Source organism: Polynucleobacter sp. MWH-P3-07-1 (assembly GCF_018687555.1).
Taxonomy (GTDB): Bacteria; Pseudomonadota; Gammaproteobacteria; order Burkholderiales; family Burkholderiaceae; genus Polynucleobacter.
In genome coordinates, this window is sequence record NZ_CP061296.1 from 1,593,246 (window position 1) to 1,707,802 (window position 114,557).

Sequence of the window (114,557 nt, forward strand, 5' to 3'; positions counted from 1 at the left end):
ATATTGCTAAGACCCTTCCCAAACCCGATGCCATTGCTTTTGCTTGCGTCGCCGGCGACCGAGCAATCACCAATCTGAAAACACTGTTTCCGCAATGGGATGATCTGGTCTGGCAAGAACTCACTGGCAACACTACATTCAATGGAATGCGGACGCTATATCAAGAGCCTAAGAAGCTTGGGGCAGACCGCTGGGCTGGCCTCATCGGCGCTCGCGCACTATCCAGCACCAATACTTTAGTGGTCAATAGTGGAACGGCAACGACGATTGATTTACTGGGAGCTAACGGTATACATTACGGCGGCTGGATTCTGCCAGGCTTAGATTTGATGCAATCCGGGCTGCAAGTCAATACTGCTCAGCTACCTCTAGCTATTCGCTCAGCCGAGCACTCCGGCTTTGGACTCAATACCAACGATGCAATCATTTCTGGATGTGATGCAGCACAGCTTGGCGCAATTGAATATGCAGCGCAGATTGCTAAGTCAATCAATCATCCAATTGAGCGGATTTATTTAGATGGCGGTAATGCCAAAATTTTGCATCAAGCGATTCAAAAAGGCTTAACGCCAAGCTTAGGCCTTGCTGAATGCGTTGATGGTTTAGTGCTACGCGGACTATGGTCCTGGCTACTGCAGTCTCAAAAGTCTTAAGACCGAATACGCCCTAATAAGGTAGTGGTTGAGCGCTCATATACGAAAGGGATCGCAATCGCTTTGCCACCCCAAGTCTTAACCAGTTTTGTCTCATCGAGCGTATCAATTTCATAATCACCGCCCTTGACGTAAATATCTGGACGAATCTGCTCAATGAGCTTCACAGGGGTTTTCTCAGTAAAGATTGCTACGAGATCTACGCTCTCCAACGCTGCTAAGAGTGCTAGGCGGTCTGCCTCATTATTAATAGGTCGATCATCACCTTTGCCCAGCATTTTGACTGAGACATCTGAGTTGACCCCAACCACCAAACTAGCGCCTAAGGATTTTGCTTGCGCAAGATAGCTTGCATGGCCGCGGTGAAGAATATCGAAAACCCCATTAGTAAAAACCAGAGGTCTGGGTAATTGTGCAATCCGCTCGTGTAACTGCTCAGGCGGGCAAATTTTTTCCTCAAAAGATGGCATTGGCAGCGAAGTCATGACTCAATATTAAAGGCTTTTGATACTGTCAAACGACATTCCCCAGAATGTCTTAGACTTGCACACCTAGACACCTTATTTACAGGCGCACCATGACCCAATTTCATAGATTAATAGCACTTCTGAGCATGACTCCATTTTTACTAGGATTAGGCATGAATTCCGTTAAAGCTGCACCAGCAAGTTGCAGCCCCTTGCTTTCTCATACCTTCCCCCGACTGCAGGACGAAGCGCCTCAAAATCTTTGCCAATATCAAGGCAAAGTACTGTTAGTCGTCAATACTGCCAGCTACTGTGGCTTTACGGGTCAATACGAAGACTTAGAAAAGATCTATGCCAAATATAAGGACCAAGGCTTTGTCGTTTTAGGATTTCCGTCGAATGATTTTGGTCAGCAAGAACCGGGTAGCAATAAAGAAATTGCTGACTTCTGTAAAAATACCTACGACGTCAAATTTCCAATGTTTGCCAAGAGTTCTGTGAGCGGATCAAGCGCGAATCCCTTGTTCAAAATGCTGATTGCCAAAACTGGCACAACTCCCAAATGGAATTTCTATAAATACCTAATCGATCGCAATGGCAATGTAGTCGATTCTTTTGGAAGCATGACCAAACCAACCAGCAGCAGTGTGGTTGATGAAATCCAAAAGCTCCTAGGGGAAAAAGTTCAGTGAGTAAAAAAAGAATTGCCATCATTGGCGCAGGTATTTCTGGCCTTGGTTGCGCCTATGCATTAAGACAGTGTCCTGAGACTGAAATTACCCTCTATGAAGGCGGCGATCATATTGGCGGCCATAGCAATACAGTAGATTTTTCTTTAGATACCCCAGAGGGCAAAATTCAATACGGGATTGATACTGGTTTCTTAGTGTTTAATCGCAAAACCTATCCTCGTTTGCTGCGCTTATTTGAGCAGATCAAAGCACCGATCGCGAATTCTGAAATGTCTTTTTCTGTTTCGATCTCGCCTGATGATCAACATCGCGGTGACCGCAAGATTGAGTGGGCTGGCAATGATCTCAATTCTTTTTTTGGACAAAGAGCAAATCTATTCTCTAGATCATTCTGGACAATGGCTTACGATATTTTGCGCTTTAATCGTCTTGCCACTAAGTTGGCTCAGAAACAAATCCTTGCTGGGCAAGAATATGCAGAACCTGATGAGCCTATCGCTGATTTTTTAAATCGCAATCGCTTCAGCCAAAGCTTTAGAGAGAATTATTTTCTTCCGATGATTGGTGCAATCTGGTCATGCTCAGTTGAGCAAATGCTGGAGTTCCCAATTCAAACGATGGTGCGCTTTTGCCATAACCACGGACTATTACAAATCCAGAATCGTCCCCAGTGGCTTACAGTCCAGGGCGGATCCAGAGAATATGTACAGCGTATCGTAGCCGCGCTCGAGCAACATCAAGTAAAAATTCAGCGGGAAGCAGTGATTCAAGTCAATGCTAGTCGAGATGGCGATTCGCCAGTCGAAGTCATCAGTTCAAATGGCAGCGCTCTATTTGATGAAGTGGTGATGGCCTGTCATAGTGATCAAAGTTTACAAATCGTCAAAGGCATCGATCAGACTGCGCAAAACATTTTGGCTGCCATACCCTATCAAAAGAACCGCGCCTTTTTGCACACGGACCAGCATTTCCTACCCAAAACACAACGCTGTTGGGCAGCCTGGAATTACACCGCTAAATCTGGTGCAGCACCTTCCGCAAAGAAACACGTGAGCGTGAATTACCTCATCAATCGTTTGCAGCCTTTGCCAGACGCGCTGAAAACGATACCCATCATTGTGAGCCTTAACCCATCAACCGAACCAGATCCTCAATTGGTACATGCAGAGATTGAATACTCCCATCCCGTTTTTGATATGGCGGCCATTCAGGCGCAAAAGCAATTGCCGTTGATTCAAGGAAATAATGGAATTTGGTATTGCGGTGCATGGACGGGCTTTGGCTTTCATGAAGATGGCTTGCGCTCGGGTGAACTGGTTGCAGAAGACTTACTTGAAAATATTCACTCGCCCTCACAATCTCGTCGGACCCAAGACGCCCAATAAATGAATCAAGCCAAGATCAATTTTGGATTCGTTAAACATCGTCGTTTTAGACCAGCTCAAAATGCGTTTTCTTATGGAGTCTTTACGCTATCCATTCCGATGCGCTCCAGAAAACAAGCCCCTCAACTGTTAAGCAAGCATGGGGTTAGCGATAACCAAGCCGGCTTATTTGCTTTTCATGATCGAGATCATGGCCAAGGGGGCAACTGCTCCCTTCAGTGGATTGAGAAAATCCTAGAGGCAAACCACATTCACAATGTTGATGGCGAGATCTGGCTACAAACCTTCCCCAGAATATTGGGCTACGTTTTTAATCCTGTCAGCCTTTGGCTATGCACTCGCGCCAATGGTGAAGTTCAGGCAGTTCTGGCAGAGGTCAATAATACTTTTGGTGAGCGGCACTGCTACCTTCTATTTAAAGATTCGGGCGAAGCTCTCCGCTCCGGGGAGACCCTGCTCTCTCAGAAAGTCTTTCATGTTTCTCCATTTTGCTCGGTGAGCGGCGAATACCACTTCCGCTTTCTCTTTCCCAACGATAGCAATAGCAAGCATCACTCTCTATGCCGTATTGAATTACATGAGGATGGCCTGCCCTTAATTCATACCAGTATCAGCGGGGAGGCGCGTGAGCTAAGTCGAAAAATGCTTTATGTAGCATTCTTGCGTTATCCTTTAATGAGCCTAGGGGTGATTTTTAGGATTCACTGGCAAGCCTTGAAGTTATGGCTTAAAGGCGTTCCTTTTCACTCAAAACCCAAACCTCCTGAACTTGAAGTAAGCAGATGAATCGTCCCGGTCAATCCCTTCTCTCTCGTCTGAGCTTCTCGCGCCCCGAGAGAAAAAATAGCAAACCCCATCAGGGAGGCTTTGCTGCAACTTCATTACTGAAGCTACTGGAAAAGCTCCAGACTGGATTTCTGGTGATGCGCCTTCCGGATGGCAGTACTCGCCAATTTGGATCATCGTCGGACACCCTGCACGCTGAAATTCAAATTCTAGATTGGTCTGTCTTTAAAGCTACCCTTTCCCATGGCGATATTGGTTTTGCCGAAAGCTATATCAAGGGTCACTGGGATACGCCAGATTTAAAAGCCATACTAGATTTGGCTGTTTGTAACCGTGCCTTACTAGAAAAAGTGATCTACGGTAGCTGGTACGGATCTCTGTTTTATCGCATCAAACATTTTCTGAGGGATAACACGAAGTCGGGTAGCCGAAAAAATATTCACGCACATTACGATCTTGGAAATGCCTTTTATACGCTTTGGCTGGATCCAACCATGAGCTATTCCAGCGCATGGTTTGCCAATGACGATAAACGAACATTAGCTAGCGCCCAAAAAGCTAAGATTGAGCGCATTCTTCAATCTCTTAACACCAAACCCAATAGTGACATCCTAGAAATTGGCTGTGGCTGGGGCGGCTTTATGGAAGAAGCTATTCATGCAGGCATGAATGTCACCGGACTCACTCTATCGACCGAACAAAAGCGCTATGCAGAAGAGCGGCTGAAAAATCTTGGTAGCCAGAATCAGTTTGAAGTGCGCCTTCAGGACTATCGAGACTGCAAAGAACGATTTGACGGAATTGCCTCGATTGAAATGTTCGAAGCGGTTGGTGAAAAACACTGGCCTGAATATTTTCAAACGATCGCACACTGCCTCAAAGAGAGCGGTAAAGCCTGCATTCAGACGATCGTGATTGCTGATGAACTTTTTGCACGCTATCGTAATAGCACAGACTTTATCCAGCAATATGTGTTCCCAGGCGGAATGCTGCCATCGCGTTCAGTATTTAAATCCTATGCTGAAAAGGCAGGCTTGAAAATTGAATCTGAATTTGCATTTGGTCTGGACTATGCAAAAACCCTTTGTGTTTGGCGTGATAGCTTTAATGGGAAGCTACAAGAGGTAAGACGTCTTGGGTTTGATGAAGCTTTTATTCGCCTATGGAATTTCTACTTAATGTACTGTGCCGCAGGCTTTGCTCAGGGCAGTATTGACGTCATTCAATTCACACTCAGCCATCAACCCAGGCTACAGCCCCATGAGGCCTTTCACTGATGAAACAAAAAGGTATCGGGCAATTTGCAGGCAAACGAGTCTGGGTCATTGGGGCTTCTAGCGGAATTGGTGAAGCCTGCGCCAAGGCCTTACTTTCACAATCTGCCAAAGTCGCCTTATCTAGTCGTCGTGTTGAGCGACTGAATACGATTGCAGCGGAATATTCCCAATCTCAGAGCTTGGTTCTTCCTCTGGATGTTACTCATACAGAGCAAATGCAAGCTGCCTATCAAACCATCTCGAATCAATGGGGAGGAATTGATTTACTCCTTTTTGTCTCAGGCCTTTATATTCCGCTGAGAGCAGACGAATTTGAGATAGATGCTGCTGAAAAAACGATTGATGCGAATTTACTGGGTCCGATGAGAGCCGTATCGATTGTCTTGCCTGCCATGCTCAAGGCACATGATGGACATATCGCAATTGTGGGGAGTGTAGCGGGCTATAGTGGCTTACCTAAAGCACTAGCTTATGGTCCAAGCAAAGCAGGCATCATCAATTTTTGCGAGACCCTGTTTTATGACTTGCTTCCCCAAGGAGTGAGCGTTCATATGATTTCTCCCGGGTTTGTCGCTACGGAGGCTACGGCTCAAAATGATTTTGAAATGCCTGCACTGATCACTGCGGAAAAAGCTGCCCAAGAAATCTTATCTGGCATTCAAAAAGGGGGGTTTGACATTCACTTTCCGAAGCAATTCTCAGGTTTTTTGAAGTTCCTCAGAATTCTGCCCTACCCGATTTATTTCTGGATTGTCAGACGCTTCGTGAAGATTTAATGCCTCTAGCAAGAGAGAGAGATTATTTGTAGCGGTCCTTGCGAATCTTGTCTTCCAAGAAAGTCATCACCTCAATTGCCTTCGCTTTAGAGCCTGCTATAGAAGGTGAAGTAACGTAGCGACCTTGCATCACAATGGTTGGCACGCCATCAATGTGATATTGCATCACCAATTGGTTGGCTGCTTTTGCTTTTGAAACAACCGCAAACGAGCGATAGTTCGTTAAAAATGCATTGCGGTCGATGCCCTGCGAGGCTACCCAATCCGCAATTTCGTTTTCAGTTAAGAGGCGTTTATTTTCTTTATGAATTGCATAGAAAACTTTGTCATTCAGAGCATCGGCCTTACCCATGGCCAATAGCGCATAGTAAAGCTGGCTATGCGGTAAAAAATCCTCTCTAAAGGCAACTGGTACTCTTTGGAAAGCAACATCTTTTGGCTGGCTCTTAACCCATGCACTTAAATCAGGTTCAAAGTCATAGCAGTGTGGACATCCGTACCAAAAGAATTCGATAACCTCAACCTTTCCCTTTGCTGTAACTGGCTGCGCATCAGGCAATACTCGATATTCAAATCCTTCTTCAATTTTTCCGCCAGGTATTTTGCCTTGCGCGTTTGCTACCCCAACTAGTAGTAAGCAGGAAATAAAAAGGATTGCTCTTCTATTGAATGTGATCATGATTTATTGGATTTAATCAGGGTGGTTTTGATGCCCATTTTGCTTAGCTTATCGCTGATCGCTTTACTATCATCGGCTGAGTTGAATGGACCAACTCTGACCCGCCACACCGTATTGCCATCAGTTGTGAGCTCGCTGAGCTGCGATTGCACTCCCTGAATCGCTAAGTTTGCTTTTTGAGCATCTGCATCTGCTTGCTTACTAAAAGCGCCCACTTGCAAAAAGAATACAGCGTCTGCTTTGGCCGCTGGGGCCGGATCAGGAGCTTTCTTGCCACTAACTAAATCCCCAATCGGGTCTAAAGCCGGAGCTGTAGTTTTACCCTGCAAGGGCTTATTCAGATCTAGAGGTGCTGGCGGCGTCGAATCCTGGCCATCTGAGCTTGGGGCAGATTTGATATTCAACGGGAGATTTGTGGCGCGCACTCCAGGTCTTTCCTGGGGTGTATTTTTGGACAAGTAAAACGCAATCAAAAGAGCGGCACCAAGACCGACTGCAAGGCCAACCACAAATCCGATGAGGGTCCCGCCATATTCAGAATGGTCTTGAGTTATGAAGCGCGACAATTGATTCGGTTTTTTCATCATATCCTCATCTTACATTTTCACTTCAAGCCTAGCTCACATCTTAGCGGGTGCTGAAACCCCTAGCAATTTCAGGCCATTTTGCAGCACTTGTCGCGTTGCAGAAAGCAAAGCGATACGCGCCAATTTTAAGGCTGGATCATCGACCAAGACCCGGTCAGCATTGTAAAAAGTATGGAAATCTCCTGCTAAGTCTCGCAGATAAAAAGCGAGGACATGAGGTGCTAGCTCGGTTGCTGCCGCTGCCAACATTTCCGGATATTCAGCCAAGCGCCTTAAAAGATGATCAGAGGCCTTGCTATTCAGCAAGGATAAATCTGCAGTCATCAACTCACTCGGCTGACCACCCCACTGTTGGAGGATGGAACAAATCCGTGCGTGGGCATATTGCACATAAAACACAGGGTTCTCATCATTTTGTTGCAGAGCTAAATCAATGTCGAATACGAATTCAGTATCAGCTTTGCGCGAAATTAAGAAGAAACGCACTGCATCACGACCACGCTGCAAAGCAAGGGCACGATCTGCCTCGTTCATCTCATCACTAACACCACCAGACCATTCAACCAGATCTCGGACGGTGACATAAGATCCTGCGCGCTTAGAAATCTTCACTTCCTCGCCATTACGCATCACGGTTACCATCTTATGTAAGACATACTCAGGATAGGTTTTGGGAATAGTCCATCCCCGCTTTTGTGCTACACCCTGAAGACCTGAGCGAACTCGTGCGATCGTACCGTGGTGATCGCTTCCCTGAACATTAATGACCTTCTCAAAGCCACGTTGCCACTTGCTGGTATGGTAGGCAACATCAGGCACAAAGTAAGTAAAACTTCCATCAGACTTGCGCATCACACGATCTTTATCGTCTCCATCCGAAGTCGTATTGAGCCATAAAGCGCCCTCAGACTCATAGGTCTTTCCGACCTGACTTAAGTCTTGCACGATTTGAGCAACACTGCCATCGGTATATAAAGAAGATTCAAGATAGTAACAATCAAATTGCACACCAAACGTTTTAAGATCAATATCTTGTTCATTGCGCAAATAGGCAACTGCAAACTGACGAATCGCCTCCAAGCGATCTTCTGCGGAAGCGCTAGATATATCTGCTGCAGACCCTTTAAATGCCTGTGCAATATCAGCAATATATTCACCGTTATAAGCCTGCTCCGGCCACTCTGAATCGCCAGGCTTTAGTCCATCAAGACGTGCCTTAACTGATAGCGCCAGATTGGCGATTTGTACGCCTGCATCGTTGTAATAAAACTCTCGATGTACACGTATACCTTGGGTAGCTAATAAATTAGCTAGAGCATCACCAAGTGCGGCCTGTCTTCCATGTCCAACATGCAAAGGGCCCGTTGGGTTAGCAGAGACAAACTCGATCATGGCTTTAGGAGAATTTGGGCCAGCCGGGACAACTCCAAAAGCTTCGCCAGCAGTCAAGACCTCATTGATCACCGAAGTCTTAGCTGCATTACTCAAACGGAAGTTAATAAATCCTGGACCAGCAATCTCACAAGCTTGAATTAACTCATCATAGCCAGCCTGTATTTTGAGGCGCTCGACTAGAGCTTGAGCCAATTCCCGAGGATTCATTTGCCATGCTTTAGCAATCTGTAGTGCAATATTGCAAGCAACATCACCATGTTCAACCGCTTTAGGCCGCTCCAGGCGTGGCTCAGCCGGCTGCGCTTGGCCATGCTCTAGGGCCAAACTCTTTAAAGCGGCGCTCAGCATGGCGACTAAACGATTTTTATTGGTTAGCAACATAGAAGAGTGAGTTTATCAGGTGGTAAGCTATCAGAATGATCTATCAATTTCGCTCCAAAGCGGGTCCCGATGTCATTATGCTCAGCGATTTGACTGAGCGGATTTTTACCATTCTGGGGCGGCAACTCGAAGCTCAGGGCATCTTTACCGTTGAGCAGCTCCCCAGCTTAATCACTGCGCTAGAAACTGCTATTTTGAATGACCTAGAGGAGCGCAAAGAAAACGATAAGCCCAAAAAAAGTGATCGCTTGGGGCAGCGCGCATATCCTTTTTTAGAACTCCTTAAACAGTCCAACGCTAAAGAAGAGCCGGTAATGTGGGGTGTTTAGGCTAATTTAGCTTAATCCAGTGAGCTGGATAATTGGCGCCGAACCTCTTCAATAGCCTCACCACGACGCAGCGCTAAATCAGCTAACTGGTCTTCAGAAACCTTACCCACATTAAAGTAACGGGCCTCAGGATGGGCGAGGTAAAAACCGCTCACACTCGACGCTGGATTCATGGCCATCGATTCAGTCAAAGTCATTCCAATGTCTTCTGAACCCAGAACCCGTAATAAATCTTTTTTTACTTCATGTGCAGGGCAAGCAGGGTAACCAGGAGCCGGACGAATGCCTCGATAATCTTCATCGATCATTTGCTCATTGGTCAACATCTCATCGGTAGCGTAACCCCATAAATCGGTTCGTACTCGATGATGCATTAACTCGGCAAAAGCTTCAGCCAATCGATCGGCCAAGGCCTTCAACATAATTGCGCTGTAGTCATCATGCTTTGCCTGAAACTCAGCCACTTTCTTTTCAACACCATGACCAGTGGTGACAGCAAAGCATCCCAGATAATCAGCAACACCAGAATCCTTGGGAGCAACATAATCCGCTAAACAACGATTGGGGCGACGTACTCCATCGACAATTGGACGCTCGGATTGTTGGCGTAAGTTATGCCACACGAATAGAGGATGCTCTTTCGACTCATCGCTATATAAAACAATATCATCGCCAACTGTAGCGGCTGGGTAAAACGCTACTACAGCGTCAGCTTGTAACCACTGCCCCTGAATGAGTTTTTTCAATAATACTTGCGCATCTTCAAAGACTTTGCGAGCCTCAACTCCAACGATCTCGTCATCCAAAATTGCTGGAAATTTACCGGCTAAATCCCAAGTTTGAAAAAATGGTGTCCAGTCAATGTACTTGGCAATCTCACTGAGGGCAAAGTTCTTAAACACTCTACGCCCAATAAATTTGGGCTTTTCTGGCGTGTAATGCGCCCAATCAATTAATTCACGATTCTTGCGGGCTGCTTCTAACGAAATGGTTGGGGCTGCCTTTCGATTGGCGTGCTGTTTACGAATCCGCTCATAGTCATCGCGCAAATCTTGAATGAACTTCTTCGCACTCTCATCCGATAGCAAACTCGATGCCACAGAAACTGAGCGTGACGCATCAGGTACATAGACTACTGGGCCGTCATAGTGAGGAGCAATCTTGACAGCAGTGTGCACGCGCGAGGTAGTAGCGCCACCAATCATGAGCGGAATCTGCTTCTCACGGAAATATGGATCGCGCTGCATTTCTTGCGCGACATAGGTCATCTCTTCTAAAGATGGAGTAATCAAGCCCGATAAGCCTACGATGTCTGCATTCTCATCTTTGGCTTTCTGTAAGATTTGAGCGCAAGGCACCATCACACCCATATTGGCTACTTCAAAGTTATTACATTGCAAAACCACCGTCACAATATTTTTACCAATGTCGTGCACATCGCCCTTGACGGTAGCCATCACAATTTTGCCCTTGGCTTTAGCTTCTCCTCCAGCAGCAACATGCTGACGCTTCTCTTCTTCAATATAGGGGATCAGTAAAGCAACAGCTTGCTTCATGACGCGAGCGCTCTTTACGACTTGGGGCAAAAACATCTTGCCTTCTCCAAATAGATCACCAACTACATTCATGCCATCCATTAATGGACCTTCGATCACCTCGATCGGTCTGCCGCCACCGCCCATGATCTCGGCCCGTAATTCTTCGGTATCTTCTTCAATAAAGCTGGTAATACCGTTAACTAAAGCATGCGTTAAACGGGATCGCACAGGATCATCACGCCAAACCAAGTTCTCGACCTGTTTTGTACCATCGCCTTTAAATTGATCAGCGATGGCCAACAATCTCTCGGTTGGAGTCTGACCATCTTTTTCTTTAAAGCGATTGAGAACAACATCTTCAACTCGCTCTTTGAGCTCGGGGTCGAGATCCTCATAAACACCCAACTGACCCGCATTGACGATACCCATGTCCATGCCGGCTTTAACAGCGTGATATAGAAAAACGGTATGAATCGCTTCACGAACCCGTTCATTGCCTCTAAAGGAGAAGCTCACATTAGAGACGCCACCACTAATCTTGGCGCCGGGTAAGTTTTCCTTAATCCAGCGAGTCGCATTAATGAAATCCACCGCATAGTTATCGTGCTCTTCAATACCAGTAGCAATCGCAAAAATATTGGGATCAAAAATAATGTCTTCTGCCGGAAATCCCACTTCATTGACGAGGATGTCATAGCAGCGCTTACAAATCTCCGTTTTGCGCTCATAGGTGTCTGCTTGACCCTGTTCATCAAAGGCCATGACTACGGTTGCTGCGCCATAGCGACGAATTAATTTTGCCTGCGCCCTAAAAGATGCTTCGCCTTCTTTTAAGGAAATCGAGTTAACAATTGGCTTGCCTTGAATACATTTCAGGCCGGCTTCAATCACACTCCACTTTGAGGAATCGATCATGATCGGTACACGAGCAATATCAGGTTCTGAGGCAATGAGATTGAGGAAGCGTGTCATCGCTGCTTCAGAATCCAACATGGCTTCATCCATATTGATATCAATAATCTGAGCGCCATTCTCAACTTGCTGTCGAGCAACCGTTAAGGCCTCATCAAATTGATTATTCAAAATCATGCGTGCAAAAGCTTTTGAGCCGGTAACGTTGGTACGCTCGCCGATGTTTACAAAGCGTAAGTCTGCTGAAAGATTGAAGGCCTCAAGACCGGAGAGCTTCATCGTCATTCATCCACCTCAACAGTTTCCCGATAAAACGCCCGCGGCTTTCGTTTGGCAACTGCTTGGGCAATTGCCCGAATATGTTCTGGGGTTGTGCCACAGCACCCGCCTACGAGATTGACTAAGCCGTCTTTGGCAAAGCCATCAACCAAACTAGAAGTGATATCCGGTGTTTCATCAAAGCCGGTATCGCTCATCGGATTGGGCAAGCCTGCATTGGGATAGCAAGAGACTGCGGTATTACAGATTTTTGCGAGCTCAGCAATATAAGGGCGCATTAATGCGGCACCTAGAGCGCAATTTAATCCAAAGGTTAAAGGTTGTATATGACGCAGGCTATTCCAGAAAGCTTCAACCGTTTGCCCAGAAAGAATCCGACCCGAGGCATCGGTCACCGTGCCAGAGATCATGACTGGTAAGCACTCGCCGGTTTCTTCAAAAAACTCATCCAAGGCAAACAAAGCCGCTTTTGCATTTAAGGTATCAAAGATGGTTTCGACTAAGAACAAGTCCACACCACCAGCAAATAATCCCTCTATCTGTTCGCGATAAGAAGCACGTAAAGTATCGAAGTTGACATTGCGTGCGCCTGGATCATTCACATCCGGTGAAATGCTGGCTGTCTTTGGTGTAGGTCCGATCGCGCCCGCAACAAAACGGGGCTTATCTGCGGTGCTGTATTTGTCACAAGCTACGCGCGCTAACCTGGCTGAGACTTCATTCATCTCACGAGCCAATTCTGGCATTTTGTAATCCTCTTGGGCTACCGAGGTGGCGCCAAAAGTATTGGTCTCGATAATATCTGCACCAGCCTCCAAGTACTCCTCATGAATCTTCTGAATAATCTGGGGTTGGGTTAAAACCAATAACTCGTTATTTCCTTTAAGGTCACCCGGGTGATTCTCAAAACGGGTATTACTCGGCAAACCCCGATAATCTTGTTCTGTAAGCTTGTACTGCTGGATCATGGTGCCCATTGCCCCATCCAGAATCAGAATGCGCTGTTTCAACAGCTCAGGCAGCGTCTGGCCACGCGTATAAGATGGAAAATGGGCTTTAGATTGCATTGTTACCAAACGAAGATTAATCTCTAGAATCCCTTATTCTATCGGCTTTAGTCACTTTTATCTGAATCGGAGCATATATGTTCGGAACTATCCCTGAATTTAATCAAAGCCTTGAAATGTTTAAAACCATGTGGGGTCAAAATGCCGCTGGTCAGATGCCAGGTCAATTTCCCTTTACCGCTGATTCCAGCAAGGCTGGCAATGGTTTTGCTGCAGCATTTCCAGGCCTCGATGTTGATGAGCTAGAAAAGCGCATTAAAGACCTCAAGAGCGTCGAAAACTGGCTTAATCTCAATCTCAATATCCTGAAATCAACTATTCAGGGTCTTGAAGTACAACATGCCACCATGATGGCTTTAAAGTCTTTTGGTGATGCTGTTTCAGCCTCAGCGAACGACCTCAAGCAAAAGAGCACTGCACCTAAGGCTGCGGCTAAACCACGGAAAACCGCAAAACCCCGTCGTCGCAAAGCTGGCGACGCAACTTTCCTCGACGCAGTAGGTAATTCAGATGAGCAATAGATTCACCCATGGCAAAAGTCATTTGGTGAATATCGAGCTCGCGTCTAAATAAGACGGACACGATCTCTCTCGCATGAGCAGGCTTTTGACAAGCCTCCATCGTTTCTGCCAAGCGTTCATCATGATGTTTCTTGAGCTGAGCTACTCTTACTTTGATTCCTGTAAAAGGTTTGCCATGGGAGGGCAGCACCAAAGTGTCATCAGGCAAAGGTAGAAATCGCTCCAAAGAATCTAAATACAAACCCAATGGATCGGCATCGGGGTCTGCATCGTAGACACTCACATTAGTGGAGATGCGGGGTAATAACATGTCCCCCGATATTAAAACGCCTAAGTCTTTACAAAAAAGAGATGCATGTTCGGGCGCATGTCCAAACCCCATAATGACTTGCCAATCATGTCCCCCAATGATAATTTGCTCGCCATCAATAATGCGACGATATTGTCTTGGTACACCAGGAACCATCTTGCTGTAGTAACTTGAGCGTCCCCGAATTCTTTCTAGATCTTCAGGAGTGGTCAAACCATGTTTCTGAAAATGATCAGCTGAGCCTCCGCTGCCCGCCCTGTTACCAACTGCAGCCCCGCCCTCTTTGTGACTTAACCACTGCGCTGTCAAATAATCCGTCATTGAAATCCACAGGGGTATATTCCAGCGTTCGCATAGCCACTGTGATAAACCGATGTGATCGGGATGCATGTGGGTAACGATCACACGCAAAATTGGCAAGCCTTTTAATTGGGTGGCAAAGATCTGCTCCCATGTTGCTTGAGTCTCTTCATTGGCAATGCCACAATCCACAATTGTCCAACCAGCAATGCCATCAATTTGGTCTTGCAAAAGCCACAAGTTAATATGGTCTAAAACAAATGGCAGTCGCATTCTGAGCCAATACACTCCTGTTGCCACCTCAATACATTCACCCATCTGGGGTAATTGATCCGCTAAGGGATAATGAATGGCGCGTTCTTGATCTGCCTTGCTTTGACTTTGTGTATTCATATTGATTGGTCTTGCTTTGACAACCGTTCCATCACCTTGTAATAACCATTGCAAAATTGACCCTCACAATGGATATTGCCGTGGTTGTTATCGATCGCTTCCAGAAATCACAAGCTGGTCCGTAATGACTGATGAGGAAAAACTTGCGGTCTACGCTCACATCTCTGAACGTAGACCCAAATAAAATTAGCTTACTTATTTACATCCACAATTAAGCGTCCACGCACATTTCCAGCCATCAACTTTTGTGCATACTCAATAGAGTCTGCCAGGCTGATTTCGTGAGAAATCTCATCTAGTGTTTTTAGATCTAGCAACTTGCTGAGTTGCTCGTAAGCAGCAATCCGTTTTCCACGTGGCACAGTAACGCTATTAATGCCATACAAAGTGACGCCACGCAAAATAAATGGCGCAACGGTTGAAGGAAAGTCCATGCCTTGTGCAAGACCGCAAGCGGCTACCGCGCCATCACTCTTAGTCTGAGCGCAAGCATTTGCAAGAGTATGACTGCCCACACTATCAACCACGGCAGCCCAACGCTCTTTAGCCAGTGGCTTGCCTGGGGCAGATAAGCTTGCGCGGTCAATCACTTCAGTGGCGCCCAGCTTTTTCAAGTAATCTGCCTCTGCCATCCGCCCAGTACTTGCAACTACCTTGAAACCCAACTTACTGAGTAAGGCGATCGCAATGCTCCCAACACCGCCAGCCGCACCTGTCACCAAGACCTCGCCATCACTAGGTTTGGTTCCATGCTTTTCCAGCGCCATGATGCATAACATGGCCGTATACCCAGCAGTTCCGATAGCAAGCGCTTGCTTGGCAGTTAAGCCCTTGGGTAAGGGAATCAACCAATCTGACTTCACTCGAGCCTGTTGCGACAAACCACCCCAATGACCCTCGCCTACACCCCAGCCATTCAGAAGCACCATATCGCCCACCTTAAAGTCGGGGCTACTGCTCTCCAAGACCTCGCCGGCAAAATCAATCCCGGGCACCATCGGAAAACTTCGCACTACTGGGCCTTTGCCAGTAATCGCTAAGCCATCTTTGTAATTTAGGGTGGAATACAGCACTTTTACCCTGACATCCCCCTCAGGCAGGCTAGATTCATCGACTTGAGCCAACTCAGCCCGATACCCCTGATCATCCTTATTTACTAAAATGGCCTTAAACATATCCTATCCTTATATAAAATCCCGTTTTACGATAAACAAACTGCTTAAAAGGTTTATCCTAGCAAGCATTATTGACGATGGACGTTCCCATGAAAAAAATTCTACTCTTAAGTATTGTTTCAAGCTTCATTCTCACTGGATGCTACCCAACTTCAGTAGACATGTCCCTGGGTAATATGCGTCTGATTACCTCTAGCGCAGATCCTCAAGATACCGAGAACTTTGCCATGAAGACTTGTAAGAACGATTTTTATGAAGGAGCTAGCTTCTTATCTAAGGCTGGCAAAGAATATCGCTTTAAGTGCGTTAAGGCTGAAGAGAATGAAGTCTTGATTCCGATTCCTGGTACCACCATCAACCCAGAAAACACAGCCGGAGCGAAGTGAGTCCCTTTACCTCACAAGAACTTCGCAAGGGCTTTTCTTCTTTTGCAACTGGGGTGACTGTTATCACCTGCTTGGATGACAGTCAACAGGCTCATGGCATCACCATCAGCTCCTTTAATACGGTCTCTCTTGAGCCGCCACTGATCCTGTGGAGCTTAAAAAAGCATTCTCGTTTAATGCCCTTCTTTGAAGTTGGCCATCCACAGTTGATTCACGTTCTTGCAAGAGGCCAAGAAGATCTTGCGATGCATTTTGCTACTGTCAAAGAAAACCAGTTTGATGGCGTCGCTCACCGCATCACTGCAAACGGGCTTACGCAGCTTAATGATTGTGTTGCTTATTATGAGTGCGAGACCATCTCTGTTTATGCGGGCGGTGATCACAATATTATTGTTGCTAAAGTACTTCAGCTCCAAAATCATCCGGAGTGTGAGCCCCTCATTTTTGCCAAGAGCAAATTTGTTGGTCTCGATTTTGTCCAAGACATTTAGTTAGTCAATCTTTTTGCACTGAAAGAAGCTCAATGCTGCGCTTATGGGGTAGACAAAGCTCAATTAATGTTCAAAAGGTCCTATGGTGCCTTGCAGAGCTGGAGCTCAAAGAGGGCGCTGACTTCGAACGTATTGATGCTGGGCTAGAGTTTGGAATAAACCGTAGCTCTGAATACTTAAGCATGAATCCCAATGGTTTAGTGCCTACTTTAGAAGATGGCGAGCTTGTGCTGTGGGAATCTAATACCATCATGCGTTACTTGGTCAGAGCTTACGATGTCAAACAAAGATTCTCGACTGATATTGCTACACAATCTCAGTCCAGTAAATGGTTAGATTGGCAACTCAGTACGATGTGGCCACCCTTGCGAGGCACATTTCTGGGTTTGACTCGCACCCCTGAGGCCGAGCGTAATTACGCAGCAATCAAAAAAGGCTACCAAGACACCAATGTGCATCTAGCCATGTTGGATAACATTCTAAGCAAACAAAGCTTCTGCTCTGGAGACCAGTTTCATATTGGAGACATTCCCCTTGGACTTTGTGTCAATCGGTGGATTCTGCTTCACCAGGCCTTCCCAGAAAAAACTGGGCCTAAAGCCGACCTAATTCATATTGATCAATGGCTAAAGCGCCTAGAGGATCGAACGCACTACTCTGAGATTGCCGAAAAAGAATTAAATATGGTTAAGCTTGATTAGCTTTATTCAACCGTAACGCTCTTTGCAAGATTGCGAGGTTTGTCGACATCCGTTCCGCGTGCACAGGCAGTGTGATATGCGAGTAACTGCAAAGGTACAACGTGCAAGATGGGGGATAAATTGCCGTAGTGCTCAGGCAAACGTATCACATGAATTTCGTCAGTGTTCACAATATCAGTATCGTGATCAGCAAATACATAGAGCATTCCGCCACGCGCCTTCACCTCTTGCATGTTCGACTTGAGCTTCTCGAGTAATTCATCCTTTGGCGCGATGGTGACGACGGGCATCTTGTCCGTAACTAGTGCCAAGGGGCCATGTTTAAGCTCTCCAGCAGGATAAGCTTCAGCATGAATATAAGAAATTTCTTTGAGCTTGAGCGCACCTTCTAAAGCAATTGGGTAATGCATGCCTCTGCCCAAAAACAGCGCATTCTCACATTTAGCAAAGGCCTCACTCCAAGCAATGATTTGGGGCTCGAGGGCTAAAACGGAATGTAGCGCTTTAGGCAAATGCCGCAACTCTCTTAAGAGTTTCTTTTCTTGATCAGGATTTAATTTACCAGCGCGCTTTGCAATCGATAGGGTCAGTAGGTAAAGCGCGAGTAATTGGGTTGTAAATGCTTTGGTAGAGGCAACACCAATCTCGGTTCCAGCCTTGGTCAAAAAATGCCAATCGGTCTCGCGAACCATTGCACTTGAAGCCACATTACAAATCGCCAGGGTAAAGCGATGGCCCAAGCTCTTGGCATGGCGCAAGGCTGCTAAGGTATCTGCCGTTTCACCTGACTGAGAAACTACAATGACTAGAGTGTTAGGAAAAGACACGGTTTTGCGATAGCGATATTCACTCGCAATTTCTACTTGAGTAGGAATGCCTGCAATCTCTTCTAACCAATACTTCGCAACGCAAGCCGAGTAATAACTTGTACCGCAGGCCAAAATCAAAATCTGATCAAAAGTATTCCAATCTGCTGGCTTCGCTCCAAATAATTCAGGTCCAAATTGAGTAATGTTGGCAAGGGTATCGCCGATTGCACGAGGTTGCTCAAAAATCTCTTTTTGCATGTAATGCTGATATGGGCCCAGATCGACCGCTTCTGATTGAGTGGGCATGGGCTTAGAGGGCCTCTTCACTTCTTGTCCAGCCTGGTCCAGAATCTGGATAGTGCTCGCTTTAATGACTGCTACATCACCCTCTTCTAGATACACCATAGAATGGGCGCGTCCAGCTAATGCAAGAGCATCTGAGGCCAGGAAGTTTTCGCCCTCACCCAATGCGATGACTAAGGGCGACCCTACACGAGCCCCGATCAGAAGCTCTGGCTGATCTTGCGCAATGACGCCGACGGCATATGCGCCATGCAATCTCGGTAGTACTGATCTCACAGCGAATCCAAGATCTTTTTGCCCTTGAGCTACATAAGCTTGATGAATTAAATGGGCAATAACCTCAGTATCTGTTTCTGAGGTAAATACGTAGCCTGCGGACTGAAGCTCTGACCTAAGAGCTTCATAATTCTCAATGATGCCGTTATGGACGACTGCAATCAGTCCATTTGAAATATGGGGATGAGCGTTCTGTGTATCAGGCTTGCCATGGGTTGCCCAGCGCGTATGCGCAATGCCTAAGGTGCCAATAAATTGCTTACCTTGCTCAGCCAATTCAGCAACACGCGCAGTGGTTCTAGCACGCTCAATAGGATGCTTAGTATCGGCACTATTGATGACAGCAAAGCCGCAAGAGTCATAACCGCGGTACTCTAAGCGACGCAAGCCCTCAATCAATACTTCGACAATATTTTTACTAGAGACAGCGCCGACGATTCCGCACATTACTTGCGACCCTTCAGTACCTTCTTCACTGCTTGCTTAGAAGCAGCTTTAACGGTGACTTTTTTTGTAGGTCGCTTCCACTCTAAAGAGATTTGCTTCACTCTCGAAATCGTCAATTGATTAGCAGGTGCATCTTTGGTCAAAGTAGTGCCGGCACCCAAGGTCGCTCCGCGCTTCACCCGAATTGGTGCCACCAACTGAGTGTCAGAGCCAATGAAGACATCATCTTCAATAATCGTTTGGTGTTTATTGACGCCATCGTAATTACAAGTAATGGTGCCCGCTCCAATATTGACACGGGCTCCAACAATTGAATCGCCAACATAAGATAAGTGATTGGCCTTGCTATTGCTTCCAATCTTGCTATTTTTCACTTCGACGAAGTTCCCGATATGTACTTCATTGGCGAGCTCGGCACCAGGACGTAAGCGAGCGTAAGGGCCAATCACCGCATTTGCCCCCACCTTTGCGCCATCTAAGTGGCTGAAGGGGTGAATGGAAACGTCTTTACCAATGTCGCAATCGCGAACGATGCAATAAGGTCCGATCTTCACTCCCGAGGCTAGGCGAACGCTTCCCTCAAAAACACAACCTACATCAATGAAAACATCGCTTCCGCAATCGAGCTTGCCACGAATATCAATCCGAGCAGGGTCAGCCAAAGATACACCGCCCTCCATTAAGTCTTTTGCCAATTGCAGTTGATATACCCGCTCTAGGCTAGCCAATTGCTCACGGCTATTCACCCCAATGATTTCAAACTCATGATCAGCTTGCGCTGTCCGAATGGGAACGCCATCCTTCACTGCCATGGCGATAACGTCAGTTAAATAGTATTCCCCTTGAGCATTATTAGCACTTAATGACTTCAGCCATTTTTTGAGGGGAGTCGTTGGCAACACCATGATGCCGGTATTAATTTCAGTAATCTGCTTTTGTGCAAACGTCGCATCTTTCTCTTCAATAATGGCACATACTGCACCATTGGAATCTCGGATGATGCGGCCGTAGCCTGTTGGTACATCAACATTTTGTGTCAATAAAGCTAGGGCAGATTCCTGACCGCGAGCGCCATCTGCTAATTTAGCGAGGATGCTGAGCGTTCTCTTACTAGTCAGCGGAACATCTCCATAGAGAACTAAAGTAGGCTCTTGGGAATCCAGCTTACTCAAGGTCTGCAAAAGAGCGTGGCCAGTCCCTTTTTGTTCTGCCTGCAAAACAGTGCTGACTTTATTAAATACAGGATGCTCAGCTAAAAAACTCTTGACGTCTGCAGCGCCGTGACCAACCACAACAATCGGGCCTTGTTTAACCTGCTTGCCCAGCAAAGATAAAGCGGTATCCAGCACATATTGCAAGAGGGGCTTGCCAGCGAGATTTTGCAAAACTTTGGGCAATGCGGATTTCATCCGCTTACCCTGTCCTGCAGCCAAAATGACGATGTTCATATCAAGGGATTATAAGTCCCTGGAATCAGGGTTCCACAAGCCAATTCATCCAATTCAGCCTCATCGATCGCCTTGTCTCCAGCCGATCTAGCGGCAATTCCAGACAGAACTGAAGAAATATCCAGGTTTTTGAAATCAAAGGCCTCTGCGTCCATTAAGTGCGAAGGGACGATGTGATGCATTGCTCGAAATATATTCTCTACGCGGCCCGGATATTGCTTTTCCCATTCGCGCAACATTTGTTTCATGGCCTGCCGCTGTAAATTTGGCTGGCTACCACACAAGTCACATGGAATGATTGGGAAGTTCATATCAGCCGCATACCGCTCTAATAATTTCTCTGGCACATACGCTAAAGGACGAATCACAATATGCTTGCCATCATCCGAACGGAGTTTAGGTGGCATACCCTTAAGTTTGCCCGCATGAAATAAATTGAGTAATAAGGTTTGCAAAATGTCATCACGATGATGGCCAAGTGCAATTTTTGTGGCGCCCAACTCATCCGCTACGCGGTACAAAATGCCACGACGCAAGCGTGAACATAATCCACAAGTTGTTTTGCCTTCTGGAATCACCCGCTTCACAATGCTATAGGTGTCTTGCTCTTCAATATGAAAAGGCACGCCCAATACAGACAAGTAATTTGGCAAAGTCTCCGCGGGAAAGTTAGGTTGTTTCTGATCTAAGTTAACAGCGACAATCTCAAACTGAATCGGGGCTCGCTCACGCAACTTGAGCAATATATCAAGCATGGCAAAACTATCTTTTCCACCCGATACACAAACCATGACTTTGTCACCATCTTCAATCATGCCAAAGTCGCCAATGGCTTGACCGGCCAAACGGCAAAGCTTTTTCTCTAGCTTATTTTCTTCAAAGGCGACTTTACGAATATCGTTCATAACATTTAAAAATTAGACCGGCTTGATGCGAAATACTTCTACGCCTACTGAATGGCAGTCAGGATAGACATCTGGCTTGGCAGTGCTAACACGAACCGCCAACACTTTTGGGTGAGCCAGCATAGCGGCAACAATATCATCACAAAAAGTTTCTTGTAAGTGGATATGGCCCTGCAAAGCCCTATTTTTAATAGTTTCGCGGATAAAGTCATAGTCAACCACCTCTCCCAATAAATCTTGTTTGGGAGTATTGAGTCCAAGTGGAATATATAAATCCACATTGAGAATCACGCGTTGTTCCGCTTTCTTCTCAAAATCATGAACGCCGATATTGATGTAAATCTCGTAGTCGCGCAAATATAAACGGCGGCAGTCAATCAGACTGGGATGGGAGAGAATGGCTTGCATGAGTTAATTTACCTTGGTCATTTAGTGAGTCTTGAACATCACATCTCGCTCCGATGGCAACAAATGTTGCCCACCATCAACGTAGAGTGTCGTTCCAGTAATTGCAGATGACTCTGCTAAAAATATGGCGGCTTTAGCCACGTCGATTGCCTTAGAAGAGCGACCGAGCGGGGTCATTTGATGCGCCTTTGAAAATCCCTCAGCTGTTTGATCGCCAGAAGGGAGCGTAATTCCAGGAGCTAGGCCAATCACGCGGAGTAAAGGGGCAAAATCGACTGCCAAAATTTCGATTGAGCTGAGTAAGGCGCTTTTTGATAGCGTGTAAGACAAGTAATCTGGATTGGGATTAATGAGTTTTTGATCTAGTAGCTGTATCACTGATGGAATACATTCGCTCTCCAACTGATGTTGCTTCTGATGTTCAAAAAACATTTGCGAAAGAATGATTGGCGCCGTCAAGTTCACCTGCATATGTGCCAATACATTTTTTCCACTTAAAGGAGTATCTGAATTTGCTCGATCGTATTGAAAAATTGAAGCACTATTAATGATGCAGCCTAGATTCGGAAATGCTTTAGCTACAGCTGTAAATAGTTCTTTTGCTTCTACCTCCTTACTCAAGTCAGCCTGAAAAGCTAGCGCCTTGACCCCGAGGGCAAGAATATCGGTAACCGTCTGCTTTGCTTCAGTAGCGGATCGACCATAATGAATAGCAATGTCCCAACCCTGACGAGCAAATTCCAAAGCAATTTCTCGACCCAAACGCTTTGCAGCGCCGGTCACTAAAACGGCTTTATTTGACGTAAATTGGGACGCAGAACTCATGTGCAGTTAAATTCTCTTAGACTAGCGAGCTATGGATATTACCTTGACCAGCCTAGAAGCGGAGCATAGCCAACTGCTCTGCAGCAAAATTCGTGCTGAAATCAGTGCTAAAGGCGGCTGGATCCCCTTCTCCCGCTTTATGCAAATGGCCCTGTACGAACCCGGCATGGGCTATTACAGCGCTGGCGCCCACAAACTGGGAGCAGGGGGTGACTTTACGACAGCGCCTGAATTAAGCCCATTATTTGGCTCCGCAGTTGCCAATACCCTCTTACCGGTTCTGGAAGGGTTTAAATCAAAAGATCTGCCAAGCAAAATTTTGGAATTTGGAGCTGGCACCGGCAAATTGGCTGAGGCGATTTTGCTGCACCTGGGCAAACAGGGCTTTAGCCTCGATGCTTACGAAATTATCGAAATCTCTCCAGACTTGGCTGCCAGACAGCAATCACGTCTAAACCACCTAATCGCTAGTCAAGAGAGCAGCACTACTTGTCACTGGCTAGATGAATTACCCCAAAACTATCAGGGGGTGATTATTGCTAACGAGGTCATCGACGCCATTCCTTGTGAGCTGATTATTTTTGAGAACGGCTTTTGGCATTGGCGCGGGGTCTCTGATGAGAATGGGCAGTTTCTTTGGAAGACCGGTAAACCAGTTAATCAAAATGCATTACCCACAATCTTATTGAATGGAAATTTTCCCGAAGGCTACACGACTGAACTGCATCCTCAAGCTCATGCTTGGATGCGTCAAGTCGCACAGCAACTTCAGACTGGATTATTTCTGACTTTAGATTATGGCTTTCCAGAGTCTGAGTACTATCACGCTCAAAGACAAGAAGGTACTTTGATTGCGCATCACCGCCACCACGCAATACCCGACCCCTTTCATTTGCCGGGTCTTTGTGATTTAACGACACATGTGGAGTGGCTTGAGCTTGCTCGTATTGCTCTCGCAGAACAAGCAGATGATGTTTTCCTGACTAATCAAGGGGCTTATCTGCTCAACGCAGGGATCGGTGAACTGGCTTTAGAGCTTGCTGATCCAAAAGACGCTGAAACATTTTTGCCAATCTCCAACGCCTTACAAAAACTACTCTCTGAAGCAGAGATGGGCGAGCTCTTTAAAGCGTTTGCTTTCTCAAAGAATTTGAGTGATCTCATTCCGGGACAACATCTTCAAGACTTGCCTGGTTTGGGTGGTCGTAATCGCCTCTAGCTAAAGAGCTGCAGCAATCGCTGCTAAGCGTGCCTTTTCCACCACTATCCGAATCTTCTCGCCGTTATTTCTATCGGAGGAGTCAAGATCAGCAATGCATTGCGCTAACTCTAGGGCTTGGGCTTTTTGTAAGGCCTGAATCAGATCGCTCACCTCAAAGCCGATTTGTTTGGCCAGGGTCAAAACCATCATCGCTCGCTCTGGCTTGCGCCACACATCAGCACGATTAAACCAAGCCAGAATCTCTTGAGCAGTATTTTTCTGATCTCCTCTTTGCTTTAACAAGAGATTCAGTTCACTAAAAATTTCACTGAAGTCGCGAACTTCATTTGGCATCTTTACCGCCTCTGACCATGCTCGAATTTCAGTAGGCGGTAAATTCATGAGCACCACTGCACAACGCTCCTCTAATGTTGGAGGGGCAATCCGCAAATAGTCTCGCAAGCTCTCTCGTTGTGGTTCATCGATGAGCTGCGCATTTAGACTGCTTGGTAACAGCAATTTTGCAGCGCCGGCATCCAGTAAGACCTGAAACATCCGCATGGGCTTAGTGGCTGTTAGACCTCTTGATAGCTCTTGCCAAATTCTTTCGGATGAGAGTGCTGCCAGCTCGCCAGATCGAACGATTGCTTGAATTGCGAGGAGGGTTTCCTCGGCTACGATAAATTCAGGAAAGCGGGCTGCAAAGCGGGCCACCCGAAGTAAACGTAGAGGGTCCTCAGCAAAAGCATCGGAGACATGACGCAAAATCTTTTTGGCTAAATCTGCTTGTCCATTAAATGGATCAATGATGGGGCCCACCCACTCGCCATTTTCAGAGAGCTCTTGTGCCATGGCATTGATGGTTAAATCACGACGCTCAAGGTCTTGCTCCAGGGTGACAGAAGGATCTGCATGGAATACAAAACCTTTATACCCAGCGCCTGTTTTGCGCTCGGTTCTAGCCAAGGCATATTCAGCCTGAGTGGCGGGATGTAAAAAAACAGGGAAGTCCTTGCCGACTGGACGAAAACCTTTTGCAAGCATTTCCTCTACAGAACTTCCTACCACCACATAATCGATATCGTGGGCTGGGATGCCCATCAAGGTATCTCGTATTGCGCCACCAACAGCGTAGGTTTTCACGAACTAGCCCATTCCTTCAAGCGTATGGCGACTCATTCCAAAGACATCCACTAAGGCATCTTGACTATTAACAGGCAAAGTATTGGGCAAACTCATCGAAGCAATATTATCTCGAGACATTAGCGTAGGTCCCGGTAAATATTCAAATGCAAGGGCTTGCAAATACCCGACTAGATTAGGCACAGGAATAATCACACACTTTGTCTTGGCTTTTCGAGCTGCGAACTCCACAATGGCCTTCATCGTTAATACATCTGGTCCAACTAAATCATAGGACTGGTGAATTGTCTGGGGCATGGTGAGCGATTTCACAAATGCACTGGCTACATCATCAACGCTGACAGGCTGAAACTGTGCATCACAATGTGCTAAAGGCAAAGCCGGAAATAATGTTGTCAGCTTAGAAAATAAATTAATGAACTGATCGGCCGCACCAAAAATGACAGAGGGTCTAAAGATTGTCCAATCGAGATTGCTCGCCTTCACTGCAGCCTCTCCAGCGCCTTTGCTCCGCTGGTACATCGAAGGGCCGTGCTCGTCGGCGCCTAAAGCACTCATATGAAGGTAGCGCTTCAGGCCATGCAATTGCATTGCGGTGATAATGTTTTTGGGCAGCTCGACATGCGCCGCCTTAAATACTTTGCCATAGGGTTTGGCGGGCTGATCGTGCAGAACGCCCACCAAATTAATCACTGCACCATGAGAGCGCACTCGACCGCATAAATTTTGTAGCTCATCAAAATCATGAATATCGGCATCCTCAAGATGCACCTTGGGTAACATTCTGAGCTCACGAGCTGCGCCTAAATGTCGAGTAGGCAGCAATACTGAATAACCCGCATTTTGTAGTTTTGCCGCTAAAACGCGGCCCACAAATCCATTGCCACCGATGAGTAAGATGTCGTATTTCATAAGATTGATTATCTCCTTAAGGTAAATCGCTTTGCGTTGCCGCTTTTGGAGTAATGGTGCCTAAGCGCTGTTTTAAGGATTGTGACTGCCCTTGCATGACAGATGCGTAATAACTGGAATTAGACAATACGTTCTTGACGTAGGTGCGAGTCTCATTAAAAGGAATAGTCTCAGCAAAAATAGCACCTTCAACTGGCCCATCCAATTTCTCGCGCCACTGTTTTGAGCGGCCCGGGCCAGCATTGTAGGCAGCCGAGGCTAGCACCCACGAGCCATCCAAATCATTGAGAACCATATTGAGGTAATTGCTACCGAGCGTCAAGTTGGTATTTCTATCTTGGAGCTGTTGGCTGGTATATGAAGTCATCCCGATTTTCTTGGCAACATACTTTGCAGTATTTGGCATGACTTGCATCAAGCCTGCCGCACCGACATTCGATGAAGCATTCATAATGAAACGGGATTCTTGACGGATGAGTCCGTATGCCCAAGCCAAATTCAAATCAATCTGTTTAGCAATCGGTGCCAAGTCATCTTTAAAAGGGGTTGGGTAGCGCAAGGTGAAATCATGTTCCTGCTTAGTACGATCGGCAGTATTGACAACACGATCATATAAATTCACCCTCTTTCCGTACTCCGCAGCAGCTAACAATTGCTTATCGGACATATTGCGCAGCTCCCAATTCCACTCTCGATTGCCTTCAAATCGAAGATTCATTGCGTAAAGATGTTGTGCCCGAATAAAACCATTGCGATTTGCCATCACATCAATTTCTTGCTCAGAAACTTTAGTTCGAGCTGGGGCATGATTCGATTTACCCAACTCTTCACGCGCTAGTTGGCCGTAAAAATTAAATTGATCCTGAATCAGCTCAAAGGATTCGCGAGCTTTGGCGTCTTGTCCATCTGCCTTCAGTGCACGACCATACCAGTAGGTCCAGGCCGGATCTCGACTGCGGACCGCCGGATTCATACCCTCGATGGCCTGCTTCACTAAAGTCCAATCTTTCACCCTCAAGCCTGCTCGAACCTTCCACTCTTGACTCTCTGTAGAGAGGAGCTCGTTATAACCTAAAGCCTGCTGTAGTCGATAGGCATCATCGGCATTGGGATCCAGCTTCTTAGCCAAAAATTGGCCGATCACTCCCCAAGCGACAGCCTGGTTCTCTTTGCTGTAGCGATTACCGATTTGCTGAAAATCTTTATATGCTCTGGCTGGATCCGTTTTCGCCATCTTCACCACATCAGCAATGGGATCTTCGCCACCTAAACGACGCGACATCGTATCAAAGCCCATTTCATTAGCAGCGCGACCGATGGCCCTACCCTCACTTGGCGTCATGCCTCCAGCCTGAACTAGAAGTGGCACCAATTCTTGACAAGATTGCCCAAAGTAACGAGGGTCAATCAAAATGCTGCGCGCATCAAATGCAACCTTGCTAGCATTCTCACCTTGAGCTAAATGCGATTGCAATACATAGCATTTGACCGTTGTATCGTCATCGACAACAAACTTGGCGTACTCAGCATCAAAATTACTCCAATCTTTTCGCTTACCCAATACCAGCAACCAGTCATTGCGCATTCGATCTGCAATTGCACTCCCTTGATACTGATTTAAAAAAGCGATAACTTGTGAATCTGCACCAGTATCTGCGCGCGCTCCGCCTCCACTATCAAATAATTGAGGCTTAATTCGAAAGTAAGTAACGTAATCATCGTAGGGGTAGTTTGCTAAAGCTGCAGCTAATTGCTGCGACCTGAAGACATCATTTTTTTTCGCGGCTTCACGTAATTCGATAAAAGTACGGTCAGCATCAGTGATTTCTTCTGGGGCAAGCTTACTTTCATAAGACTTGGGCAAATGGACTTTCTTTGACTTGTCTGCAAACGCGCCTGGACTCATCAGGGCTGCCCATAGGATCAGCAATCCAGAAAGGATTTTCAATGCTGGTGCCGGGTTCTGATGCGACTTTCTCACTATGTAACCTTGTTTACTATATTTCTTAATTTTCACCTGATAATGCTCGATATGCACGGTAATTCAACAAAATCTCTCCGCCAAGACTTACTCAGGCAACGCAGTGAGTTTATGGCATCGCCAGACTATGCTCAAACTGAAGCTAGGCTAATTGGGGTATTGAATCAATTTTTGACAAAGCATTCTTCAGAGCTTAAATCTATCGCCTTATATTGCCCCATCCAAAATGAAATTGATTTACGGCCTACCCTATTGGATTGGGCAAAGGCTCAAGCCCATCGCCAACTGGCCCTGCCTTATGCAAAAGAAGATAAGCATTTGGATTTTTATCTTTGGCAAGCGGGGGATGTTTTAAGCCCAAGCAAGCATGGGGTGCCAGAGCCGATTCCCAGCAATTCTCAAAGACCCCAAATTCTTCCTGACTGTATTTTGCTGCCCTGTGTTGGCTGGTCAGAGTCGCAGGACAAGAAAAAGCATTGGCGACTAGGTTATGGTGGAGGCTACTTTGATAGAACCCTGGCTCTTTTGAAAAAACTGGGGCGCCAGCCGATCTGTATCGGCATCGGCTTTGATTGGCAAAAACTAGATGACACAAAGTGGTCTGCTCAAACCCATGATGAGCCTCTGACCTACATGCTGACCGAGTCTGGCTTAAGACCCTAGACTGAGGTTGTCTGCAATAGCCAAAACGGCTTCTGCCTGGTTCAATGAATAAAAGTGCAATCCCGGGGCGCCGGCTACTAACAGTTGATCGCAGAGATCAGTAACTACTTGTTCACCAAAAGCTCGAATCGAGGCTACATCATCTCCATAGGACTGTAGACGCAATCGAATCCAGCGAGGAATTTCAGCGCCACAGGCATCTGAAAAACGCAGTAACTGCGTACTGTTAGTGATGGGCATAATCCCGGCAATGATAGGCTGCGTAACACCCATTTCGTAAGCTTCATCTACAAAGCGGAAGTAGGCGTCGGTATTGTAAAAGTACTGAGTCACAGCAGAATTCGCGCCCGCCTTCATTTTCTGAACAAAAAAGTCAATGTCACTCGCTGGTGATTTCGCTTGAGGATGGGTTTCTGGATAAGCAGCTACATCGATATGAAACCAGTCGCCTGTCTCTGAGCGAATAAATTCCACCAGCTCATTCGCATGATGGAACTCACCGTATTGGCCCATGCCCGATGGCAGATCACCACGTAAGGCAACGATGCGCTTAATACCGAGCGCTTGATATTGCTTCAGCATCTGACGCACACTCTCACGCGAACTGCCCACACAAGACAAGTGTGGAGCAACCATTGCACCAGCCGCATGAATATCACTAACCACTTTTAAAGTCCCAGACTGGGTAGAGCCACCAGCACCAAAAGTAACAGAATAAAACGCGGGCTTGAGAGTTTCGCTCAAGCGCTCGCGCACTAAACGTAATTTATTCTCACCTTCTGGTGTTTTAGGGGGAAAGAATTCAACGCTCAGTTCCATTACCTTAGCCTAGTCTTTTTAGTAGCTTGATTAATAACGATAGTGATCAGGCTTGTAAGGCCCTTGCTTAGTGACGCCAATATAAGAAGCCTGCTGATCACTTAACTCCGTTAACTGTGCATTGAGCTTCTTCAACTGTAAGCGTGCCACCTTCTCATCAAGATGCTTAGGCAAGGTGTAAACACCGACAGGATACTTGTCTGTGCCGACTGCATTCCACAATTCAATCTGAGCAATCACTTGATTGGCGAAAGAAGAGCTCATGACATAGGAAGGATGGCCAGTGCCGCAACCCAGATTTACCAAACGACCCTTAGCCAAAATAATGATACGCTTTTCAGGCATCCCATTAGCGGCTGGGAAAATCACATGATCAACCTGAGGCTTAATTTCTTCCCAACGGTACTTTTCAATACCAGCCACATCAATCTCATTATCGAAGTGGCCAATATTACAAACGATCGCTTGATCTTTCATCTTGACCATATGGTCATGAGTGATGACATGGTAATTGCCTGTCGCAGAAACAAAGATATCTGCCTTATCAGCAGCGTAGTCCATTGTCACAACGCGATAGCCTTCCATTGCAGCTTGTAGGGCACAAATGGGATCGACTTCAGTGACCCAAACCTGGGCAGATAAAGCACGCAAAGCTTGTGCAGAGCCCTTACCCACGTCGCCATAACCACACACTACAGCTACCTTACCGGCAATCATGACATCCGTTGCACGCTTAATCGCATCTACCAATGACTCACGGCAACCATAAAGATTATCAAACTTACTCTTGGTGACGGAGTCGTTCACATTGATCGCAGGAAACTTGAGTTCTCCCTTTGCAAACATTTGATAAAGACGATGCACGCCTGTTGTAGTTTCCTCTGTAACGCCTTTGACTTTCTCCAGACGAGTTGAATACCAAGTTGGATCAATAGCCAATTTATTTTTAATGGTGGCGAACAGAATGGTTTCTTCTTCGCTGGTTGGGTGACTAATACAGGCTTGATCTTTTTCAGCGCGTGCACCAAGGTGCAATAACAAAGTAGCATCACCACCATCATCCAAAATCATATTAGTGAATCCACCGTCGGCCCACTCAAAAATACGGTGTGTGAAATCCCAATACTGCTCGAGGGTCTCACCTTTAATCGCAAACACGGGTGTACCGTTTGCTGCAATCGCTGCAGCAGCATGATCTTGAGTCGAGAAAATATTACAAGAGGCCCACTGCACTTCGGCACCAAGCGCCTCTAGGGTTTCAATCAACACGGCTGTTTGAATGGTCATATGCAAAGAGCCAGTAATACGGGCCCCACGCAAAGGTTGTTGCGCAGAAAATTCATCGCGAATTGCGATGAGTCCAGGCATCTCGGTCTCGGCAATGGCAATTTCTTTACGGCCAAAGTTAGATAAAGAAATATCAGCAATAGCACAACGCGTGGCTACGAAATCTTGTAGATTGAAATCAGAAACGGTATTCATGAATGCTCCAGCTAAATACGACCCAATGCCGGAGTAGATAATCGCTAGCCATTGAATCATGGGTTAGCGAGCGCGGTTGCAATAAGTAAATTCGGGATAGAAAAATTTACTCCCTCCAAGCCTGGGGATTGGCTGGTTCACAGCAATCCTTGCAACGCTCCTTGAAGGTATGGGGAAATTGTAAACAATTTCCCCACTTTTAACTCAATATTGCTTATAAACCTGCTGCAGCCTTTAATGCAGGGGCTTTATCACATTGCTCCCAAGTAAATTCAGGCTCTTCACGACCAAAGTGGCCATAAGCAGCTGTTTTACGATAGATCGGACGCAGTAGATTGAGCATCTTTACGATACCCTTGGGACGCAGATCAAAGTGCTCTGAAACCAACTGAGCAATCTTTTCATCAGAAATCTTGCCAGTGCCAAAGGTGCTAACCATCACTGAAGTAGGCTTAGCAACACCAATCGCATAGGAGATCTGAATCAAGCACTTACTAGCCAATCCAGCAGCAACGACGTTCTTGGCAACATAACGACCTGCGTAAGCAGCCGAGCGGTCAACTTTAGAGGGATCTTTTCCTGAGAAAGCGCCGCCGCCGTGGGGTGCTGCACCACCATAGGTATCCACAATAATCTTGCGACCTGTTAAACCGCAATCACCCTGTGGGCCACCAATCACAAAGCGGCCGGTAGGATTAACGAGATACTTAATCGCCCCTTTGACTAAATGCTTTGGCAATACCGGTTTGATGATTTCTTCAATGACTGCTTCGCGCAATTTCTCCAAAGAGACGTCTTCTGCATGCTGGGTGGATAGCACCACAGTATCAATAGAATCGGGCTTCCCATCTACATAACGCAGGGTAACTTGGGATTTGGCATCTGGGCGCAACCAATTTAAGCGACCATCACGACGCAGTTGAGACTGACGCTCGACCAAACGATGCGATAAGTGAATTGGCAAAGGCATTAACTCAGCAGTTTCATCGCAAGCGTATCCAAACATCAAGCCTTGGTCGCCAGCGCCTTGATCAAGGCCATCGTCATGGGCTTTATCAACACCTTGAGCAATATCGGGACTCTGCTTGTCGTAGGCTACTAAGACTGCGCAGCCTTTGTAATCAATGCCATAAGCGGTATTGTCGTACCCGATTTCACGCAAGGTATTACGGGCTACTTGAATGTAATCTACGTTGGCATTGGTTGTAATTTCTCCAGCCAATACCACTAAACCGGTATTACAGAGTGTCTCAGCCGCAACACGTGCAGTTGGATCTTGGGTCAGGATGGCATCGAGGATGGCATCAGAGATCTGATCAGAGACTTTATCGGGGTGACCTTCAGAAACCGATTCTGAGGTAAAGAAGTAATCATTAGCCATTGCATATTCCTTTGAAAATTAACACGATCATTAGGACAACTCGACGTGCCAGGAACCACAACGGCGACGCTTTAGCAGATTTTTTGAATCGCCCTGCAAGTTGTCTTAACTCAGCGATGTCTCAATTTTATCCCAAAAATAAGAAATATTTCAAGATCGTCCAGAAATTTGGTTCTATACCAATCATTGAATATCATTGTTAGGTGCAAAAACTCCTACTAAAGCCCGTTCTTGTTTTGATTGCTGTGCTGCCCTTATGCATTGTGCAAATGATCGGCGCTGGCTTGGGTCTCTTGGCTTATCTTGGCTCGGCAAGCTATCGACAACTTTTTCGCTCTCAATATCTTGCTGTCCTCAAGGCTCATCAATTGCCCTCGCGTCTCTGGACCGCAGTAATGGCCTCAGGCCAGCTCTTTTCAGATAGCCTCTGGATTTGGCGTAACCCCAAACAGGCACTGAAATTAGCCGAGATCCAAAATTGGGATTTGGTAGAAGCTGCGATTAATGAAGGGCATGGGCTTGTGATGTTGACGCCGCACTTGGGTGGCTTTGAGATTATTCCACGCGTGCTGGCTCAACATTTTCCTGCAACCATCCTCTATCGCCCTTCGCGTCAAGATTGGCTCAATAGCATTGTGGAAGAAGGTCGTGCTTATCCTAATATGCATTTTGTGCCAACCAATTTAAATGGGGTGAGACAAATGACGCGCGCCTTAAGCAAAGGTGAAGCGATTGGAATATTGCCTGATCAAGTTCCCAGTGGTGGCGATGGCGTTTGGGTACCTTTCTTTGGTCGTCCCGCCTACACTACACCCCTGCCAGCCCGCCTTGCCAATCGTAACAAGACTCCCGTCATTATGTTTACTGCTAAGCGTAAAAATCTAGGGCAAGGCTGGTTAATGCAAGCAACGCGCCTAGCTCCATTTTCAGAGGATGCAAATTTAGCCGCCACTGAGATGAATCAGGCAATTGAACATGCGATTCTCAAAGCGCCAGAGCAATTTATCTGGGCATATAACCGCTACAAGCATCCAGCTGGTGCAGAACTGCCTCCAAGCAATTAATTCATACCGATACCCGACATGATTTGGCTCCAAAACTTCTTTAATTTTTTAGCGCTCAATCTGCTCCGATTATTTGCATTCTTGCCTTATCAACTCACGATTCGGATTGGTTACGGTCTTGGCTGGCTTGCAGCGCATATTCCAAATGAGCGTGCAAAAGTTGTCAAAACCAATTTGCGTTTATGTTTTCCAAATCTGAGCGAGTCTGAAATTGATGCATTAGCGATCGAGCATTGGAAACTATTTGGTCGCAGCGTACTGGAACGCAGTCGTATTTGGCTGGGAAGTGACAAGCAAATAACAGACATTGTTTCGATTGAGTCTGAAATTACCCTTGGGGATCGCAAGCCTCGTCTATTAATTAACCCGCACTTTGTTGGCCTGGAGGGCGGCTTCATGGCCCTGTCTGCTCTAGCGAGCAAGCACGACTGGCCTCGGGGGGCTGGTCTTTATCAAAATATGAAGAATCCCTTCTTCAACCAAAAGATGATTGAATGGCGCAATCGCTTTGGCGGCAAGTCGATTGAGCGACAAAGTCGTCTGCGCGATCTCATTCGGGAAATTCAAACGGGCAATTTCATTTTTATTGCACCCGATATCGACCTTGGTCCAAAAGATTCCGTTTTCGTACCCTTCTTTGGCATTCCAACGAATACGATCACTTCCGTATCTCGTCTAGCTAAATTAAGCGGTGCTGAGGTCTGTCTGATGACAACCACTTTGAATACAGATCGAAATGGTTATACCTGTCATATCAGTGCCCCGCTGTCGAACTTCCCATCTGATGATGTGGAAAAAGATACAGCAAGACTCAATCAATACATCGAGGAGCTTGTGAGAGAAAGACCGGCAGAGTACTATTGGGTTCATAAGCGCTTTAAACATCGGCCGCCAGGCGAGCCAAGCCTCTACTCTTAATTGAAGGACTCTGAATTTTGAACACCTCATCACGCAAACTGCGCTTCACCAAAATGCATGGTGCTGGCAATGATTTCATTGTCGTGAATGGCATCGACCAGGACCTGAGCAAAATCACGCCCGATCAATGGCGCTCATTATCGAATCGTCAATTTGGAATTGGCGCAGACCAGATCTTATTGATCGAAAAACCCACTCGCCCTGATGCGGATTTTCGTTATCGCATCTTCAATTCAGATGGTGGCGAAGTGGAACAATGCGGCAATGGCTCGCGCTGTTTTGTACGCTATGTTCACGAGCAGGGTCTCTCGAATAAAAATCCACTGCAAGTAGAGGTGGCTCATACTGTCATTAGTCTTAGGGCTCTGGACAATGGTGATGTCGAGGTAGATATGGGCGCCCCTATTTTTGAGCCCGCCTTAGTTCCATTTAATCCTGAAGGCATTGCTAGTAAGCAAGAGTTTCATGAAACGCTCTACGCACTACCCATTGGGAAAAATCCCGGCGCTCACGATGATTGGGTTGCTGTTTTATCGATGGGCAATCCCCATGCGGTTCAGGTTGTACTGGATGTCGACAGTGCTCCAGTTCGTATTGAAGGCCCCTCGATTGAAATGCATCCCGCATTCCCAAAGCGTGTGAATGCAGGCTATATGCAGATTCTCAATCGCCATGAAATCAAATTACGGGTCTTTGAACGTGGCGCAGGAGAAACGCTAGCCTGTGGCACTGGTGCATGTGCTGCGGTGGTATCCGGAATTCGCCGCGCCCTTTTAGATTCGCCAGTGAAGGTTCACACCCGTGGCGGTGATCTCGAAATTTCCTGGAAGGGAATCGTCGATGGCGTAGCTCAGTCCGTCATCATGACTGGACCTGCCACCACTGTCTTTGAAGGCGAAATAGAGCTGAATTAAGCGCTACACACCGTACTGATCGCGATAGGCTTTAACAGCAGGCAGATAGTTAGCGAGCTCGGCATTACTGGAAGCAGCCAAAAAACCCATCAGATCTGCCAAGTTTGCAATAGCAATTACCGGCAAACCAAACTCTTGCTCAACAGATTGCACCGCAGACTGCTTGCCGATATCCGTTGCAGTGCCGGATTTTTCCATTCGATCTAGAGCAATCAATACCGCTACTGGCTCGGCGCCAGCAGCGCGGATTAGATCTACAGACTCACGCACAGAAGTTCCTGCTGAAATGACATCGTCCACAATCACAACCCTGCCCTGAACTGGCGCGCCGACCAGGGATCCTCCCTCGCCATGATCTTTGGCTTCTTTACGGTTATATGCATAAGGCACATTGCGTCCTTGATCAGCTAGTGCAATCGCAGTAGCTGCAGCCAAGGTGATCCCCTTATAAGCTGGGCCATACAACATATCAAACTGAATTTGAGAGTTGCTGAGGGCTTGAGCATAGTAATGACCCAGGCTGCTTAAGCGCTTTCCATCATTGAAACCACCCGCATTAAAAAAATAAGGGGATAGACGTCCCGCTTTAGTTTTAAACTCGCCAAAGGACAAAACCTTTGCCTCTAAGGCAAAACGAATAAAGTTATCTTGATTAGAATTTTCTGAGCTCATAGGCCTCCATGTTACGCATCATTTCCGCTAACCTCAACGGTATTCGTTCTGCAAGCAAAAAAGGCTTTCTGCCATGGATGCTTGCTCAAAAGGCAGACTTTGTCTGCATGCAAGAACTCAAAGCCCAACGAGACGATCTCGAAGAAGACATTCTCAATCCCGGGGGACTAAACGGCTTCTTCCACCATGCTGAAAAAAAGGGTTACAGTGGCTGCGGTATTTATACCCCCCACCAACCTGATGATGTTCTTTATGGCTTTGGTAATCCTGAGTTTGATGCTGAAGGTCGCTATGTCGAAGCCCGCTTTAAAAAACTGTCGATCATCTCGGTATATATGCCCTCTGGCTCAAGCTCAGAGGATAGGCAGGTAGCCAAGTTTCGCTATCTGGAGGCTTTTTTGCCCCACCTCGTTAAGCTGAAAAAGTCTGGTCGTGAAATTGTGCTCTGTGGTGACGTCAATATTGCCCATCAAGAAATCGATCTTAAAAACTGGAAGGGCAATCTCAAGAACTCAGGTTTCTTGCCTGAGGAGCGCGCCTGGCTCACCAATTTATTTGATCAAGTGGGCTATGTGGATGTCTATCGTCAGCTTGAACCAAGCGCTAGTGAAGAGTGCTATACCTGGTGGAGCCAGCGTGGACAGGCCTATGCGAAGAATGTTGGATGGCGGATTGACTATCAAATTGCTACGCCTGAAATTGCCAGCAGCGCTCTGAAAACGTCGATTTATAAGGCAGAACGCTTCTCAGATCATGCGCCCCTCATTGTTGATTACGACTGGTCGATCTAGGGCTCGTAAGAGGGATGGACTTCCGTAGTGTCATTCCATGGAGCAATCTTCATTAATAAAAGCATCCCTGGAATAGCTAGAACAAAACACAATACAAAGAAATCAAACCAGCCTAGAGCCTCAACAATATAGCCCGTGATGGCATTGATGAAGGTGCGAGGTACTGCAGCCAGGCTGGTAAACAACGCAAATTGGGTGGCGGTGTAGCGAGGGTCAGTAACCTGTGCAATGAATGAGGTAAACGCAGCAGTTCCAAGCCCCACAGCAAACGCCTCAAACCCAATCACCCAAGCCAAAACCCATGGGCTTAGACCTACCTTCGCCAAAATCGCAAAACCCAGAATAGCCAGAGCCTGCAAAACCCCAAAGATCCATAAACCGCGGGCAATCGTCATTTTTTGCAACCAGTAGGCTCCCAAAAATCCACCTGCTAAGCTGGCCCATAGGCCTGCGTTCTTTGCCACCAAGCCAATTTGGGTTCTCGTAAATCCCAAGTCCATATAGAAGGGCGTGGCCAAGGCAGTAGCCATCGAATCGCCCAACTTATACAAAAAGATAAATGCCAAGATAGTTAATGCGAAACCCCAGCCTTTGCGAGAAATAAATTCTTTGAAGGGCTCCAGCACTGCCTCACGCAAAGTGTGTGGTGGTGTGCCGCGCAAGCTGGGCTCAGGAAGCATTAGCGTGACGATTGGCCCGATTGCGATGAATGCGCCGGTAATCATGAATACCGTAGACCAAGGCAAGTAATCAGAAAGAATTAACGATAGCGATCCCGGCACTAAGGTAGATAACTTGTAGGCGTTTACAAAGAGCGCAGTACCTGACCCTAATTGTTCATCGCTTAACCACTCGCGGCGATAGGCATCGACCACAATATCTTGACTGGCTGAAAAGAAAGCCACTACTGCAGCCAAGCCAACCACAATCCAAATCTCAGAAACGGGATTGAAGAAACCCATTCCCATGACTGCGAGCATCGTAATGATTTGGGTGACTAACATCCAACCCCGTCGCCTTCCGAGGAAGGGCAAGGGGAAGCGATCTAAAAAAGGCGACCACAAAAATTTCCAAGTGTATGGAAAACCAACTAAGGCAAATAAGCCAATGGCTTTGAGATCGACGCCCTCTGACTTAAGCCAAGCTGAGAGCAAGTTATAGAGAATGAATAAAGGTAAGCCGCTGGCAAAGCCCAGAAAAGCACAAGCAATGAATGCTCTGGTATTGCTGGGTGCACTAGAGGCTGTCTGGCTATTACTCAACAGATTCTGAAATAGTTAAGCGCGAGAAATCCGAAACAGCGCAAGGCTGCCGAAGAGATTAGGCAGTAGCGTGACCTCGCGTCCTTCATGCAGGATGCATTGATCAATCACTTTGAGGCCAAGATTGGATGCCAGCTTCTCAAAGTCCGCTACCGTCAGCACTCGAACATTTGGGGTGTTGTACCACTGGTAGGGCAGACTCTTCGATACCGGCATATGTCCCAAACCGACAGCCAGGCGATGTGACCAGTGCCCAAAATTCGGAAAGGAAATAATCGATTCCTTGCCCACCCTGACTACTTCACGCAAAATCTTCTCAGTTTGATGAATCGTTTGCAGCGTTTGTGAGAGTACAACGGTATCAAAACTATCGTTCTCAAATAAGGCTAAGCCACCCTCAAGATTTTGCTGAATGACATTCAGCCCTTTATGCACGCATGAGAGAACTCTTGAATCATCTATCTCCACCCCATAGGCATGTACTGGTTTTTGCTCTTGTAGATACTGCAAAAAGCTACCGTCGCCACAACCCAAGTCAAGCACCTGACTATTGGGGGCTATCCACTTCGCAATCGCTTGAAAGTCATTCCGTATCATCTGCGTGCCTCATGCATTTGATCAAAATACGCCCGAATTAAATGGTGATAACGAGGGTCATCCAGCAAGAAGGCATCATGACCATGTGGCGCATCGATTTCCGCATAACTGACTTCACTCTTATTGCTGAGCAGAGCCTGCACAATCTCGCGGCTGCGATTCGGTGGAAAACGCCAATCCGTTGTAAAACTCACGACTAAAAATTTTGATTGCACTTCAGCTAGGGCGCGCTGCAGGCTGCCCTCATAGCGACGCGCTGGATCGAAGTAATCCAAAGCACGCGTAATGAGTAAATACGTATTGGCGTCAAAGTATTTAGAGAATTTCTCACCTTGGTGACGCAAATAACTCTCTACTTCAAATTCCACATCAAAACTAAAGCGGTAATCGTTTGACTCTCCATCAGGACGTTGCAACTCTCGGCCAAACTTCTCTGCCATATCGTCATCAGATAAATAGGTGATGTGACCAACCATACGCGCAAGCTTCAGACCAGACTTGGGGATAACATTGTGCGCATAGTAATTGCCGCCATGAAAATCAGGATCCGACAAAATCGCATTTCGTGCTACTTCATTAAATGCAATATTTTGCGCACTCAGTTTAGGTGTTGAAGCAATGACGATGCAATGATCGATACGCTTCGGAAATTGAATAGCCCAGGCCATCGCTTGCATACCGCCTAAACTTCCGCCCATCACTGCTGCAAACTTACGAATACCCAGCTTATCTGCAAGACGAGCTTGTGTATTCACCCAGTCTTCTACCGTAATGACTGGAAAATCAGCGCCATAAGGTTTGCCTGTTGCAGGATTGCTACTCATTGGTCCAGTTGAACCAAAACAAGAGCCCAAATTATTGACGCCAATGACAAAAAAATGATCTGTATCTATTGGCTTACCCGGACCAATCATGTTGTCCCACCAGCCAATATCTTGTGGGTCATCAGGATTTGGCCCTGCAACATGATGCGATGCATTTAAGGCATGACAGACTAATACAGCATTACTTTTATCGGGATTGAGTCGACCGTAAGTTTCAATAACTAAATCGTAGCCCGCCAATATGGCGCCACTCTGCAAAGGCAAGGGCTCGGCAAAATGGATAGTATTTCTAGAGAGATGTAACTCGCTCATTCGGACAGAAGAATACGCAGACTGATGTCAGATGCATCGGTTGGTAGTTTTTTGAAACCACTTCGTGCAAATCGATGCCAGCGCCCTAAAACAAAGCTCATCAACATCGCCGCCCGAATGCTTACCTCTTCCTGACTCACCTGAGACCAAGCCCCGCCCTGAGTCTGGGCAATTCGCAAGGCTTGCTTCAAGGAGGCTTCTACACGATCAAGCACTTGGGTAATGCGTTCTTGCAAACGATCATCCTCTTGCAATAAAGCATCTCCTAAAAGCACACGTGTCATACCAGGATTTTTTTCAGCAAAAAATAACAGCATTTGCAAAATCCCACGGGCCTGAGCAAGGCCAGACTCTTCTTTTTGGTTAATTTGATTAATCAGCCCAAAGACAGTTTGCTCAATAAAAGCAATCAAGCCTTCAAACATTTGTGCCTTGCTGGCAAAATGACGATAGAGGGCAGCCTCTGAAACTTGAATCTTCGCCGCCAAAGCTGCAGTAGTGACTCGCTCACCTTTGGGGTTTTGCAACATCTCAGCCAGAACTTGCAATATTTGTAAGCGACGCTCGCCAGGGCGCGGACGTTTGCGCGTCTTATCAACATCCATATTGCTCGCTGGATTCAAAGAATCTGGCATCTCTTATCGCTTATTCAATATCTATCGAGAACGAATCATCGTTCCGAAAGCTTGCTCAGTCAAAATTTCTAACAATAGGGAGTGTTCAATTCTGCCATCAATAATATGAACTGAATTCACACCACTCTTAGCTGCATCTAAGGCAGAGGAAATCTTGGGCAACATGCCCCCAGAAATCGTTCCGTCTGCAAATAATTCATCAATCTCGCGAGCCGTTAAATCCGTCAAGAGCTTGCCATTCTTATCAAGGACGCCAGGAATATTGGTCATCATCACCAATTTCTCTGCATGCAAAATTTCGGCCATCTTGCCAGCCACCAAGTCTGCATTAATGTTGTAGGCCTGACCCTCTTCGCTAAATCCAATTGGGGAAATGACTGGAATAAAAGCATCATCCTGGAGGGCCTTCACTACCGCAGGATTAATCGCTTCAATCTCACCTACAAAGCCAATATCAATATTCTCACCGCGCTTATTTTCATCAGGTACTAATAGTTTTCTAGCATGAATTAAGCCACCATCTTTTCCAGTTAAGCCAACTGCTTGACCGCCAAAATGATTAATCAACATCACGATATCTTGTTGTACTTCACCACCCAGAACCCACTCAACCACTTCCATGGTTTCTTCATCGGTGACGCGCATACCTTGAATAAAGGTGCCAACTTTGCCAATCTTTTTGAGTGCTTCATCAATCTGTGGTCCGCCTCCATGAACCACTACCGGGTTCATGCCAACGAGTTTGAGCAAAATCACATCACGTGCAAAACTTTCTTTCAGGCGCTCTTCAACCATCGCATTGCCGCCGTACTTAATCACAATAGTCTTACCGTGATATTGGCGAATGTATGGCAATGCTTCGGCCAGAATCTCCGCCTTCAAAATTGGCGGAATATCGGCGAGCGTAGGCAAGGAATTGGTCATCAGAAAAGCGATTTATTCGCCAAATAGTTTTTGACGCAGCTCGCGACGCTCTTGCGCCTCAAGCGATAAGTTCGCGGTAGGTCTTGCGATTAAGCGCGATAGGCCAATAGGTTCGCCAGTCTCTTCACACCAGCCGTAGTCTCCTGACTCAATGCGGGCCAGGGCTTGCTCAACTTTTTTCAAGAGTTTGCGTTCGCGATCACGGGTCCGCAATTCAAGCGCATGCTCTTCTTCAATCGTTGCCCGATCAGCTGGATCAGGAACCAAAATGTTTTCACGAAGATGCTCGGTAGTCTCTGAAGCATTCTTCAAGATATCGTCTTTGAGGGTTAAAAGCTTTTGACGGAAAAAATCCAATTGAGCGGCATTCATGTACTCCTTCTCGGACATCTTCATTAAAGTGTCCTCAGTGAGTGGGGCACCTTTAACTGCTTTGCTGGCTGTTTTAGCTGCTGCAGGTTTTGTTGCTGTTTTTACCGTCATTTCATTCTTTCCTGGGTTTGAAGCATTATTGCCTCATTCTGCCAAAGTTTTGCGACCTTTTATCAATATTTACTGTGGCGGTGGATTGTATCGGAATCCGGCTCAGACCAAGCAGCCTTCTAGGCCAGCCAGCAATGTGTCCTTCGGCAGATCAATCCCAATGAAGACCATGCGGGTTTGTTTAGGCTCAGAGCCCCAAGGGCCGGCTAAATCGCTGCCCATCATCTGATGAACCCCCTGAAAAACCACCTTGCGGGGGCTTCCTTTGACATATAAGACCCCCTTATAGCGCAGCATCTTCTCACCAAATACCTCCAAAATCCCGCCCAGGAAGTCTTCTAGCTTTTGATGATCAAAGGGTTTATCACTACGAAATACGAAAGACTGGATGCGATCTGTGTGTCCTGCGTGCCCATGATGATCGTGTGCATGGTCGTGGTCATGATGATGGTGCTCATGATCATGACTGTGGTCATGCCCACAAGTACTGTGATCATGATCTTCTTGCTCCAGAAAATGAGGATCAATGTCTAATTTGGCATTGAGATTGAAGCCTTTGAGGTCCAGCACCGCATTTAAAGGAACAATCCCTTTGGCAATCCCCTGAATTGGTGCACGGGGGTTCATATGCATTAAGCGATTCTTCAGAGCCTCCACTTCAGCCTGGCTAACCAGATCTGTTTTGGTGATGAAGATTTGATCGGCAAAGCCTACCTGTCGCTGAGCCTCTTCATGCTCAGAAAGCTGTTGTTGGCCATGCTTGGCATCTACCAGCGTCACCACTGCGTCTAAGACATAGTGATCAGCAACATCATCATCCATAAAGAAGGTCTGTGCTACAGGCCCTGGATTGGCAACCCCCGTGGTTTCAATGACGACCCGATCAAAGCTGATTTTTTTGTCTTTACGCTCTTGCCAGAGCGCATTGAGGGCCTCAACTAAGTCCCCGCGGATTGTGCAGCAAATGCAGCCATTGCTCATTTGCACAATATTTTCTTGATGATCTTGAACCAAAATATCGTTATCGATATTTTCCTCGCCGAATTCGTTTTCAATCACGGCAATTTTCTTGCCGTGTTGCTCGGTCAAAATATGTTTGAGGAGAGTAGTTTTTCCGCTGCCTAAAAAGCCGGTCAGGATTGTTACAGGAATTAATGCCATCACAGGTCCATTCAAAATTCAGATTTCCCACAAAGGGAAACTCATATATTACCGAGTTGCTTAGCCTTTGCCTACTTTTGCACGTGGGTGGGCTTTGTCATAGGCCTGAGCTAAATGCTGGAAATCCAAAGAGGTATAAATTTGGGTACTGGCGATACTGGCATGACCCAACATCTCCTGCACCGCCCTTAAATCTTGGGATGATTGCAAAACGTGACTAGCGAAGCTGTGCCGCATCATATGAGGATGCACATGGGTTGGAAGCCCCGCCCTCATCGCTAGGCTTTTCAGGCGTGATTGAACTGTTCTGGGTGATAGGCGAGCCCCATTAGCTGAGATAAACAAGGCGATTGATTGAGTGGCATGAGGTGATGCATCACGCAGATCTCTCCAGGCCTTCAAGGAGCTCATGGCAGGGACGCCCACCGGGACAGAGCGTCGCTTACCGCCCTTTCCTAATACTGTCACCTCAGCAGCATCCCAGTCCAGCCAGCCGGCTGACTCTTGTTGGCGATCCTTGCTCTGCAATACATCAATCCCCAACAACTCTGAAAGACGCAATCCTGATGAATACAGAAGATCGATTAGCGCTGCATCCCGAACGGTTTCTAAATCGTTTTTCTCTTGAGCTTCGCGCACCGCCTGATTAACCAAAGCCAAAGCCTGCTCAACGGAGAGCGCTTTGGGCAATGACTTCAATCGCTTCGGGGCTTTAACATCGTCTACAGGATTGACAAGCAAGCTGTGCTTTGCTGAACGCGCATCCTTCTCGGTAATCCAGTCGAACCATCCTCGCCATGCAGAAAGCCCCCGGGCAATAGTTCTGGATGATTTGCCTTTGGCATGTAACCTACCCGCCCAGCGTCGAATATGCGCATTACTGACTTTCAGCAATTCAACAGCATCCTCAGCAGCAAAATTTTGCAGAGTAGAAAGATCTTGGCCATACGCCTTTAGCGTATGTGGTGAAAGTTGACGTAATACATGTAGCTCATGCAAATACTCTTGCATCAGCGGATGAAGCGGCTGAGTTTCAGCTGCTGCTGTCTTCATATGCTTTAACACGATCTAAAGCTGCAGCAGTGAGCTCTGCGATCTGCTTTAAATAGAAGGCGCCCATATCCGCTGTAAAACGAGTCTCATCTTTGCTAGCCAACAGCAGCACTGCTGGAGAGTGGGGGGTTGATGCGCCCTTCGCAATTGGTAGGCCAATGGCAACCATACTTTGCCATGCTGGATCAATTGCTGTTTGCGTTGCCAACAAATCTACGCTTGCCGCTGCCAATTCTTTTGCAGACCCGCACAAGGGAGTGTCGATCCAAGGACCGAATGCAGAATGGGGTGAGAGCAGTTGCGCACTATCGACCTCAAACACTGCTGCCAACCCCAGCGTTACCGCACTCTCGACCTCAGCCTTGGTATTAGCGCGCATCAATTGCAACAGCCAAGCAACGAGTGCCTGCTGGGTTTTGTCATTACGGCTGCCAAAATGGAGCATCTCACTTAAGCGACGATTCAATTCTTGGTTTTGGGTGCGCAGCAAAGTCATCTGCCGCTCTTGTAAAGAAATCGCGCGATCTTCGTGCGGATGCTTGAGACGAATCTCATTTAACAGATTGGCATAGCGCTCAAAGAAACCAGGGGTTGCTCGTAACCACTCTGCTACTAATTCTTCTTGCTCGGCTTGTTTGCTATCAATTACGCTCATCAATCTATCTCTCTATTTTTTCTTTAGCTTAACTTCTTACGTAACAGCTCATTGACTTGACCTGGGTTCGCTTTACCTTGGGAGGCTTTCATGATTTGTCCGACCAAAGCATTAAATGCTTTCTCTTTTCCAGAGCGGAACTCTTCAACTGATTTTTGATTGGCTGCCAATACTGTATCAATGATGAGCTCTAAGGCACCGCTATCGCTAATTTGTTTTAAGCCTTTCGCTTCAATGATTTGATCAACTGAGCTAACCGGTTTTCCAGAAAGTGCTTCCTCCCAAAGGATCGCAAATATATCTTTAGCAATCTTGTTAGAGATGGTGCCATCAGCAACCCGTTGTAATAAGGGAGCAAGGTGAGTCGCCTGCAGCGGTGAAGCGGCAGCAGAGATGCCAGCACGATTGAGTGAAGAAGCAAATTCACCGGCAATTAAATTGGCGGCGGCCTTAGCTAATGGCTTGCCAACAATTGCCAGCAAGGCTTCAAATAATTTAGCCGTATCGCGATCTTGTGTCAGCAGTTGGGCGTCATAGGGACTCAAACCAAACTCACCTTGCCATTGCTGGCGTAGCTGAGCAGGCAATGCTGGCATCGTTTCACGGACTGCTGCAATCCAAGCATCATCAATGATGACTGGCAATAAATCGGGGTCAGGAAAGTAGCGATAATCATTGGCATCTTCTTTGCTGCGCATGCTGCGAGTCTCACCGCGATCAGGATCATAGAGACGAGTCTCTTGCACCACCGTACCGCCATCTTCAATCAACTCGATTTGACGCCGAATCTCATACTGAATAGCTTCTTCTAAAAAACGGAAGGAGTTGAGATTTTTAATCTCACAGCGTGTACCAAATTCTTTTTGTCCCACTGGTCGAACTGAAACGTTGGCGTCACAACGGAAAGAGCCTTCTTGCATATTGCCGTCACATACTCCTAGCCACACCACCAAACCATGCAAAGTTTTGGCATACGCAACCGCTTCTGCAGCACTGCGCATCACTGGCTCAGTGACGATTTCCAATAAAGGAGTACCAGCACGATTCAGATCGATGCCGCTAGAAGCTTCGCCGTGGGGGCCAATAAAGCCCTCCTCATGCACAGACTTGCCTGCGTCTTCTTCAAGATGAGCGCGGGTCAATTCAATTACTTTGACTTCATCGCCAACTAAGATTTCTAAGCTGCCGCCCAAGACTACGGGAATTTCATACTGACTAATTTGGTAGCCTTTGGGTAAGTCAGGATAGAAATAATTCTTGCGGGCAAAAATACTAGCCGGCGCAATCTTGGCTCCAATTGATAAGCCAAATCGAATGGCATGCTCGACAGCAGCGCGGTTCAGTACCGGCAAGACACCAGGCAAGGCAAGATCAACTGGACAGGCTTGTGTGTTTGGTCCAGCACCAAAGCGTGTGCTTGCGCCGCTAAAAATTTTGGATTGGGTTTGTAACTGTGTGTGGGTCTCTAACCCGATAACGACTTCCCATTGCATCATGCCACCTCGCTTGCTTGACGCAAATGCCAGTCGCTGGCTTGCTGGTAGTGGTGGGCAACTTGCAATAAGCGAGCTTCAGAAAAATAATTACCAATCAACTGCATGCCAATTGGTAAATTCTGTGAATTAAATCCGCAAGGAGCGCTCATTGCTGGGAGTCCCGCTAGATTTGCCGACAAGGTATATATATCTTCTAAATACATCTGCAAGGGGTCTTTTGACTTTGCGCCTAGACGCCAAGCAACATCCGGCGCAACTGGACCCAGAATCACATCGCAACTCTGAAATGCGGTTTGAAAATCAGCAGCAATAATCCGCCGAATTTTTTGAGCCTGTAAATAATAAGCATCGTAATAACCATGAGACAGCACATAGGCACCAATCAAAATACGGCGCTTAACCTCAGCACCAAAACCTTCAGTGCGAGATTTTTTATACATGTCATTGAGATCGCGATACTCACTGGCGCGATAGCCATAACGCACACCATCAAAGCGGCTTAGGTTGCTTGAAGCTTCTGCTGGCGCCAAAACGTAATAGACCGGGATAGACAACTTGGTCTTTGGCAGGCTGACTTCTATTATCTGGGCACCCAAGCTTTCTAATAATTTTGCTGCCGCCTGGACAGACTTGGCGACCTCTTCGGATAGCCCTTCTGCAAAAAATTCTGCTGGCATGCCAATCCGCAAACCTTCTAAGGGTTTTGCAGGGTTTGCATTTCCTGTGCGCCAATCCTGCTGGAGATAACGGCTGTAATCCTCGCCAGAATCTGCCAAAGAAGTCGAGTCGCGCGGATCGTGAGACGACATCGCTGAAAGCAATAATGCGCAGTCTTCGGCACTTTTTCCCATTGGTCCAGCTTGATCGAGGGAAGAGGCGTAAGCAATCATCCCGTAACGGGATACACGCCCATAACTTGGTTTAATGCCAGTCAATCCACAAAAAGCTGCAGGCTGACGAATGGATCCACCAGTATCGGTACCGGTCGCAATCGGCGCCAGACCAGCGGCTACAGCTGCAGCTGAACCGCCTGATGAGCCTCCCGCCACATATTCTATATTCCAGGGGTTCAAAACTGGGCCGTAAGCGGAGTTTTCATTGGATGAGCCCATGGCGAACTCATCCATATTGGTCTTGCCCAGGCAAACCATTCCAGCCCCATGACCATTGGCCTGGTCTGGAATGCCCAGATTAGCAACCACAGTGGCATCAAACGGACTTTGATAGTTTTCCAGCATTTTTGAGGCTGCAGTGGACTTCCAGCCCCTCGTTACAAAGACATCTTTGTGGGCAATAGGAATACCCGTTAATTTACTGGCCTTGCCTGCGGCCCTTAAGGAGTCAGCCTGGGCAGCTTGCGCAAGGCTAAGCTCGGGATTCACGTCTAGATAAGCGTTGAATGCCTTACCCGCTGAAATGCGATCTAAAAAGTACTGCGTTAGCTCGGTACTAGAAACCTCTTTGGCTTCTAGAGCCTTTGCCATCAGGGTGATCGGGGTTTTATGCCAACTCATTCAATCACCTTGGGAACTAAGAAATAGCCGTCTTGTTGCGCTGGCGCAGAAAGCATATTTTCCGCACGATGGTCAGATTCGGTGACCTGATCCACCCTCAAAGCCTGGGCTAACTCGCGCAAAAAGAGGATAGGGTGCGCCAAAGGCTCTAGCCCCGCAGTATCTACGGCCTGCATCTCCTCCACTAGAGAAAAAACAGCTTGTAGCTGGGGCAAAATTCCCTCAGCTTCTGTAGGATTTAATTCCAGTCTAGATAAGTGCGCAATGCGCTGAACATCGTCAAGTTTCATGAGGCGCTAGAGTATCATTCCTATATATTTATTAACACTTCTTATTTTCCCACTACATCATGTTTGGTTTTTTCCGTAACTACTTTGCCAATGACCTAGCCATCGACCTGGGTACCGCCAACACCTTAATTTATATGCGTGAGCGGGGTATTGTGCTGGATGAGCCCTCCGTTGTGGCAATCCGCCAAGAGGGTGGCCCAAATGGCAAAAAGACCATTTTGGCAGTAGGAAAAGAGGCTAAGGCCATGCTGGGCCGCGTTCCCGGCAATATTGAGGCCATTCGCCCAATGAAAGATGGCGTGATCGCCGATTTCACAATCACAGAGCAAATGCTCAAGCAATTTATCAAAATGGTTCATGAGAGCAAGCTTCTCAAGCCTAGTCCTCGCATCATTATTTGCGTTCCTTGTGGATCTACTCAAGTTGAGCGTCGTGCTATTCGCGAATCGGCTCTCGGCGCCGGTGCCTCACAAGTCTTCTTAATTGAAGAACCTATGGCTGCAGCGATTGGTGCAGGCTTGCCAGTTTCGGAAGCAGCGGGTTCAATGGTGGTGGATATTGGTGGCGGCACCACTGAAGTTGGCGTGATGTCTTTGGGTGGCATGGTTTACAAAGGCTCGGTTCGTGTTGGTGGTGACAAGTTTGATGAAGCCATTACCAACTACATTCGCCGCAACTACGGCATGTTGATCGGCGAGCAAACTGCTGAGCTGATTAAAAAGACGGTTGGCTCTGCATTCCCTGGCACTGAAGTGCGTGAGATGGAAGTCAAGGGTCGCAATCTTTCAGAAGGTATTCCTCGCAGCTTTACTGTTACCAGCAATGAAATCCTGGAAGCATTGACCGATCCACTCAATCAAATTGTGACCGCAGTTAAAGCAGCGCTCGAGCAAACTCCTCCTGAGTTGGCATCGGACATTGCCGAACGCGGCATGATGTTGACAGGTGGTGGTGCACTATTGCGTGACCTTGATCGCCTGTTGCTTGAAGAGACAGGGCTGCCCATTCATGTTGCGGAAGATCCTTTGACCTGCGTAGCGCGTGGCTCTGGTATTGCTCTAGAGCGCATGGACAAGCTAGGCGGAGTATTCTCGCAAGAGTAAACACTTCTCACATCGATCAGGGCATTGCAATATAGCGCTCCACCTCTTTTTAGACAAGGCATTCCGGCCTTAGTCAAATTGATCGTCTGTCTTTCAATCAGCATTGCACTGATGCTGATTGACTATCGATTCAAGACGCTGGATCCGATTCGCAATAATGTGAATTGGGTTTTGCGTCCCCTTGAATACATCATGCTCACGCCCCGCAATGTGTATCAAGCCAGCACCGATTACTTCACTACGCGCGGTACGCTAGAGCAAGAAAATCAAGTTTTCAAAGCACGTCAAGCTGAGCTTGCGTTGCTGGCAAATCAATCTGAGTTTTTATTGATTGAGAATCAAAATCTTCGCCAGCTCATGGATTTACAAAAGCAGCTTGCGTTCAAAACACTCCCCGTAGAAATTCTCTTTAATCCACCCAATCCGATTTCTCAACGCGTAGTAATTAATCGTGGAAGTGACGATGGATTGAAGCTCGGCAATCCAATTGCAAATGATGCCGGCATACTGGGTCAAGTAGTGCGCTTATATGATCACTCAGCTGAAGTTTCGCTCCTAGAGGACCGCGACTTTGCGGTGCCAGTCCAAGTGGCTCGCAATGGCTTACGCGCTGCTGTTTTTGGTGCTGGTCGCGGCAATCCACTAGAACTTCGTTACCTCCCTGTTGCCAGTGATTTGGAGGTGGGTGACATCTTAATCACTTCGGGCATTGACGGCGTCTACCCTCCGGGGTTTGCCGTTGCTGTCATTAGCCGTATCGAGCGCAATACCGAGAAGAACTCATCGAATGTATTTTGTGTGCCCATAGCTGCTGTTAATCGCTACCGTCAGGCACTAGCCTTCCTTTACGACCCTCAGTGGGATGCTAAGGCGCCTAATCTCAATAGTAAGTTTGGTGGAAATGCAGCAACGACGAACACCGCACCAGGGCGTCGCCAAACCCGCTCCAGGGGGATGCCATGATCGATCTTGAAAGCGGATACATTCTGCGGCCGGTTAATCCGGTATTTATTTACTTTAGCTTGTTTTGTGCCCTGTTACTCAACCTACTTCCGATTGGCAATTATGGATGGGTGCCTGACTGGCTAATCGTTTGTATTATTTTCTGGAATATCCATCAACACCGTTATATCGGTGTGACCTGGGCATTTATTTTCGGCCTTCTCATGGATGTCCACAACTCGGATTTGCTAGGCTTACATGCCTTTAGTTATGCACTAGTCGCTTATATCGCAATTGCTTGGCAAAAGCGGATCGTAGCCCTGAGTGTGGCATCTCAAGCGCTCCATCTCTTGCCGATCTTTTTACTAGTAGCGTTATTTCCTTTGATCATGCATTGGATCTTGAGCGGAGAAATCATTTGGTGGGCACTTACTGGTGCAATTCAAGCCTTTATTGAGGCCCTGCTGTGGCCGCTCGCAACACGTATTCTGCTCGCACCTCAGCGCAGACCGATAGACATAGATCACACTCGGCCACTTTAAGAAGCTGCATGGTTTCTTTCAAAAAACCCAATCTCGATTCATTTCAAAAGCGCATTCACATTGCGACTTTGTTCGTTACAGTTTGTTTTGCGTTGCTGGGTGTTCGACTAGTTTGGCTGCAGCTGATTCAACACGGTAGATACTCGCTGCTTGCTGAAAATAATCGCATTGCATTGGTACCCGCTCCAGCTAATCGCGGTCTTCTGATTGATCGTTCAGGAATTGTGATTGGCCGAAACTACTCTGCACTAACACTCGAGGTTAATGCCGAAGAAGTTAAAGGCAATATTGATGAGTTGATTAATCAGCTATCGGAAGTCATACAAATTTCTCCGCGCGATCGTCGCAACTTTAAGCGCTCGCTGGAAGACTCGCGCAATATGGGCACCTTTCCCTTGCGATCGATGCTTAATGAAACTGAAACAGCTCGCTTTATGGCAAACCGCTATCGCTTTCCTGGAGTAGATATTCGGGCTCGCAGTTTTCGTGAGTACCCCTACAACGAATTAGCCTCACATTTAATTGGATACATTGGGCGCGTCTCGCAAAAAGATAAGGAGCGGATGCAAGCAGAGATCGGTGATGCAAAAGCAGATGATCCCGATGCACTACAGACTTCTTTCTTGCCCGGCATTCAATATGTTGGGAAGATTGGCTTAGAACAAAAATATGAAAGCGTTTTGCGCGGGGTTCCCGGTTACGATCAAGTGGAAATTACCGCCGGTGGTAGGCCAGTAAGAACCTTATCAAGCTCGCCCTCTATCCCGGGCAAAAATATTGTCCTATCCGTGGATATCAAGTTGCAATACTTGGTTGAACAGCTGTATGGAAATTTTCGTGGTGCATTTGTAGCGATTGAACCCCAAACTGGGGATATCTTAGCCTTTGTTTCAAAGCCCAACTTCAACCCAAATGACTTTGTTGAAGGTATTGATGCAGTCACTTGGAAAGAGCTCAATGACTCTCCATCCAAACCCCTCTATAACCGCCCCTTAAAAGGAATTTATCCGCCCGGATCGACTTACAAGCCTTTCATGGCGTTGGCGGCACTAGAGAATAAAAAACGCACACCTTCTCAAACTATTTTTGATCCAGGCTATTTTGATTTTGGTAACCATACCTTTCGCGATGACAAAAAGGGTGGTCACGGTACGGTAGACATGCAAAAGTCGATTGTTGAATCTTGTGACACCTACTACTACATGCTTGCACGCGATATGGGTGTAGATATGATTGCGACGTTTATGAAACCGTTTGGCTTTGGCCAAATCACTGGAATCGATTTAGAGGGTGAAGCGAAAGGTGTTTTACCGTCTACGGATTGGAAAAAAAATACCTTCAAAAAACCTGAGCAACAAAAATGGTACGAAGGTGAAACGATTTCCTTAGGCATTGGTCAGGGATACAACGCCTTCACGATTCTGCAATTAGCCCATGCGATGGCCAATATGGCTAATAATGGGGTGGTTATGAAACCTCACCTTGTAAAGGCGATTGAAGATCCCTTTACTCGTCGTCGCGAGCTCACAACGCCAAAGGAGAGCTACCGCATTGATCTCAATCCAGAAAATATTGCAGTGATTAAAAATGCCATGATTGAAGTAAATCGCTCAGGCACCTCTGCAGCAGCCTTTCAGGGGGCAGACTATGTAGCTGGCGGCAAAACGGGTACAGCACAGGTATTTAGCTTAAATTCGAAAGAATATAAACATGGCGCTACCGCTGAATTCTTGAGAGATCATGCTTTGTTTATTGCTTTTGCCCCAGCTGATAAGCCCACTATCGTGATTGCAATGGTGGTAGAAAATGCCGGCTTTGGCGCACAATATGCCGCACCAATTGCACGTAAAGCACTGGATTACTACATAGATGGCAAATGGCCTAAAGAGATTCCCGAATGGAAAAGAGCCCCTTAAAAAAAATTCGGTCCCTCTTATTAAGATTTTCTTCAGGGCTAGATCAACGTCTAGGTTTGATATTGCTTTGTCTGGCAATCATGGGTTTTTGTACATTCCTCTCAGCCAGCCAAGGAACGCCTGTCAGCATTGAAGATGAATTGCGAAATCTTGCACTGTCATTTGTAGTGATGTGGATCGTTTCACGCATTCCACCAAAATGGCTAGAACTAGCAGCAGTTTGGATATATGGCCTAGGAGTTGCGCTCCTAGTCGCAGTAGCCGCCTTTGGCTTAATTAAAAAGGGTGCAAGGCGCTGGCTCAATATTGGCGTAGTCATTCAGCCCTCAGAAATTATGAAAATTGCAATGCCACTGATGCTCGCTTGGTACTTTCAAAAAAGAGAGGGTATTCAAAAGGGTTGGGATTATGGGATTGCCGGAGCGATCTTAGCGATCCCTGTTTTTTTGATTGCCCGTCAACCCGACTTAGGCACTGCGCTCTTAGTTTTTGCTGCTGGAATGTATGTGATTATTTTGGCAGGACTCCCTTGGAAATGGATTCTGCCATTTATAGGTGTAGGCTTTTTTGGAATCGTCTTGATCGTTATTTTCGGCAATACGATTTGCGCTCCAGATATTACATGGCCATTTGTACATGACTATCAAAAACATCGCATTTGTACTTTGCTTGATCCTAGCAGCGACCCCTTGGGCAAAGGATTTCATACGATTCAATCGATGATTGCGATTGGCTCCGGAGGACTCCTTGGCAAAGGTTGGTTTCAGGGCACCCAGGCTCATCTGGAATTTATTCCCGAGAAACATACTGACTTTGTATTTGCCGTCTTCTCTGAAGAATTTGGTTTAGTCGGTAACTTAATCCTGTTGGCTCTTTTCTTCGCCCTCATTAAAAGAGGGTTGGCAATTTCTGCGGGGGCGCCCAATCTATTTACGAGATTACTTGGGGCCTCAGTAACAATGATTTTCTTTACCTATGCCTTTGTCAACATTGGCATGGTCAGCGGTTTATTGCCAGTAGTTGGTGTACCACTTCCCTTTATTAGCTATGGCGGTACAGCCTTAGTGACGCTTGGATTTGGGGCAGGCATCCTGATGAGCATTCATCGACATCGCCGCTTAGTCCAGAGCTAAGCCCTAACAGGGTCAGTAGATAATAAAAAAGCCCGGAGAACCGGGCTTTTTTCACATAAGTGCAAATTACTTCTTACGCTTATTTACAGAATCTTTAAATGCTTTGCCAGCAGAGAACTTAACAGTCTTAGCAGCAGCAATTTTGAGTGGCTCACCAGTTTTTGGATTACGTCCCATACGTGCAGCACGTTTGCCAGATGAGAAAGTACCGAAACCAATCAACTGAACTGAATCAGCCTTAGTAACAGCTTTAATGATGTGCTCAATAGCGGAATTTAATGCAAATTCAGCCTTGGCTTTTGAGATCTCAGCATCGTCAGCAATCGCTGCGATTAGTTCTGCTTTATTCAAGTGAAGCTCCTTATTAATATTGATGTCGGCGCAGATTGCGCTCAGGTGATTTTAACCACAAAAAATTACAAAATTAAAGTGAAAGCGAAATAGTTTTTACTCTTGAACAGCTTCCACACCAGAAACAAAATATTCTGTTTCGCCAAAACAGCTGGTTGGCAAACCGATGTGTTGCTCATACTTCACAACCACTTTATTGCCAAGATTAGCATTCAATTTTTGGGCGACTGCATCATCGCGCACCGTAAAGAAGAATTTTTCAGCGATTGTTCCTGGCATCGATACCATTGCGAGCTCCCCCTCCCAGGTTTTGCAAATGAAGCCTTTTTTGGAGAATTTCTGGACATAACCGGCCCTCTCCCCAGTTGCGTAGGACCAATTGAGCATTGCCCAAGTGTAGGCAAAAAGGCCTACAAACCCAATTAAAACAAGGCTTAAGAGCCATTTCAGAAATCGATTCATTTGCCATTTCCTTTGCCAGTTCTAATAAACCCCAATTTGAGCATACTCAATGAAGAAATAGATGAATAGTTTAGATTAGGCAACTTAAAATGAATAAATCCATATAAATCAGCCCAATCTCATGCAAACACGTCACATCATCTTTTTAATTTTTGTGGTCTCTGCGCTCTACGTTTATTTTCGGGGCAAAGTCCGTTTTGGACTTGTCCGCTCTCTAATGGATTACCAGGTGCTACTGGCCCCAATCAATTGCATGCTCTATCTTTTTTCAAAGATTAAGCCCACAGCCTATATTCCAGTGGACCAGTTTCCAGACTTAGCGCCCCTCAAAGAGCATTGGGAAACCATTCGGCAAGAAGCACTTTCTTTAAATGCCGATGGGGCCATTGCTGCAGCAACTGGCTATAACGATCTTGGCTTCAACTCTTTTTTCCGAACGGGCTGGAAGCGCTTTCATCTCTGTTGGTATGGCAAAGAAATGCCTTCCGCTATTGCGGCGTGCCCAAAAACCCTGGCGTTACTGAAATCGATTCCCTCGATTAAGGCAGCGATGTTTGCTTCTCTCCCCCCGGGCGCTACTTTAGTGCGCCATCGCGACCCCTATGCAGGCTCCTTACGCTATCACTTGGGCTTAGTAACGCCCAATGACCCTAAGTGCTTTATTGACGTAGATGGTCAATCCTACTACTGGAAAGAGGGGGAGGCGGTCATGTTCGATGAAACCTTTATTCACTTTGCGGCCAATCAAACCGATCATCAGCGTATCGTCTTGTTCTGTGATGTTGAAAGGCCTTTATATACCCCGTTCATGCGCATCTTTAATCGCTTGTTTGGCAAGTACGTCATGAGTGCGGCATCCTCGCAGAATGTTGAGGGTGAAAAAGTTGGCTTTGTAAATGTCCTTTTCAAGTATTTCTACCATCTGAGAAGTTTGGCAAAGCAGCTTAAAGCCAAACATCGACCGGTTTATTACATCGGCAAATGGGTGTTAATTCTGGGTATTTTGTGGGCCCTATTTTGGTGAGTAAGTCCTAAACATTACTTGGGCATTAGGGCTTGGGTAATCTGCTCAGGGGTGATAGAGCCCCAAATTTCAATCCGCTTTTTTCGACTGTTCTGACCAGAAATAAACTGAATTTGCTTTTGAGGAATTTTTAATTGTTTGGACAGCCAAGCTAGCAGCATTTCATTGGCTTGGTTTTCAGCCGCTGGAGCTTGTAACGAGATTTTCAAGCAAGTATCAAAAAGCCCCACTACCTTCGTGAGCTTAGCTCCAGGCTGGCAATAAATACTAAGCACAATCCCAGTGGGGGTTTGTTTAATCCAAGTCGGCGTCATCAAAGTACTTTAAACTTGAATTATGCCAATCAAAAACTCTGAATCCCTAAACAGTCTTTTTGCCAATAATCGCGCCTGGGCCGAGGCGATGGTGAAAGAAGATCCTGAATTTTTTAAGCGCCTGGTCTCTCAGCAAGCCCCTGAGTATCTTTGGATTGGCTGTGCTGACAGCCGCGTTCCTGCCAATGAAATTGTTGATCTACTACCTGGCGAACTCTTTGTTCATCGCAATGTAGCCAATGTCGTTGTACACACCGACTTAAATTGCTTATCGGTGATTCAGTTTGCCATTGACTTGCTAAAAGTAAAACATATTCTCGTTGTTGGTCATTATGGCTGCGCCGGCGTCCACGCCGCATTGAGTGATCGCCGTGTTGGTCTAGCGGACAATTGGTTGCGTCATGTTAAAGACGTTCACCAAAAACACGAACGTTATTTAGGTGAAGTACTGCCTACGCCAAAACGCCAAGACCGTTTATGCGAGCTCAATGTCATTGAACAAGTGATCAATGTTTGCGAGACAACCATCGTCAAAGATGCATGGTTAAGGGGTCAAGACCTCACTGTTCATGGTTGGACGTACCGCCTAGAGACTGGCTTAGTAAATGATTTAGGAATGTCAATTAGCTCTCCAGAGGAAATGAAAGTGCGTTACGAAAAAACTCTGCTGCGTTATGAGAATGAGTCTAGCTAGTTGCTGAAAAATCTTTCAAATCAGCTTGCAGTTGGTTTTTTAAAGCTTCTTTCAATTCTCCCCTACAGGCTGCTCGTCAATCTTGGATATCTGCTCGGTAGCATTGCCGCCTTGCTACCAAGTGAGCGCAATCGTGTGGTGAAGACCAACTTGAGTTTGTGTTTCCCCGAGTTAAGCCCTAATGAAATAAATCAGTTAAGTCGAAAACATTGGCGCCTCCTCGGCCGCAGCCTAGTGGAGAAAAGTATCATTTGGCTCGGTAGCGCTAAACAAGTGAGCGACATGATTGAAGTGCAATCCGAAGTAAACCTTGCCAGTCGTAAACCGCGTATCTTGGTAAACATGCACTTCACCGGCATAGAGGGCAGCATTGTATTGAGTGCTCTTTCCAAAACCCATGATTGGCCCCGCACTTCCGGATTCTTTCAGAAAATGAAGAGCCCCTTCTTCAATCAAAAAATTATTGAATGGCGCAATCGCTTTGGTGGCAATTCGATTGACCGACAAGGCAACTCGATGGAATTGATTCGCGAGATTCGTAAAGGTAGTTTTATTATCATTGCCCCCGATATTGATTTGGGGATTAAAGACTCTACTTTTGTACCCTTCTTTAATATTCAAACCAATACGATTACCGCAGTGTCGCGCCTCGCCAAAATTACGGGGGCTGATGTCTGCACCATGATCACCACCCTCAAAGAAGATGGCTCCGGCTACATCTGCTCGATCAGTAAACCTCTAGAAAACTTCCCCAGCGATGATCCCGAGGCTGATACGGCTCGATTAAACCAAATCTTTGAAAAAGAAATTCGGCTCAGACCTGCGGAGTATTACTGGGTCCATAAGCGCTTTAAAAATCGCCCCAATCAAGAGGCCAGCCCTTATTAAGACGCAAGGCAGCAAGCAAGTCTTTAGTTGCCGCTACTTTTATCCTATCATTCAAGGATGAGCGAACGTATTGGGCTTTTTGCCGATCTCCATAGTAATTTAGAAGCCTTTGAAGCCTGCATGGCCAGAGCTAAAGAGCTGGGTGTCACACGCATGGCTTTTCTGGGCGATCTGGTTGGATATAACGCCGATCCCAGCGCTTTAATCGATAGAATTGCTGCACTGATAGATGCTAAGCAAGCGATCGCAGTCCGCGGCAATCATGATGAAGCCATCTTTAAAGACTACACACAGCAAATGAATATCAATGCTAACGCTGCGATTGAGTGGACCAAAACCCAACTCAATTCCGCTCAAGTGCAGTTTTTGAAAGACTTGCCATTGATCATTCATGAAGAACAAATTTGCTATACCCATGCCTCCGCACATCATCCTGAAGCCTGGAATTACGTCACCGACAGTATGAGTGCCTGGCAATGTGCACAAAGTTCTGGCAAGCCTTATACCTTTGTTGGCCATGCTCATGAGCAAGCACTCTTCTATCAAAGTGCCGTGGGTAAACTGATTCGTTTTGCACCGCATCCAGGCGATGATGTGCCGGTCATGAATCATCGCAAGTGGGTCAGCGTGGTTGGCTCTTTAGGGCAGCCTCGTGATGGCAATCCAGCAGCATGCTTTGCTGTATTTGAGCCTGACTCTCAGTCGCTCACCTTTCATCGCACGCCTTACGATCACTTCACAGCAGCAGAAAAAGTCAGGCGGGCAGGCCTCCCTGAAGAGCTTGCAAATCGTCTGCTGACAGGCAAATAAGCTATGCCACTTTCCTCAGATATCGAAGCGGTCGATGATATTTTTCAAGAGGGCAAGGTTGTTGATGGCTTCTTGTTGGGAAAAGAAGTTCATCGTGGCGGTATGGCCAGCCTCTTCTCGGCTACAAAAGCAGGCATTGATGTTCCAATTCTTCTGAAGATTCCTCGGGTTGGCAAAGATCAGCCGGTTGAAAGCTTAATTGGATTTGAGACTGAGCTTACTATTTTGCGCGCCCTCAACAGCCCCTACGTTCCTAAATATTTGGGGGCTGGCAGTATGGCGACCCAACCGTATATCGCCATGGAAAGAGTGAATGGTAGGCCCCTGGAAGACTTCATCAAAGAAGGAAAAAAATTTAGTATTGAAGAGGTGATTCAGATTGGCGCTGACCTAGCCCAAGCAGTTCAATCACTTCACTCGCAAGATGCAATTCATCTGGATATCAAGCCAGAAAATATTTTGCTTGATGAACATGGCAAGCTCACTCTGATTGATTTTGGCCTATCGCACCATGCCCGTTTTCCAGATCTACTTGCAGAAGAAATGCGAAAAGGTGTTGGGTCTGCGCCCTACGTCTCACCAGAGCAAATCGTGGGTATCCGTGAAGACTATCGCAGCGATATCTTTTCGATTGGCGTCATCATGTATGAACTGCTTACTGGAGAGCTGCCATTTGGCAACCCTCAAACCATGGGCGGACTTCGAAAACGTTTATGGGCTGAGCCATTTCCACCACGCGGGATTCGCAAAGAAATTCCACGCTGGCTTCAAGAAGTGATTCTTCGCTGTCTAGAACCTCGTGCAGCCAGTCGAATTCAAAGTGCCGCACGCTTGCGACAAATTTTGTTAGATCATGAGTCTCTTAAGCTCACTGAGCGCGCTGATCGAGTTGAGCCACCAAGCTTTTGGGAAAACCTCACTCGCTGGTTTCAGGCCGCTGGTTACGAGCCCTCACCAAGCCCCCTTCCTAGCGCTGGCAACCAAGATTCACCCCTCATGATTGCTGCGATTGATACACGCCAATCTGATGCAGCACTTCAACTGAAGATGCAAGTCGCCGCTAAAAATTTATTGCAAGCTTACTCAGAGGGTCGTTTAATTTGTGTGAGCACCATTGCAAGTACGCCAACCTATGAAGGGAATCAGGAAAGCGAAACAGCCAGCGGAATTGTGCGAGGGCACTTAGTCCAGCTGATGGAATGGGCTAAGCCACTGAAGCTTCCTCCAGAAAGAATTTCTTATCATGTATTGGAGGCGCTTGACCCTGCTAGCAGAATTGTGGAATTCGCCAAGGACAATGATGCATCATTAATCTTAATTGGTGCAACGCATAGACTGCCCAATAAAGTCACGCCCTGGAGAACCTCGATGACAAAGATAGTCGAAGAGGCTTCCTGCAGCGTTCATATTGTGCGTACTTAGCTTAGCTCCGCCAAGCTAAGTACCACACTCATTACTTCATCTTATCCTGCTGACGATCTAGAATAACTTCAGGCTCTTGCGCTTCAATCCAGCTATCGCGATTGAGCACTGCATTCAATCGCTTGTGATCGAGCTCACCAGTCCAATTGGCGACAACGATTGTTGCTACACCGTTACCAACTAAATTAGTTAAGGCACGGGCTTCGGACATGAAGCGATCAATACCCAAAATGATGGCTAGGCCTTCTACCGGCACATTACCTACGGCAGAGAGAGTTGCAGCCAAAACAATGAAGCCGCTGCCTGTAACGCCAGCAGCGCCCTTAGAGGTCAAAAGTAGGACCAACAGCAAGGTGATCTCTTGCACCAGAGTCATTTGTGTATTGGTAGCCTGCGCGATAAAGATGGCTGCCATCGTTAAATAAATCGAGGTACCGTCTAAATTAAAGGAATAGCCAGTAGGAATAACCAAGCCGACACAACTCTTCTTGGCGCCTAAGACTTCCATTTTTTCAATCATTCGTGGCAGGACTGACTCCGAAGAAGAGGTGCCTAAAACAATCAGTAACTCTTCTTTGATATAGCGCACGAACTTGAAAATGCTAAAGCCATTAAAGCGTGCGATCAGACCGAGCACAATGAAGACAAATAGTAGGCAAGTGATATAGAAACTACCCATGAGCTTGCCTAATGAGAACAAAGAGACAATCCCGTACTTACCAATTGTGAAAGCCATTGCACCAAAAGCGCCAACAGGGGCAAACTTCATGATGATGCCGATGATGTCGAAAAGAACGTGGGATAGCTTTTCTGTTAAGTCAAATACTAAAGTGCCGCGGCCGCCAAACTTATGTAACGCAAAACCAAACAAGATGGCGAAGAAAAGCACTTGCAAAATATCGCCCTTAGCAAATGCATCAATTGCAGTGCTAGGAATGATATTCATTAAGAAGTCGACAACGGTACCGATTTTTCCAGGGCCGGTATAGGCTGCGATGCCTTTGGTATCCAGCGAGGCAGGATCAATATTCATGCCAGAACCTGGTTGGAATACATTAACAACAACTAAGCCAATAATGAGGGCTAGAGAGCTCACAACTTCAAAGTAAAGAAGTGCTAAACCGCCAGTTTTGCCCACCTTCTTCATATCTTCCATGCCCGCAATACCCAGCACGACGGTACAGAAAATAATTGGGGCAATCAGCATCTTGATGCCCTTAATAAATGCATCTCCGAAGGGCTTCATAGCAACGGCCGCTTCAGGGTAAAAATGACCCATGAAAACACCGATTGCAACGGCTACGAGCACCTGAAAGTACAGAATTTTATAAATTGGGGGTTTTTTGAGAGTCGCGGTCAATTTAGTCTCGCTTTATATAAGAATAGGTTTTTTAAATATTACGTAATTTCGGAATTTTATAGCTTTATGGCGCTTTTGCCCATAAATCGCTACTGCTTGATAATGAGGGCATGGAAGATCAGGAAAAAATCCGTGTTTCAAAACTGCTCTCAGAGCTAGGCCTATGCTCTCGACGTGAGGCCGATGCCTACATTGAGCAAGGTCTAGTGACGGTAGATGGAGAAGTTGTCAATGAACTCGGGGTTCGAGCCTTTCGCCATCAAAAAATTGAGCTGCAATCCAGCGCCCAAAAACAACAGGCTTCTAGGGTAACCGTCATTTTGAATAAACCGGTGGGCTACATTTCTCACTTTGATGATGAACAAGAGTATCAACCAGCCGCATCGCTGATTACGCCGGAGAATTACTTTCCCAGCCCCTTGGATAAAGGCCGCAGCGCAAAATTCAATACCCGTGGTTTAGCCCCTGCCGGCCGGCTTGATATTGACTCTACTGGCATGCTAGTTCTGACTCAAGATGGACGAATTGCCAAGCTGTTGATTGGGGAAAACAGCCCTATAGAGAAAGAATATCTCGTCAGAGTAGAAGGCAAGCTCTCATTTGCCGATTTGGATCTTCTAAAACATGGACTCAGCCTAGACGGCGTTGTCCTCAAGCCAGCCCAAGTCAGTTGGCAAAACGAGGATCAATTGCGATTTGTTTTAAGAGAAGGCCGCAAGCGCCAGATCCGAAGAATGTGTGAGATGGTTGGGCTAAAAGTATTAGGTCTTAAGCGGGTGCGCATGGGGCGAATTTCTTTGGGCCCACTACCACCAGGACAGTGGCGTTTTTTACGGCCGGAAGAACAGTTCTAGCAAGGGGTGCCCGCTTATAATCAGGGTCATTCCCAGAATAAGCGCAGATTTACCATCGAAACGAATCCATCCAGCAATACCGCCGCAGAGGTATCTCGTCGCCGCAGTTTTGCAATCATCTCCCACCCAGACGCTGGCAAGACGACGCTTACAGAAAAATTACTTCTGTACGCTGGAGCGATTCAGATTGCGGGTAGCGTAAAGGCAAGAAAAGCCAGTAGGCATGCCACCTCAGACTGGATGGAAATTGAAAAGCAGCGCGGCATCTCTGTTGCGAGCTCTGTGATGCAGATGGAATATCGCGATTGCATTATTAATTTGCTCGATACGCCGGGCCACCAAGATTTCTCTGAAGATACTTACCGAGTGTTAACTGCGGTTGACTCTGCACTGATGGTAATTGATGCTGCCAATGGTGTTGAATCACAGACCTTGCGATTACTCGAGGTTTGTCGCGCACGCAATACACCAATTGTTACTTTCATCAATAAAATGGATCGGGAAGTTAAGCCGCCGATGGAGTTGATGGACGAGATTGAGACCGCCCTCGGAATTGAAGTGGTTCCCTTCACTTGGCCCGTCGGTATGGGTAAATCTTTTGCGGGCGTGATCGACATTGCTCACTCACAAATGCGCATGTTCAAAGCAGGCGAAGATCGCGTAACCGAAGACTCTCATACCATCATTGATGTGAACGATGCGCAGTTAAAAGAGCGTCTCGGATCGAGCTTGGATGAAGCGCTTACAGAAGTTGATTTAATTCAGAATGCTATGCCAGCCTTTGATCGTGAGGCCTTTTTGGCCGGACGGCAGTCGCCAGTATTTTTTGGTTCCGCAATTAATAACTTCGGTGTTAGAGAAATTCTCAACACCCTGGTTGAATTAGCACCAGCGCCAGGATCTCGTAAAGCACTGCAACGCGAAGTAAGTCCTGCTGAGAATAAATTCTCGGCAGTGGTATTCAAGATTCAGGCCAATATGGATCCCGCCCATCGCGACCGCGTTGCCTTCTTGCGAATTTGCTCTGGTCACTTTGAGCGCGGCATGAAGCTCAAGATCTGCCGCAACGGCAAAGAGGTGCGCACCAATAATGCCCTCTCCTTTTTATCCCAGCGACGCGATATTCTTGATGAGGCATTTCCTGGTGACATCATTGGCTTACCAAATCATGGCCTACTTCGTCTAGGAGACACGCTTACCGAAGGCGAGCAATTGCAATTTACGGGCTTACCTTTTTTTGCCCCAGAAATTTTTCGCATGGTTGAATCTGCCGATCCCCTGCGCACCAAACAATTACGAACCGGACTCATGCAACTTGGTGAAGAAGGTGCCATTCAGGTCTTCCGCCCAATGTCAGGCGGAACAATGCTCTTAGGGGCGTTTGGTCAACTCCAGTTTGAGGTAGTCAGTCACCGATTGCAAACCGAATATGGCGCTGAGGTTAGACTCCTTCCAGCTCGCTTTAGTCTGGCACGTTGGGTAAGCTCTGATGACGCAGTCGCTTTAAAGAAATTCATTCAAGAAAATATTCACCGCATGGCGGAAGATGTTGTAGGGGCGCCAGTATTTCTGGCTACCCATAAATCAGAGCTCGATGTTGCTAGCCAGCGCTGGGAAGCTGTTCAATTTCATGCTCTTCGGGAGCATGCCGGTCTCATTTTTCAATCTGACCTAGCCGGCTAAGCTTCAACGAGGTAATTTACAGTCGAACACTGCTACTAATGCAGTGTCACTGTTTCTGTAGGTGGCTACTTTTCCATATTGCTCGCAATAGGCCTGTGCTTTTTTAGTCAACTCCGCCATGGAGGAGTCATTGCTATTTAAGAATGTCACATGATTGGCGTCAGAGCCATCTGTGAACTCTGCAGCACAAGCAGCCAGACCTAGACACAGAATGAGCGCGAAGTAGGATGATTTTGTCATGGGTGCTTTCGGGTTTGAACTTGATATTGCTCGATTTAATCATGAATTAGCCAGGTTTGGCATACTATTAACATGCCTAACTGGAGCTACCTGATTGCACGCCTGATTAGCGCGATTGGCTCGTGGTTAGATGCGAGCAATCTGCGTAATCGGGTTTACCAACTTGAAGAAGAAAATGAGCTTTTGCGAACCGCTTTAGAAGATGTTCAACGCATGGATCCAGAGGGGCGCATTGGGTGGTATGCCAAAGAAACCTTAGATCACGTTAGTTCACCAAAAAAATAACCCAAACTACGCATCAGCGCTCAATAATCTTTTATTATTTGCCCATGAAATCGATCTTATTTGCCGCTCTTTTAACGATTGCTCTGCCTAGCTTTGCTATGGATGATGTTCCCGATGGCTTACCCGATCACATTGTGGGCGACATTGGTGCAGCAGTGTATACGTCTAATTTGCATATCGGTAGCGAGGGTACTCAGTCCTTAGCCCTCCCTTATGCCTTCTTTGACTATGAGCGCTTCTTTGCTCGGATCGATGAAGTTGGTATTAAAACTTTCAAGATGGGCTATGGTTATTTCGAGCTTGGTGGAAAAATTAATCTCGATACTTATACGGTCAAATCTACGATCAATGGAACTTCAATCAATCGTAGTGATCCTATTCCATTAGGTGTGGGCACTTTTCAAGAAACGCCCATCGGTGCTTTCTTTATCAATGCATATCATGACTTTGGCAAATCAAAGGGTGCCCTTTATGAGCTTTCTTATTTTGGTGAGATAGAAACGCTTGCGCATGTCGTTGTTTATCCCCAGGTGGGTATTGAGAGGCAGTCTTCCCAATATGCAAACTACTACTATGGCATTACTCCAGGAGAATCTACTGCTACCGGCTACTCAGCTTATACCGCACCAGCCACTAGCAATTTAATGGCAGGGTTAATGGTAGAAATTCCAGTAGTAGATAGTTGGTACGTTAATTTATATGGCAAGCGCAAATGGCTCGGTAACGGAATTAACAATAGCCCTGTCCTAAACCGTTCATTTCAAGACAACATCTTTGTAGCCTTAGCGTATCGCTTTAAATAAATTCGCTAGAGCTTGGTGTGTGAGCCATCACAATACGGTGGCGTGCTGGTCTGTTTGCAAGCACATAGGTATACCGTTTTGGTTTTAGCTTCTGCAACCCGCAAAGGGTTGAATCCTGATGCAGTATGTGAGCCATCACAATAAGGCTGGCGCTTACTTTTTCCACAGGCACACCAAAAATAGATCTGCCCTGCCTCGACCTCTAATGCACATGGCGACTTTTGCGCAATGATTGGCTTAGGCATTCCCTATTTCGCTTTGATAATGCCGCGATAAATCAAAAATGTTGCGAGCAGGCCCATGCCACCAGCCATCGCCATCCAGTAACCAGGGGATGCCTTGTCACCAGTGCTCTCAATCAGCCAAGTAGACACCAAAGGGGTAAAGCCGCCAAATAATGCTGTTGCCAAGCTATAGGCCAATGAGAAGCCTGTGGTTCTGATCCTCGCAGGAATAATTTCAGTTAAGGCGGCAACTGTTGCACCGTTATAGCTGCCATATAAAAATGAGAGCCAGAGCTCGACTGCAAGCATATGTTCATAGCTTGGATTGGCAACTAACCAGCTGAGTGCTGGATATGCCGTAAATAGAGCTAAGCCAGAAAATAAGCCCATGATCGGCCAACGACCGATTCGATCCGATAAGGCGCCCATGACAGGAAGCCAAATGAAATTCGAGAGCCCAACAAAAAAGGTGATTAATAAACTATCCACTATCGATAATTTCATTACGCTCTTGCCAAAGGTTGGCGTATATACCGTGATGAGATAAAACGAAACCGTAGTCATCACAATGAGCATCATGCCAGCAAATACAATCTGCCAATTGATGGCTAGGGTTTGCAAAATTTCTTTAAAAGTAGGATGGTGTTTTTCAGCAAGGAATGCTTCGGTCTCTTGTAAAGAACGACGAATTTGAAAAACAACCGGAATAATCATGCAGCCAATAAAGAATGGGATGCGCCAGCCCCAATCTGACATGACTTCTTTGCTGATGGTTTCATTCAAAAAATATCCCAAGGCTGCAGAGAAGATAATGGCTGCCTGTTGACTAGCAGATTGCCAGCTAACGTAAAGGCCCTTATGGCCAGGCGTAGCCATCTCTGATAGATAAACTGAAACGCCGCCTAACTCTACTCCCGCAGAAAAACCTTGTAACAAGCGGCCAAGCAAAACCAAAAGAGGGGCAAGCAAACCAATGCTGGCATATGAGGGGATGAAGGCAACCAAGGCAGTACCCGTAGCCATGATCGAGAGGGTAAGCACCAAACCCTTGCGACGACCAATTCTGTCGATATATCCACCCAAAAAGATTGCGCCCAGCGGTCGCATTAAAAACCCGGCGCCAAAGGTAGCGAAGGTCAGCATTAATGAGGCGTATTCACTGGCTGCGGGAAAGAAAGCTTTTGAAATATAAGTGGCATAGAAGCCGAATAAGAAAAAATCATACATTTCAATAAAGTTACCGCTCGTCACCCGAATAACGGTAGATAACTTTGATTGAGGTTTAGCGATTGCTGTCATCAGAAACTTTCTTTTCTTTTAATCTTCTCAATATATTTTTGATATCTTGCAAAACCTGCAATGCCGCAATGATCATTAGCGACAGAGAAAGCGGTACAACTGCAATGAAACCAAACTTTTTAAAACTCATTGCCCCAATAATGCCACCCAACAGAAACATTAAAAAGAGGGCAAGATGCATTTTGAGTCTGTTACGGTTGGCTTCAACAAAATATTGTTGATTAGCTGCTTGAGACTTATTCCAATAAAGTAACTTACCAAGCTCAATTCCTATATCCGTGATTACCCCTGTCATATGGGTAGTGCGAATTTCTGCTGAAGACGCTTTGGTCACAATAGCATTTTGCAATCCCATCACAAAACACAGCAATAAGGCAATTGCAGGGACTGTGAGAGGCACATAAAAGCTGAGATGATCCCCTACAAATCCAAATATCAGCAATAAGAATGCCTCCACTAAAAGCGGGAGTGCGAATTGACTATGAATGGCTTGTCTACGGCCCCAGCTCACAATGATTGCCGTTGTCATTGCACCCAATACAAATGCCACCAGAAGCGCAAGCCCTCCCAAAACTGGCAATAGCCTACTTAAGGCGAGATCATCCCCAATTCCAGCAACGATGCCACTCATATGGGATGTATAACGTGCAATCGCCAAAAACCCGCCGGCATTCACTGCGCCAGCGACAAATGCCATGTAAACACCCAGATGAAAATCTGAGCGCATGGATCGATGCGGACTAGTGAGGGCCCGTAGAAATTGAACCGGCATGATGCATTCTAAGTCTGGATGAGATTTGCTGGACCACTATTTACTTATAATATTTTGATGAATTTTCTCAAGCCCTCAATACGCAGCCTATTAGAGTGTCTTCTAAGCGCCGCCTTATACATGGGTTTCTTCTATTTCAACGGGTACATCACCGCTTCAATTGAAGACGCACAAGGGGTTAACTGGATTTTCATTCCCGCTGGCCTGAGAATCTTTTTGGCTCTCATTTTTGATTACGCTGGGGCTGCTGGTTTAATGTTAGCCGCCCTGCTCATTAACTACATTGGCTTTTATCAAGCTGACCTAGCGACCAATCTGGGTATTAGCATCATTTGTGGCCTAGCGCCTCTGCTCGGCCGACACTTTGTGATACACAATCTTAAAGTGTCGCCTGATCTAAGCAACATCAGCGTTCAACAATTGTTAGGCAGCATTACGGCTTATTCTTTTTTAAGTTCGGGGCTGCATCAACTTTGGTTTATTACGCGCGGATTGGACTCTGGTGGAGCAGACCATTTCATTGCGATGTTCACCGGAGACATGGTGGGCTCAATACTCTTTATTGCCATCATTAAATATGGCATTGACTTTATTAAACAACGAAGCAATAAAACAAATCTCTTAGATTAGAGCTTTGTTTTATTTTTTGGAATTTTGATCTTCAGCTTGAGGTTTTGCTGGGGGATTCTGATTAGGTACTGGCTTTAAAGTGGATGGCGGTTTTGCCTGAGCGCCTGGGACAGGATTACTAGTTGCTGGACCTTGGGTGCCGCCTGTTTTGGTGGGGCTTTTCCCGTCAAATAGCTCGCCAAGTCCTGCCGCATATACAAAGCCGAACCCCAAGGCTGCCAATGCAGCTAAGCTCTGCAGTGCTTTTGATTTTTTACTCATAGTCAATTGTCTAGCGGCAATATGAAAAGCGCATGAAAAAACCACCCGAAGGTGGCTTTTCTTATCAGTGAAGATTACTTGCGTTTATTCACTGCATCCTTAAATGCCTTACCAGCAGAAAACTTTGCTGTTTTAGCAGCTGGGATCTTAATTTCTGCGCCAGTGGCAGGATTACGACCAACACGGGCTGCGCGCTTGCCTGATTTAAATGTTCCAAAACCGATTAATTGAACATCATCACCTTTAGTAACTGCTTTGATGATTTGCTCAATGGTTGCGCTCAATACGCGATCTGCTGTTGCTTTAGAGATATCTGCATCGTTTGCAATTTTTTCTACTAATTCTGCTTTATTCATTTTGTCTCCTGGAGAGTATGCAATTTAATGTGGGGATTTTTAATAGCCATTTTGTCTAGTGACGAAATTATTGTATGTGCTTATTTAGACTAAAACAATCAGGAAATCACATAAATGTTAAATATTTTTTTATCACCAAAATGCTTCTAAATCAGTCCCCATCAGGGTTTCCGAGCATTCTAATATCGACTTTTTGGCCCGTAATGCCGTCTTTTAGTGTGCAGCAAGGGGGGAATGGACGCCCCAATTTGGAACATGGTTTAGAGGTCTACTTCAAGACCTGATGAAGCAATTTCAGAAAACTACCATCTTCTGCATCAATTGGCCCCATCCAGTAGGCCTGCGCAATCCCCTGACGATCGACCAGATAAGTAGTTGGAATGCCCCTCACTTTCCAAGCACGATAGGTCAGACTGCTGTTATCTAAAACAATAGGCAATGCGGCTTCTGAAAATAAGTTTGATTGAAGAAACGTTTTAATCCGCGGCCTGGATTCAGCAAGATTCACTGCTAGCACTACTAAGCCTTGGGATTCATATTTTTCTTGCAGATAGATGAGTTCACTAAACTCTTCTTTACAGGGCTCACACCAGCTCGCCCAAAAGTTCACGAGAACTACCTTCCCTTTGTATTGCCGAAGACTAATTGTTTGGCCTGCAAGATTATTCAGCTCTAGGGAAAGAGGTACTTTTAGCCCCAAGCCAGAAACCGGAGCCCATTCCGCATGGGCGTAAGCGGGGATCGCCAGAAACACAAGCGCACAATAACGCACCAGCGCATTTCTGATATTTAGCATGAACTAGTCAATGCGCTTGCTGGTGATTTTGTATTTGAAATTGACTGGATCTAAAGAATCTAAGCGGCCCTCTTTAGTTTCCCCTTGGGGATACATTAAAAAAGGAATCTTTCCCTTGCCGCCTAATTTGGATCCTGGCAAAGCAATGTCATGACCATAGTTATAAGGCATCCAATTCATTTCCCAATTACCAAACAAATAATCACGTATTGCAATCACCTTAGGGTCATTCAAAGTAAGATTTCCTGGCTCCTCGAGAATCACCTTACGTACGTCAGCAGGATCTACCGCCACCCAACCAAAGCCTTTAGCAAAGAACTCGGCACGACAATGTTGCGCCTTACTAATGTCTGCAGATCTGCCTAGGCTTTTATAGCCTCTTGCAGAATCATCCACCCGAATACCGTATACATCTCTTGCAGGGATGCCTGCAGATCTAGCAAGGGCGACATAAACAGCATTAATGTCAGCACACTTCCCACCAAGATTATTCGTTTCTAGCATGAGCTTGACATCACCCACTCCGCAGCCTTTAGTGGCAGGATCGCGATAGGTGTTCTCAACCACCCAGTTATATATCGCCTTTGCTTTTTCAATGTCACTCGCGTTTTTAGGAAGCGGCTTGAGAATCTGATTGACTTTTTCTTTAACGATTCCATCGGTTGGCAAAAACTCTGTGGCGTGAGTCCAGTAAGCATGCTCTTCTTTACTCAAGATCAAGGCCTGATTAAATTGTCTAGAGAGGGTATTGCGTTCACGAGTGGCAATTAAAAATGTGCTGACTAAATTGCGGCTACTGCTTGAGGCATCCCACTGGCCCCACAGCATGCGAGTATCGCCTGTTGGGGTTTTAAACACACTCGCCTGTTTTGCATCACCATCCGTTGCAATAGAGATGGTCTTAAAGTAATCTGTATCTTTACTTAAGGGCAAAGGTATCCAAGCCTGGACAGGCTGATTAGGGGCATCAATGCTCAACTCAGTGGTGATCTCATAGCACTTCCAGTTATCTCCCTCAGCAAAGCTGCTAAATGGGTAAAGGGATGGCAGAGCTAGGGCTCCCAAAGTGTTTTGAATAAATGCGCGGCGAGAAATCTTCATAAGGCCTTCAGTGATCGAGTCTGCTCAAATTATAGGCTCGGTCCTTTATCCCATGAGATGGAAAATAAAAACCGCCCGAAGGCGGCTTTAGCAAATAGGAGAATGCCTAATTAATGAGCCTGCCATTGCAAATGACCTGCTTCGATATAAGAGAGCACTTTATTCTTGGAAGGCGCAATATCGTCGCCGTTTAAAACCGATGCACTGACAGCTCCAGCAAAGAAAGCAATTACCGCAACCAATAAGTAAGCAAATTTATTCATCGTCATCCCCCACAGTGATTAATCAAGAACTTCTGCAAACACTATGCGGTATCTTTGTGTCATATTGTTGAATGTTTTATGACAAGTTAGTAAAGACTGTTCCTTAATTAGTCTTTGGGTGCGTATTGCATAGCACCATTACCAAAAGACCAGTTTTCTTTATTGACCTCAACTAAGTTAATCACAATATCTTGGGGTCTTAGCTTAAGCTTGGCCACCAAAGCTTCATTGATCGCTTTATAAAACTGCTGCTTCATCTCAGTGCTTCTGCCTTCATTGAGCGTCACCTGAATAAAGATGATGCCCTCTGAATACTCAATCCCCAAATAGCTTTTAGGGATGACTAATTCATTTGTGTCGTGTTTGGTAATCACCTGAAATTTATCGTCTTCGGGCACATTGATATGCTCGCGCATCGCCTGAAAAATGATGTCACCCACCTGTTGAGCAACTCCATCAGGATATTTTTTACTTAAGTCGATTCTGACAAATGGCATGAGAGACTCCTTTTCATCTTTTCCAAATCTTACTTTATGAGTGCATTACCGTGCCATGATAAAAATATTGCCCCAGTCCAAGTGTGAAAATAAAATTTCCATAGAGGGCGTGCTCTATACAAACTAAGGCCAAAGACCGAGATCGCGAATAGGTGCTAGCAAATAATAGACCACCAATCAGAGACATCGCTGGGGCAAGTACATTATGCAAAAAAAGATGGGCCATTCCAAATGCGATGGCGCTGGCGATTACCCAATATCGCCCATGCACAAACAATGGCCGATAGCGCTCATACATAAAAGCGCGATAGATTATTTCTTGGGGTACAACCGATAAAACGGGATACAGAATCATTACCAGCAACCACAGGCCAGCATCGCGTCGATACAAACTAAATATTGACTCAGGCATAAAGCTCACCATCACTGCAGCAATCATGATGGCCAATGGTATGAAGCGATAAAAAATTCTCAGCAAGGATGATTTATTTACCGCATGCCAGCCCCAAAGCGTTTTCAAGCTGATGCTTTGATGATGCAGATACCAGAAGCAAAGGAGCCCGGCTGCCCACAACAATGGAATGAACCAAATTGCGGAGTGCAAGAGCATCAAAGCGAAAGGGGAAACTAGAGAAAAAAGTGCCAGCTCGCACCACAACCAAAAAGTCATACGCATCCGAAAATATATAGTTAGCGTTCTTTATATACCTAATTAGCACCTGCTGCTGGTGAAAGACTATCTTGACTTAAACTAAGCCCTACTTTGCAGCGGGGTTCAAATGGTTTGGATTATGACGAAGTATCTGCTAACGGCCGGAATGGTAGTGCTGGCCTCTGAAGTAGCCAAGCGCAGCGATCGCTTGGGCGGTTTAATCGGCGCCCTCCCTCTGATGACCCTGCTAACCTTGTTTTGGCTCTATATCGAAAACCAAGGTGAAGAGAAGATTGCTAATCATGCCTATTACACATTTTGGTATGTGCTCCCAACCCTACCGATGTTTTTATTATTTCCCTATTTATTGCCTAAGTTAGGTTTTTGGTTAACGATGGGCGCATCTATCGCTTGCACCATCCTCTGTTTTGCTTTGTTTGCCTTTGTGACAAAAAACTTTGGTATTGAGTTACTTTAAATACAAATAGCAATAAATGGCCCGAATATACCTGCTAATTCTTTATAAAGATGTGCTCTGGAGGCAAACCATCTAGATATCGCCGATACATCTCGCTATAAGCCGACTCAATATGTCTCGTAAATAGCTTGCTATTAAATAAGGGTTTTAATAATCGATTAGCCTCAAGTTTCGCTCTTAGTTTGTTTAATTTTTCAGGATTTTTGGCAAGCTCAATTGCGAGATCTTCGTACTGCGCAGGGGTTTCAGTAATAAGCTCTGGGAGATCAATTGCAGTGAGAAGACTTGCTGATACCCTACTTGCAAAAGACTTTCCTACCATTGTCAAAATTGGCAATCCGACCCACAAGGCATCGCTAGCTGTAGTATGAGCTGTATAGGGAAAGGTATCTAGAAATAAATCTGCAAGACGTTGGCGTGCCAAATGCTCTGAATGCTCTACGCGGCCAGAAAAAATTAATCGCCTATTATCTATTCCTCTTACGGATGCTTCTTTGATGAGATTTTCTTTAGCCTCTAGATTATCTTCAAACAACCAAAGAACGCTATCGTCTACTTTTTTCAAAATATCACACCAAGTATCAAATGTTGTTGGTGTTATTTTGTAATTTGCATTAAAGCAACAAAAAATAAATCCACTTTCAGGCAATCCCAATTCAGCCTTAGAAAATACTTTACTGGCTATCGCTCGCCTTGAATCATTGACTTGATAACTATTGGGTAAATATGCAATTTTTTCAGTATAGAAAGATTGACTTGCATCTGGAATTAAAGTTGGATCAGCAATAACATAATCCATATACTCTGCGCCAGTGGTTCCAGGATATCCCAAGTAGCTTACTTGAATTGGGGCGGCTCTCAATGCAAAGATGTCCATGCGACCGTCCTGAGTAAACCCCTTGAGGTCAATGGCAATATCAATCTGGAGCTCTCGCGCAAGCTCTACAACCTCAGAATCTGAAAGATTTCGGACATCATGAAAATTGTCCACGGCGTCCATGCAACGTTGACGCATTTCATCATGAACATTGGGGCCATATGAGAACGCATGAATTTCGAAATCGTCTTTGTTATGTAATTCGAGCATCTCTGCAATAAGGTATGTAGTTGCATGATTGTGTAGGTCGGCCGAAAAATAGCCAATTCGAATTTGACTATTTTTGTCCCCACTGAATATGGGCCCAAGGTTATTTTTAGGAGGGAAATTAACTTCACTAAAATTCATTGCGGCTTTTTTATGAAGCACAGCATCGTCATTGAGCGCCAAAAAGACAAACGGATTAACATTTTTATTAAAGTTTTTTAATTTAATAATATTATCTTCGTATCTTTTTAAATCAGACCAGCTACATGCTCTAGTTATGGAAGAGAGCATGCCGCCATAGTCCCACTCACCTACAGTTTCCGGATACATCTTGACCAATTGCCCAAAGACATCAATTGCCTCGGTGTACCGCTTTAAATCATTTAATGCACATGCCTTGTTAAATAATGCTTCAGAAAAATCTGGCTTCAGTCTAATTGCAGAATCATAGGCATCGATTGCTTTTTCATGATTTTTTAATTGATCAAAAATTTTCCCGATATTGTAAAAAAGCTCATAGGAATCCCCTCTCAAATCGAGTGCTTTTTGATACCAAATTAGGGCATTTTCTTTTTCGCCCAAGCTGGCGCATGCAGTTCCTAGATCATGAAGCCCTTCAAAAAAGTTTCCGGCCCGATTTAGAGCCTCAGTGAAATAATATTTCGCCTCTTTAAATTGTCTTTTTTCTAAAAAAGAGTCGCCTAGGTAATACAGCGCAGCCGCTGATGGCCCTTCGCTCTGACAGGCTCTTTGTAAGAGTGTGTGAGCTACATCTTTATTCCCCTGATTTGACTCGATATAGGCAAGTAGCTCATTTGCTTTTGAGTTATTAAAATCAAGCTCAATAACTTTATTCAGTATTTCATTAGCAAATGGATAATTATTATCTCGAAAGTAATGTTCTGCCAATTCAAGTAGTCGGTCATTTTCTTTAGAATTCATAGTCCACTACAGTTTACAAAATATGGATGCCCAGAATGGAGATAAGAAGGCCTTTTAATAATTGCATACTGTCTTTGCCTTAGAGTCTAGCCCTTAAATTGAAGGATTCATGTGAATTCTTTTTAGGTCAGCGAGTAAGTTATTAGGCAATATAGCCCTCTAAGCCCTAAGGCTAGTGATAACATTGTTTATCAACAATATTCCCGTTTCAATGCATACTCAAGCCCCCCCTCAGTCAGATTTAACTGCTCTGCTAGATCATTACCAAAATAGACGGTTTGAATATGCCTATGAATTGGCTGTTTCGATCACTGAGCAGTACCCAAAGAATCAATTTGCCTGGAAGGTTCTAGGGGCCCTTCTCAGGATGACAGGAAATCTTTCAGGTGCGCTGTTAGCCAACGAAAGGGTTGTTAGCCTTGATCCGAGCGATCCAGAAGCACTTTACAACCTTAGCAACACATTTAAAGATCTTGGCAGACTGGATGATGCTGAACTTGGTTATAGGAACTCTATCAACCTCAGCCCTGAGTTTGTAGAAGCACATCTCAATTTAGGCCATACCCTGCAAGAGTTGGGGAAACTTGAGGATGCTGAGTTTAGCTATATAAATGCCTTAACCCTTCGGCCAGATTATGCGGAAGCCTTTAACGGCCTGGGAAATATAAAGCGAGAATTAGAGCAATATCACGAATCTATTGCTCACTATAAAAAAGCTATAGCAATAAACCCGCAATATGCTGAAGCTCATAGCAATCTTGGAATTGCCCTGCAAAAACTGAAAAGATTTGAGGATGCCGAGGAGTCCTATAAAAAAGCTATCTCACTTAAAACAATTTTCGCAGAGGCCCACTATAACCTCGGTACCTTATTGCAAGAGCTAGAAAGATTCTCGGAGGCCGAGATCAGCTACCGAAATGCAATTGCAATTAAGCAAGATTATGTCAGCGCTTACTTTAATCTTGGCGTTATTCTTTTAGAAGGTAACGATGCCGCATCGGCGCTTGAAATCACCTCACATCTACTGCAGATACAGCCAACCATCGAGGCCAAAAACCTATTTGTAGAGTCGCTTAAGAAGGTTAGTCCCACCCATTGGGATTCCACGCTATCTAGCATGGTAACTGCAGCGCTTCTAGAGCCCTGGGGAAGGCCCTCCGATTTAGGTTGCTTTTCAGGCCAACTTCTAAAGCTAGAAAAGAGTTTTCAAAAATCACTTTATCAATTTGAGGCCAGTGGATATAAGGACACTAGTGAAATAAGTATTCCTGAAAAAAATTGGGCATCTTTTTCTTTGCTAAATGCAATCTTAACTTCTGGCCCAATTGCCGACAGGGAATTAGAGCGTTACTTCACTAATTTGCGTTACAAGTTTTTAAAAAATACTGCCTCCCTCGAGCAAAAAAATTCTCTTGGGGATGAAGAATTTTTCTATTGTGCACTTGCTCATCAATGTTTTATTAATGAATATATTTATTACCAAACCCCCGAAGAGATTGAGATAGCAAAATCCGCACGAGATCGCTTGGTCAATAGACTTATTGAGCAAAAAAATATTCCTGCCTCGTTGCTACTCTGTGTTGCATGCTACTTTCCCCTCTCCTCCATTGAAAATTGCGATGTGCTTCTTAGGAAAACATTTTCACCCGATGTAATGTTGGTTTTAAAACAGCAGATTAGAGAGCCCCTGGAGGAGCTTGGATTAAGGCCACATATCCCGACTTTGACAGGGATAAATAATCTTACCTCGCTAGCAGTTCAGAGTCAGTATGAAGAAAATCCCTACCCCCGTTGGATTCGTCTCCCGGCTACATTCAATGGAAGCTACATTAACAATTTTGTTTCTAAAAAATTTCCTTTGGCAAATTTTTCTCCACTAAAAGACGATAGAAATCTTGAAGTTCTTGTTGCAGGCTGTGGAACCGGGGAACATCCGATAGCTTGTTCACAGCTTATTAGGGGCGCAAGTATCCTTGCGGTAGATTTAAGCATGGCTAGCCTTGCGTATGCAAAAAGAAAAACTATAGAAATGGGAATTAAATCAATAGAGTATGCTCAGGCTGACATTCTGAGACTGGCCTCTATTGGCAAAATGTTTGACCTTATTGAGTCAGCTGGAGTGTTACACCATTTAGATAAGCCTTACGATGGCTGGGATGCGCTAATTTCAGTGTTAAGGCCAAACGGATTAATGCGACTTGGCTTCTATAGTGAGCTTGCTAGAAAAGATATTGCTAGAGTAAGAAATATGATTAATCGGGATGCTATTGGATCTTCATTACAAGATATTCGAAATTATCGCCATTATTTGCTAGGACTAAAGAACTCTGAAGACTTTAAATACGCAACGGGCGGCGCTGACTTCTTTAGCACGAGCGCTTGTCGTGATTTAATTTTTCATGTTCAAGAACATCGGATGCAATTAGATGTGATTGCTGAATTTTTGGAGACACGCCAACTAAAATTTTTGGGGTTTGATCTTGATAAGTCAACTATCCGTTCTTACAAAATGCGCTTTCCAGATGATCCGGCGGCTACTAATCTTAAAAACTGGCAAACCTATGAAGAAGAAAATCCACATACATTTATATCAATGTATCAATTTTTAGTACAGAAAAGCTCTCAGTAACAACAAGGATTTCTGAGTCTATTAGTGATGCTGGTCCGACAATAAAAAGGTCGGCATCAAACTTAAAAAATTCAAGCCAATGAATGCTCTTTCAGCAGAGTATCTAGACCATACAGAACAAGTAATACCGCTACTGCTGGAATGGTAGTGGCAAACATTGCTATTCCCAAGCCAGACAGATTGATTGGGGTTTGTTCAATCAAAATAGGCCGCAACATCTGGGGTATCTCAAATACCAAATAGAGCGAGATTGGTGACGCCATCTTCATTCGCCAGCAAAATGCTCCATCTGCGCCGGCTGCGGGCTCCTAAAAGCCGCCTAAAGCTAAATAAAAAACCCACTTAGGTGGGCTTTTATTTCTTATGGGCCAGGGTCGTAGGTGTTTGATTCTAGATATCTTCGATTGCAAAGTTTGCTGCTAAATTCTTTGATTGCAAAGCTTCATGGGAGTATTTCAAAAAATTTTCTCGATGTCTTCTATAAAATAATAGCCCTTCTTTAAGACTGGCTACTTTAGCACCATGTTCGAGCATCTTGTCCCATAGATTCCAATCTTCTTGAGGATGGGCGCCGTCCTCATGCCTCTTTTTGTATCCAATTTTTTGTCCGAGAGCCGTGCGGTACATCATCGACCCGTGATGCTGTTCCTGGCGATTCCAATACAAATCGCCCTGATGAGGAAACGCTTGGATGGGTAATCGCATTAGGATGTCCTCCTTTAACTCGCCAGTAACAATAACGTCGTAAGTAACAATATCGGCGCTGGCCTTAGAAAGCAACTCAATCGCATCCGAGCGCAACCAATTGTCAGCCCCTATAAATAAAACATATTCAGTATTTACTTTGGAGAGCATGTCTTGAAAGTTATCTACAACCCCCAAGTTTTCATCTCTCAGCACATATTCAATATCAGGGTATAGACTTGGCAAATGATTGCAATCAAACCCTCCATCATCCACAAATAGAATTCTTGCAGGTGGGGTGGTTTGAGATAGCAAGGACTCGATGCAATGGGCAGCAAGATGTCCATACCTATAGGAAGCAATAACGACAGTAATCATATTGATTGGCATTAGAGCATGAAACTATGACGGCGATCTTATTGCGGACTGACTGAGCAAAACGAGAAAATTTCCCATCACGTGGGCTATTGAAGTTAATGGTGGCCCGGTACAAAATCGAGCTACCGACACAAGAATTATCAATGCTTTGATCGGCCGCAATTTTTCTCCCCACCGAACAAGGTTAACCCCACCTAGCCAAAGCGTATCCAAAAATTTTGATGGGGCGATCTAAAAGGCTGAATCAGAGGGGTTATTTTGATCCAATTGAGGAGTCGACCAATGAACTACAAATCAAGAATTTCTTGAGTAAATAATTTTTGTGGATATTTAGATATAGAAGCAAGTGCTTTTTTTGAATACACAGTCGAAGGGCTTCGTTTCGGACCACCTCCACGCATTGGGAAACCAAATTATCGTATCTTGCCGGATAAATCCCCTCAAAACACATAGAGTTAATTGAGGAGCTCGGATTAACTTCTCCAACAACAGCAATAGAATTAGTTAGCAAATAAAACACTCGTACAATCTCAAAAATTTGCGACATATAAAAATGGTGATTAAGAACTAATTTTGATCTCTGGATCCACTGATCCCTCTCTTTACCATATACACCAAATAAGGTCTTTATCTTTAAGCCTTTTGCTGCGAGGGCCTCTAGTATGCCCCGCCTTCTTTGGTTTATAGATCCATAAAATAAAATATCAACATCTTTATCTTGGGAATTATCGAGCCTTACAAGCTCTTGTTGAAATCCAATTTTGAAGTGCCTTACTTTATCAATCCCTATTTCATTTAATTTCTCAATATTTCTAGTGCTGTAGTCCCAAACCTCAAAATTTGTTACCCAGGCAAATATATTTTTATTCCAATCTGACGTGTCTTGATGAATTTGTTCTGTGTTGAGAATAATAGAGGATGGGGGAATCTGTTTGATTAAGCTTGGATCTAGCAAGTGGCATCCAATAATGATGTTCTTGGCGCTAGACTCGATTTGATTAAACTGAAGTGCCACCTCAAAGCCGATCTCTTTTAAAGAGAAGTAAATGAGTTCGCCCAGCTCTAAAAAAGCATCCGAGTGGATATAGTTATCTGGCTTAATTAAGCATATATTAAATTTTTTCATATTGTATTAAGCAAATCTATACTACTTACGCCATGGAGTAGATTTGCAGTGGCACATTTGGGGATAGCCCTACTTTTATTCATTTACCCACATGATGTATATAGTTTTTAATGTACATCAATGTAACATGACACCTTCTACTGCCCTATTTACTAGATCCTAATTGGGTCAAAATATAAATCAACACATCGATGTTCGATAAAAGTATTTTTTAATCGCGCTCGAGACCGCTTTAGAAATTCCAGAATGCCAGCCAGCAGACAAAAATCAAAATGCCTTTGTAGCTATTTGTAGCACATCAAGATTAGTCATTTGTAAAGAAGTCACATCTTTTGTCGGCCTACTTGCAGGGGCAATTAAAACTGTTGGGCTCGCTGGTTTATTACCCATTTTGATTTATGTCACGCCCTCTGCTTGATTCGACGTATACACAAACTCACCAGCAGATGCGGAGCGTTCAGCTTTAGGGTTGGAGGCTAAAGTCTGAAGATGGCTTTACTTACCTTCAATATCAATAGCTTCGTTATATATTTTTCTCTGCTCATAGAGAAGTCCATAATTATTTGTGCCTTTTGCCCCCAAATAGGCCATGTCGCCACCTCTGCTTCCAGGTTTATGGAGGGCGAATAATGTTCCATCATTGAATACAAAACCACGATTCTTGTCTGCAAAGCCTGGCGTTAGATCCATCAAAGTTCCGGTAAGGACGTTGAAGTTATCTTGAAGCATTGCAACAGAACGACCCAGACATGCTGGGCCCGTTGGATAAAGGCAATTTGGACCATAGTAATCATTTTTAATATTACTGTGAGCCAAGTCAATGGCAGATTCTAAAATCTTATTTTTTGGCTTAGAAAAAATAATTGCATTGTTACAGGCAAAAGATACACCACTATATTGAGGTAGATCAAGGAAAGTAATCATGTCTACTGGATCCTGAACATCAACTCCGTTAATAACTCTTATTGTGATGTCAAAGTACCAGCCGCCATGCTTATACAACAAAAGATATCGAGCTAAATCAGCTTTAAAGGCATAAGGAACCAACTTATCAAACGCTAAAAGCATTGAAGTCCCATACTCGCCCGCTATCCACTGCCTTAGCTCTTCTTTTCTATAAATTTTATGATCAGTATGTGGGATTGCACTCACCACTGACGATACTGCCATGTGAGCATAGGCGGGAAGCTCTTCGTCTTCGCTATCAGTTATATAAATTTGACTTATTTTCACAAGATAAGCTTGTTAAATATTATTGATACAAATTATATCTTTTATATAGCTAATATGTAAAAAATGAGCCGGCAAGTGGGGCTATTGAGAATTCTTGGCTTCCTCCGCCGGAATGAGCCAGGACTGAGGATTCATGACTCTAGTTCGACTGCCTTACCGATAGCCCAATAAATCGTCCTGAGTTCGCTTTTGTCCTTCCACGAAACGCTTTGTGCAAATTCCAGCCCCACTATGACCGCCCTGCTGCTTGGAGTCGACTTGCATTTGATACAAGGCATCAAAACAGTCTCTTCTGTTAACAAACTTTGTGGTTTCAGTATGGGTTTGTCTGCCCTTGTAAAAATGAAAGAAATCTAAAGTCCAAAACCTATCGCCCTGAATGCCGGCATCAGTTTGCTCGACAGGCGGGGCCTTGAGGCAAGAGCTTAAGAGAACCGCAAGGCAAACAATGAATAACTTATGCGCTTTGATTATCTACTGCCTATTGAGTTTAAGAAGATGATGTTAGTGTATCCAAATCATCCCAATCTACGGAATCTTTTTCCTCAGTCCAAAAGAAAATAGCCCAACAAGTGGGCTATTGAGATTCTTGTTGGCCCGGGGCGGAATCGACCAGGGCCGAGGATAGTTAATTATTGATAAGACTCATGGTTAGCATCCCATCATCTATATCTCCGCTATCTTTTTTTAACTCGCTGTCTTTGGCGCTATTTGCCTGCCTACCCGCTGCGGCACCAATAATTAAATCGCCCGGCACAAAAGCCCAGAGGCCAGCACTTACATAATCAGCAGTCGCATTTTTTGGGAAAATCTTAAATTGATAGGTCTTTCCGCTCTCAAATAGATAGGCATGAGAAAACATGCCTGCTGTATATGGAATATTTACTTTCAAGGTGTGTTTGCCGGCCGTTGTGTTTAGCTGGCATTTATCACCATTAGGAATGGCGCAGACCTCAAGACCATCCAATAATACTTGGGCATCCCTGGCAGCCAAATCAACACTTCGTTGGCGCTCAAAAGTTAAAGTAACATCTCCGCCAGGATTATTAAGCGCCGACACAAGTTGAGGCGCGGTTTGACAACCCATCAAAATGGCGGCTGTACTGATTATTAATATCAGCTTTTTCAAGATTATTTTTATCCCGTCGTTACTCAATAATATTTATTTCAATATAAATGAAAAAACCACCCGAAGGTGGTTTTAGTCATTCTTGGTGGCCCGGGGCTCCATCGAAACACTGATACAAGGATATTAGTGACTCTTTTCACTAAATTGCACCACTTAAATATGGTGGCACAGAAAATACTGGTTACTTTTGTCCGAATAAATATGTCATGTTTATACGTCGTCCCTCATAAACATCGCAAAAGTCAATCTTATCCGTTTCGTGAAATAAGATAGAGTTAAAAAGAACACATCGGTTTCTTTTATATGGGATATTTATTTGGCTCTGATCCCCTTCAGACAAATATTCGTAGATCTTTTTCTGATCATTGTTGTAGGCATCAAAATTCCAATCCTCATTTGCCCTTCTACTATAAACAATTAGACCGCCTCGATCTTTTTCTAGGTTAAATTCGTCCGGGGTTAGCCAAAAATTAACATTTACTTTTGCAGGATCGGCATGCACATTGATTCCAGCCCCTAATTTACTGTCATACTTAAAAGCCCATAAATGACTTAGCAGATAGTCTTGAAAAACTCTCGGCAGGCATTCTGATAGCTCTCTAGCAATCTTTAAATGCAATCTACTTATAAAGCCTTGATATCCGAATGCCCCTAAATAGCATTTGGGATACTCTCTTATCCATACCTTAGAAATCAAGCAAAACTTATACAGGGCATCCAATGCCTCCGCAGATAAAAAGTTGTCTATTGCAACAGTTTCTTTAGAGTCAAAGTATTCTTCCTCTATTTTTTTCCAATCGTTGTTTGGGTTGAGGCCATAAATAACATCCTTGGGTGTTTCATAGACAAGATACGCTCCAAAATATTCTCTCATTTTTTGATAACAAGATTCGTCTAGAAATATTAAGCTTTCGTCCGAATTGAAATTATTTATAAGCACTTCGGCACTATTGATAAAACTTTTACTTCCAGGAACTTCTATTCCATTTAGCTCCAAATATTTTGCCTGACCCAGGTGATGTTTTAATGCAAAAAAAGACATGGAGAGAGATTTTTCTTTTTTTATATTATTCAGGTACGTATTAATGGCTCTTTTAGCCTCAAATATTTTTTCATCATCGTTTTTTTTGCTCGCAATACAGGCGCCCGCAAGATTGCTTTGAGAAATCAGAGAGCAGGGATCAACAGCAGCTGCCGTTTGAAAATAAGTTATTGCTTTTTCTAGTTTGCCTAATTCTCTCAGAACATTTCCTTTGCCATTTAAAGCAAGAATGTGGCTGGGATTTTTAGCTAATGCCAGATCGTAGAATTTTAGGGCCTTTTCGTAGCACTCAATGTCAGAGTAAATCGTTGCTATATTGTTGTAGATAGTCTCATTGCCACCATGAGTATTAGCCGCCTTGGTCAAGTAGCTCAACGCATCATCTATCATGCCTATATCGCGCAGTAAATTTCCTAAATTATTTAATGCCTCTAAATTTTCGGGATCTAAAGCTAATACTTTTTTATAAATTTGTTGGGCCTCGGTGATTCTTCCAAGCCTCTTGAATAAGGCTCCTAAACGAAGTAGTGATTTAAAATTATCAGGATCAATCTCCAATACTCTACTGTAGGCTTCTATAGCATCGTTAAAGTTATCGCATAACTCTAATGCAGACGCATAATTTATTAATGCGTTGATCTTCGTGGGAAATAGATTAACAAGTTTTTCAAAGTATTTGCATGCATCCTCGTAGTTGCCGAGCGTGGCCTCAAGTGCACCTATATTATTAAGGGCAAGCTCTGAATTGGGTAATTTATTTAATATTTCTAAATAAGTATTTTTAGCCTCAGCGTTTTGCCCTAACCGCTGGAGCTCAATTGCTGCATATAATAAATTCGATTCATTCACTTAAAGTATCTCGCACCGTGTTGTTTAAAATTTCTGGCCGACGTATTTTTAACTATGACAATATATAACTTTTCTGACTTAACCAACAGTTGATTTACTCAGAGTTGTCGGTCTAAGTATATGTTTTATTCTAAGGGGCTGATGTCATCTTGATACAAGGTCACCTAGCGCTAAATGGGCACTAAAACCCCCAATCGGCAGGATCCTTTAGGGTTCCGTGTTTCTTGGTAGCCCGGGGCGGAATCGAACCAGGGCCAAGGATGAGTGACCCTGGTTCAAGACTTTTGTTTTGAACTAGAAGATATTCCAATCATCACCAAAGCCGCCAATACTTCAGCCATTACAAAACCCAACACATCGCTTGGAGCGACCCCCACAAAAGTATTGGTGAGGCTTCTTGCTAAAGCAACGGCAGGATTAGCGAAGAAAGTGGATGAAGTAAACCAGTAGCCCGCTGTAACAGTTAGGGCAACGAGCATGGGTATTCGATCTTTAGCTTCTTTATCGCCAATTCGAATAACAAAGAGCAATACGAGTGTTGATATGAATTCACTTGCCCAAATGCCAACCCCTGTTCTCGCCTTAGTTGATTCTTGAATGATCGGCAGACCAAACATCAGGTGCGTGAACCATATTCCTGCAACAGCACCTGTGAACTGACATGCCCAGTAGCCCAACATCTTTTTTAGATTGAGATGTCCTGACTTCCAAAAAATCAATGTCACAACGGGATTGAAATGAGCCCCAGAGATAGGCCCCAACAAAGTAATCAAGACATATAGGCCAGCGCCTGTAGCAATGCTGTTTCCAAGAAGGGCTACTGCGGCATTACCTGCGCCTAAAGTTTCACCCATAATTCCAGAGCCAGCAACGATTGCCAGCAACAGAGCGGTACCAATAAATTCTGATAGATAAGTTTTCATAATCAGATCATAAAGCCCGAATATGAAAAAACCACCCGAAGGTGGTTTTGGAGATTCTTGGTGGCCCGGGGCGGAATCGAACCACCGACACAAGGATTTTCAACCCGTTCAGCTAGACCGATTTCGCTTGTCAATCATCTGGTTCTTCCACCATGTGAAAACTTTGTTCACAAAATCAACATGCCCTTTGTATGGGATTGATTTGGAAGAGTTATTTGACCGACACAAGGAGTGCGGTAGTTAATGTGTTGGTCATGAGAGTTGACTGGCGCAGGGATGGCGCATCCTTGTAGTGCTCGCCACCGCTACATGAAGTGTCCTTTTGAAGGACAGTTTTGTAAGCGTCTATTTAAACGACGCTAGAAAGCGCCCTTTAATCCAATCATTGCACTTCTTCCCATTTGGGGCGCATATAAGCGAACCGTCTCTGGAGTTGTTGCATATCGAATTTCTTGGTTCAGTAAGTTTGTTAAACGCAAATAAGTTGTCCAGTTCACTTGATTAATTCGTTCTGTATAGGAGATACCAGCATTTAGTAAGTTGTAGCTTGGTGTGGGTCCTATTTCAAAACTGGCTAAACGATTCTGTGTGTAAGCATGTATAAATGTTGCATTAGTGCGCCATTGATTCTTTTCATAAGCGGCTTCAACACCCACTCTTGGGGCAGGCTGTAAGGGTAAATTGCCGCCACTATCAAAAGCCCCTTGCGAGACATCTCCAAATAATCTTGTTCCAATGCCTGATTGCCTCCAGTGATGGGTCAGCTCTCCTTCAAGGCCTTTAATGGTGGCATTAGCTTGCTGAGAGGTAACTACAGGATAGTTGTCGTTACTTGAGCTGTAAGCTCCTGTGTAATAGCCGTAGATGTAGTTTGTAAATTTATTAGCGTAAACATTAACCTTGCCCTGAATCTCTCCCGCAGTCTTTTGAATGCTGTATTCAAAGTTATGCGAAATCTCTTTCTGCAGATTGGGATTGCCAACGATGAAGGTGGCCGTTGCATCATGAGGACCATAGGCATACAGCTCTGGCGCATTGGGCGCTCGCTGAGATAAGGTATAGGACAGGCCAGTTCCATAGCCAGGGCTAAATGTCCATAGACTTCCAGCAGAATACGAAAATAAATTAAATTGACGATTGATTAAGCTAGGTGGCGTATAAGTGCCGCCCACAAAACCTTCCTGACCAACTCCCGCAAATGTGCTCGATTGGTTCGGACCTTGCGTTAAGTGGTTATACCGAACACCTAAACTATTTTTGAATGCGCCAAATTGCCCCTCTTCCACCCAAAACAAAGCATTAGAGTTTGTTGTTGTTTGGGGAACGATTGCTGAAGCGCCAGACGCTATGTCTGTTGCAGTCAGTTTTGCTGTAGAGGATTGAACTCCGAAATTGCCTTTCCAACCCAGCCATTGCAAATGCGATAACGCCGCCCTGAGTTCAGTTGCATCATTTTTCCAATTAGTTTGCGGAACTCCATTATTGTTAAATTCATTGTGAATATAGTTGCTATTAGAGATACTGAAATTCAATGCTGAGAAACCATCTAATGGGTCGCGAGTTTGATGCTGAAGGTCATAGCGATTCTGTGACTGCTGGATAAAACCACCAGCGTAACTTGGAATGCCATAGTTATGATTTAGTCGCTCAACAGAAACTCCGGTATAGCCTGAGCTATCTATATAAGAAGCACCTAGGCCTAAATTGTTTTGATCATTAAATGAGAATGGTAGCTTTCCAGAATAAGGAACATTTTGAGTAACCCCTGGAGAGATTTGCCAATTAGCATTTGGCCCGCCCTGTTCTGCATACCCTGGAATTCGATAATCATTTGAATTACTAATTGCCGTATCGACATGCAGTGCAATCGGGCCACTAGAGCCATCTAGCACCATAGCGGCAGTTTTACCTTGATTGGCACTCTCATAGCTGGTGTTGACTACACCCGTCAACTCATCAGGCAATGTTGTTGCAATGCGATCGTTAATTACATTGACTAGACCGCCACTAGAGCCCGATCCGTAAGCTAATGCCGAGGCGCCTCGGAGAATTTCAATCTGCCGTGAATTTTGAAGCGGGCTGGCTACTGCGTGATCAGCCGAAATGCTAGATACATCGCTCACAGATAAGCCATTTTCAAGAATTTGCACTCTTGCGCCTTCAAGCCCTCGAATGACTGGTCTTGATGCGCCTGCTCCAAATCCGGTTGCCGAGACACCAAGCTCATTAGCCAAGGTTGATCCTAAGCTAGAGCCTAATTTATCTTGTAGCTCGCTACCCGAAAGTACTTTGCTGGGAGTCAAGATGCTCTGGCCGCTTTCTTGAGTTCCAGTCACTGTGAGCTCTAAGGAAGCATCAGATTGAGCCTGTGCAAAGACAATACTGATCTGCATACCAAGGCCCATCAATACCAATACTTGTTTGAATTTCAAATACTTCATACCTAATCCTCAAATTGCCTCTATTTGTTAGAGAGACAAAAAAACATCCTGCCAATCAGGGCAGTCGATGTAATTACTTAATGCTGAGAATTGGATTGGGGTGGTGCTTGAGATTGATATGACCAAAGTCTGAGTAAAGCAAGATTGGTCGTAAGTGCGGGGAGAAAAACTAAAGAATCAAAATTAGCAAAACTAATGCTGATCTTTTCAGAAGCAACTGATGCGCCTAGCAATAAGGAATCTAATAATTTACATACTAGGTTAGATTTTTGTGGATCAGAACTAAATCCTTTTTCAATGCTATCAAAGATACCATTGGCTTGAAGGTGTTGCTCCTGGTTGGCATGATGAACTGCGTGAAACAGCCCAAATGACTGAACCCCCAATACAGAAAAGCACAATGCAACAATCAAAATTGCTGAATAGGCTTTACTAGAGAGAATATTCTTCAAGCGGGAGAGCATGCCTTCATTTTATCAAGTCAACTCATTTTTGTCGTTTTAAACGACATCGACAGGCGCAAGGATGAATAATTGACTTGTCCTTTTAAGGGACGGTTCTTGATGGGGGTACCCGAGACCGATGGTGACAAACCGAACCAAACCTCAAAAGAAAATAGCCCAACAAGTGGGCTATTGAGATTCTTGGTGGCCCGGGGCGGAATCGAATCAGGGCCTAGGATGCCTCGTTCCTATGAACCCAAAAAGCCATCAGCGCAAATGCCACTAAGGCGCATCCGCCTGAAAATAAGAATGCGTACAGAGGCGCAATTGATTCATATACCCAGCCAAAGATAAATGAAGCTGGAAACAACATTAATCCAGTAATTAAATTAAACCAGCCAAATGCGGTACCAGCCATGCCTTTGGGTGCCAAGTCTGCTACAAAGGCTTTCTCTACTCCTTCTGTGGCGGCTTTGAATAAGGCATATATCCCGAATAGACAAAAGATTTGATAGATGGAAATGCCCGGAAAACCCATGGCGATATAAAAGAATGCAAAAGCAATCCAAGCAATCAAGATAAATCGCTTACGCCCAAATGTATCTGATAGTGCTGATAAGGGAGTCCCAAACACGGTGGTAATCAATGAGATTGCCGCCCAGAGCAATGGAATCTGATCTTGGGCAACCCCCGCCTCTCTGGCTCTTAATAACAAGAACATGTCTGAGGAATTGCCCAAAGCAAAAATACCAGCAACCACTAAATATCTCTTAAATTGATCTGGCATGCCCTCTAGCGACCAGCTAAATGTATTTGATTGCGTGACAACCTCCCTTGGAGGCTCTTTAATACAGCAAGCCAAGCCAATCGTAATTAGACCGGGAATGATGGCCCAAAAGAAAATCTGTCTTAATGGCACTTCAAGATACAAAAAGAGTGACGCTAATAGTGGGCCAATGACTGCGCCTGCGTTATCCATTGAGCGATGCAGGCCAAAGGTAATGCCCCTTTGATTTTCACTAACACTTTCAGCCAAGAGAGCATCGCGAGGTGAACTACGCAGACCCTTGCCCATGCGATCGGTAAACCGAATTGCCAGCACCCACAACCATGAGTTGGCAAAGGCAATCAAAGGTCTTCCAAGTCCAGCCAAGGTGTAACCTAAAATAATCCAAGGCTTGGCTTTTTTGGTGCGATCCACAATCACCCCTGAAAACAACTTAAAGATACTTGAAGTCGCTTCGGCGATGCCTTCAATAATTCCCAGGGCTTTGGGTCCAGCCATTAAAACAGATGCAAGATACAAAGGCATTAATGGATAGAGCATTTCACTCGCCGAGTCATTAACTAAGCTAATGAGGCCAATGAGCCAAACAGTTCGAGGAAGGGCTAGGATAGTTTTCAGCATCTCTAGACAATTTACACTTGTTTTGTCGTTTTAAACGACACTTCACCAACACAAGGATGAATAATTGACTTGTCCTTTTAAGGGACACTTCTAGATGTGGCTATCCGAGAACGATGGCGACAAACCGAACCAAACCATATAAGAAAATAGCCCAACAAGTGGGCTATTGAGATTCTTGGTGGCCCGGGGCGGAATCGATAAGGTTCAAGGATGCCTGACTCTAGTTCAAGACTTTTGTTTTGAACTGGGGGATATTCCAATCATCACCAAGGCCGCCAATACTTCAGCTATTACAAATCCTAATACATCGCTAGGAGCAATACCCACAAAAGTATTGGTGAGGCTTCTAGCCAAAGCAACGGAAGGATTAGCAAAGAAGGTGGATGAAGTAAACCAATAACCTGCTGTCACTGTTAAAGCAACTAACATTGGCACCTTATCTTTAGCCTCTTTATCGCCAATATGAATGACTGCGAGCAATACGAGTGTTGATATAAATTCACTTGCCCATATACCCAATCCAGTTCTAACCTTGGTTGATTCTTGGATGATGGGTAGGCTAAACATCAGGTGCGTTAACCATATTCCAACAATAGCACCTGTGAACTGACATGCCCAATAACCCAACATCTTCTTCAGATTGAGATGTCCCAACTTCCAAAACATCAAAGTGACAACGGGATTAAAGTGGGCACCAGAGACGGGGCCCAGTAAAACAATTAAAGCGTAGAGTCCTGCACCTGTAGCAATGCTATTACCAAGTAAGGCAACTGCGGCGTTGCCTGCTCCCAATGATTCACCCATAAAGCCAGACCCCGCCACTATTGCTAATAGCAGGGCTGTGCCTACAAACTCACTTACATAACTTCTCACGCTTTTGTATGAATTTCTTTTAGGCTCATTGAATCTAACTTGTCTAATGGCATATCAGCTAAAAGATTAATACGCTTTTTGAGTCCAATCATCACATCTTTAAATGCTTTGCGCTTATCTTCATCAGTGCCTTGGACTTGGGATGGGTCAGGAAATCCCCAGTGTGCTGTTGCTGGATTACCGGGCCAGAATGGGCATTGCTCTCCAGCGGCTTGATCACAAACAGTGATGATGAAATCCATCTTAGGAGCGTCTGGCAAACCATATTCATCCCAACTTTTGCTTCTCAACTTGCTTTGGTCGTAACCCATTTCTTTAGTTAACTCTGCCGCAAATGGATTAACAGAAGTACCAGGACTAGAGCCAGCTGAATAACCAACAAATAATCCACTAGGATGGGTAGATGCCAATGCTTCGCCAATCACTGAACGGGCTGAGTTATGAGTACACAAAAAGAGGATGTTGTATTGCTTCATTTGACTTTGGCTTTCTTCAAAGGTTTAACGGGAGTACAGGATTTACCGCCACAGCAGTTATCTAATAAAAATTCACTTAGCTTTTGAACCTGCTCGGCGTTGGGTCTATAGATGAGATTACGACTTTGACGCTCTACCAATAAAAGCTCCGCATCCACTAAATCTTTTAGGTGAAAGCTGAGGGTGGCATTCGGGATGCCGAGTTTTTCAATAATTTGACTTGGAGTTAACCCAAGATCACCACGCTGGACAATGAGGCGAAACACATTTAGTCGGGTTTCCTGCCCTAAAGCGAGAAAAGCAGAGATAGCGTTATCATTATTCATATTTCCAATTATATGGAAATATGTGACAGTTTTATGAAATCTCTTTTTTAATAGACACTCGTAGTAATTCCACTTTTAAATAAGCATTCATCCATGACCGACCTGCCTAATATCGATAAAGCACTATTTCATCAGCCCAGTCTTGATGAATTAACTATCAACTCTATCGATAGTCATCCTCCTAAGATATTGCTGTTGTATGGCTCACTGAGAGAGAGATCATTTAGTCGCCTTCTAGCCGAAGAAGCTGAGCGAATCTTAAAAGCCATGGGTTGTGAAACACGATTTTTTAATCCAAAGGGATTGCCACAAGTTGATGATGCCCCTGAAACACACCCCAAAGTAGTTGAACTAAGAGAGTTAGTTCAATGGGCAGAAGGAATGGTTTGGAGCAGTCCTGAGCGACACGGAGCAATGACAGGGCTGATGAAATCACAAATCGATTGGATACCTTTAAGTGTTGGTGCTGTGCGACCATCCCAAGGTAAGACACTCGCTTTATTGCAAGTAAGTGGTGGATCCCAATCTTTTAATGCGGTTAATCAAATGCGAATTTTAGGTAGATGGATGCGGATGATCACGATTCCAAATCAATCATCCGTACCCAAAGCGTTTTTAGAGTTTGACGACAATAACCGAATGAAGCCATCTGCCAATTACGATCGCGTAGTTGATGTGATGGAAGAGTTAGTTAAGTTCACCTTATTAACTAGATCAGTTTCAGGCTATTTGACTGATCGTTACAGTGAGCGAAAAGAAAGTGCTGAGGAATTGTCAAAGCGGGTTAATCAAAGAGCTATTTAATTTGTCGTTTTAAACGACATCGACAGGCGCAAGGATGAATAATTGACTTGTCCTTTTAAGGGACGGTTCTTGATGGGGGTACCCGAGACCGATGGTGACAAACCGAACCTAACCATAAAAGAAAATGGCCCAACAAGTGGGCTATTGAGATTCTTGGTGGCCCGGGGCGGAATCGAACCACCGACACAAGGATTTTCAAATATCCTCCGATAGACCGCTTTCGCTTTGATTTCAAGGGCTTGAGTCACCAGTCTCGACTTGTCAAAAAATTATGCGTCCTTGTGTCGGTCAAATTTGGCAATGAAATCAGAATCTTGCGAGGGGCAATTTTTCTGTGCGTATAGATTATGTTGCCATCACTGCACCAGTCAATCACCATAGTGTCTACTAATGTCGTTTTAAACGACATAGAATCCCAATCTCTCCAATTGAGATTCATTCTCAATTATATGCTAAGATGAGAACGATTCTCATTAAGCATATTTGGCATTTAAGATGTTTTTCTCATTTAGCACCAACCACACAGCCCTTTTCAGCCTAGTTAGCTCCCTTTGCTTGGTTGGGCTATCTTTGCCTGTCTATGCCGAGTCCCCCGTAAGCGATACCCCAATCGTTTTAGCTGAGTCACCCGTCAGTAGCGCTCCCACCATCGACAGTCCAGTCGCTCTCGAAAGTGCATCAGAGCAATGGAGTGTTCATGGGCAAGCAACCTACATCAATCAATTTAAAAATAACTTTAATTCTCCCTATTACGGATCTAAGAGTCTTTTAAATAAATCTGATGGCGATATCTCTAAAAGCTATACCTTCTCGGCCACAGCATTTTTAGGAACGAGGCTATGGGAGGGTGCTGAAGCCTATATCAACCCTGAGATGTTTGAAGGCATTCCCTTTTCCGGTCTCAGCGGATTGGGTGGTTTTAGTAATGGTGAGCTACAAAAAGGAACGGCAATTCCACCAATCTATTACATGGCAAGAATGTTTTTACGCCAGACCTTTGGCTTTGGTGGCGGACAAGAGCATATCGAAGGTGTTGCTAATCAGTTAGCAGGTAATGTAGATAAACGTCGCCTTGTAGTGACATACGGAACATTCTCGGCATTAGATTTCTTTGATGCCAATGCCTATAGCCATGATCCTCGCACACAGTTTTTAAACTGGTCGCTCATGGCCAGCGGTGCTTATGACTATGCCGCCAACTCTCGTGGCTACACCTATGGCTTTGTAGGCGAGTATTACCATGATGAAGAATGGGTGATGCGCCTAGCTCGATTGGCTATGCCCAAGTCACCAAATTCATTAGCACTAGACTATGACCTCACACAGCAGTTCGGCAATACAGCCGAGATAACTCACCTTCATACGATTAATGGACAAGCTGGTAAGGCTCGAGTTCTAGTCTTTCAAAATCGCGGAATCATGTCTACCTATAACAATGCGATGAATTTTGGCCAACAGACCAATACCACTCCAGACATCTTAAGCACACGATATGGATATCAAACTAAATGGGGCTACGCATTAAATGGCGAGCAAGCAATTACAGAAAATATTGGCGCCTTTGGAAGGTGGAGTTGGAATAATGGCCAAACTGAAACGCAAGCATTTACAGATATCAGCAATTCATTATCTGGCGGCCTATCCATTAAAGGTGCTGGCTGGGGAAGACCACAAGACACTATTGGAATTGGTGCGGCACTCAATGGAATCTCATCACAACAAATTAGCTACCTACAAAAAGGTGGTGTAACGATGTTCATTGGCGATGGCAGACTCAACTATAAGAAAGAACAAATCTTTGAAACTTTCTACAGCTGGAATGTATATAAGAGTCTGTCGCTATCTGCCGACTATCAGCGTATCGCAAATCCTGGATACAACGCAGATCGTGGGCCAGTTAATTTCTATGGATTAAGAGCCCACATTGAAATGTAATCGCATTGATCCTTTATAGTGCCGAAATGTCTCTTTTGCGATATTCACTTAAGCCCCTCAAGTTAGCGCCTTATTTGCTTTACTTCAGTAGCATGGTATTTGCGGCACCTTTTGAGATTAAGGTTCACGACGAGCTCATTGCAGAATATCAAGAATCTGCTTTTGAAGTAGAAACAAACTTATTTCAAGCTCCGGCGTCCCAAGGCCTAAAGTCAAATGTCTTTCAAACTAGGCTTGAGTATAGCTATGGTATTACTGAAAAAAGTGAGATTGGTGCCAACATCTACTTGAGCAACTACAACGGCGTGAGCTATGTTAACGGTGGCAAGATAAGTCATATGTATATTCCAACTCATGATGAGGAGGGCTTATGGCACTACGGGGTGAAGAATGAGATTAATTACATCAAAGATGTAGGCGGCACAGAAACCACCTTTTATGAATTAACTCCTATCTTGGCACTTCAACTTCAAGACTGGAGATTTACCATCAACCCAAGCGTTGATGTGACATTAAATAAAAATAGCTCAGCTACATTTTCGCCGTCAGCTAAAGTGGCTTATGAGCTAACGCATGCCGTTGATGTTGGTATGGAGTACTACGGAGATAACCTGCCTAATAAAAGTTTATACAACATCTCTCAACAGCCCCATACTGCCTATCTGGTCATGGATGCCAAACATGGCAAGTCATCGTTTAACTTTGGTATTGGTAAAGGTGTCACGGCTAATAGTGACAATTGGGTGATTAAACTCATAGCCTCACTGAGCTTTAATTAGTGATGTCGTTTTAAACGAGATTGACCAAGTCGTAAGAGCTATTTACAAGCCAGCTTTTCAACAGCCTTATGTTGAGACGCTCTTTGAGCCATTAACTCAAATCGTCCGCGAATACTATTTTTCATGAAATACTCAATCACGGCGGATGGAATGAATGAGTCGGGCTCTACTATTGCTTCATACTTAAAACTCGTATTGACCTTGTCTGAAGTCAATCTCCAGCTACCCTTATAAAACTTTGTGTCTCCACTGATTTGCTCAAACGTTAATAGTCGATTTGGTGTCTCGGTATATTCAACAGTAGATTTCATCTCAATAGGAAAAAATAAGACATTCTCTTCGATGACCCTATAAACCCGAACCTTATTGCCCGCCCTAGAGATTACTTTTGACTCGAGTATTCCGGGAATATTTTTTGCTCCCTCATATGCGGTGATGAAGGAGAAGGCATTACAGATGTCTATTGGAACAACGTAACTTGCTTGAATCTGAAAACGCCCCTCAATTGGACTTACGTTAACCTGAACATCATAAGGATTTGCGTTCTCTTGAGCATAGCCTTGAGATAGGAGCAAAGCCAGCGTTAGAGAAAAAATCCATTTCATTGGTGAATTTTAGGGACTTATTGAATTTGTCGTTTTAAACAACATCGACTACCGCAGGGATGGGAAATTGATTTGTCCTTTTAAAGGACATTTCTATATAGGGATATCCGGCTCTAATGGCATCTACGCCTGCCAAGCCCCAAAAGAAAATAGCCCAACAAGTGGGCTATTGAGATTCTTGTTGGCGGTGGCCCGGGGCGGAATCGACCAGGGCAGAGGATGCCTGACTCTAGTTCTAGAGAATTAGTTACCGCTTAATGCTTAAAAGCATCTCTAGTGTCTATTGTGGTTTTAAAGCCAGTTACAGAATCAATGCTTTCAATTAAAACTCTCAAAGGTATAAGTTTTGTATCTACTTTTATAGGTTGCTGATATTGAATGATTTGTGAGCTATCTATTCGGGGATCATTTTTTTGCTGAAGTAATTTGATACAACTCGGGGCCGCGGCTGAATACTTACTCGTACATTTAATTGCCAAAGCATCTTCGCTCATTCCCGCTTGGTCAAATGACCTTGCCGCCTCAAAAATCATACATTCGGTTGCCTCCCAAGAAGACCCCACACTAAAACCCAGTAGCACACCAGATGCCCCAACAGAGGAAGACCCCATACAAGGTGCTGTCGGAAAATTCGACGGAGCATAGGCAGTGGCTACAGGAATTTTTGGCGCAGAATAATTTGAGTTGATTGTGGTGTTTCCCGAAGTATTGCCACTAGAGGAAGAAGATCCAGTTATGGCCGAAGAAGTTCCACCTTGACCTCCTGAACCACCTAAAGCTGAGGAAGTTCCACCTTGACCTCCTGAGCCGCCTAGGCCGCCAGATCCACCAAGTCCACCTTGAGCATTATTGGACCCTCCAATTGCCTGATTGATTGGACTGCTGGTTGTCGTTACAGCTCCGCCGCCACCCGAGGTATTAATAGTTACCTGAGCAAATACACTTTCGCAAAATACAAATACCAGCAAACTTGCCAACGCAAGTTTCATTTTCATAACGAGAATTTCTGAAGAGGGATGAGACCTACTCTGATTCGCCAGAGAGGACGACTGTTACGGGAAGAGAAAAAATCAAGTGCTGTAACAGTTATCAGCCTTGATGTGCCCTCACAATACTCTCTATGACAGCTAATAGATATAGCTTATTTACTAATGGAGCAATAGGGGCTTGAATCTCCCTATCTGCTCAAAAGAAAAAACCACCCGAAGGTGGTTTTGATGTTTCTTGGTGGCCAGTAGCGGAATCGACCAGGGTCCAGGATGCCTGACTCTATTTCCAGCTTTTAGCCTGTTGAGATAGATGCTTCTTAAAGATTGTGGCTATTGGAGATAACTTTTTGCCTTTGGGACTCACAAGGTGCCAGCTTGATTCAATAGGAAATTCTTTACATTTCAATATGGCAACCTCTTCTTGGTCAATCTTATCACCAAGAGAATACTTGGATAGAACTGCGATACCGAGACCACCTATAACTGCCTGTTTAATTGCCTCATTGCTCCCTAGCTCTAACCTAACATCAGGCTTGAACTTTAGTCGCTTAAGGTGAGCATCCGTTGCCATTCTTGTACCAGAGCCCTTTTCTCTAAAAATAAACTTTTCACTCTTAAGCGCACTGATATCAATATTCTTTTTTTTGGCAAAAGCATGATCTTTTGGGGCAACTAATAACAAAGGGTTGGGCATAAACACTTCATCTTCTATATCGAGATGAAGTGGTGGCTGGGACATGATGTAAAGATCATCCAAGTTTTCTTCCAATCTTTTCACTACACCATCACGATTGAGCACCTCTAGAGAAATATCGATTTGAGGATACTTCGCACAAAAAGTTCCCAATATTCTGGGAATGAAATATTTAGCGGTACTTACCACTGCTACTTTTAACTTTCCTCGTGTTAACCCTTTGACGCTATTAACTTGCTGTTCGAAAGAATCCCACTCCCCAGAAATCGCACGAGCCGTCTTAGCCAACTCATGACCCATTTGCGTTAAATGTACTTTCCTGGCTACCACTTCGTAGAGGGGCACTCCAACGGCATCCGTAATTTCTTTTAAGCCCATAGAGGCCGTTGGTTGGGTAACATGAACCATGCGAGCGGCCGCGCTAACGCTTCCAGTCTCAGCAAGAGCGAGAAATAGTCTTAACTGCCTAAAAGTAATATTCATCAGCATTTACCTATATATAAACGTATTAATATCGATTTTACTTTACATATAAATTTCCCTAAGATCGCTTCAAAGGACAATTTATGAATATCTTGCTAGATCCCACCATCCTCTTTTTCATCTTCGGCATCTTTGCGGGCCTAGTGAAATCCAATTTAGAAATTCCACAGCCCATTTCTCGATTTCTTTCGCTATATCTACTGATGGCTCTGGGATTAAAAGGTGGATTTGCTTTAAACAAATCAGGCTTTACTCCTGAGATTGCTATTAGCCTTGGTCTGGCGATCACTTTAGCAATAGCCATTCCGCTATTGGGCTACAACTGTCTTAAATACAAACTAGATAAACTGGATGCCGCCGCGATTGCCGCTACTTACGGATCTATTAGTGCGGTTACTTTTATTACTACTACACAGGTCTTAGATCAAAGCGGTATTAGTTATGGCGGACACATGGCCGCGGCAATGGCCCTCATGGAGTCGCCCGCCATCATCATCGCCATCATTCTTGCCAACAGAATTCGTCAACAACGCTCAGGCAATGCCAGTGGCCACACTTCATTGGGCAAGATACTTCACGAATCATTTACTGATGGTGGGCAACTACTCTTATTAGGAGCCTTAGTAGTAGGGCTCATATCAGGTGATTCGGGCCATAAAGTCATGGCGCCCTTTTCGATTGATTTATTTAAGGGTTTATTAGCATTCTTCTTGCTCGATATGGGATTGCTTGCCGCCAAGAGTTTAGGGGAACTCAAAGGCAAGCCTTCGGTGACTTTAGCTTATGCCTTCATCGCGCCACCTACCCATGCCATGATTGCCTTAAGTCTATGCCATGTATTTCATATCTCTCTGGGAGATACGATCCTTTTGATGATTTTGGCGGCAAGCGCTTCTTATATTGCGGTTCCAGCAGTATTACGCCATGCCATGCCCGAGGTAAGTCCAGCCCTGTATATGGGCATGTCCCTTGGCATCACCTTCCCTTTAAATATTATCTTAGGCATTCCAATCTATAGCGCAGTAGCCAAATATTTTGTTTAAAAACATCCAAATAAAATGCCAATTCATCCAAAACCCTACTCTGGACTTAAGGCGAGTTTGCTAACTCAACATGGCAAAGAGTCGGTCATTTGTCCACAACTCCTTGACTCTAATGGCTTAGAAGTTGTCCATATCTCTGGGTATGACACAGACGAACTAGGTACCTTTACTAGAGATATTCCAAGATATGGCTCCCAACTAGATGCCGCCAGAAAAAAGGCTAGGGTTGGAATGGAATTATCAGGTTCTATGCTTGGCATTGCCAGCGAAGGTGCTTTTGATAATGATCCCTATACGGGCATGCTTCCTTGGAATTACGAGTTAGTAGTTTTAATAGATGACATACGCAAACTTGAAGTTATTGGTTTTTTTGGCGGGCAAGCTCAAAGTACCAGCCGGCAAGTATCAAGTTGGGATGAATTAAATGCGCTTCTTTCAGAGGCACAATTTACTACCCATCAATTAGTCGTTCGACCTGATGATGAATATCACCCAGAGTGTCGTAAAGGAATCAAAGATCTTGAGTCTTTGAAAGAAGCGTTCGATTGGGCAACTAACCTTTCAAAAAAGGGAAATGTATTTGTAGAGAATGATTTAAGAGCACATACCAATCCCACGCGTATGTCTAACATATTGAAGGCTACACAAGATCTCTCAAGAAAGATGAATTCTGTATGCCCAGAGTGTGAGTCGCCTGGCTTCTGGATCACAGAAAGAAAGAAGGGCTTACCATGCTCTTGCTGTGAAGCGCCAACAAATCTGCCAATAGCTAATGTATGGTCATGCGTAAAGTGTGCGTACAAAAAAGAAGAAATGTTGCTGGATCAAATCAAGGCGGATCCATCAAAGTGCAATTACTGTAATCCCTAAATATATTTGTCGTTTAAAACAACATCGACTGACGCAGGGATGAATAATTGGCTTGTCCTTTTAAAGGACATTTGATGATCCTGATATCCCAATCTAGAGCCAGAGTGGTGGCATCCTGATTGACGGATTGACTCTATGGAAAGTGACCGACTACGCTAATAGCAAGGTAGAGGCGCCATTGAGGACTTCTAATAAAAATAGCCCAACAAGTGGGCTATTGAGATTCTTGGTGGCCCGGGGCGGAATCGAACCACCGACACAAGGATTTTCAATCCTCTGCTCTACCGACTGAGCTACCAGGCCAAGACTCGGAATTATAACGAATTGGGCTTGGTTTTGAATAAATTCATTAAGTGCCTATTGATTATGGCCAGTTCCTCTATGTCAGATAGGTCTTTTCAGCCCCATTAGAATGGGTGATGACTACACAAAGCTTTATACCCGGCAAAGACGCATCACTCGAATCGACGATCACCACTATGCAGCAAAAGTTGGCTGAGCGGGGCTTCTTTCTCAATGAATCCTCTCTTCTGAATCCAGTAGAAGGCATTTGGTCTACCCATGTGAAGGACCGAGATTGCCCCATGTTATTTGCCAACGGCAAGGGTGCAACTGAATTAGCTGCTCGAGCCAGTGCGTTTGGTGAGTTTTTTGAAAGACTGGGCACCCATTATTTCTGGACTCACTTTTATCTAGGCAAGAAAAGAAGTGAGGCCGAGTTTGTTCACTATCCTCAAGAACGATGGTTTCCTCACGGCGATGGTTCATGGCCAAGCGAATTACTCAATCCAGAATTACATTCTTTTTATAACCCTGATGGCGTGATTGATAGTTCTGTATTAGTTGATCTCAACTCTGGAAATGTAGAGCGTGGTATTTGTGCTTTGCCCTACACTCGCCTTCGCGATGGTGAAGTCACTTGGATGCCTGTCAATATTATTGGAAATTTGTATGTCAGCAACGGCATGTCTGCTGGCAACACCATGATGGAAGCACGCACACAAGCGCTTTCAGAAATCTATGAGCGGCATATTAAATATCGCATCATTAGTGAGGGGCTTTGTCTACCCGATGTGCCAGAGGCAGTAATTGCGCGCTACCCCAAAATTGCGAGCGGCATTAAAGGCTTGCGTGAAGCTGGGTTTGGTATTTTGGTTAAAGATGCCTCGCTTGGCGGAGAGTATCCCGTGATGAATGTGACCTTATTGCATCCAAAGGATCAGGGTTGTTTTGCTAGCTTTGGCGCCCACCCCCGTTTTGAAATTGCACTGGAGCGAGCTCTAACAGAACTCTTACAAGGTCGCGCCTTGGATGCCCTGGAGAACTTTGCAGAGCCAGGCTTTGATATGGATGAAATTAACTCGGTATCCAATCTGGAAATTCATTTTGTTGATTCGAGTGGTGTTATCAGCTGGAACTTTTTAAGCAATAAACCTGACTTTCCTTTTGTAGATTGGAACTTTAGCTCCACTACGGAAGAGGATTACCACTGGCTTTGTCAGCGCCTCGAAAAAGATGGATGCGATGCGTACGTTGCTGACTTCCCAGAGCAAGGCGCTTATGCTTGCCGTATTCTGGTGCCAGGTATGTCTGAGATTTATCCTGTTGAAGATTTGGAATGGGAAAACAACAGTGTTGGCAATCAGATTCGTCCAGCACTAGTAAGGTTATCTGGTTTAAGTGAAGCGGAAGCCAAAAATCTACTGGCCGACCTGCAAACGCTCAATCTGAATGATGAGCGGCCGCTTTGGGAAATTCTAGGGCTAGCCATCCCGGTGGGTACTACCTGGAAAGAATTGCGGATTGGTGAATTAAAAACCTTACTGGCTCTCGCTGTGGGCGATAAAGAAGCCGTGCTTGAAGGCTGTGACTGGATTCATCACTACAAGCAGATGAATCCTGCGCGCAGACTAGTCTATCGCTGTATTGAAAATTACCTTCAGTTTGATAATCCCGCTGCCTACGAGAACTCACTAGCGCTTTTATATGGAGCAGAAGTATTGCGCCAAGCCAAAGCCTTGATTCATCGAGATGAATGCTTCTTTGGTCTTGAGGATCTTGGCGAGAATATGGAGGCTAGCGCAATGCATCAAAGTCTATTGGCCGCCTACGACAAACTATTTGCTTAGTTAACGAGGGATTGAAGCTTATGCCTCGCCCTTGTTTTTAGAGGTATCGATTCCGAGGGCTTTGAGCTTGCGATAAAGATGGGTTCGCTCAAGACCCGTGTACTCGGAAATTTTGGTCATACTGCCGCCCATCATTTGCATCTGATGCTCAAAGTAAGCTTTCTCAAATAAATCCCTAGCCTCCCTGAGGGGTAGGTCATAGTAATTTTTGGCAATGCCACTGATGTATTCACCATCCGGCTGACTTGAAGGGATAGGCTCTGGCGAATTCACTTTAGGAGCGGGAGCGATGGACTGAGTGACCTTATCCTGCTCTGGCTCAACATATTTTGGTGATGTTTCTAAGGCTTTGTTGACCGTTTTGAGTAACTTTTGAAGCGCAATGGGCTTTTCTAGAAAGTTGAGCGCCCCAATACGGGTTGCCTCTACCGCGGTATCAATCGTGGCATGCCCAGACATCATCACTACTGGCATTGTGAGTTGGCCCGTTTTGGACCATTCTTTTAATAACGTAATACCGTCGGTTTCTGGCATCCAAATGTCCAACAGCACCAAATCGGGACGCATCTGTTCACGAATTTTACGAGCGTGTGCCGCACTCTCAGCAGCATAAATCGTATGACCTTCATCTGTCAGGATTTCATTGAGCAACTCGCGAATACCCATTTCATCATCAACTACCAAAATGCTGGCCATGATTACGCCGCCTCTTTTGCTAGGTTCATAAACAAAATGGATACTTTTGCACCAATCACTTCTTCTCCCTGCATGCGATTCCGGATTTCTATTTTGGCAAAATGATCTTCAATAATTTTCTTTACCACAGCCAATCCTAATCCCGTACCTTTACTCTTGGTTGTTACATAGGGCTCGAATGCCCTTGCCAATATCTTAGCTGGAAATCCAGAACCAGAATCGCTTATTGTCAGTCTCACTGCATTTTGCATTATGCCGTTAGCCTCTCCATAAGGAACCAACTCAGTTTTAACTTGAACGGGTTCATTTTGATGACTGCCTTCTAAAGTTGCATCCTGCGCATTCTGTAATAGATTATGAATAACCTGTCTGAGCTGAGTAGGATCACCCATAATATCTGGACAGTGTGGATCTAGTATGACGCGCAATGGGCTGCCCTCATAAAGACCCAGAATCTCTTGGGTGAGCGCATTAATGGATACCGCCTTTAATTGTGGTGCAGGTGTCTTCGCAAAATCCCTAAAATCATTCACCATCTCTTTCATGGCGCGCACTTGGCCAATGATGGTGTCAGTACTGCGGTTCAGCATTTCTTCTTGCTCGGGAGTTAAGCTACCGGCCAACTTATGTTGCAGGCGCTCTGCAGAGAGCTGAATTGGAGTGAGTGGATTCTTAATTTCGTGGGCTAAACGTCTGGCCACCTCACTCCAAGCAATCGAGCGCTGAGCACTGACAACATCGGTGATGTCATCAAATACCACCATCTTTAAATCGGGTGCCAGCTCGGTTCCCCTAACAAAAAGGGTCACGCCCAGCTCATTTTCATATTCATTGGTTGCGTGGAGCTGAATTTGCTTTTGCCATACAGGGGCCACCTCTTCTAGATTGACTGAAGCTGCATCGCCTCCAGCAGCAATACTGAGCTTCATAGTAGCAAAGCCCTCTTTAATGGCTTGCTCAAATTCCTCCAATACCGGGATTTCACTCAAGGCTCTGCCATCTAACTTCGTTAAATCTTGGCGAAAAATGCGATCTGCGCCCGCATTGCTCGAGACAACATTGAAATGCTTGTCAAAAATACAGACCCCAGCTGTTAAATTTCCGAGCACAGTTTCTAAAAAGGCCTTGGATTCTTGCAAAGACTTACGGGTATCAGCAAGCTGTCGTGTCATCACATTAAATTGCCTTGTCAACATTCCCAGTTCGTCGCCCGTATCTAACTCAGGCTTTGGAGAAAGATCTCCCTGTGCAACAGCTTGCGTTCCTCGCAAGAGCATCAACAAGGGGCGAGCCAATTGCCGACCTAGCAACAGGGCCAAGACCACCGCCACGAATAATGCAAAAAAGAGTGTGAGCGTCAGCGTGCCCACAAACATTTTCTTCAGACCAGAGCGGCCTAATGATTTTTCTTGGTAATCGGTATAAGCCGCCTGGACTGCAATAGTATTTTTACTGATGGCCTCAGGTACCGTCTTAATGAGCTGGAGATACCAAAATTCTTTTTGATACTGCAGATTAAGTCCGAAGCCGTGGCTGTTGCCGGTGCGCTCTTTGACCAAAGGAACGATCGCCCGCAAACGGTAAGCCTGTGATCCATCAGAGTTATTGGGCTCATCTATATAAGCGCTACCATTAACTTTAGAGGCTTGCGACATCGTCTCTGGACTAGGCGCCGCAGCATGCGCCTCGAGAGCGCCGGAGGCTGCTGTCGCAACAATCATTTGACGGCCATTGAAGATCGTAATTTCTTGAATACCAAATTGGTCCCGCATTCGGGATAAGAGCAGGGTAAGCTCTGCAGGGCTCGCATTATTGGGCAAGCGCTGAATTTGATCCGCAACAATACGGCCCTCATCTTGCAATTCATTGAGCGAGCTACTCAGGGTTGCACGACCCAGTTCCAGACCGGCCTCAAGGGCGGACTCGGTTTGTACATCAAACCAAGTTTCAATACTGCGCGATACGAACTGCAAAGATACGCCGTACAAAATCAAACCTGGCACTACACCCACTAAACCAAAAATCATGGCCAACTTAGCAATCAGTCTTGTACCAAACCGGCCCTTGTGCCAACGTACTGCAATCACGACCACCAAAACCACTATCACCAAAGTTAAGCTTGCCCCAATAATGATGTTGGCAGCGTAAAGCCAAATAAAGTAGTTATCGAAAAACTGTGTATTGGATGATGCAAGCGAAAGCATGATTAATAAAATCAATGCAAATGTGCCAATCAGCCCTGCTGCAATTGGAAGAATGCGCCCTTTCCAAATTTCTTTTTGGGAAAACCTGGGAACGAATGAATTCAGTGTCGTCTTCATCGCTGAATCAGATTTTGTCCCGATGGATTGAACGGAAAGTGAAGCCACTCGCTGCTCACATTCCAGTCGCGATTATTGAGGGCGTTGACTTGGAAGGGCTTCGGTAGCTTGCTTAAATCCAACGCCATTTTTAAGTCGGCTGTATATGACTTACTCGGATCAATCTGCGCGTTGTCAAACACACGCCAGCCACCAATGCTGCCGATCACTTGCAACGCCTCTACAATAGTGGGCGCAGAAAAGGTAAATCCCTCAGAGGAAATTCGATACTGCTTGGTGAGGGGCTGATAAGAGAGTCGGGCTTGCTTTTGGGCCAAAATCGATTTTTCATCAAACCAGTACCAGCGCGAACGGGTTAAATCAAATTCGGTTTGAAAATATAAAACCACCCCTTTTTGAACTGCGTCTTCCAGGCCTGGGGATAGTTCAATTTGAAAAGTGGCATTGAGTAGCCAGTCGTTATCGGCCCGCTCCAACTCGACTGATTTGATTTTGATTCCCTCAGCATAGGCAACGCTCGCACACAAACCTAGCGCCAATAATATGCAGAGAAGCAATTGTTTAATGCTTTGACTCATGACCCATTTTTCTTAAACAAGGCATAGTAAAAACCATCATTTGTAGCGGACGGCAGAATCTGCCCCGGAGCGCTCAATCGTAACGCATTGGGGTATTCCGCTGCAAACCATTTAGCCTGATCTTCGCCCTCTTCAGGAAAAATAGAGCAGGTGATATACAAAAGCACGCCATCGGGCTTAAGCATCTTCCAGGCCTGAGCTAGGATGCCTTGCTGTTTTTGCTGCAACTGAGCAATGTCCGAGGCGCGTCGTAAAAACGGGATGTCTGGATGGCGGGCCACAATGCCGGAGGCTGAGCAAGGGGCATCAAGCAAGATTTTGTCAAAAGACCTGCCGTCCCACCAAGAGGGTTGAGAGGCATCGCCCCGCAAAATCTGCACCCTCTCGGAATGCAGGCGTAGACGATCTAAATTTCCGCCAATTCTGGTAAGGCGCTCTTTATCGATTTCGAGGGCCACTACATCTGCATCGGCCAACTCTAATAAGTGAGCAGTTTTACCGCCAGGGGCTGCACACGCATCCAAGATCAAATCGCCTGCTTGAGGATTTAACAATATCGCGGCCAATTGAGCGCCAGCATCCTGAACCGAAACGGCGCCACTGTAAAACTCAGGCAAGTCTGAGACAGGCACAGCCTCTTCTAAGATCAACGCTGACGGTAGCGGGATGCCTGCCAGCGTATCAATCGTTTTTGAAGCAATGCCTACCTGGGACAACATCGCTTGATACTGATCGCGCGTATGTTGGCGCTCATTTACTCGCAGTATTAATGGGGCACGTTGTGCTTGCTGAAAACCAATCGCTTGCCACTCTTTGGGATAAGACTTCTTGAGATTTGCGCGCCACCATGCTGGGTAATACATAGAGATTGGATCAGGCGCATAACCCTTGTCGACAACAGCCTGAAGTTTTTGGCTTACCTTACGCAAGACTGCATTGACCATTCCCTTGGCATAAAGCGTTTTGTCGTACTGTCCGCAAGCTTCTACGGCCTGATCCACTATTGTGTGCGCGGCATAGGCCTTCTGCTCGCCATGAAGAAATAGTGCAATCGCTACGCTCAAGAGATGGGCTGTCTCGGGAGGAGGCGTCTTGGGTACAAATTCTTTAATCAGCTCTTGTGAACTAGTCCATTTGCGCAAAGCATCGAAAGTGAGGCTTTGCACGATGGGCCGCTCTTGTGCACTGAGTTGCTCAAGCACCTCCCCCAAAGACCTGCCGTGCATGACTTCGCCAAGCGCTTGGGCTGCGATCGTGATTGCCTCTGACAAAGGCAAATTGTGACTTACTGGGCGCTCAGTCAAACTGGCTCGCTTCTTTCTGCTCTAACTGCGCGTGAAGGGAAAGTTTAGCGTTCATTTTTTTTCCACCAGGGCGTTGAACCTCGGTCAACTCAACAACTCCGTCTCCACATTGAACATAAACACCCGTTTTAGATGCGCCCATTATTTGGCCAGGGGTCGCTGACTGTCTTTGGATTCTTTCTTCTGGCAAAGCAGAATTCAGAATCTTGATAGGCTCACCACCTAGGCTTGCGCTCGCGCCAGGAAAGGGGTTGAAAGCACGAATGCGTCGATCAATTTCAATCGCACCAAGTCGCCAATTAATCTCGGCCTCACTCTTGAGGATTTTTTCTGCATAGCTAACACCAAACTCTGCCTGAGGAATTCTGATCAAAGTCTGTTTAGCATCCAAAGCATTTAAGATTTTGACAATCAGTCTCGAACCTAGCTCTGCGAGACGATCATGCAAAGTGGCGCTGGTTTCATCGTGAGCGATTTTGAGCTCATCCATTAATACAACATCACCCGTATCAAGACCGGCATCCATTTGCATAATGCACACACCGGTGGTGTGATCGCCAGCCTCGATTGCCCTTTGAATCGGGGCGGCACCCCGCCAACGCGGCAAGAGAGAGGCGTGGATATTGAAGCAACCAAAGCGACCCGCTTGCTCAGCAAGATCTAAAACATCTTGTGGCAAGATCAAGCCGTAAGCAACCACTACCATCGCATCAAATTCAAGCTGGGCAAGCTGTTGATAGGCACTTTCAGCCTCTGCTTTTTTATCGGGGTCTGCAGCATTTCGCTTTAGTGTGCTCGGCTGTAACACAGTAATATTTTTTTCGATTGCGAGCGTCTTGACTGGGCTCGCATGCAAATGCATTCCCCTACCGGATCGACGATCTGGTTGTGTCATCACCAAAACAATTTGATGGCCTGCTGCGTCGATAGCGCGCATTGCTTGAGCTGCAAACTCAGGGGTTCCAGCAAAGACGATTTTCATTGGATGCGTTTAGCGCTGCTCCATTAACTCTTTAGCGCGCTTTTTCATTTTGAGAGAGATGCGGTTACGCTTGAGAAGGGATAGGTACTCAACAAAAACTTTTCCCTGTAGGTGATCCATCTCGTGCTGGAGACATACCGCAAGCAAACCATCTGCCTCTAATTCAAAAGGTTTGCCATGGATATCGAGCGCTTTCACACGAATATTGGCAGGACGCTCCACTTCATCGTAATACTCAGGCACTGAGAGGCACCCCTCGCGCCAAGATTTTTTTTCTGGGCTAGTCCACACAAGCTCGGGATTAATGAACACCATTAATTCATTTTGCTCATCAGAAACGTCAATCACAATGATTTGCTCATGGATATCCACTTGCGTAGCAGCCAAGCCAACACCAGGGGCTTCGTACATGGTCTCTGTCATATCCCTAACAATTGCCTTGATGCGCCCATCGACCTTATCAACAGGTTTAGCCCGCCTATGTAAGCGGGGGTCTGGGTAGCAAAGGACGGGTAATAAGGCCATATCTGAATTATCTAACAGACCAATCCGAATTGGCTGATTGCTGAAATTTTCTCAAGAATCAAAATGGCTAGATGAGAAACAAACCGAGCTCCGCACAAATTCACCGTCTATCTTTGGGCGCCCCCAATTATCCTAAACGCTTGCTTGACTTGGCAGACCCTCCTCCTACTATTTATATAGCTGGAAAAGTTGAATTGCTGAGTTTGCCGATGGTGGCAATTGTCGGCTCTCGAGCCCCTAGTCAAGAGGGGCTTAGAAATGCCCACTCCTTTGCTCAGGCTCTGGCAAGCTCGGGTCTTCTGGTAATTTCAGGGCTAGCTAAAGGCATTGATGGAGTCTCACATCGAGCAGCACTTAGTTTGAGCCGGCCAACCTTAGCAATCTGTGGCACTGGCCTAGATCTTACCTACCCCCCTGAACATCAAGCACTCGCCAAAGAGATTTGGGGAAATGGTCTTTTATTAAGCGAACTGCCTTTGGGTGTCGGGCCCAGGGCCTTTCATTTTCCGCGTCGCAACCGCTTGATTGCTGCCTTGGCCTTGGGTGTTTTGGTGGTAGAGGCTGCTCAGCGCTCGGGCTCCCTCATCACGGCACGCCTTGCGCTGGAATTGGGCAGGGAAGTTTTTGCCATCCCCTCGTCGATTCATAGCCCTTTGTCTGCTGGGTGCCACTATTTAATCGGTCAAGGGGCAAAACTGGTAAGTTCGCCAAAAGAAGTTCTGGAGGAGCTGATTTATTGAAAAACCCCATTTAAGTGGCAAAAAAGGTCCTTTTCTTGTAGTTTGTCCTTGAGTTTGCCTATTGATTAGGCTCAGAAATTCTGTAATTTAGACTTTTTGCAATTTATCGGTTAATAATAAAAAAGGGGTAATTAGTTGCTTGGCGTCCATTTTGGTTTAAATTGGTCGTCTTTTTTCCCCATTCCATCCATCTTTTAAGCTCAAATTTAGGCAAACGCGTGGCTAAAGCACCTACCAAAACTAGCTCAAAGTCTTCTGGGGTCGATCACCCAAAAGCGCTGATCATTGCCGAAAAACCTTCGGTAGCCAATGACATTGCAAAAGCTCTGGGGGGATTTACAAAACATGAAGATTATTTCGAGAGTGCAGACTTTGTAGTCTCCTCCGCCGTGGGTCACCTGCTTGAAATTGCTGCCCCAGAAGAATATGACGTCAAACGAGGCAAGTGGTCCTTTGCCAACTTACCAGTAGTTCCTCCGCACTTTGATCTACGTCCAATTGCCAAAACAGAATCCCGCCTGAAAGTATTACAAAAGCTGATTAAGCGCAAAGATATCAATGCACTGATTAATGCATGTGACGCGGGCCGCGAGGGCGAACTTATTTTTCGATTAATTGCTCAGCATGCCAAAGCAACCCAAGGGGTAAAACGGCTCTGGTTGCAATCGATGACCCCGAACGCCATTCGGGAGGGTTTTGCAAAACTTCGTAGTGATGAAGAAATGCAGCCCCTGGCTGATGCTGCGCGTTGCCGCTCTGAAGCCGATTGGTTGGTTGGCATTAATGGCACTCGCGCCATGACTGCCTTTAATAGTAAAAGTGGTGGGTTCTTTTTAACCACGGTTGGTCGGGTTCAAACGCCAACACTATCCATTGTGGTTGAGCGCGAAGAATTAATTCGCAAGTTTGTCTCGAAAGATTATTGGGAAGTAAAAGCCGAGTTCATTGCCGCCGCGGGCGTTTATGAAGGCCGTTGGTTTGATCCGAAATTTAAGAAAGATGTTGCCGCGCCAGATGCCCGTGAGAACCGCCTGTGGAGCGAGGCAGCCGCACAAAGTATTGTTGCTGCCTGTAGGGACAAAAAAGCCAGTGTTACTGAAGAAGCAAAACCTGCAACGCAGCTTGCACCACAACTATTTGATTTAACCAGCTTGCAGCGCGAAGCAAATGCGCGCTTTGGTTTCTCAGCCAAGAATACTTTAGGTCTTGCACAAGCCCTATATGAAAGACACAAAGTTCTAACTTATCCAAGAACAGACTCCAAAGCATTGCCTGAAGACTATCTAGATACCGTTAAACAAACTATTGAGAATCTGGCAGCACACTCTCAAGAGCTGCGCCCTTTTGCTGAGCAAATATTAAAGGGTGACCCTAAGGATCCAAAGAATAAGGCTGGCTATGGTTGGATTAAGCCTAATAAGCGCATCTTTGATGACAGCAAAATCTCTGATCACTTTGCAATCATTCCGACGCTTGAGGCTCCAAAAACACTTAGCGAACCCGAGTTCAAGCTCTATGACTTGGTGGTCCGTCGTTTCTTAGCAGTGTTCTATCCTGCTGCTGAATTTCGTGTTACTACGCGCATCACTGAAACCTCAGGACACCATTTCAAAACGGAAGGGCGAGTCTTGGTTAACCCAGGCTGGTTAACCGTTTATGGAAAAGCCAATCAAGCCGACGATGAATTGGTTGCCGTTAAAGAAGGGGAAAGTGTTCAGACTGAATCTATTGCAGCGGTGCCATTAAAGACCAAGCCTCCAGCCCGCTACTCTGAGGCGACCTTGCTCTCTGCGATGGAAAGTGCGGGCAAATGGGTTGATGATGATGAAATGCGCGAAGCGATGGCTGAGAAAGGCCTTGGCACTCCTGCAACGCGTGCGGCAATTATCGAGGGCTTGCTTGCAGAGAAATATATGGTGCGCGAAGCCCGCGAACTCATTCCAACCGCAAAAGCCTTTCAGCTAATGACCTTGTTGCGCGGGCTCGATGTGGAAGAGCTCACGCGCCCCGATCTCACTGGCAATTGGGAAAATAAACTAGCGCTGATCGAGCAAAGCAAGATGAGCCGCGACACCTTCATGCAAGAAATTGCGCAAATGACGCAACGCATTGTGAAGCGTGCAAAAGAGTATGACAGCGACACCATTCCTGGTGACTATGCCACTTTACAAACGCCTTGTCCTCATTGCAAGGGCGCCGTTAAAGAAAACTATCGACGCTTTGCTTGTGAGAAATGTGGCTTCACCATCAGCAAAACGCCTGGTGGACGCGCGTTTGAATATCCCGAAGTTGAAGAGCTGCTTAAAGAGAAAACTATCGGGCCATTGCAGGGCTTTCGCAGCAAAATGGGTCGACCATTTGCGGCCATTATTAAATTGAGTGAAATTCCTGAGGATGATGCAGATTATCCAAACGCGGGCTTTAAGTTAGAGTTTGACTTTGGCAACTCCCAAGAAGATGAGTCCGAAGCAATCGATTTCACTGGACGACAAGCTTTGGGTGTATGTCCAAAATGTTCTGGCGCAGTATATGAAGATGGTATGCGTTACCTCTGTGAGCACAATACAGGTCCCGCCAAAACTTGCGACTTCAAAACAGGCAAGGTTGTCCTTCAGCAGGAAATTTCTACAGAACAAGTTCAAAAATTGCTGAAAGAAGGCAAAACCGACCTTCTAAGCAACTTCAAATCGAATCGAACGGGTCGCGGCTTTAAGGCCTACCTAGCTTTAGGTGCGGATGGGAAAATCGGCTTTGAATTTGAGGCTAAGGCACCCAAGGCTGAGGGTGCAGCACCAGCCAAAAAACGGGCCGGAGCGAGTGCTGCAAGTAAATCCGCCGTTAAGCCTAAGCGCGCTAGCAAAGCGGCATCGTCCAAAACCTGAGCAGCAATCAGCTTTGCTGACAAGGCTGACCAAAGCACGCCCCTCGATCCAAAAGCGCTGGCCATAAAGATTCCGGGGCGTTGAATAAGGGCACCAATAATCGGCAGCCTGTCTCCAGCCACGCAGCGAATCCCCACAAAGCTTCCATGACTTTCTAGATCGGCTAAGTTGCCTTGTGCAAAGCTCAAGAGCGCCCTTGCTTGTTCGCGATTAAATTGATCACTACTCTCTCTTGGAAGCGCATCATCTTCGCCCTCGTCATAACTTGAGCCAACCATCCAAAGACGCCGACCATCTTGAGGCGCCCGTGCAGGCAAGCAATAGCCGTCTCCAGATAAGCCCACTCCAGGTAGCTCTTGTGCCCAAGGGCTTTTTTCTGATACCGAGAAAATACTCAGCTGTCCGCGCACAGGTCTTAATGGCAGACGTACTTGCAGGCTTTCCATTAACGCTTTGGTATTTGCTCCAGCAGCGATCACCACTTTATCTGCGCTGCATATGACTGCATTCTCTTTATTCAGCAACAGCCAAGAGTCTTTGCTTTGCTCCAGCTTAACAGCGGCTTGATTCCAACACGTTGTGAGTCCACTGCGAGCTTGAAGCAATTTTTTACTAGCCTCTGCAAGGCTCATAGATGCGCCGCGTGGCAACCAAACCCCGCTTTGTTTAATTCCACAAATCCGCTCTGCGTCGACCTCATCTAAGGCTATTGCCAAACTTTCATCAAGCTCAAGAGCGCGCAAATGCGCACTGACTTCAGCTCGATCAAATGCCTTATCTTTTTTAGTGGGTTGAAATATGCCGTGTTGATCCCAGGTCGCACCCCATCGCTCCTCTGCTAGCAAAAAAGCAATCCGAGTAAGCCTCAGTAAGCGTGGGGCACCTCTGCCAACATGAGGGTGTGCAATTGCGAAGGCATGACTGGAGCATCCAGTAGCTGGGCCCGCCGCTTGATCAATCACGCAAACCGTTTGCCCCCGCTCAATCAACTCATTGGCGATCGCAGCACCAGCAATGCCTGCCCCAATCACCACAACGGCATGGTGTTGGGGTTTAATCACAAATCCTTTGTTAAGCGCCCTAATTCAGGCGCTTAAACGTTCCTCAATTTTGGCTTGCGTTAGTAAAAGCTCTTTGGGCAAGCGCTCACCGAGATGCGCAAATAGTTCAGAGTGAAGTTTGAGCTCGTTTTTCCAATCTTCTGTTCCAACCGCAATCGCTTTTTGAAACTGGTCGACTGAATAGTCCAAGCCACTCCAGTGAAGATCAGCATGTTTTGGAGAAATACCAAATGGTGTTTCTATGCCGTTTGCTTTGCCCTCAACGCGACCTAAAATCCAAGCGAGTACTCGCATATTCTCTCCGAAACCAGGCCAAACAAATTTGCCATTCTCGTCTTTGCGGAACCAATTAACGCAATAAATTTTTGGCAGCGTTGCTCCATCTGCTTCCAACTTCTTGCCAATGTTTAACCAGTGGCGGAAATAATCACTCATGTTGTATCCAGCAAAAGCAATCATTGCGAATGGGTCGCGGCGCACAACACCAACTTGACCAGTAATAGCGGCAGTGGTTTCAGAGCCTAAGGTGGCGGCCATATAAACACCCTCAACCCAGTCGCGTGCTTCGCTTACCAGGGGGACTGTGTTTGAGCGACGCCCACCAAACAAGAATGCATCAATTGGAACGCCTTCTGGGTCGTCCCATTTTGGATCAACCACGGGATTGTTCGTTGCGGCAACTGTAAAGCGAGAATTCGGATGCGCAGCTTTGCGTCCTGCTGCACCGTCTGCCGGAGTCCAGTCTTTGCCTTGCCAATCAATTAAATGAGCGGGTGGGGTTTCTGTTAAACCTTCCCACCACACATCACCATCATCTGTTAAACCAACGTTCGTAAAGATCACATCTTGGTTTAAAGAGTCCAAACAATTTGCATTGGTTTGGCGATTGGTTCCTGGTGCTACACCAAAATATCCTGACTCTGGATTAATCGCATACAAGCGGGTTTTGCCAGCTGTATCTTTGCGCGGCTTGATCCAAGCGATGTCATCACCAACGGTAGTTACTTTCCAGCCCTCAAAACCTTTTGGTGGAATCATCATGGAGAAATTGGTTTTGCCACAGGCGGATGGAAACGCAGCGGCAATATGAAACTTCTTTCCCTCTGGAGAAGTCACTCCCAAAATCAGCATATGCTCTGCAAGCCATCCTTGATCGCGGCCCATATTGGAGGCGATTCTTAAAGCAAAGCATTTTTTACCAAGTAGCGCGTTACCACCGTAGCCCGATCCAAAAGACCAAATTTCGCGGGTCTCTGGATAGTGCACGATGTACTTGGTTTTGTTATTTGGCCAAGCAACATCTTTCTCACCAGCTGCAAGCGGCTTGCCAACAGAGTGCACACAGGGAACAAACTCGCCGTTGACGCCAAGTTGCTCAATAACAGCCTTGCCCATGCGCGTCATGATGCGCATATTGATAGCAACATAAGGACTATCTGAAACTTCTATGCCAATATGGGCGATGGGTGATCCGATAGGGCCCATTGAGAAAGGCACTACGTACATCGTTCTGCCGCGCATACAACCAGCAAATAGTGGCTTTAGGGTTGCCCGCATTTCCGTTGGCTCAACCCAGTTATTCGTTGGTCCAGCGTCTTCCTTCTGGGTAGAGCAAATAAATGTGCGATCTTCGACGCGAGCTACATCATCTGGGTCAGATAGAGCCAGGAAGGAATTTTTCCGTTTCGCTGGATTGAGTCGCTTAAATACGCCGGCCTTAACCAGAAGCTCGCAAAGCCCATCGTATTCCGCTTGAGAGCCATCACACCAGTGAATCTGATCTGGCTGAGTTAAGGCTGCTACTTCAGCAACCCATTGAATTAATTGATTATTTTTTACGTAAGTGGGTGCATTTACGTTCACCTGGCTGTTATCAACTGTGCTCATGTGATCCTTTATGGAGGGGTAATTTTGGATCGAACAATATTAACATTTCGGTCATATTTCACGACCCCAGCAGCCTAGAACAAACCCTCTATTTGCCAATACAAAACTGACTGAAAATTTTGCCCAAGAGCTCATCTGGCAAGAGTTTTCCGGTGATCTTACCTAGCTCATCTTGCGCTAAGCGGAGCTCTTCTGCGAATAACTCCAGCGAATTGTTGCCATTTACCGCAAACTGCTCTGATTTCTCAATATGTTCCATGGCGCGATCTAGGCAGTCTAAATGGCGGCGGCGCGCCAGGATTCCACCCTCCTGTGGCGAACTCCAGCCAACGATTTCAAGAATTCTGTGCTTTAGCTCCTCGATACCATCTCCGGTTTTGGCAGAAATCTGCAAAGTCTCAGTGGCGCCAATAGCATTTGCAGGCAATAGATCGGCCTTGTTTTGGACTTCTAGAATTGGGCACTTCGAAGGCAAAGCGGCAATGATTTCTGATTTGAGCTTAATTTCTTTTGCGGACTCTTTTTCCGGATTAGTAAGATCTTTTAAGTAAACCACCAGATCTGCCATGCGAATGGCATCCCAAGAGCGCGCAATACCCTTTGCCTCAACTTCATCTTGGGTCTCTCGCAGGCCAGCAGTATCAATAATATGAATCGGCACACCATTGATGGTGATACTTTCTTTTACTCGGTCACGAGTGGTGCCAGCAATCGGCGTCACGATGGCAACTTCTTCACCGGCTAAACGATTCAGCAAGGAACTCTTTCCAACATTGGGCGCACCCACCAAAACCAACTGGACCCCATCACGCAAAATTTTTCCTTGCTTTGCGCTTGCGCGTAAGGCCACAAGACTAGAGAGTACTTTTTGTAGGCGCTGTTTGGCCTGGGCGTTTTCTAAAAACTCAATTTCTTCTTCTGGGAAGTCTAAGGTGGATTCGACCAAAATCCGCAGTTGCGTAATCTCTTCCACCAATGCATTGATGTCGTCTGAAAATGCGCCCTGTAGAGAGCGTGCGGCACTTCGAACCGCAGCCTCGCTTTGCGCATCAATGAGATCA

Annotated in this window: 115 protein-coding genes, 1 tRNA gene, 1 pseudogene and 1 riboswitch (2 of these 118 cut by a window edge); of the genes and pseudogenes, 43 read left to right on the top strand and 74 right to left on the bottom strand. The window is 45.5% G+C overall.

Going from position 1 to position 114,557, the window contains the following annotated elements; all coding sequences use genetic code 11:
• Positions 1 to 653 carry the 3' portion of a type III pantothenate kinase gene (locus tag ICU98_RS08285; RefSeq protein WP_215336466.1) on the top strand. The gene continues 166 nt to the left of window position 1, outside the view, so the window shows 653 of its 819 coding nt (coding positions 167-819); its start codon lies beyond the left edge, outside the window; it ends in the stop codon at positions 651 to 653.
• On the opposite strand, the gene rfaE2 is transcribed toward ICU98_RS08285, so the two are convergent.
• Positions 650 to 1,138, bottom strand: coding sequence for a D-glycero-beta-D-manno-heptose 1-phosphate adenylyltransferase (rfaE2, locus tag ICU98_RS08290; RefSeq protein ID WP_215352065.1), 489 nt, complete (start codon positions 1,136 to 1,138; stop codon positions 650 to 652). The two genes, ICU98_RS08285 and rfaE2, sit on opposite strands and share 4 nt — an antisense overlap.
• A gap of 155 nt (positions 1,139 to 1,293) precedes the next feature.
• Between rfaE2 and ICU98_RS08295 the strand changes: the two genes are divergently transcribed.
• From ICU98_RS08295 to ICU98_RS08315, 5 genes are read left to right on the top strand one after another with little or no spacing between them, the layout of a single operon-like run.
• Complete coding sequence (locus ICU98_RS08295) at positions 1,294 to 1,812, top strand: glutathione peroxidase (RefSeq protein WP_251365339.1); 519 nt, start codon at positions 1,294 to 1,296, stop codon at positions 1,810 to 1,812.
• Positions 1,809 to 3,197, top strand: coding sequence for an NAD(P)/FAD-dependent oxidoreductase (locus tag ICU98_RS08300; RefSeq protein WP_215352067.1), 1,389 nt, complete (start codon positions 1,809 to 1,811; stop codon positions 3,195 to 3,197). Before ICU98_RS08295 ends, ICU98_RS08300 begins: the two co-directional genes overlap by 4 nt.
• The gene (locus ICU98_RS08305; RefSeq protein WP_215352068.1) at positions 3,198 to 3,983 is read left to right on the top strand and encodes a DUF1365 domain-containing protein; all 786 of its coding nucleotides are present in this window, start codon (positions 3,198 to 3,200) and stop codon (positions 3,981 to 3,983) included.
• Positions 3,980 to 5,260, top strand: coding sequence for a cyclopropane-fatty-acyl-phospholipid synthase family protein (locus tag ICU98_RS08310; protein WP_215352069.1), 1,281 nt, complete (start codon positions 3,980 to 3,982; stop codon positions 5,258 to 5,260). Before ICU98_RS08305 ends, ICU98_RS08310 begins: the two co-directional genes overlap by 4 nt.
• Complete coding sequence (locus tag ICU98_RS08315) at positions 5,260 to 6,036, top strand: SDR family oxidoreductase (protein ID WP_215352070.1); 777 nt, start codon at positions 5,260 to 5,262, stop codon at positions 6,034 to 6,036. Before ICU98_RS08310 ends, ICU98_RS08315 begins: the two co-directional genes overlap by 1 nt.
• Before the next feature lie 22 nt (positions 6,037 to 6,058).
• Here ICU98_RS08315 and ICU98_RS08320 read toward each other — a convergent pair whose 3' ends face one another.
• The 3 genes from ICU98_RS08320 to argS are packed head-to-tail and all read right to left on the bottom strand — an operon-like array spanning position 6,059 to position 9,078.
• On the bottom strand, positions 6,059 to 6,715 hold the full coding sequence (locus tag ICU98_RS08320) for a thiol:disulfide interchange protein DsbA/DsbL (protein WP_215352072.1): 657 nt from the start codon (positions 6,713 to 6,715) through the stop codon (positions 6,059 to 6,061).
• Positions 6,712 to 7,302: an SPOR domain-containing protein gene (locus ICU98_RS08325; RefSeq protein WP_251365340.1), complete on the bottom strand. Its 591-nt coding sequence runs from the start codon at positions 7,300 to 7,302 to the stop codon at positions 6,712 to 6,714. The genes ICU98_RS08320 and ICU98_RS08325 overlap by 4 nt, the downstream gene beginning before the upstream one ends.
• Positions 7,303 to 7,335: 33 nt before the next feature.
• Positions 7,336 to 9,078, bottom strand: a complete 1,743-nt coding sequence (gene argS, locus ICU98_RS08330; protein WP_215352074.1) for an arginine--tRNA ligase — start codon at positions 9,076 to 9,078, stop codon at positions 7,336 to 7,338.
• A gap of 35 nt (positions 9,079 to 9,113) precedes the next feature.
• Between argS and ICU98_RS08335 the strand changes: the two genes are divergently transcribed.
• Positions 9,114 to 9,407, top strand: coding sequence for a DUF1840 domain-containing protein (locus ICU98_RS08335; protein WP_215336478.1), 294 nt, complete (start codon positions 9,114 to 9,116; stop codon positions 9,405 to 9,407).
• Positions 9,408 to 9,418: 11 nt separating this feature from the next.
• On the opposite strand, the gene metH is transcribed toward ICU98_RS08335, so the two are convergent.
• A complete protein-coding gene (gene metH / locus ICU98_RS08340) occupies positions 9,419 to 12,142 on the bottom strand; it encodes a methionine synthase (RefSeq protein WP_215352076.1) in 2,724 nt (907 codons plus the stop codon).
• A complete protein-coding gene (locus ICU98_RS08345; protein ID WP_215352078.1) occupies positions 12,139 to 13,203 on the bottom strand; it encodes a homocysteine S-methyltransferase family protein in 1,065 nt (354 codons plus the stop codon). The genes metH and ICU98_RS08345 overlap by 4 nt, the downstream gene beginning before the upstream one ends.
• Before the next feature lie 77 nt (positions 13,204 to 13,280).
• On the opposite strand from ICU98_RS08345, the gene ICU98_RS08350 reads away from it, so the two are divergent.
• A complete protein-coding gene (locus ICU98_RS08350; RefSeq protein WP_215352080.1) occupies positions 13,281 to 13,724 on the top strand; it encodes a PhaM family polyhydroxyalkanoate granule multifunctional regulatory protein in 444 nt (147 codons plus the stop codon).
• Here the strand turns inward: ICU98_RS08350 and ICU98_RS08355 are convergent.
• Positions 13,636 to 14,727 carry an MBL fold metallo-hydrolase gene (locus ICU98_RS08355; protein WP_215352082.1) on the bottom strand — a complete coding sequence of 364 codons (1,092 nt, stop codon included), beginning with the start codon at positions 14,725 to 14,727 and terminating at the stop codon, positions 13,636 to 13,638. The two genes, ICU98_RS08350 and ICU98_RS08355, sit on opposite strands and share 89 nt — an antisense overlap.
• A 16-nt stretch (positions 14,728 to 14,743) precedes the next feature.
• Here ICU98_RS08355 and ICU98_RS08360 point away from each other — a divergent pair, with 16 nt between their 5' ends.
• Positions 14,744 to 14,911 carry a DUF1289 domain-containing protein gene (locus tag ICU98_RS08360; protein ID WP_215352084.1) on the top strand — a complete coding sequence of 56 codons (168 nt, stop codon included), beginning with the start codon at positions 14,744 to 14,746 and terminating at the stop codon, positions 14,909 to 14,911.
• Between the two features lie 7 nt (positions 14,912 to 14,918).
• Here the strand turns inward: ICU98_RS08360 and ICU98_RS08365 are convergent, their stop codons facing one another.
• Complete coding sequence (locus ICU98_RS08365) at positions 14,919 to 15,902, bottom strand: MDR family oxidoreductase (protein WP_215352086.1); 984 nt, start codon at positions 15,900 to 15,902, stop codon at positions 14,919 to 14,921.
• Positions 15,903 to 15,991: 89 nt separating this feature from the next.
• Here ICU98_RS08365 and ICU98_RS08370 point away from each other — a divergent pair, with 89 nt between their 5' ends.
• The 3 genes from ICU98_RS08370 to ICU98_RS08380 are packed head-to-tail and all read left to right on the top strand — an operon-like array spanning position 15,992 to position 17,480.
• Positions 15,992 to 16,288 (top strand): hypothetical protein, encoded by a 297-nt coding sequence (locus tag ICU98_RS08370; RefSeq protein WP_215336485.1) that lies wholly within the window; start codon positions 15,992 to 15,994, stop codon positions 16,286 to 16,288.
• Positions 16,285 to 16,779, top strand: a complete 495-nt coding sequence (locus tag ICU98_RS08375; RefSeq protein ID WP_215352088.1) for a flavin reductase family protein — start codon at positions 16,285 to 16,287, stop codon at positions 16,777 to 16,779. Before ICU98_RS08370 ends, ICU98_RS08375 begins: the two co-directional genes overlap by 4 nt.
• 32 nt (positions 16,780 to 16,811) lie before the next feature.
• Positions 16,812 to 17,480, top strand: coding sequence for a glutathione S-transferase family protein (locus ICU98_RS08380; protein ID WP_215352089.1), 669 nt, complete (start codon positions 16,812 to 16,814; stop codon positions 17,478 to 17,480).
• A gap of 2 nt (positions 17,481 to 17,482) precedes the next feature.
• On the opposite strand, the gene glmS is transcribed toward ICU98_RS08380, so the two are convergent.
• The 5 genes from glmS to ICU98_RS08405 are packed head-to-tail and all read right to left on the bottom strand — an operon-like array spanning position 17,483 to position 22,901.
• Positions 17,483 to 19,315, bottom strand: coding sequence for a glutamine--fructose-6-phosphate transaminase (isomerizing) (gene glmS, locus ICU98_RS08385; RefSeq protein ID WP_215352090.1), 1,833 nt, complete (start codon positions 19,313 to 19,315; stop codon positions 17,483 to 17,485).
• The gene (glmU, locus tag ICU98_RS08390) at positions 19,315 to 20,763 is read right to left on the bottom strand and encodes a bifunctional UDP-N-acetylglucosamine diphosphorylase/glucosamine-1-phosphate N-acetyltransferase GlmU (protein ID WP_215352091.1); all 1,449 of its coding nucleotides are present in this window, start codon (positions 20,761 to 20,763) and stop codon (positions 19,315 to 19,317) included. Before glmU ends, glmS begins: the two co-directional genes overlap by 1 nt.
• Positions 20,760 to 21,668: a tRNA 2-thiocytidine(32) synthetase TtcA gene (ttcA, locus tag ICU98_RS08395; RefSeq protein ID WP_215352092.1), complete on the bottom strand. Its 909-nt coding sequence runs from the start codon at positions 21,666 to 21,668 to the stop codon at positions 20,760 to 20,762. The genes glmU and ttcA overlap by 4 nt, the downstream gene beginning before the upstream one ends.
• A gap of 12 nt (positions 21,669 to 21,680) precedes the next feature.
• Positions 21,681 to 22,076: a dihydroneopterin aldolase gene (locus tag ICU98_RS08400; protein ID WP_215352094.1), complete on the bottom strand. Its 396-nt coding sequence runs from the start codon at positions 22,074 to 22,076 to the stop codon at positions 21,681 to 21,683.
• Between the two features lie 21 nt (positions 22,077 to 22,097).
• Positions 22,098 to 22,901, bottom strand: coding sequence for an SDR family oxidoreductase (locus ICU98_RS08405; protein ID WP_215352096.1), 804 nt, complete (start codon positions 22,899 to 22,901; stop codon positions 22,098 to 22,100).
• Between the two features lie 31 nt (positions 22,902 to 22,932).
• Here ICU98_RS08405 and ICU98_RS08410 point away from each other — a divergent pair, with 31 nt between their 5' ends.
• Entirely contained in the window at positions 22,933 to 24,120 is a 1,188-nt protein-coding gene (locus tag ICU98_RS08410; RefSeq protein ID WP_215352098.1) for a class I SAM-dependent methyltransferase, read from the top strand.
• On the opposite strand, the gene ICU98_RS08415 is transcribed toward ICU98_RS08410, so the two are convergent.
• Genes ICU98_RS08415 through ICU98_RS08425 form a run of 3 tightly spaced genes read right to left on the bottom strand, consistent with a single transcriptional unit; the run spans position 24,121 to position 28,138 of the window.
• Positions 24,121 to 25,245: a polynucleotide adenylyltransferase gene (locus tag ICU98_RS08415; RefSeq protein ID WP_215352100.1), complete on the bottom strand. Its 1,125-nt coding sequence runs from the start codon at positions 25,243 to 25,245 to the stop codon at positions 24,121 to 24,123.
• A 3-nt stretch (positions 25,246 to 25,248) separates the two neighbouring features.
• Positions 25,249 to 26,157, bottom strand: a complete 909-nt coding sequence (locus ICU98_RS08420; RefSeq protein WP_215336504.1) for a complex I NDUFA9 subunit family protein — start codon at positions 26,155 to 26,157, stop codon at positions 25,249 to 25,251.
• A gap of 16 nt (positions 26,158 to 26,173) precedes the next feature.
• The gene (locus tag ICU98_RS08425) at positions 26,174 to 28,138 is read right to left on the bottom strand and encodes a lytic transglycosylase domain-containing protein (RefSeq protein WP_251365341.1); all 1,965 of its coding nucleotides are present in this window, start codon (positions 28,136 to 28,138) and stop codon (positions 26,174 to 26,176) included.
• A gap of 111 nt (positions 28,139 to 28,249) precedes the next feature.
• Between ICU98_RS08425 and ICU98_RS08430 the strand changes: the two genes are divergently transcribed.
• Positions 28,250 to 28,801 (top strand): 5-formyltetrahydrofolate cyclo-ligase, encoded by a 552-nt coding sequence (locus tag ICU98_RS08430; RefSeq protein ID WP_251365342.1) that lies wholly within the window; start codon positions 28,250 to 28,252, stop codon positions 28,799 to 28,801.
• On the opposite strand, the gene metF is transcribed toward ICU98_RS08430, so the two are convergent.
• The 3 genes from metF to metK form a co-directional block, all read right to left on the bottom strand.
• Positions 28,790 to 29,620 carry a methylenetetrahydrofolate reductase [NAD(P)H] gene (gene metF / locus ICU98_RS08435; RefSeq protein ID WP_215352102.1) on the bottom strand — a complete coding sequence of 277 codons (831 nt, stop codon included), beginning with the start codon at positions 29,618 to 29,620 and terminating at the stop codon, positions 28,790 to 28,792. The two genes, ICU98_RS08430 and metF, sit on opposite strands and share 12 nt — an antisense overlap.
• A gap of 30 nt (positions 29,621 to 29,650) precedes the next feature.
• On the bottom strand, positions 29,651 to 31,102 hold the full coding sequence (ahcY, locus tag ICU98_RS08440) for an adenosylhomocysteinase (protein WP_215352103.1): 1,452 nt from the start codon (positions 31,100 to 31,102) through the stop codon (positions 29,651 to 29,653).
• A gap of 61 nt (positions 31,103 to 31,163) precedes the next feature.
• A riboswitch (S-adenosyl-L-homocysteine riboswitch) is annotated at positions 31,164 to 31,271 on the bottom strand.
• Positions 31,272 to 31,316: 45 nt separating this feature from the next.
• Positions 31,317 to 32,483 carry a methionine adenosyltransferase gene (gene metK, locus ICU98_RS08445; RefSeq protein WP_215352104.1) on the bottom strand — a complete coding sequence of 389 codons (1,167 nt, stop codon included), beginning with the start codon at positions 32,481 to 32,483 and terminating at the stop codon, positions 31,317 to 31,319.
• A 203-nt stretch (positions 32,484 to 32,686) separates the two neighbouring features.
• On the opposite strand from metK, the gene ICU98_RS08450 reads away from it, so the two are divergent.
• From ICU98_RS08450 to dapF, 3 genes are read left to right on the top strand one after another with little or no spacing between them, the layout of a single operon-like run.
• Positions 32,687 to 33,547 (top strand): lysophospholipid acyltransferase family protein, encoded by an 861-nt coding sequence (locus tag ICU98_RS08450; RefSeq protein ID WP_215352105.1) that lies wholly within the window; start codon positions 32,687 to 32,689, stop codon positions 33,545 to 33,547.
• Between the two features lie 18 nt (positions 33,548 to 33,565).
• Complete coding sequence (locus tag ICU98_RS08455) at positions 33,566 to 34,465, top strand: lipid A biosynthesis acyltransferase (protein WP_215352106.1); 900 nt, start codon at positions 33,566 to 33,568, stop codon at positions 34,463 to 34,465.
• A gap of 53 nt (positions 34,466 to 34,518) precedes the next feature.
• Positions 34,519 to 35,379, top strand: coding sequence for a diaminopimelate epimerase (dapF, locus tag ICU98_RS08460; RefSeq protein ID WP_215353270.1), 861 nt, complete (start codon positions 34,519 to 34,521; stop codon positions 35,377 to 35,379).
• Positions 35,380 to 35,382: 3 nt separating this feature from the next.
• Here the strand turns inward: dapF and pyrE are convergent, their stop codons facing one another.
• Positions 35,383 to 36,051 carry an orotate phosphoribosyltransferase gene (gene pyrE, locus ICU98_RS08465; protein WP_215352107.1) on the bottom strand — a complete coding sequence of 223 codons (669 nt, stop codon included), beginning with the start codon at positions 36,049 to 36,051 and terminating at the stop codon, positions 35,383 to 35,385.
• Positions 36,052 to 36,059: 8 nt separating this feature from the next.
• On the opposite strand from pyrE, the gene ICU98_RS08470 reads away from it, so the two are divergent.
• A complete protein-coding gene (locus tag ICU98_RS08470; RefSeq protein WP_215352109.1) occupies positions 36,060 to 36,842 on the top strand; it encodes an exodeoxyribonuclease III in 783 nt (260 codons plus the stop codon).
• Here the strand turns inward: ICU98_RS08470 and ICU98_RS08475 are convergent.
• The 12 genes from ICU98_RS08475 to gatC all read right to left on the bottom strand — a co-directional run bounded on the left by ICU98_RS08475 (position 36,839) and on the right by gatC (position 48,048).
• Entirely contained in the window at positions 36,839 to 38,104 is a 1,266-nt protein-coding gene (locus tag ICU98_RS08475; RefSeq protein ID WP_215352111.1) for an AmpG family muropeptide MFS transporter, read from the bottom strand. The genes ICU98_RS08470 and ICU98_RS08475 overlap by 4 nt on opposite strands.
• A gap of 15 nt (positions 38,105 to 38,119) precedes the next feature.
• Positions 38,120 to 38,701, bottom strand: coding sequence for a methionine biosynthesis protein MetW (gene metW / locus ICU98_RS08480; RefSeq protein WP_215336524.1), 582 nt, complete (start codon positions 38,699 to 38,701; stop codon positions 38,120 to 38,122).
• On the bottom strand, positions 38,698 to 39,837 hold the full coding sequence (locus ICU98_RS08485) for a homoserine O-acetyltransferase (protein WP_215352113.1): 1,140 nt from the start codon (positions 39,835 to 39,837) through the stop codon (positions 38,698 to 38,700). The genes metW and ICU98_RS08485 overlap by 4 nt, the downstream gene beginning before the upstream one ends.
• The gene (gene slmA / locus ICU98_RS08490) at positions 39,834 to 40,472 is read right to left on the bottom strand and encodes a nucleoid occlusion factor SlmA (RefSeq protein ID WP_215352115.1); all 639 of its coding nucleotides are present in this window, start codon (positions 40,470 to 40,472) and stop codon (positions 39,834 to 39,836) included. Before slmA ends, ICU98_RS08485 begins: the two co-directional genes overlap by 4 nt.
• Before the next feature lie 21 nt (positions 40,473 to 40,493).
• A complete protein-coding gene (gene argB / locus ICU98_RS08495) occupies positions 40,494 to 41,396 on the bottom strand; it encodes an acetylglutamate kinase (protein WP_215336529.1) in 903 nt (300 codons plus the stop codon).
• A 12-nt stretch (positions 41,397 to 41,408) separates the two neighbouring features.
• The gene (gene dksA / locus ICU98_RS08500) at positions 41,409 to 41,792 is read right to left on the bottom strand and encodes an RNA polymerase-binding protein DksA (RefSeq protein WP_371818451.1); all 384 of its coding nucleotides are present in this window, start codon (positions 41,790 to 41,792) and stop codon (positions 41,409 to 41,411) included.
• Between the two features lie 189 nt (positions 41,793 to 41,981).
• On the bottom strand, positions 41,982 to 43,040 hold the full coding sequence (locus ICU98_RS08505; protein ID WP_371818424.1) for a GTP-binding protein: 1,059 nt from the start codon (positions 43,038 to 43,040) through the stop codon (positions 41,982 to 41,984).
• A gap of 60 nt (positions 43,041 to 43,100) precedes the next feature.
• A complete protein-coding gene (locus ICU98_RS08510) occupies positions 43,101 to 44,093 on the bottom strand; it encodes a tyrosine recombinase XerC (RefSeq protein ID WP_215352117.1) in 993 nt (330 codons plus the stop codon).
• Complete coding sequence (locus ICU98_RS08515; RefSeq protein ID WP_215352119.1) at positions 44,074 to 44,748, bottom strand: DUF484 family protein; 675 nt, start codon at positions 44,746 to 44,748, stop codon at positions 44,074 to 44,076. Before ICU98_RS08515 ends, ICU98_RS08510 begins: the two co-directional genes overlap by 20 nt.
• A 23-nt stretch (positions 44,749 to 44,771) precedes the next feature.
• On the bottom strand, positions 44,772 to 46,241 hold the full coding sequence (gene gatB, locus ICU98_RS08520; RefSeq protein WP_215337011.1) for an Asp-tRNA(Asn)/Glu-tRNA(Gln) amidotransferase subunit GatB: 1,470 nt from the start codon (positions 46,239 to 46,241) through the stop codon (positions 44,772 to 44,774).
• Complete coding sequence (gene gatA, locus ICU98_RS08525; RefSeq protein WP_215352121.1) at positions 46,241 to 47,758, bottom strand: Asp-tRNA(Asn)/Glu-tRNA(Gln) amidotransferase subunit GatA; 1,518 nt, start codon at positions 47,756 to 47,758, stop codon at positions 46,241 to 46,243. The genes gatB and gatA overlap by 1 nt, the downstream gene beginning before the upstream one ends.
• A complete protein-coding gene (gene gatC, locus ICU98_RS08530) occupies positions 47,755 to 48,048 on the bottom strand; it encodes an Asp-tRNA(Asn)/Glu-tRNA(Gln) amidotransferase subunit GatC (RefSeq protein ID WP_215352122.1) in 294 nt (97 codons plus the stop codon). Before gatC ends, gatA begins: the two co-directional genes overlap by 4 nt.
• A 59-nt stretch (positions 48,049 to 48,107) precedes the next feature.
• Between gatC and ICU98_RS08535 the strand changes: the two genes are divergently transcribed.
• From ICU98_RS08535 to rodA, 5 genes are read left to right on the top strand one after another with little or no spacing between them, the layout of a single operon-like run.
• Positions 48,108 to 49,151, top strand: coding sequence for a rod shape-determining protein (locus tag ICU98_RS08535; protein ID WP_215336541.1), 1,044 nt, complete (start codon positions 48,108 to 48,110; stop codon positions 49,149 to 49,151).
• Between the two features lie 24 nt (positions 49,152 to 49,175).
• A complete protein-coding gene (gene mreC, locus ICU98_RS08540; protein WP_215336543.1) occupies positions 49,176 to 50,114 on the top strand; it encodes a rod shape-determining protein MreC in 939 nt (312 codons plus the stop codon).
• A complete protein-coding gene (mreD, locus tag ICU98_RS08545) occupies positions 50,111 to 50,635 on the top strand; it encodes a rod shape-determining protein MreD (RefSeq protein ID WP_215352123.1) in 525 nt (174 codons plus the stop codon). Before mreC ends, mreD begins: the two co-directional genes overlap by 4 nt.
• Before the next feature lie 8 nt (positions 50,636 to 50,643).
• Positions 50,644 to 52,551, top strand: a complete 1,908-nt coding sequence (gene mrdA, locus ICU98_RS08550) for a penicillin-binding protein 2 (RefSeq protein ID WP_215352124.1) — start codon at positions 50,644 to 50,646, stop codon at positions 52,549 to 52,551.
• Entirely contained in the window at positions 52,533 to 53,684 is a 1,152-nt protein-coding gene (gene rodA / locus ICU98_RS08555; protein WP_215352125.1) for a rod shape-determining protein RodA, read from the top strand. Before mrdA ends, rodA begins: the two co-directional genes overlap by 19 nt.
• Positions 53,685 to 53,750: 66 nt before the next feature.
• On the opposite strand, the gene ICU98_RS08560 is transcribed toward rodA, so the two are convergent.
• Both ICU98_RS08560 and ICU98_RS08565 read right to left on the bottom strand, forming a co-directional pair.
• Positions 53,751 to 54,035 (bottom strand): HU family DNA-binding protein, encoded by a 285-nt coding sequence (locus ICU98_RS08560; RefSeq protein ID WP_161951824.1) that lies wholly within the window; start codon positions 54,033 to 54,035, stop codon positions 53,751 to 53,753.
• Positions 54,036 to 54,131: 96 nt separating this feature from the next.
• On the bottom strand, positions 54,132 to 54,497 hold the full coding sequence (locus tag ICU98_RS08565; RefSeq protein WP_215352126.1) for a hypothetical protein: 366 nt from the start codon (positions 54,495 to 54,497) through the stop codon (positions 54,132 to 54,134).
• Positions 54,498 to 54,618: 121 nt separating this feature from the next.
• On the opposite strand from ICU98_RS08565, the gene ICU98_RS08570 reads away from it, so the two are divergent.
• Entirely contained in the window at positions 54,619 to 55,521 is a 903-nt protein-coding gene (locus ICU98_RS08570) for an aspartyl/asparaginyl beta-hydroxylase domain-containing protein (RefSeq protein ID WP_215352127.1), read from the top strand.
• Positions 55,522 to 55,535: 14 nt separating this feature from the next.
• On the opposite strand, the gene ICU98_RS08575 is transcribed toward ICU98_RS08570, so the two are convergent.
• Positions 55,536 to 55,835, bottom strand: a complete 300-nt coding sequence (locus tag ICU98_RS08575) for a DUF167 domain-containing protein (RefSeq protein ID WP_215352129.1) — start codon at positions 55,833 to 55,835, stop codon at positions 55,536 to 55,538.
• Positions 55,836 to 55,857: 22 nt separating this feature from the next.
• Here ICU98_RS08575 and can point away from each other — a divergent pair, with 22 nt between their 5' ends.
• From can to ICU98_RS08595, 4 genes are read left to right on the top strand one after another with little or no spacing between them, the layout of a single operon-like run.
• Entirely contained in the window at positions 55,858 to 56,529 is a 672-nt protein-coding gene (can, locus tag ICU98_RS08580; RefSeq protein ID WP_215336556.1) for a carbonate dehydratase, read from the top strand.
• Entirely contained in the window at positions 56,530 to 57,417 is an 888-nt protein-coding gene (locus ICU98_RS08585) for a lipid A biosynthesis acyltransferase (protein ID WP_215352130.1), read from the top strand.
• 57 nt (positions 57,418 to 57,474) lie between these two features.
• Positions 57,475 to 58,227, top strand: a complete 753-nt coding sequence (locus tag ICU98_RS08590; RefSeq protein ID WP_215352131.1) for a metallophosphoesterase — start codon at positions 57,475 to 57,477, stop codon at positions 58,225 to 58,227.
• Positions 58,228 to 58,230: 3 nt separating this feature from the next.
• Positions 58,231 to 59,649, top strand: a complete 1,419-nt coding sequence (locus tag ICU98_RS08595) for a bifunctional serine/threonine-protein kinase/universal stress protein (RefSeq protein ID WP_215352132.1) — start codon at positions 58,231 to 58,233, stop codon at positions 59,647 to 59,649.
• A gap of 31 nt (positions 59,650 to 59,680) precedes the next feature.
• Here the strand turns inward: ICU98_RS08595 and ICU98_RS08600 are convergent, their stop codons facing one another.
• On the bottom strand, positions 59,681 to 61,009 hold the full coding sequence (locus tag ICU98_RS08600) for a dicarboxylate/amino acid:cation symporter (RefSeq protein ID WP_215352133.1): 1,329 nt from the start codon (positions 61,007 to 61,009) through the stop codon (positions 59,681 to 59,683).
• 110 nt (positions 61,010 to 61,119) lie between these two features.
• Here ICU98_RS08600 and ICU98_RS08605 point away from each other — a divergent pair, with 110 nt between their 5' ends.
• Both ICU98_RS08605 and ICU98_RS08610 read left to right on the top strand, forming a co-directional pair.
• A complete protein-coding gene (locus tag ICU98_RS08605; protein ID WP_215352134.1) occupies positions 61,120 to 61,863 on the top strand; it encodes a pseudouridine synthase in 744 nt (247 codons plus the stop codon).
• Between the two features lie 54 nt (positions 61,864 to 61,917).
• A complete protein-coding gene (locus ICU98_RS08610) occupies positions 61,918 to 63,546 on the top strand; it encodes a peptide chain release factor 3 (RefSeq protein ID WP_215353272.1) in 1,629 nt (542 codons plus the stop codon).
• A gap of 3 nt (positions 63,547 to 63,549) precedes the next feature.
• Here the strand turns inward: ICU98_RS08610 and ICU98_RS08615 are convergent, their stop codons facing one another.
• On the bottom strand, positions 63,550 to 63,786 hold the full coding sequence (locus ICU98_RS08615) for a hypothetical protein (RefSeq protein ID WP_215352135.1): 237 nt from the start codon (positions 63,784 to 63,786) through the stop codon (positions 63,550 to 63,552).
• Between the two features lie 72 nt (positions 63,787 to 63,858).
• Here ICU98_RS08615 and ICU98_RS08620 point away from each other — a divergent pair, with 72 nt between their 5' ends.
• On the top strand, positions 63,859 to 64,071 hold the full coding sequence (locus tag ICU98_RS08620) for a hypothetical protein (protein ID WP_215336567.1): 213 nt from the start codon (positions 63,859 to 63,861) through the stop codon (positions 64,069 to 64,071).
• 44 nt (positions 64,072 to 64,115) lie between these two features.
• Entirely contained in the window at positions 64,116 to 64,874 is a 759-nt protein-coding gene (locus tag ICU98_RS08625) for a MipA/OmpV family protein (RefSeq protein WP_215336568.1), read from the top strand.
• Between the two features lie 5 nt (positions 64,875 to 64,879).
• Here ICU98_RS08625 and ICU98_RS08630 read toward each other — a convergent pair whose 3' ends face one another.
• Genes ICU98_RS08630 through ICU98_RS08640 form a run of 3 tightly spaced genes read right to left on the bottom strand, consistent with a single transcriptional unit; the run spans position 64,880 to position 67,169 of the window.
• Entirely contained in the window at positions 64,880 to 65,119 is a 240-nt protein-coding gene (locus ICU98_RS08630; RefSeq protein WP_215352136.1) for a CDGSH iron-sulfur domain-containing protein, read from the bottom strand.
• Positions 65,120 to 65,122: 3 nt separating this feature from the next.
• Entirely contained in the window at positions 65,123 to 66,397 is a 1,275-nt protein-coding gene (locus ICU98_RS08635) for an MFS transporter (protein ID WP_215336570.1), read from the bottom strand.
• Entirely contained in the window at positions 66,381 to 67,169 is a 789-nt protein-coding gene (locus ICU98_RS08640) for a YoaK family protein (protein ID WP_215352137.1), read from the bottom strand. The genes ICU98_RS08635 and ICU98_RS08640 overlap by 17 nt, the downstream gene beginning before the upstream one ends.
• Positions 67,170 to 67,226: 57 nt before the next feature.
• On the opposite strand from ICU98_RS08640, the gene ICU98_RS08645 reads away from it, so the two are divergent.
• Positions 67,227 to 67,799: a hypothetical protein gene (locus ICU98_RS08645; protein WP_251365343.1), complete on the top strand. Its 573-nt coding sequence runs from the start codon at positions 67,227 to 67,229 to the stop codon at positions 67,797 to 67,799.
• Positions 67,800 to 67,808: 9 nt separating this feature from the next.
• Here ICU98_RS08645 and ICU98_RS08650 read toward each other — a convergent pair whose 3' ends face one another.
• The 7 genes from ICU98_RS08650 to ICU98_RS08680 all read right to left on the bottom strand — a co-directional run bounded on the left by ICU98_RS08650 (position 67,809) and on the right by ICU98_RS08680 (position 71,743).
• Positions 67,809 to 68,060, bottom strand: a complete 252-nt coding sequence (locus tag ICU98_RS08650; protein ID WP_215352138.1) for a hypothetical protein — start codon at positions 68,058 to 68,060, stop codon at positions 67,809 to 67,811.
• A gap of 74 nt (positions 68,061 to 68,134) precedes the next feature.
• Positions 68,135 to 68,416, bottom strand: coding sequence for an HU family DNA-binding protein (locus ICU98_RS08655; protein WP_112205669.1), 282 nt, complete (start codon positions 68,414 to 68,416; stop codon positions 68,135 to 68,137).
• 268 nt (positions 68,417 to 68,684) lie between these two features.
• Positions 68,685 to 69,212, bottom strand: coding sequence for a TlpA disulfide reductase family protein (locus ICU98_RS08660; protein ID WP_215352139.1), 528 nt, complete (start codon positions 69,210 to 69,212; stop codon positions 68,685 to 68,687).
• Between the two features lie 3 nt (positions 69,213 to 69,215).
• A complete protein-coding gene (locus tag ICU98_RS08665) occupies positions 69,216 to 70,313 on the bottom strand; it encodes a transglutaminase family protein (protein WP_215352140.1) in 1,098 nt (365 codons plus the stop codon).
• Between the two features lie 110 nt (positions 70,314 to 70,423).
• Positions 70,424 to 70,576: a hypothetical protein gene (locus ICU98_RS08670; protein ID WP_215336577.1), complete on the bottom strand. Its 153-nt coding sequence runs from the start codon at positions 70,574 to 70,576 to the stop codon at positions 70,424 to 70,426.
• 107 nt (positions 70,577 to 70,683) lie between these two features.
• Entirely contained in the window at positions 70,684 to 71,073 is a 390-nt protein-coding gene (locus ICU98_RS08675) for a tautomerase family protein (RefSeq protein ID WP_215352141.1), read from the bottom strand.
• 34 nt (positions 71,074 to 71,107) lie between these two features.
• Positions 71,108 to 71,743: a type II CAAX prenyl endopeptidase Rce1 family protein gene (locus ICU98_RS08680; protein WP_215352142.1), complete on the bottom strand. Its 636-nt coding sequence runs from the start codon at positions 71,741 to 71,743 to the stop codon at positions 71,108 to 71,110.
• A 109-nt stretch (positions 71,744 to 71,852) separates the two neighbouring features.
• On the opposite strand from ICU98_RS08680, the gene ICU98_RS08685 reads away from it, so the two are divergent.
• Positions 71,853 to 72,203 carry a DUF3147 family protein gene (locus ICU98_RS08685; RefSeq protein WP_215352143.1) on the top strand — a complete coding sequence of 117 codons (351 nt, stop codon included), beginning with the start codon at positions 71,853 to 71,855 and terminating at the stop codon, positions 72,201 to 72,203.
• A gap of 34 nt (positions 72,204 to 72,237) precedes the next feature.
• Here the strand turns inward: ICU98_RS08685 and ICU98_RS08690 are convergent, their stop codons facing one another.
• Entirely contained in the window at positions 72,238 to 74,229 is a 1,992-nt protein-coding gene (locus tag ICU98_RS08690) for a tetratricopeptide repeat protein (protein WP_215352145.1), read from the bottom strand.
• Positions 74,230 to 74,440: 211 nt separating this feature from the next.
• Here ICU98_RS08690 and ICU98_RS08695 point away from each other — a divergent pair, with 211 nt between their 5' ends.
• The gene (locus ICU98_RS08695; RefSeq protein WP_215352146.1) at positions 74,441 to 76,858 is read left to right on the top strand and encodes a class I SAM-dependent methyltransferase; all 2,418 of its coding nucleotides are present in this window, start codon (positions 74,441 to 74,443) and stop codon (positions 76,856 to 76,858) included.
• A 71-nt stretch (positions 76,859 to 76,929) separates the two neighbouring features.
• Here ICU98_RS08695 and ICU98_RS08700 read toward each other — a convergent pair whose 3' ends face one another.
• The 13 genes from ICU98_RS08700 to ICU98_RS08760 form a co-directional block, all read right to left on the bottom strand.
• On the bottom strand, positions 76,930 to 77,121 hold the full coding sequence (locus ICU98_RS08700; RefSeq protein ID WP_215352147.1) for a hypothetical protein: 192 nt from the start codon (positions 77,119 to 77,121) through the stop codon (positions 76,930 to 76,932).
• A gap of 127 nt (positions 77,122 to 77,248) precedes the next feature.
• Complete coding sequence (locus ICU98_RS08705) at positions 77,249 to 77,920, bottom strand: glycosyltransferase (RefSeq protein ID WP_215352148.1); 672 nt, start codon at positions 77,918 to 77,920, stop codon at positions 77,249 to 77,251.
• A gap of 253 nt (positions 77,921 to 78,173) precedes the next feature.
• Positions 78,174 to 79,046 (bottom strand): hypothetical protein, encoded by an 873-nt coding sequence (locus ICU98_RS08710; protein ID WP_215352149.1) that lies wholly within the window; start codon positions 79,044 to 79,046, stop codon positions 78,174 to 78,176.
• Positions 79,047 to 79,541: 495 nt separating this feature from the next.
• Positions 79,542 to 80,279, bottom strand: coding sequence for a glycosyltransferase family 32 protein (locus ICU98_RS08715; protein WP_215352150.1), 738 nt, complete (start codon positions 80,277 to 80,279; stop codon positions 79,542 to 79,544).
• 628 nt (positions 80,280 to 80,907) lie between these two features.
• Complete coding sequence (locus ICU98_RS08720) at positions 80,908 to 81,408, bottom strand: hypothetical protein (protein ID WP_215352151.1); 501 nt, start codon at positions 81,406 to 81,408, stop codon at positions 80,908 to 80,910.
• A gap of 181 nt (positions 81,409 to 81,589) precedes the next feature.
• Entirely contained in the window at positions 81,590 to 83,299 is a 1,710-nt protein-coding gene (locus tag ICU98_RS08725) for a lipopolysaccharide assembly protein LapB (RefSeq protein WP_215352152.1), read from the bottom strand.
• A 275-nt stretch (positions 83,300 to 83,574) separates the two neighbouring features.
• Positions 83,575 to 84,222, bottom strand: a complete 648-nt coding sequence (locus ICU98_RS08730) for an MIP/aquaporin family protein (RefSeq protein WP_215352153.1) — start codon at positions 84,220 to 84,222, stop codon at positions 83,575 to 83,577.
• A 359-nt stretch (positions 84,223 to 84,581) separates the two neighbouring features.
• Entirely contained in the window at positions 84,582 to 86,663 is a 2,082-nt protein-coding gene (locus ICU98_RS08735; protein ID WP_215352154.1) for a TonB-dependent receptor, read from the bottom strand.
• Between the two features lie 77 nt (positions 86,664 to 86,740).
• A complete protein-coding gene (locus ICU98_RS08740; protein WP_215352155.1) occupies positions 86,741 to 87,127 on the bottom strand; it encodes a hypothetical protein in 387 nt (128 codons plus the stop codon).
• 211 nt (positions 87,128 to 87,338) lie between these two features.
• A complete protein-coding gene (locus ICU98_RS08745) occupies positions 87,339 to 88,514 on the bottom strand; it encodes an MFS transporter (RefSeq protein WP_215352156.1) in 1,176 nt (391 codons plus the stop codon).
• Positions 88,515 to 88,739: 225 nt separating this feature from the next.
• A complete protein-coding gene (locus ICU98_RS08750) occupies positions 88,740 to 89,387 on the bottom strand; it encodes an MIP/aquaporin family protein (protein ID WP_215352157.1) in 648 nt (215 codons plus the stop codon).
• A complete protein-coding gene (locus ICU98_RS08755; RefSeq protein WP_215352158.1) occupies positions 89,384 to 89,863 on the bottom strand; it encodes an arsenate reductase ArsC in 480 nt (159 codons plus the stop codon). Before ICU98_RS08755 ends, ICU98_RS08750 begins: the two co-directional genes overlap by 4 nt.
• Positions 89,860 to 90,189: a helix-turn-helix transcriptional regulator gene (locus ICU98_RS08760; RefSeq protein WP_076024484.1), complete on the bottom strand. Its 330-nt coding sequence runs from the start codon at positions 90,187 to 90,189 to the stop codon at positions 89,860 to 89,862. Before ICU98_RS08760 ends, ICU98_RS08755 begins: the two co-directional genes overlap by 4 nt.
• Before the next feature lie 93 nt (positions 90,190 to 90,282).
• Here ICU98_RS08760 and arsH point away from each other — a divergent pair, with 93 nt between their 5' ends.
• From arsH to ICU98_RS08775, 3 genes are all read left to right on the top strand, one after another.
• Positions 90,283 to 90,993, top strand: a complete 711-nt coding sequence (gene arsH, locus ICU98_RS08765) for an arsenical resistance protein ArsH (RefSeq protein WP_215352160.1) — start codon at positions 90,283 to 90,285, stop codon at positions 90,991 to 90,993.
• 495 nt (positions 90,994 to 91,488) lie between these two features.
• Positions 91,489 to 92,928: a carbohydrate porin gene (locus ICU98_RS08770; protein WP_215352162.1), complete on the top strand. Its 1,440-nt coding sequence runs from the start codon at positions 91,489 to 91,491 to the stop codon at positions 92,926 to 92,928.
• 92 nt (positions 92,929 to 93,020) lie between these two features.
• Positions 93,021 to 93,707 (top strand): hypothetical protein, encoded by a 687-nt coding sequence (locus ICU98_RS08775; RefSeq protein ID WP_215352163.1) that lies wholly within the window; start codon positions 93,021 to 93,023, stop codon positions 93,705 to 93,707.
• Between the two features lie 38 nt (positions 93,708 to 93,745).
• Here the strand turns inward: ICU98_RS08775 and ICU98_RS08780 are convergent, their stop codons facing one another.
• The 3 genes from ICU98_RS08780 to ICU98_RS08790 all read right to left on the bottom strand — a co-directional run bounded on the left by ICU98_RS08780 (position 93,746) and on the right by ICU98_RS08790 (position 96,478).
• Positions 93,746 to 94,312, bottom strand: a complete 567-nt coding sequence (locus ICU98_RS08780) for an SRPBCC family protein (protein ID WP_215352165.1) — start codon at positions 94,310 to 94,312, stop codon at positions 93,746 to 93,748.
• Between the two features lie 254 nt (positions 94,313 to 94,566).
• Positions 94,567 to 95,307 carry a hypothetical protein gene (locus ICU98_RS08785; RefSeq protein ID WP_215352167.1) on the bottom strand — a complete coding sequence of 247 codons (741 nt, stop codon included), beginning with the start codon at positions 95,305 to 95,307 and terminating at the stop codon, positions 94,567 to 94,569.
• A 274-nt stretch (positions 95,308 to 95,581) separates the two neighbouring features.
• A complete protein-coding gene (locus ICU98_RS08790; protein ID WP_112236902.1) occupies positions 95,582 to 96,478 on the bottom strand; it encodes a LysR family transcriptional regulator in 897 nt (298 codons plus the stop codon).
• 83 nt (positions 96,479 to 96,561) lie between these two features.
• Between ICU98_RS08790 and ICU98_RS08795 the strand changes: the two genes are divergently transcribed.
• Both ICU98_RS08795 and ICU98_RS08800 read left to right on the top strand, forming a co-directional pair.
• Positions 96,562 to 97,521 (top strand): sodium-dependent bicarbonate transport family permease, encoded by a 960-nt coding sequence (locus ICU98_RS08795; RefSeq protein WP_215352168.1) that lies wholly within the window; start codon positions 96,562 to 96,564, stop codon positions 97,519 to 97,521.
• Positions 97,522 to 97,536: 15 nt separating this feature from the next.
• The gene (locus ICU98_RS08800; protein ID WP_215310115.1) at positions 97,537 to 98,391 is read left to right on the top strand and encodes a DUF6671 family protein; all 855 of its coding nucleotides are present in this window, start codon (positions 97,537 to 97,539) and stop codon (positions 98,389 to 98,391) included.
• Between the two features lie 227 nt (positions 98,392 to 98,618).
• Here ICU98_RS08800 and ICU98_RS08805 read toward each other — a convergent pair.
• Positions 98,619 to 98,694, bottom strand: a tRNA-Phe gene (locus ICU98_RS08805).
• Positions 98,695 to 98,810: 116 nt separating this feature from the next.
• On the opposite strand from ICU98_RS08805, the gene ycaO reads away from it, so the two are divergent.
• Complete coding sequence (gene ycaO / locus ICU98_RS08810; protein WP_215352170.1) at positions 98,811 to 100,520, top strand: 30S ribosomal protein S12 methylthiotransferase accessory factor YcaO; 1,710 nt, start codon at positions 98,811 to 98,813, stop codon at positions 100,518 to 100,520.
• 18 nt (positions 100,521 to 100,538) lie between these two features.
• Here ycaO and ICU98_RS08815 read toward each other — a convergent pair whose 3' ends face one another.
• The 6 genes from ICU98_RS08815 to def form a co-directional block, all read right to left on the bottom strand.
• Positions 100,539 to 101,216: a response regulator gene (locus ICU98_RS08815; protein ID WP_215336596.1), complete on the bottom strand. Its 678-nt coding sequence runs from the start codon at positions 101,214 to 101,216 to the stop codon at positions 100,539 to 100,541.
• A 2-nt stretch (positions 101,217 to 101,218) separates the two neighbouring features.
• Complete coding sequence (locus ICU98_RS08820) at positions 101,219 to 103,420, bottom strand: ATP-binding protein (RefSeq protein ID WP_251365344.1); 2,202 nt, start codon at positions 103,418 to 103,420, stop codon at positions 101,219 to 101,221.
• Positions 103,421 to 103,533: 113 nt separating this feature from the next.
• On the bottom strand, positions 103,534 to 104,115 hold the full coding sequence (locus tag ICU98_RS08825; protein ID WP_215336600.1) for a DUF4390 domain-containing protein: 582 nt from the start codon (positions 104,113 to 104,115) through the stop codon (positions 103,534 to 103,536).
• Positions 104,112 to 105,386 carry a 16S rRNA (cytosine(967)-C(5))-methyltransferase RsmB gene (rsmB, locus tag ICU98_RS08830; RefSeq protein ID WP_251365345.1) on the bottom strand — a complete coding sequence of 425 codons (1,275 nt, stop codon included), beginning with the start codon at positions 105,384 to 105,386 and terminating at the stop codon, positions 104,112 to 104,114. The genes ICU98_RS08825 and rsmB overlap by 4 nt, the downstream gene beginning before the upstream one ends.
• A 25-nt stretch (positions 105,387 to 105,411) precedes the next feature.
• Entirely contained in the window at positions 105,412 to 106,401 is a 990-nt protein-coding gene (gene fmt / locus ICU98_RS08835) for a methionyl-tRNA formyltransferase (protein ID WP_215352175.1), read from the bottom strand.
• A 9-nt stretch (positions 106,402 to 106,410) separates the two neighbouring features.
• On the bottom strand, positions 106,411 to 106,926 hold the full coding sequence (gene def / locus ICU98_RS08840; protein ID WP_215352176.1) for a peptide deformylase: 516 nt from the start codon (positions 106,924 to 106,926) through the stop codon (positions 106,411 to 106,413).
• Positions 106,927 to 106,997: 71 nt separating this feature from the next.
• Between def and dprA the strand changes: the two genes are divergently transcribed.
• Together dprA and ICU98_RS08850 are read left to right on the top strand one after the other, a co-directional pair.
• Positions 106,998 to 107,666 carry a DNA-processing protein DprA gene (gene dprA / locus ICU98_RS08845; protein ID WP_215352177.1) on the top strand — a complete coding sequence of 223 codons (669 nt, stop codon included), beginning with the start codon at positions 106,998 to 107,000 and terminating at the stop codon, positions 107,664 to 107,666.
• Positions 107,667 to 107,884: 218 nt separating this feature from the next.
• Positions 107,885 to 110,548, top strand: coding sequence for a DNA topoisomerase III (locus ICU98_RS08850; RefSeq protein ID WP_215336610.1), 2,664 nt, complete (start codon positions 107,885 to 107,887; stop codon positions 110,546 to 110,548).
• Here the strand turns inward: ICU98_RS08850 and mnmC are convergent.
• The 3 genes and pseudogenes from mnmC to mnmE form a co-directional block, all read right to left on the bottom strand.
• A pseudogene (gene mnmC, locus ICU98_RS08935) lies at positions 110,521 to 111,609 on the bottom strand (FAD-dependent 5-carboxymethylaminomethyl-2-thiouridine(34) oxidoreductase MnmC); the annotation flags it as partial. The gene ICU98_RS08850 and the pseudogene mnmC sit on opposite strands and share 28 nt — an antisense overlap.
• Positions 111,610 to 111,633: 24 nt before the next feature.
• Positions 111,634 to 113,496, bottom strand: coding sequence for a phosphoenolpyruvate carboxykinase (GTP) (locus tag ICU98_RS08855; RefSeq protein ID WP_215352178.1), 1,863 nt, complete (start codon positions 113,494 to 113,496; stop codon positions 111,634 to 111,636).
• An 88-nt stretch (positions 113,497 to 113,584) separates the two neighbouring features.
• On the bottom strand, positions 113,585 to 114,557 hold the 3' portion of the coding sequence (gene mnmE, locus ICU98_RS08860) for a tRNA uridine-5-carboxymethylaminomethyl(34) synthesis GTPase MnmE (protein ID WP_215353276.1). Its footprint extends 398 nt past the window's final position; the window shows 973 of its 1,371 coding nt (coding positions 399-1,371); its start codon lies off the right edge, out of view — the gene reads right to left on this strand; it ends in the stop codon at positions 113,585 to 113,587.

Bases quoted from the DNA above. Each gene is read 5' to 3' on its own strand.
- ICU98_RS08675 (WP_215352141.1), bottom strand. From the start codon at position 71,073: ATGCCATTTGTCAGAATCGACTTAAGTAAAAAATATCCTGATGGAGTT.
- ICU98_RS08515 (WP_215352119.1), bottom strand. From the start codon at position 44,748: ATGAGCGTAATTGATAGCAAACAAGCCGAGCAAGAAGAATTAGTAGCA.
- dprA (WP_215352177.1), top strand. From the start codon at position 106,998: ATGAGAAACAAACCGAGCTCCGCACAAATTCACCGTCTATCTTTGGGC.
- ICU98_RS08730 (WP_215352153.1), bottom strand. From the start codon at position 84,222: ATGAAAACTTATCTATCAGAATTTATTGGTACCGCTCTGTTGCTGGCA.
- ICU98_RS08780 (WP_215352165.1), bottom strand. From the start codon at position 94,312: ATGAAATGGATTTTTTCTCTAACGCTGGCTTTGCTCCTATCTCAAGGC.
- ICU98_RS08800 (WP_215310115.1), top strand. From the start codon at position 97,537: ATGCCAATTCATCCAAAACCCTACTCTGGACTTAAGGCGAGTTTGCTA.
- gatA (WP_215352121.1), bottom strand. From the start codon at position 47,758: ATGAGTTGGCATAAAACCCCGATCACCCTGATGGCAAAGGCTCTAGAA.
- can (WP_215336556.1), top strand. From the start codon at position 55,858: ATGCCAATCAAAAACTCTGAATCCCTAAACAGTCTTTTTGCCAATAAT.
- ICU98_RS08635 (WP_215336570.1), bottom strand. From the start codon at position 66,397: ATGACAGCAATCGCTAAACCTCAATCAAAGTTATCTACCGTTATTCGG.
- ICU98_RS08855 (WP_215352178.1), bottom strand. From the start codon at position 113,496: ATGAGCACAGTTGATAACAGCCAGGTGAACGTAAATGCACCCACTTAC.
- metW (WP_215336524.1), bottom strand. From the start codon at position 38,701: ATGATACGGAATGACTTTCAAGCGATTGCGAAGTGGATAGCCCCCAAT.
- ICU98_RS08665 (WP_215352140.1), bottom strand. From the start codon at position 70,313: ATGAAGATTTCTCGCCGCGCATTTATTCAAAACACTTTGGGAGCCCTA.
- argB (WP_215336529.1), bottom strand. From the start codon at position 41,396: ATGACCAATTCCTTGCCTACGCTCGCCGATATTCCGCCAATTTTGAAG.
- ICU98_RS08470 (WP_215352109.1), top strand. From the start codon at position 36,060: ATGTTACGCATCATTTCCGCTAACCTCAACGGTATTCGTTCTGCAAGC.
- ICU98_RS08325 (WP_251365340.1), bottom strand. From the start codon at position 7,302: ATGATGAAAAAACCGAATCAATTGTCGCGCTTCATAACTCAAGACCAT.
- ICU98_RS08825 (WP_215336600.1), bottom strand. From the start codon at position 104,115: ATGAGTCAAAGCATTAAACAATTGCTTCTCTGCATATTATTGGCGCTA.
- slmA (WP_215352115.1), bottom strand. From the start codon at position 40,472: ATGCCAGATTCTTTGAATCCAGCGAGCAATATGGATGTTGATAAGACG.
- ICU98_RS08755 (WP_215352158.1), bottom strand. From the start codon at position 89,863: ATGAAGCAATACAACATCCTCTTTTTGTGTACTCATAACTCAGCCCGT.
- rodA (WP_215352125.1), top strand. From the start codon at position 52,533: ATGGAAAAGAGCCCCTTAAAAAAAATTCGGTCCCTCTTATTAAGATTT.
- metF (WP_215352102.1), bottom strand. From the start codon at position 29,620: ATGGAACTGAGCGTTGAATTCTTTCCCCCTAAAACACCAGAAGGTGAG.
- ICU98_RS08760 (WP_076024484.1), bottom strand. From the start codon at position 90,189: ATGAATAATGATAACGCTATCTCTGCTTTTCTCGCTTTAGGGCAGGAA.
- mrdA (WP_215352124.1), top strand. From the start codon at position 50,644: ATGGTTTCTTTCAAAAAACCCAATCTCGATTCATTTCAAAAGCGCATT.
- ICU98_RS08380 (WP_215352089.1), top strand. From the start codon at position 16,812: ATGCTGCGCTTATGGGGTAGACAAAGCTCAATTAATGTTCAAAAGGTC.
- ICU98_RS08645 (WP_251365343.1), top strand. From the start codon at position 67,227: ATGAATTTTCTCAAGCCCTCAATACGCAGCCTATTAGAGTGTCTTCTA.
- ICU98_RS08370 (WP_215336485.1), top strand. From the start codon at position 15,992: ATGAAAAAAATTCTACTCTTAAGTATTGTTTCAAGCTTCATTCTCACT.
- ICU98_RS08685 (WP_215352143.1), top strand. From the start codon at position 71,853: ATGGTTTGGATTATGACGAAGTATCTGCTAACGGCCGGAATGGTAGTG.
- mreD (WP_215352123.1), top strand. From the start codon at position 50,111: ATGATCGATCTTGAAAGCGGATACATTCTGCGGCCGGTTAATCCGGTA.
- ICU98_RS08655 (WP_112205669.1), bottom strand. From the start codon at position 68,416: ATGAATAAAGCAGAATTAGTAGAAAAAATTGCAAACGATGCAGATATC.
- ICU98_RS08420 (WP_215336504.1), bottom strand. From the start codon at position 26,157: ATGAAATACGACATCTTACTCATCGGTGGCAATGGATTTGTGGGCCGC.
- ICU98_RS08355 (WP_215352082.1), bottom strand. From the start codon at position 14,727: ATGAATACACAAAGTCAAAGCAAGGCAGATCAAGAACGCGCCATTCAT.
- ICU98_RS08705 (WP_215352148.1), bottom strand. From the start codon at position 77,920: ATGATTACTGTCGTTATTGCTTCCTATAGGTATGGACATCTTGCTGCC.
- ahcY (WP_215352103.1), bottom strand. From the start codon at position 31,102: ATGAATACCGTTTCTGATTTCAATCTACAAGATTTCGTAGCCACGCGT.
- gatC (WP_215352122.1), bottom strand. From the start codon at position 48,048: ATGAAACTTGACGATGTTCAGCGCATTGCGCACTTATCTAGACTGGAA.
- ICU98_RS08310 (WP_215352069.1), top strand. From the start codon at position 3,980: ATGAATCGTCCCGGTCAATCCCTTCTCTCTCGTCTGAGCTTCTCGCGC.
- ICU98_RS08620 (WP_215336567.1), top strand. From the start codon at position 63,859: ATGCCTAACTGGAGCTACCTGATTGCACGCCTGATTAGCGCGATTGGC.
- ICU98_RS08350 (WP_215352080.1), top strand. From the start codon at position 13,281: ATGTTCGGAACTATCCCTGAATTTAATCAAAGCCTTGAAATGTTTAAA.
- arsH (WP_215352160.1), top strand. From the start codon at position 90,283: ATGACCGACCTGCCTAATATCGATAAAGCACTATTTCATCAGCCCAGT.
- ICU98_RS08710 (WP_215352149.1), bottom strand. From the start codon at position 79,046: ATGAAAAAATTTAATATATGCTTAATTAAGCCAGATAACTATATCCAC.
- ICU98_RS08575 (WP_215352129.1), bottom strand. From the start codon at position 55,835: ATGACGCCGACTTGGATTAAACAAACCCCCACTGGGATTGTGCTTAGT.
- ICU98_RS08295 (WP_251365339.1), top strand. From the start codon at position 1,294: ATGAATTCCGTTAAAGCTGCACCAGCAAGTTGCAGCCCCTTGCTTTCT.
- metK (WP_215352104.1), bottom strand. From the start codon at position 32,483: ATGGCTAATGATTACTTCTTTACCTCAGAATCGGTTTCTGAAGGTCAC.
- ICU98_RS08625 (WP_215336568.1), top strand. From the start codon at position 64,116: ATGAAATCGATCTTATTTGCCGCTCTTTTAACGATTGCTCTGCCTAGC.
- ICU98_RS08430 (WP_251365342.1), top strand. From the start codon at position 28,250: ATGGCATCGCCAGACTATGCTCAAACTGAAGCTAGGCTAATTGGGGTA.
- ICU98_RS08820 (WP_251365344.1), bottom strand. From the start codon at position 103,420: ATGCTTTCGCTTGCATCATCCAATACACAGTTTTTCGATAACTACTTT.
- dapF (WP_215353270.1), top strand. From the start codon at position 34,519: ATGCATGGTGCTGGCAATGATTTCATTGTCGTGAATGGCATCGACCAG.
- fmt (WP_215352175.1), bottom strand. From the start codon at position 106,401: ATGAAAATCGTCTTTGCTGGAACCCCTGAGTTTGCAGCTCAAGCAATG.
- ttcA (WP_215352092.1), bottom strand. From the start codon at position 21,668: ATGAACGATATTCGTAAAGTCGCCTTTGAAGAAAATAAGCTAGAGAAA.
- ICU98_RS08630 (WP_215352136.1), bottom strand. From the start codon at position 65,119: ATGCCTAAGCCAATCATTGCGCAAAAGTCGCCATGTGCATTAGAGGTC.
- ICU98_RS08680 (WP_215352142.1), bottom strand. From the start codon at position 71,743: ATGACTTTTTGGTTGTGGTGCGAGCTGGCACTTTTTTCTCTAGTTTCC.
- ICU98_RS08660 (WP_215352139.1), bottom strand. From the start codon at position 69,212: ATGCTAAATATCAGAAATGCGCTGGTGCGTTATTGTGCGCTTGTGTTT.
- gatB (WP_215337011.1), bottom strand. From the start codon at position 46,241: ATGCAATGGGAAGTCGTTATCGGGTTAGAGACCCACACACAGTTACAA.
- ICU98_RS08690 (WP_215352145.1), bottom strand. From the start codon at position 74,229: ATGAATTCTAAAGAAAATGACCGACTACTTGAATTGGCAGAACATTAC.
- ICU98_RS08695 (WP_215352146.1), top strand. From the start codon at position 74,441: ATGCATACTCAAGCCCCCCCTCAGTCAGATTTAACTGCTCTGCTAGAT.
- pyrE (WP_215352107.1), bottom strand. From the start codon at position 36,051: ATGAGCTCAGAAAATTCTAATCAAGATAACTTTATTCGTTTTGCCTTA.
- argS (WP_215352074.1), bottom strand. From the start codon at position 9,078: ATGTTGCTAACCAATAAAAATCGTTTAGTCGCCATGCTGAGCGCCGCT.
- ICU98_RS08320 (WP_215352072.1), bottom strand. From the start codon at position 6,715: ATGATCACATTCAATAGAAGAGCAATCCTTTTTATTTCCTGCTTACTA.
- ICU98_RS08615 (WP_215352135.1), bottom strand. From the start codon at position 63,786: ATGACAAAATCATCCTACTTCGCGCTCATTCTGTGTCTAGGTCTGGCT.
- dksA (WP_371818451.1), bottom strand. From the start codon at position 41,792: ATGAAGATGTCCGAGAAGGAGTACATGAATGCCGCTCAATTGGATTTT.
- ycaO (WP_215352170.1), top strand. From the start codon at position 98,811: ATGACTACACAAAGCTTTATACCCGGCAAAGACGCATCACTCGAATCG.
- ICU98_RS08785 (WP_215352167.1), bottom strand. From the start codon at position 95,307: ATGAAAATGAAACTTGCGTTGGCAAGTTTGCTGGTATTTGTATTTTGC.
- ICU98_RS08815 (WP_215336596.1), bottom strand. From the start codon at position 101,216: ATGGCCAGCATTTTGGTAGTTGATGATGAAATGGGTATTCGCGAGTTG.
- ICU98_RS08595 (WP_215352132.1), top strand. From the start codon at position 58,231: ATGCCACTTTCCTCAGATATCGAAGCGGTCGATGATATTTTTCAAGAG.
- ICU98_RS08315 (WP_215352070.1), top strand. From the start codon at position 5,260: ATGAAACAAAAAGGTATCGGGCAATTTGCAGGCAAACGAGTCTGGGTC.
- ICU98_RS08455 (WP_215352106.1), top strand. From the start codon at position 33,566: ATGATTTGGCTCCAAAACTTCTTTAATTTTTTAGCGCTCAATCTGCTC.
- ICU98_RS08535 (WP_215336541.1), top strand. From the start codon at position 48,108: ATGTTTGGTTTTTTCCGTAACTACTTTGCCAATGACCTAGCCATCGAC.
- ICU98_RS08640 (WP_215352137.1), bottom strand. From the start codon at position 67,169: ATGCCGGTTCAATTTCTACGGGCCCTCACTAGTCCGCATCGATCCATG.
- ICU98_RS08770 (WP_215352162.1), top strand. From the start codon at position 91,489: ATGTTTTTCTCATTTAGCACCAACCACACAGCCCTTTTCAGCCTAGTT.
- ICU98_RS08365 (WP_215352086.1), bottom strand. From the start codon at position 15,902: ATGTTTAAGGCCATTTTAGTAAATAAGGATGATCAGGGGTATCGGGCT.
- glmS (WP_215352090.1), bottom strand. From the start codon at position 19,315: ATGTGCGGAATCGTCGGCGCTGTCTCTAGTAAAAATATTGTCGAAGTA.
- ICU98_RS08565 (WP_215352126.1), bottom strand. From the start codon at position 54,497: ATGAATCGATTTCTGAAATGGCTCTTAAGCCTTGTTTTAATTGGGTTT.
- rfaE2 (WP_215352065.1), bottom strand. From the start codon at position 1,138: ATGACTTCGCTGCCAATGCCATCTTTTGAGGAAAAAATTTGCCCGCCT.
- ICU98_RS08405 (WP_215352096.1), bottom strand. From the start codon at position 22,901: ATGAGTTCTGCGTCCCAATTTACGTCAAATAAAGCCGTTTTAGTGACC.
- glmU (WP_215352091.1), bottom strand. From the start codon at position 20,763: ATGAACATCGTCATTTTGGCTGCAGGACAGGGTAAGCGGATGAAATCC.
- ICU98_RS08335 (WP_215336478.1), top strand. From the start codon at position 9,114: ATGATCTATCAATTTCGCTCCAAAGCGGGTCCCGATGTCATTATGCTC.
- ICU98_RS08410 (WP_215352098.1), top strand. From the start codon at position 22,933: ATGGATATTACCTTGACCAGCCTAGAAGCGGAGCATAGCCAACTGCTC.
- ICU98_RS08590 (WP_215352131.1), top strand. From the start codon at position 57,475: ATGAGCGAACGTATTGGGCTTTTTGCCGATCTCCATAGTAATTTAGAA.
- ICU98_RS08570 (WP_215352127.1), top strand. From the start codon at position 54,619: ATGCAAACACGTCACATCATCTTTTTAATTTTTGTGGTCTCTGCGCTC.
- ICU98_RS08305 (WP_215352068.1), top strand. From the start codon at position 3,198: ATGAATCAAGCCAAGATCAATTTTGGATTCGTTAAACATCGTCGTTTT.
- ICU98_RS08510 (WP_215352117.1), bottom strand. From the start codon at position 44,093: ATGAAGACAGCAGCAGCTGAAACTCAGCCGCTTCATCCGCTGATGCAA.
- ICU98_RS08790 (WP_112236902.1), bottom strand. From the start codon at position 96,478: ATGAATATTACTTTTAGGCAGTTAAGACTATTTCTCGCTCTTGCTGAG.
- ICU98_RS08345 (WP_215352078.1), bottom strand. From the start codon at position 13,203: ATGCAATCTAAAGCCCATTTTCCATCTTATACGCGTGGCCAGACGCTG.
- ICU98_RS08670 (WP_215336577.1), bottom strand. From the start codon at position 70,576: ATGAATAAATTTGCTTACTTATTGGTTGCGGTAATTGCTTTCTTTGCT.
- ICU98_RS08775 (WP_215352163.1), top strand. From the start codon at position 93,021: ATGGTATTTGCGGCACCTTTTGAGATTAAGGTTCACGACGAGCTCATT.
- ICU98_RS08605 (WP_215352134.1), top strand. From the start codon at position 61,120: ATGGAAGATCAGGAAAAAATCCGTGTTTCAAAACTGCTCTCAGAGCTA.
- def (WP_215352176.1), bottom strand. From the start codon at position 106,926: ATGGCCTTATTACCCGTCCTTTGCTACCCAGACCCCCGCTTACATAGG.
- ICU98_RS08745 (WP_215352156.1), bottom strand. From the start codon at position 88,514: ATGCTGAAAACTATCCTAGCCCTTCCTCGAACTGTTTGGCTCATTGGC.
- ICU98_RS08650 (WP_215352138.1), bottom strand. From the start codon at position 68,060: ATGAGTAAAAAATCAAAAGCACTGCAGAGCTTAGCTGCATTGGCAGCC.
- ICU98_RS08740 (WP_215352155.1), bottom strand. From the start codon at position 87,127: ATGCTCTCCCGCTTGAAGAATATTCTCTCTAGTAAAGCCTATTCAGCA.
- ICU98_RS08485 (WP_215352113.1), bottom strand. From the start codon at position 39,837: ATGAGCGAGTTACATCTCTCTAGAAATACTATCCATTTTGCCGAGCCC.
- metH (WP_215352076.1), bottom strand. From the start codon at position 12,142: ATGACGATGAAGCTCTCCGGTCTTGAGGCCTTCAATCTTTCAGCAGAC.
- ICU98_RS08505 (WP_371818424.1), bottom strand. From the start codon at position 43,040: ATGGCATTAATTCCTGTAACAATCCTGACCGGCTTTTTAGGCAGCGGA.
- ICU98_RS08795 (WP_215352168.1), top strand. From the start codon at position 96,562: ATGAATATCTTGCTAGATCCCACCATCCTCTTTTTCATCTTCGGCATC.
- ICU98_RS08735 (WP_215352154.1), bottom strand. From the start codon at position 86,663: ATGAAGTATTTGAAATTCAAACAAGTATTGGTATTGATGGGCCTTGGT.
- ICU98_RS08700 (WP_215352147.1), bottom strand. From the start codon at position 77,121: ATGGCGTCACCAATCTCGCTCTATTTGGTATTTGAGATACCCCAGATG.
- ICU98_RS08400 (WP_215352094.1), bottom strand. From the start codon at position 22,076: ATGCAAGCCATTCTCTCCCATCCCAGTCTGATTGACTGCCGCCGTTTA.